The organism is Bacillus sp. HMSC036E02 (assembly GCF_001836235.1).
GTDB classification, from domain to species: Bacteria; Bacillota; Bacilli; order Bacillales; family Bacillaceae_G; genus Bacillus_A; species Bacillus_A cereus.
Map to the genome: position 1 here is coordinate 1 of NZ_KV827806.1, position 115,343 is coordinate 115,343.

The following is a 115,343-nucleotide window of genomic DNA, read 5'->3' on the forward strand; positions in this document are numbered from 1 at the left end:
GTTGCTCCGGTTAGCCCGGTTACTCCGGTTGCTCCCGTTATTCCGCTTGGCCCCGTTTCTCCGGTCGGCCCCGTTATTCCAGTCGGGCCTGTTGCTCCGGTTGCTCCTGTTATTCCGGGCGGTCCCGTTATTCCGGTTGCTCCTGTTATTCCGGGCAGTCCCGTTATTCCAGTTGGGCCTGTTGCTCCGGTTGCTCCCGTTATTCCAGTTGGGCCTGTTGCTCCGGTTGGAATATAAATTGGTGGAAGAATCGGAAATGTAGGTCCAATATTTTCTGGTCCTATCATCCCCTTATTCAATGATAATTTGTCATTGCGTTTCAAGTTAATACCTCATTCCACATGTTTTTTAACTCATACATATCATTTAGACCTTATCATTAAAGAATAACTTTATAACTATTCTCTTTTCTTCTCATAATAATTATTACATGTATTAAACATTTTACCGTTGCTATAGCCACTATTATTAATATAATAAATTGATCATTCTATTTAAAAAGTAGTAAATCTATAACAATCTTATTTAAAAAGATGAGGTGATTTATATTCAAGATAATAATGAAATTAGAAAAAAGGAACTAATGTCAATGGCTCTTGACATTATTTTCCCTTACAGGCTTACTGGGCCTACCGGGAATACTGGACCTACCGGAAGTACTGGATCTACCGGGAGTACTGGGCCTACCGGAAGTACTGGATCTACCGGGAGTACTGGGCCTACCGGGAGTACTGGTTCAATCGTTACAACAAACTCTATGTTCGCTAATAATACATCAGGTGGTTCTGTTTCAGTCGTATTAGGAGGAACAAACATTCCACTTGCAAATAACCAAAGTCTCGGTAATTTTACAGTTAACGCTTCAAATGACGTATTTACAATTCCTGTAACTGGAAGATATCATTTAACCTATCAAGTTAATACGACAACCGCTCTACTTGCTGGAACTAGACTACTATTAAACGCTTCTACGCCAATTCCTGGCTCTATTTTTTCTCCCACTTTATCCACTTCAAATTATAGTAATAACTTAATTACTAATTTAAATGCTGGTAATACAATCTCACTACAATTATTTGGTATATTATCCGTCGTGAATTTAGTTGGAGGCGGATCAACAGGTGCCTCTCTTACAATTATACGAATTGATTAAAAAAATGATTCATTCTTTTTATAATAAACAATCTAAATACTCAATTGATAAATATTACGATAGTGATTAAGTAATAAAAATAAATTTTACTATATCCATAGTAGAAAACATCTATACTAAATTTTCCGTATATATATTATCAATTTACACTTCACCCATGTCGATGTTACATTAAAGATGAAGATTGTTTCTTCTTTACAGACCATCTCAATATGTATTTGAGGAACATCTCCAATCCTATACGCGAGAGCAATACTATATTGACACTCAATTGAGTGTCTTTTTTTATATTCAAAAAATAAAAATCAGACTACTTTATATACTAATCCATCCATATACCCTATGTGGTTTAAAACTTTTAAGAGGAAACCTTCTAACAATAGGTTTCCTTCCATATCATATTAAATAAGAAGCAGGTTAAATACGGAGGTGATTTTGATTAAGACTACTTTAATTTCTCATTTTTACAATGAAGAATATTTACTTCCATGGTGGTTAATGCACCATACAAAGCTATTTGATCATGGCATTCTTATTAATCGTGGATCCACTGATCGTTCAGTTGAAATCTGTAAAACATTCGCTCCTAATTGGGAAATACGAAACTCAAAATCACTCGAATTTGATGCTTATTTAGTTGATCAAGAAGTTATGGAAATTGAAAGAGAAATTACAGGATGGAAAATGGTATTGAATACGACAGAATTCCTGTGCTGTTATAATAAAGAACAATTTTTTAAATCACTTAGCACTATGGGCGGCAATATGTTTTCAATAAGAATGATTATGATGATTGATGAACCGACTTATGGCTACACTAATCCAAGATATAGTTCTCCGCTTGTTAAACAACGTTATCACGGCATAATAATTCAACCTAATCCAAATCAACTATATCTTAACGGTAGATTAATTCACAATAATTCGCACGGGAACTATAGAGTCGGGAGACATGGTTCGCATTATCCTTATAGCATTTACATGGAACCTGCTTTTATTTTTAAATTTTTTTACAGTCCATGGAACGATCCAATGAAAAAACGAAAATTACAAATTGGGCCGACTCTTTCTCAACATAGTGTACGACGTGGATTAGGTTCTCATCACTTAACAACAATTGAAAAATTAGAAAAAAAATACAAATACTATGCAACCTTAACTACGGATCTCCGGTTATTCCCAGAATACCAAATTATATTTCCTGATCTTTGTCCTTAATGTCATGAATATTTAGTTTCGACATCTATCCGTTTTTTATTAACATACCAACTCCAACTAAATACTTTTCTCTAGTAGAAATCTGAGCTAGAACTCTTGCTGTACGCAAATTCCTCTTATTTAATCTCGTATCACTAGCCTATAATCTTTCATACCATTTCATTAAGCACTTGATGTTGGATCAGAAATAAAAAATGGTAATTCATTTGGAAAATTTTCAAATTCAGATTATATACCTTCTAAAACAAAGAATTCAAACAATAGAACCTAAACTAATGTTTTAAGTTATGGCTTTATTTTTTTTTATTATTCACTTTAAAATCTTTTTATAATAATATTGAAAAATACGGTATAATATAAATTACTGTTCTTTAGGAGGATTACAATGGCTGATAAGTATAAATTTTTCATTCTCATTGTTACCACATTTTTTTCATTCTTTTCTTTAATAAAAGATTTTCGCAACACTTCAAAAAGTTTCTTTTGGGGTAGTTTTATCATTCTTACAAGCTTCATGATACTATTAATACATGCTCTAGATTTAACTCAAATACTTTTTTATCCAAAGCAAATTGCGCTTGAATTTATTACAATACCACGGAAATTATTTTTACCATCTGTCACTGAGGCCGCCAGTCTCCCTCCAACACTAAGATAATAATTTGATTAAGAGCTCTTTCTAAAAGAGCTCTCTTTTTTTTACATAAACATACCATATACAAAATCCAACCTTAACCACTTAATTACTAATTACTTATAAGAACCTAACTTATAAAACGCATAATAATTATACTTATTTACTAGTATACAAGCCGTATCTCTTAGTAGAAGCACAGCATATTATACGATACAGGACAAAACTTTCAAAACACTTGTCCGAGTTAATTTTCAAAAAGGGGTGAACATAAATGCCTATCGTTAAACCTTTTATAGCTGGAAGACGATTTGTAAGTACAGCAGCAACAGGAACTGCTGCTGGAGCAGATTTAACTTTTGCTAACACAGACTTCACTGATGACACTGGTGCTGTAACAACATTCCCTGCTTCTTATGCCTTTTTAACACTTTATATTAATGGTGTTATTCAAACAGGTGATACTATTACTGGTGTGACTACTACAGCTGCTACTATTGTAGGAGGAGCAGTCCTAGATGGAGGCACTCCTATCGCAATTGAATTTACTATAACGTAACTTTAGTTGTCTTTTTAGAGGTTTCATTAAAAGAAACCTCTAATTTTAAAAATTCACATCAATTTTAGTAGCAACTACATAATACAGTGCAAATACTAGATAGAATGATAGAAATTTATACTCACTCTCAAAAAGAGCACTTATCTATAGTGATCTTTTATATAGCGCAATAATTTTTCGTCTATTTGCTCTTGGAGAATCGACTAAGCAGTTAGCTAAATTAGCTAACTGCTTTTTCCATATTGTATTTATTATTATTCATAGCTTTATCCGTAATAGTAACGCTTGTGCACTATCTACTATAAATTTTCATATATTGTATTATGCTTGTCCAAAATGTGAAGTTAATACTCACGAAATCTAAATACAAGAAAGGAGTGAAAATATGCGCTCATCCATTCGTAAATTCGCTAATTTAAATTGTGAAGCACAAGCACCTAGTACACTACCTGCCCTAGGTTTTGCCTTCAATGCTACTTCACCTCAATTTGCAACATTATTTACACCACTACTATTACCTAGTACAGGCCCAAATCCTAACATTACTGTCCCTGTAATCAATGATACAATTAGTACTGGAACTGGTATTAAAATTCAAGTAGCTGGTATTTATCAAATTAGCTATACATTAACGATTAGTCTTGATAACGTTCCAGTAGCCCCAGAAGCAGCACGCTTTTTCTTGACATTAAATTCATCGACTAATGTTATTGCAGGATCCGGAACCGCAGTCCGTTCTAATATTATTGGAACTGGTGAAGTCGATGTATCAAGTGGCGTCATTCTAATTAACTTAAACCCAGGTGATCTAATTCAAATTGTCCCCGTTGAAGTAATAGGTACAGTAGATATTCGTTCTGCAGCGTTAACAGTTGCACAAATTCGTTAATAAGGTGAAACTTTAATCATTGGGGTTTAGTTCATCCCCCCATGATTATTAGCCCTCACCAATTGGGTTGCCCGTTAATGCGGGATAAAAACAAAAGACTTAGCTAACTAACATTTAATGTTCCTTATACACACTAAAATATATTTTTATAGATTTGACACACATTTATATCAAACAAGCATATTTTATTGTATGTTGACTATATAGTCATACAAATCTAAAGCGTTCATAAAAGCACACTTATATGTGTGCTTTATTTTTAATTAAAACCTACAACATTCTCAAACAATATCCATATATTATCTTGATTCCTCTCTAAATATATAGTTTGTCTCAGAGCGCTTTTAACAGCGCTCTTTTTATTTAAATTCCGATTTTTAAGGTTCGATTTTATGATTTACGTTATACACATGCTACGCTACTTTTGAAACAAGGTATACATCTAAAGACTGTAAGTGAACAATTCAGTTATAAAGATATGTTCATAACATTAAATCGCTATTCACATGTTTTGCCTGGAATGCAGGAGGATGCTGTTAAAATATGTAGTGAAAAACCATTTGAATAGTAATATTTACAAATATAAAAAATGCGGTTTCTCCTCTCAAGAGAAACCGCAACATATCAATGTTTTTACTATATTTTAAACTGACTCGTATACAGATCAAAATAAAACCCTCTATCTTCCATAAGAGACTCATGATTCCCTCTTTCTAAAATTCTTCCATCCTTTATAACAAGGATTTGATCTGCTTTTTCAATTGTTTTAAGTCGGTGAGCGATCACAAAACTTGTGCGACCTCTCATTAAATTATTTAGCCCTGCTTGTATTTGTAATTCTGTTCTTGTGTCAATATTAGATGTCGCTTCATCGAGAATTAATATATCTGCATCTGCTAAAATTGCTCGTGCAATCGCAAGAAGTTGTTTTTGTCCTTGACTTAAATTCGATCCTTCTGAAGCAATTTCTGTTTCATATTGATTTGGCAAATGCTTAATAAAAGAATGTGCAGATGCTGCCTTAGCTGCAGTGATAACTTCTTCATCAGTAGCATCTAAGCGTCCATAACGGATATTATCCATAATCGAACCCGCAAATAAATACGTATCCTGTAAAACTACTCCTATTTTACTTCGTAAAGAATTAATATCATAATCTTTTATATCTTTTCCATCAATATGAATTTGTCCTTGCTGTATATCGTAAAAGCGAGTTAACAAATTAATGATTGTTGTTTTCCCTGATCCAGTCGGACCAACTAAAGCAATTGTCTCTCCTGGCTGCGCTTTAAGACTCACTTCTTTTAAAATCGTTTTATTCTCTGCATAGCCAAATGAAACATTCTCAAGTGCAACATGCCCTTGTAAATTTTGTACAACAAATGCGTCTTTTTTATTTTGAATTTCTGGTACCTCATCCATAATCTCAAAAACACGTTCTCCACCAGCAACTGCCGCTTGAATTGTATTCATTAAAGTCGCAAATTGACTTAACGGTCTTGAGAATTGACGAGAATAATTAATAAAAGCCGCAATAACACCTACTGTTGTCATTCCGTTTAAGACCATAACCGATCCAGTCCCAATGACAAGCCCCATACCTAAGTTATTAATAAAGTTCATACTTGGAAAAATAAAAGCTGAAAATGTATCAGCCTTCGTAGCTGAAACTCTTAGCTGTTCATTAATTTTATTGAAATTTTGTACAGTTTCTTTTTCTTTTCCATACAACGTCGTAACATCCGCACCTGTAATTGCTTCCTCAATAAATCCATTTAATTCACCTAAATCTTTTTGACGCTTCGCAAAGTTTTTACCACTATATGCAACTAGTTTTTTTGTAACGTAAAACATAATAGGTACTGTAATTAAAGTTACAATTGCTAAAATCCAATTTAAGGCGAACATCGCAATCGTTACACCTATAAAAGTTAGCGCTGATGAAATAATTTGTACAACACTTTGTGTCAAAGCTTGGTTCAAATTATCTATATCATTTGTCACACGGCTCATTAAATCACCTTGAGAACGCACATCAAAGAACCGTAAAGAAAGCGTTTGGATTTTCTCAAAAATATCTTGTCGTATTTTTTGAATTGTTTTTAATGCAACGTTAATCATGACAAATGTTTGTAACCATGTTAAAAGTACAGTTACACCGTAAATCGCGATAAGTAACATACACATTCTTGCTGTACCACTTAAATCTTTCGGTACAATATATTGATCTATAATGACTCCCATAAAATAGGGACCTAATAATCCAAGTAAAGTAGTAACAACGACTAGAAATATAACAAACATTAGAGCAGCTTTTTGATAGCCCATATAGTTCCATATCCGCATTACAGTTCCTTGGGCATTTTTAGCTTTTCCCATCTTCGGTGTGTTTCGTCCACCTTTATTAGCAAATTGCCCTTGAAAATTACGCATGTTCTTCCCCACCTTCTTTATGCAAATTACCACCTTGGGAAAGATAAATTTCCTGATAAATCTCACTTCGTTCTAACAATTGTTCATGTGTACCATTGCCAACTAATTCACCATTATCTAATACAAGTATTTTATCCGCATCCATTATGGAAGAAATTTTGGACGCGATTAATAATGTCGTTGTGCCTTTATATTTTGTTTTTAAAGCTGTTTGAATAGTAGCCTCTGATTTTGCATCAACTGCTGATGTAGAATCATCTAATATGAGAATCGGTGGTTTTCTCACAAGTGCCCTTGCAATTGATACACGTTGTTTTTGTCCACCTGATAGATTTGTCGCACCTTGTGTTAAATTATATCGATAAGATTCTTCCAGCTTATTGATAAACTCAGTCGCACAAGCTGATGCAGCTGCTACTTCCAGCTCATCATGTGTTGCATTTTCTTTACCATAACGTAAATTCTCTTCTATACTACCTGAGAACAACAAAGCCTTCTGAGGTACAAACCCTATTGAAGCACGGAGTTTTTGCAAATCATATGTTTTAACATCTATTCCATCTATACATATTTCACCTTGATCCACATCATATAGACGTGGTAACAGTTTCGCTAAGGTAGATTTACCACTTCCAGTTGATCCAATAACCCCTACTTTTTCACCTTTTTGTATGCTAAACGAAATATCCTTTAAAACGTATTCATTATTTTTCGTATAGCTATAACTAACATTTTTAAATTCGATATTCCCCTCGATTTTCTCAGGTTCGATTGCATTAGCTGCGCTTATAATATCAACCTCGGTATTTAACACTTGCTGTACACGATCCGCAGATGGAAAAGCTCGCGCAATTTGAATAAATACCATGCTAATCGACATAAGTGACATTAAAATGATATTCAAGTAATTAATAAATGCCAAAATCGCTCCTACTTGAAGCGTTCCATTGAATACTTTTTCTCCACCAATCCATAATGTTGCGACAATCCCGCCACTTACAACTAGCATAATGATTGGCATCATTAAAGAAATAAGTTGCACAGCTCGAATATTTATCTTCGTTAAATTTGTATTTACACTTCCGAATTGAGCGATTTCATATTTTTGTCTTACATACGCTTTTATAACACGTACACCAGATAAATTTTCTTGTAACTTTGTATTCACTTTGTCCAATGCCTCTTGCACCTTTTTAAATGTACCACTTGCTTTGCTTGCAATTAAAATAATCGCAAGTAATAAAATCGGAACAACTACAAGTAATATTGGAAATAACTCTCTTGCTGTTACAAAAACAATAATTATACTTCCCATAAATAACAGCGGACCACGAACGAGAACACGTAATGTCATTGTCATTGCTGATTGAATGGAAGTGATATCATTCGTCACGATCGTTAATAATTTACCTGTTCCAAATGAATCACGATTATTACTAGAAAATGTTTCTATTTTCGCAAACACATCTTTTCGTATGTCAGTAGCGAAATTAACAGCTGCTTTTGTAGAATACATCATACACCCAAGCCCTCCAACTAAACCGAGTGCTGCTGCTCCTATCATAAGAAGCCCCATTTTTATTACATAATTTAAATCCCGATTTGCAATCCCAACATCAATGATATGTTGCATAATAGTCGGTTGAATTAAGTCCATCGCAACCTCAAGTACCATAAATAGCGGTCCAATAATAGCGAAGAACATGTATGGTTTTAAATACTGTAATAACTTACGAAATGATTTCATACATAATCTCCTTTTCCCATGAAATTACCACTGAATAATTCATATCCCTCCTTATTTAATTGATATTTTTTGTAATTTCTTCATTACTTTTATTATATTATGCAAATTAATATTTAACATTATTAAATGATAAGTATTAATGACTTTCTGGTCAATAAATGTGCTTTATATTATATAAATACAAAAACCGCATTCTTAATGAAAAGAATACGGTTTTTTCATCTATATTTCTTCAATTGTAAAATTTAAAAACTCAGTCTCAAATCCCTTATTTTTAGAAGGACTACACGTGTAAAAACCTATTTTAATAGGCTCATTCCCTATATCCTCCATTAAATGAGCGATTCTTATTTGTTCCCATTGATGGCTCTTTTTCACATATATTGTATAATCACCGCGTTTTCGAATAATTCGAAAACGAAGTTGTTGCTTAGCTGCTTCAGTTGGATAATCTTGCGTTGACCAGTCAGAATATCCATTATTCGTTACGACAGCTCCTAAATGAGAAGGGCCATCTGGAATATACTCTAATGAAGTTTTCAACCAACACTTTTCCGAAATCATAACAAAAAGACCTGCTTGATCGTATTTTGAATTTGGATTCATACACAATTGTACTTCAGCTTGAAAGTCTGTCATCATTTCATTATAAAATACATGACCATTCATGACTTCAAAACCATAATGTGTTTTAAGCCAAAAATCTGTTTCTGCTTTCGAACGGACAATAAACGCCTGCTTGTCATTAATTTTATAATATTCAGGAACATTCATTATAGTGAGCTGCTCAACATGTTTAGGTATATATGATATATTCATAGTTCCTCCATAATAAAACCTTTATACAAATATTTAAAACTCCGCTAATACTGGGAATTTATAACCTTTAAAATCTAACTCTTTATCACTTCGAACCATTAAATACTTGCTAGACTGTAATTCTGTAAACTGTACATCCTCAACCCCTAATTGATCCGGAGAAAAATAAAATTCGATTTCGGTAAACCTTTCATTGATTTCTCCACATAATTCATCTAAAACCGGAAGTACTGGCGCAAATACTCCAAATAATTTCAACTTTTCATTGTCTACTTCATAAACGATTAAAGCATCTAGTTTCTCTGAATAATACAATTTCTCATTCCATTCCGAATCATACATATTCAAATAAAATGAAGGATGGAAGTTTAAAGTTGAAAAACTATTTGAAAGTCTTTGGCTACTATCAATCGTTTCATGTATTAACTGTCTATTCTCTATATTATAGAAATCTAACTTTTTAAGTAGTGAATGGTTATTATTAATATTTTTATCATATGGTATAGTCATCAAATATTCCTGCACAACTTTAAATCCAAATGCTGTATATAGTTCAGGTTTTTCCGTAAACAATAATGCACATTCACATTTCTTATCGATTTTTTCTATCATTTTACTCATTAATTGTGTCATTAGCCCTTGTCTACGGAAATTAGGGTGTGTCATTACTGATTGAATACCCGCCGCATTTATTTTTTCACCATTAATTAATAATGGGAGTGAAAATGCCGCAACATTTGCAATCACTTTATCTTCTTGTAAAAATGATAAAGCTTTATATGTATCATCCCAATATCCTTTATCCGAAAAATCATTCAATGTTTGAGTTGTAATTCCAAACACTTCTTCAAATAAAGGAAATAACTGCTCTCTTTTCGGTTCTTCTATTAGAAGACTTGCCAATTTTTCAACATTCCCCATGTTGTACCTCCAAATGTTAAATTCCATTAAATTAGATATACTTATATGACCTACTCTTAAAAATAGAGGTCTTACCAATCAATATACTATCATAAAACATAAAAAAAAAGTCTAATTAATTTTATGTTTCGACTATTTGAAAATAAGTCGAATAAAAAAATATTAAGATTTTCGGATATTAATTAGTTTATTTTATAAAAATAGCGCTTTCTAATTAGCTTTTACTAATAGAAATACACTATTTATAATAAAATATTTTTATTCTTTTATCCCTTCAAGTCTTTCCTTCGTATTAATTTCTTCTCCACTTATACGCTTTTCAAAAGACTTTCTCCAACTATTTGAAAGTGCATTTACTTCTAATATCCTTTTTACCCCTTCAATATTTTGTTTTTCCTTATGCATAATACGGTTAGCGAATGCTACTGAAACACCTTTTGGATCAGACTGTAGTCTTTTTAAGGTGTCGACTGATGATACCCATCCTTCTTTTAATACACGAAAATAAAATCCTGTATATCCTGTTTCTTGAAAATATAGTGGTAACTTTGGAATATTATATTTTTTTGCTAATTTAAAACAAGGTTGCCTTGGTTGTGTTACCTGTACGATTGCCTGTCCTAGCTCAAACGTATCACCAATACAAACATCCTCTTCGCGCATACCACTAACTGTTATATTTTCTCCGAAAGCCCCATATACAAAATCTTGATTCAATTCTTTTTCCCAATATGGATAGTGATCACCAGTATAAACACAAACTGCTTTATCTACTCCTCCATGATGAACTAAGTCAGCTTGTCCATCCCCATTAAATTTTACAAAGGATAAATATACCGGTTCCTTTACTTGTTTCTTATTTATGCCTGTATGAATTACTTTTCCGCCGTATGTAACCTCTTTTGGTAATCCTATATTTAAAGATAATAATTGATATTCATTAGCCATTCTATTTCCTCCTTTAAAGGTGTTACATGTATTTTCTCTCGATTAATTTTTACAACCCTCTCTGTTATATAAAAATGATTATAAAACCTCTAAAATCATTGTTCAATTCAATTATTTATATAATAATGATAGGTATAACCTATTATTATACTTGAGGTGATTCCAATCGAATTACGACAACTTGAATACTTTTTAGCTGTTTCAAAAGAATTACATTTCACAAAAGCAGCTGAGAAATTAAATATTTCACAGCCTTCTCTAAGTCAACAAATACGTGCATTAGAGCATGAAGTAGGAATGCCACTTTTCGATCGAATTGGTAAAAAAATATCTTTAACTGAAGCAGGGAAGATTTTATTATCACATAGTAAAATCATTTTTCATGAAGTCGAACAAGCTCGTTCAGCTATTCAAGATCTAAACGGATTACAGCAAGGTTCCTTAACAATAGGGGCTTTGTTAACCGTCCTAAATTATTTACTACCACTAACTATTTTAAATTTCAATAATTTATATCCCAATATAGAGCTTTCTGTATTAGGGCTTCGCACAGGAGATATTCGTGAAAAACTATTACGAAACGAACTAGATATTGGAATTACATTTCTCCCGGTGCAAGATAAAGAGATTATCTCTATCCCTCTATACAAAAGCGATCTTACATTAGTCGTGCCAACTGGTCATCGATTAGCTGAACGTAATCATGTATCTATTGCTGAATTACAGAACTACCCTTTAATTCTTTTACCTAAAAATTTCTTTTTAACCGAACTAATTACATCTCATTGCCAAAAATTCAACTTTAAACCAAGACCAATTTTAGAAATTAGCACGATGGAATCTTTAATCCAAATGGTTTCCAAAGGAATGGGAATTACAGTGTTACCCAAACCATATATAGACTTTTTACAAAATAAAAACATTCAAGCTATTAAAATAGAAAACCCTACTCCAACAATTGAAATAGGGCTAATTTATAGAAAAGATAAATATATGTGTGCTGCAACTCGAGAATTTATTGAGCAACTAAAAAGTACAGTACGTTCTTTCCAAAACTAAACAAAAGAGATTATCCTATGAAACCGTTTCACAACGATCTAGTAGAATAATCTCTTTTCAAAACAAAGTAAACATTATATTAAACTCTTATAGATTTTAATGTACCTTTTTAGATATTGGAATATATTTAGTAAAATATGCACCAACTAGCAATAATACAATTGAAAATAACCAAGTAAAAGCACCGCCAAAGTGAAACCAATATGCAAACATATTTAAGATTGCGAGTAAAAAGAAGCAAATAGAAGTTAACGCACTTTTCAATCCTTTTATCCCAGATTTTTTTCTCTTTTGATAAGCAATATACATCGCAATAACAAGAAAAAAGATAAGAACAAATGGTAACATAACTTTTAGCATTGGTAATCCCTCCTGTATAAACGCACTCTTTACACTACCATATTATACCACATAGTACTAAAGAACTTTTATTCATTCCTGTTGTTTTTCACTATCTTTCCTTCACATCAGACCTCATCAAAACTCTCAACTAATGATTATTTGCTAACTGATAATTGCCTTGTTAAGATTATGGTAATAATAGAGTTCCAAAATAAAGTGATTTGACATCCGATAAACAAAAACAATACATTGTCCCCACTTATAAGCAATCATCTAATTCATGAAACTAAGAAACTTATTTATCAAAGCAAAAGGAGAATTTATGTATGAGCAATTGCAAACCAATTGATGAATTAACTATTGAAGACCTAAAACAAAACCCCATTTGGGAATGGGCAATAGATGAAGAGGAAAACGAAGAACATGACGAAACATGGGTAAAACCAGCAGCAACTACTAATTTTACAGAGGAGCTAAACGGTTCAATCGTACTAGGCAAACTATTCTTACATAATGGTGAAAAATTCCCTATGATGTTTGAAATTGACATTGAAAATAACGAGGCAGTAATTCGTTCTGTTGTTTATTATAACGAAGCAGAAAATGAGTATATTGCTATAGAAGATATTGTGAAAATGGTCGAAATGCCGTTATCGATTATTATTAACCTAACAATTCATGCAGAATCCAAAACCTTACGCTTCACTGCACATAAAGTAGATATTTGTAAAAGTTCAATAACGACTAATTTAAATTAAAGTTGGGCGAAATAAAGAAAACAATTATTAAATAAAGTGAAGCTTTAATCAGTGGGGGTCTTACTGCCCAGCAAATAGCGGGATAAAAACCGGAAAATGATTATCGATTCCCCGGTTTTTCAAACTAGATTAAAGTATTCCCTTTTCTACTAAAGTCTCTGCGATTTGAACTGAATTCCAAGCCGCACCTTTTAATAGGTTATCAGAAACAATCCAGAGGTGGAATCCGTTTGGCATATCAGGATCTTTACGTATTCTTCCGACAAATGTATCTATTTTCCCTTCTGCATATAATGGCATTGGATACAGCTGTTTACTAGGGTTATCCTGCAAAATAACACCTGGTGCATCCATTAATACTTCCTTAATTTCCGTAACGGTTGCTTCTTTTTCCAGTTCTATATAAACCGATTCTGAATGCCCTGATACAACTGGAACACGTACACAAGTAGCTGCCATTTTCAGGTTTTCATCTTCTAATATTTTCTTCGTTTCTTGAATCATTTTTACTTCTTCAAAAGTAAAATCATTGTCTGTAAATATATCTACTTGAGGCAGTACATTAAACGCTATTGGGTAATGTTTTTTATCTTTTTTCGCCGGTAATATATTACTTTTCACTTCTTCACCAGCAAGCATAGACTTAGCCTGCTCTTGTAATTCATGAATCGCATGAATGCCAGAACCCGATACGGCTTGATATGTTGAAACGATAATTCTTTCTAAACCGAATGATTTTCGAATCGGCTGAAGTGCTGTTACCATCTGTAATGCTGAACAATTTGGAACTGCAATGATACCTTTATGCTGCTTTAAAGTATGCGCATTCACTTCCGGAACAACGAGCGGTACACCTTGTGCCATTCGGTACTCACTTGTGTTATCAATTACAATCGCACCACTAGAAACTGCATGAGTTACAAATTGTCTAGATACTTCTCCCCCAGCGCTAAAAAAGGCAATATCTACACCTTCAAAGCTAGTTGTTTTTGCCTCTTTTATAATTATCTCTCGTCCTTTGAATCTTACTTTCTTACCAGCGGATCGTTTTGACGAAAGCAATGTAACTTCAACTATATTAAACTTCATTTCATTCTCTAACAGTTCAATAATTTTTTGCCCTACCGCACCTGTAGCCCCAACAACAGCTACATGATAGCCCTTTTTTTTCATCTTTTCTCCTCCAATATCACCTAAATGAATATTTCTACAATTTCATTTTATACAGAATTTAATCATTTGGAAAATTAAAATACATGATATAATCATTCACAAATCATGATAATAAAAGAGGGATCGTTTATGGAAATGAGACATGTTAAAACATTTTGCGCCATTGTGAAGTATGGTAATTTTTCTAAGGCTGCGCATGCGCTAGGTTATGCGCAATCTACTGTTACAGCACATATGAAAGCTTTAGAGAACGATTTACATATTCCTCTTTTCGATCGGTTAGGGAAAAAAGTGCTACTTACAAAAGCAGGTCATCAATTTCATCCTTATGCATTAGAATTACTTTCAATATATGAAAAAGCGCGAGAAATCCCCCAAAATAAAGATTATTTAGAAGGTACATTAAGTATTACATCTAATGAATCATTAGCGGTATACCGATTACCACAATTATTACGTACTTACAAACAGAAAAATCCAAAAGTAAATATCGTACTTGAAACAAACACAAATGAACAAGCATTACAAAAATTACGTGAAGGAGAAACAGACGTTGTCTTCATAATTGGAGAAAGTATAGAACATAATGATTTTATTACGCGTACTTTTAGTAATGAAACATTTGGATGGATTTTACCAGCTTATTCCTCTGCGCATACAAATCCATTCCAGTTATTACAGGACACCCAGTTCATTTTTACAGAACAAAGCTGCGGCTATAGGCCAATGGTAGATCGTTTTTTATGTCAAAGTGGAAATATTCCAGCTAAAACATTTGAAACTTCCAATGTTGAAGTCATTAAACAATCCGTTATGTGTGAGTTAGGCATTTCAATTCTTCCTTATATCGTTGTACAAGAAAGTTGCCAAAAAGGACAACTATGTTTTCAACCTATCGAAACTCCAACAGTTATTCAAAGTTATGTAATCTATCATAAATCTAGATGGATTTCCCCGGTATTACAATCGTTCCTTTCCTTACTTGAACGAGACTAAAATATTAAGATGTACATAGAAAAAGAGTAATTGCCTAATAAGCAATTACTCTCTTTCATTAATTAGTATACTATTTATTAGTCTGTCCCCCACCTGCAATTAATTTACTACCTGAATATGTACCTTTGTTCATAAACACTTGATTAATTAATTCTTTTTGCTCAGCTTCCGACATTACTCCTTTTCCTTCTCCTAAATTCCCACTTTGTAATTTCCAAATCTTATTATGATCCCCATCAACCTTTTCATATTTTCCTTGTTTCCATCGTTCTAAAATTTCTACATATGTACTTCCCTGTACAAGATCATTACTCTTTACAATATCAATTAAGCTTTCAATCCGCTCTTGTGTAATAAAAATATAGCCCCACTTTTGATCAGCTTTCGCTTTTTGATGTGCCATTTCATGTAATGCTGTCTGTATGTTCTCATCTGTCCATTTAAAATTTTTATTAAAACCACTGTTCGGCAATGAATAATTTCCATTTTCCAAAAGCTTTGCATCTTCTGCTTTTACGTTACTATCAGCTAATACTTCTACTGCTGGAGCAGCTGGTGATGCCTTTTTCGCAGCTGGTTTACTATTATTTAAATAATGCAGCATACCATATGTTAAACCTACTCCAATTACCGCCATACCAGCTATAACACCTATTATTTTCAAAAATGTTTTCATCTCGCTTGTTTCCTCCCAAATATCTCCGTTCTGACTACCTAATTATTTCTTATATAAAAACTGTTACTTCATTCAAAATATCGCATCCCATCCCCTATCATATTATTTATATATACTTCCTCATATTGTATTTCTTTTTCTTTAAAATTGAAAGATTATTCTGTTAAATAATGAAAATATTCTACAAATTTTTCCTTTATATTTATAAAGAAACAAAAAAACAACGAGCGCGTTCTACAACACTCGTTGTTTTTACTTTATGCACGATTTTCTTTTAACCACTTCGTAATAGCATCTAACTTCGAAACATCAAAACGTCTTTCTTCACACACGTTCAAATTTTGTGAGTTTCTCACTATTTCTAATTCATTATTTCTTACACTTTTTGCCTCAATTAATTTACAATACCCATCTGTAACAGTATTTAAATTTTCATAATAATGCTGAAACGATTTTGATATATGTAAATGTTTTTCAAAGTTTCTCCTTCTTTTCGTTTCATCAGATACTTTCCGTTTTCTAAGTTCTTCATCGTTCGTATATAAATAAAAATATTGATCTGGAAAACCAATTTCCCTATTTATCATCTTTTCTTTATAAAAATTTTCTATTAAAGATAATGGCTGATTAAATATATCAAAATGAAAACACCAATTATAACTAAGTGGCTGATATATATCGCCATCGAGTATTACTAATTCATATTGCTTTGACTTCTGAACAGCTATATTCCAGCGCTCAACTTGTTTTTCAAAATACCATGTTCTATGTTCATTTTTTGGTCTTTCAAATAAAGAATTCACTTCAGGTATTATATAAGCACCATAATTCTTTTCTAATTCACGGCACGTGGTACTTTTACCAACAGCGCTTGCTCCCTCAAATGCTATTATCCCCATAGTTTCTCCCTCTTTCATTAACTAAAATTTCGTTGTTTCGCTTTTCTTCCCCATAACTTTCTCCATAAAATAATTGAAGCGACAGTGAGCATGATTGTTGTAATGATACTACCTTCAATTCCGAACGTGCCTCCATGCAATGTTTCTGGTCCATTTGTTATAGACTTAAAAATTGGAGTAGAATATACAGTTGTGCCACTAACTGCAAAACCATATACATTATATTGAGCCCAGTTCCAAATTGAGTGCCATGCACATATTCCCCACAGACCGTCTTCTTTCAATACATATAAAGCTGCGAAAACACCCACTAATATTATATTCGATATAGATAATATTGTAATTCCTGGATTAAGTAGATGAAGAAATCCAAATAAAAATGAAGTTACAATTATTCCAACCCATATACGACTTCTAACAGAAAGAACCGGGAATAACCAACCTCGTACAATAATTTCTTCCGTTGCCCCTTGTATTAAGAATGCAACTAGAGATCCTACTATTCCTACTATCACTGTTGAGGTAATATGTTGTACTTGCAATTTCACACTCCCCATTAATAATAGTAGAATAACTGGCGTTGAAATAAATAAAAACCCTATTAACGCACCTTTTAAATACTTTCTCATCCATTTCTCTTTCCAAAAGCCAATGGATGAAAAAGGTCTTTTTTCTACAAAACGAACCCATATAAATAAAATAAATATAGCTCCGCCAAACGTTAACACCATTCTAACATTGTCATAAATACCTTTCATGAATATCGTTTCAGCTTTCGGTAAAAATAACATAAATAACATAAAAAGTTCGCCTAAAGTCAAAAATATAATGGCTAATATTACAGCAAAGACTGGATGGACCTTTTTTCTCCCTGCTTTTGCTGCTTCAATTATTATAAATGAATTATTTTTCACTTTCTTTTCTCCTTTTATAATATTTAACTACCAACAGTAACCAACCATATTTTACCACGAAAAATATATTATTAATATTTACTCTAAGTTTTTCTTACATGATTTTGCATAAATCCCAATTAGGAATAATATATAAATAAAAGAGGTTCCTTTGTGCCTTTACTATTATCACCCAGATTACTCAGTGGTATTACCAGCACTTGCTATTTCCCACCATTTGTTGTAAGATAGTAATTAAGGTCAATTTAACACTATATTTTCTTTGCATATTATCAAGTATCAATCAGGGACAGTTTGTACTCCTTATGGGTTTTTGATAATATGTGAAATTTTATTTTCATTCAAATAAGGCCGATCATATTGTAATTTTTCTACTTTTAGGAGGCATTACCATGACATTAACAGGTAAAGTAAAATGGTTTAACAGCGAAAAAGGTTTCGGTTTCATCGAAGTTGCAGACGGTAACGATGTATTCGTTCACTTCTCAGCTATCACTGGCGACGGCTTCAAGTCTCTTGACGAAGGTCAAGAAGTTAGCTTTGAAGTTGAAGAAGGTAACCGCGGACCTCAAGCTAAAAACGTTGTAAAGCTATAATTCAAACAATAAAAAGGTTGTTACCAGCAAGGTTAACAACCTTTTTAATATATAACTAAAATTTTTTACATAAAAGGAGTGGTTACATGTATCGCAATCGAAAGAACGATGTAGCAGAAGTACCACCAGAACAAACCCCTGTTTGGGAATGTGAATCAGAGGATTGTTTAGGATGGATGAGAAAGAACTTTTCATTTGAAGAAGAGCCTAAATGCCCTTTATGTAAAAGTAGCATGAAAAGCGGAGAACGTTTATTACCTAAATTAGGTTAATTTATAATAAAAAAAACCTCTTTTAATTAAGAGGTTTTTTTTATTATAAATTTATGTCCTCAACATCAGTTCGCACTATAGAATACAATAATGCATCATGTTGCTTATTTCCTTGATGAATATATCCGCGCAATAGCCCTTCCTTTTGGAAGCCAATTTTAGATAACATTCTACAAGAAGTAACATTTTCAGGATATGTAATAGCTCCAATTCTAAACAAACCTAAATCTTTAAATCCATAATTAATAATTTCTCCAGCTGCTTCTGAAGCATAACCATTTCCCCAATAGCGAGGATGCAGATCATATCCAATCTCAGATCGTTTACTCCATAATTGTAAATTGTTTAGTCCAATTGTTCCTATTAAAACGTTCGTTTCTTTTAACACAATTCCCCATCGTATTGCCTTTTTCTCAAAGTAATTTTTTGAAAAAGATTCGATCATACGTGAAGCTTGTCCAAACTCCGTAAAAGAATTCATACCGTAATAACACGTCACTTCATCCAATGAAAAGATTTCATATATTTTTTGACAATAAGATTGTTCTATTTCAACTAAACGTAAGCGTTCTGTTTCTAATATAGGAAATGCCATAGGATCACTCCTTTCTCTCTACTCATTCATTATATCAGAAAAAATATGTATAATTAGTAAAGTCCTTATTGTTCCATAAGTCAAACATTTCTAATGGCGCATTCCCTCTTTATTCTATATACACGAATTGGATACCTTCTGATTGCGACTCAAACATGACACTATAATTTTCATAAATCAAATTTTAAATTATCAAGAACTGTAAAGAATTTGTTCCTTCATTTTTTCCTTCTAAACAACCACCCTAACCCATACATTTATGGTAAAATATAGTTAATCCATTTTGCGCTATGGAGGTGTAAAAATCTATGTATATATTCATCGGCTTATCCCTCTTACTCATATTACTTATTTTTTTATTCGCAAAAAAATTCACACCAAACTCATTCATGATGACTAGCTTTAAAGGTAATAGCTTTAGGACATTTTCAATCGGTATTTTAATCGCTGCCATACTCTCACTTTCATATGGAACTTATCATGCGGTAACATATCAACCTAGTTATTTAGATATTAAATTAAAAAATCAAAACTATACTGTTTTCGGTAATGTAGGCGAATTCGGTTATTTCTCCGAAGAATTATTAAAAAAAGATACAGAAGTACAACTATATTTCGTCTCTTGGAAAACAATACAGTTAAAAAATCCGGTAATACTTATAGAATATCCTTCAGGAAAACAAGAAACATGGAAGCCAAATATCGTATCAATACCGGTAAATAAATTACAAGAAAAACATGATATAAAAGATATTTATCAACTATCACCGTATTCATTTAAAGAGTCTGGAGAAATAACATTAACATTAAAAGAAAACAATGTAAAAAACAATACAATTTCCATTCAAATAAAATAAATAAAAACTGTTCCTCCATTTTGCTGAAGGAACAGCTTTTATTTATTCTACAGTATTATTTATTTAATGTAGCCATTATTTCATTGGCTATATTCTTTCCATTTCCAATACACGCACCAATTCCGACACCATAATATGAGGCACCAGCTAAATATACATTTGGATAAAGATTCGTCATTTTTTCTTGCAATGCTTGAACCGCTTGATTATGTTCTAAATGATATTTCGGCATTAAATCTTTCCAATTTGTAACTTCGACTACTTCTGGTTCACCTTTAATTCCGAGACTCTTTTCAATATCATATAAAGCTACTCGTACTAATTCTTCTTCACTATAATTTTTGATTGTTTCATATACCGGATTGGTGCTCTTATAAAACATTCTTACTAATAATTTTTGTTTACCCGATGTATGTTTCCACTTTCGACTTGTCCATGTACAAGCATCACAATGTAAATCACTGTTTTCCGTTACAATAAACCCTGTGCCGTCAGCTGGTAGTTGTTCATCTAGTATGTCAAATCCTAAGTAAATACTTATAAGAGATGAGTTTTTAAATGTATTAAACTGCTCATTTAACTCATTAGACTGTAATAAAGTTTGTGCTATATCATGCGGAGCTGCTAAAACAACATAATCAGCTTGTATTGTTTCATGATTTACAAAAGAAATCTCATATCGATCTTCTTGTTTACTTACAGCCGTCGTTATAGCACCTTTTTTTACGACAGTTTCAGTGAGCACTTCTTCTAAGCAATTAATTATCGTAGATAGTCCACCTTTAAATGATACGAATTTTTTATTTCCTGCTGATTGAAATTGTTTTTTATTCTCTTCAAAACCTTTAATAATACTTCCATACTTATTTTTATAATCCAGTAAATACGGTAATGTAGATGCCATTGTAAGCTCATTCAATTTACCAGAATATACGCCTGAAAGTACAGGAGCAATTTGTCTTTCCACTAACTCTTTCCCTAAGAAACTTTCTAAAAATAGAGCAAGTGATGTATCTTTCGTAAACTCTTTATTTTTCGTTATGAAATCTTTTAAAGCTACGATTTTCCCTTTCGTTGAGACTAGCGTACTGCTAAACAAAGACTGGGCGCTCATCGGTATCCCAAATATAGTATCAGAAGGAATCGGATGTAACATGTTTTCAGAATATATGTAAGAAATACCCGTTTCATTATATACCATTTCATCTTCTAAATTTAAATCTTTTACAAGTGGCATAACATATTCATTACGAGCAACGATTGAATCCGCTCCTGACTCCATAATGAAATCCTTTTCTTCCACACTATGGATTTTACCACCTAAATACTCTTCTTTCTCAATAAGAATTAAATTTAAATCGATATTATAATCCTTTTTTAATTTTTCTAAATAAAACATAGTAGAAAGTCCCGTTATACCTCCACCGATAACAACAACTGTTTTCATATGTGCTGCGCTCCTAACCGATACAATTAATAATTCCTTTTTATTATAACCAAAAGTCCTTATATTCGACTAGCAAGTTGCGCATTCTGTAAGAAATTAGACAATATATTTTAATATATTTTCAAATTACCTAATAAAAAAGAACTATAACATTTACAAACCCCGTCATAGTTCTCTTTATTTTAAAAACATAAAGTAATTGATTAATTTGTCTAGTTCTTGACTCAATGCCAATACTTTTTCATGTTGAATTCCATAATCCGATACTAAATATAAAAGTTCTTCTTTTTTTATTTCAATTACTTTTTCCAATTTCGCTAGTTCCATGTCGTTTTACATCTCTCCAAAAATAAAATGTATGTATTTCAGTATAGCCTACTTACATAATTAGTAAAAGTAAAATACACATGTAAAATCTTACATATTTGAAAAAATAATATACTACTAACAAAAAAAGAAACTAGATTAAACATCCTTTTACAGATCATTAACGTTCATTAAGAATGAATAACATAACGGAATTTTTCTAATGTGATATCTTTATAATTTGGAGCTCTCTGTATATGATTAAAATAACTATATGAGAATTTAAATACATGACCAAAATCCCAATCGAATTCACTATAGTCTTTTATCCAAAATATATTTTCAGTTGGTAAAATATTTGCACGTTTAGATTGAATTAAAGGTAATCGATCTATAGGTGAGTGTAAAGTTATTTCCGTATTCAGCTTGAGCTTTTGGCTAGCTCTTAGTACGTATACTAGTTTTAACAGCGGACGTATCCCTCGTTGAAATATATCTATATGTCCTAAATCGTACATTATATTAATTGCGTGGGAGTATGTAAGCAAATGCCCAATTAAATCATGATGTGATTCCGCTCGATAAATACTATTAAATTTCGATAACTCATTTAAAATGAACTGAGATACTTGTGTTGGATTACTCAATTCACTTTGTATCTCCTCTTCAAAACTTAATTGTTTTACTTCTTTCGTCGTATAACCAATCCACGATCTACCTGGAATTGTTTTTCGAAATGATAAAATAAGAGTAGTAATCCCTTCAATTGCTTGATTATCACCCCATTTTTGTAGCTCTTTCATAGCTAATAAACTTAATGACGCATAAATGACGTTATGCCCCACCCAATGAAGCTCATCAATCGTTTGTTCTAAAGATTTTATAATCATATTTTCCGCAATTTTAAAATCTATTTCTTTTTTATCATCAATCATCTCACCAATTTTTTTCTTGTTCAGCATCATCCTTGTTTGCGAATACATATTACGAGCTGTTTCTTCATCAATATTATTATCTTTCATAAAAAAATAACTAGCAATTGCAGCTGCTCCAAAATGCGCATGCCAAATATCATTTGTTTCTTTTTTACATTGAGAAATAATTGAAAGGCCGCCTTTTAAAATACTTTTGTTTTCCATTTTCTTTCTCCTCTAGTTAAAATCACTATATTTTCATCCTAAAGATGGTGTCAGTACAAATAAAATGTGATTCGATTCATCACTTTTATTCAAAAATCGATGCTTCACATTTGGTGGAATACGTACAACATCGCCTTCTTCTAAAAAATATTCTTTTCCCTCCAATTCTACGTACACTTCCCCTTTCATAATAACAGCAATCTCTTCCTTATCTTCATGGGAATAATGACTTTCTGTTGTGTTTGCTTGTTTATTTAAATCCATCATTAACATTTCAATACGTGCTTTCATAAAATCAGGTGTTAATACATCATATACAATATGATCATTGTTTTCCCGATATACTTTTTTTCGATCTTTTTTCTTAGAAATGAGCGAATCTGTATCGATATCATTAATAAAAAGTGTAAATAGCGGTACATTTAATGCTTTTGCAATTAACTCCAAAACATTTAAAGAAGGATTAGCATGTCCTCTTTCAATTTGGCTAATTAGTGATGTACTAATCCCTGCATAATCAGCGAATTCACGAATTGTCATATTATTTTTCTTACGATAACTTAATACTGTTTGTCCAAGCCTATCATGTATCATAGTAAAACTTCCTTTCGTCCATCATAATGCATATTTCATTGTCTTTGTGCTGACATACTAAACAAAGGCAAATAATCCTTTCCTATTATCTCCGGGACTTATATACTTACTTTTGTACATTATATCGCATTAAGTTTATTATAATAAACATTCTATCGGAGGGACAAACTTTGAAATCACCTATTCTTTCATATTTCATCTTATTTTTTGGTGTATTCGCCTTATCAACTTCAGCAATTTTTGTAAAATTGGCAGATGCTCCTGCGACAATCATTGCTTTTTACCGATTATTCTTTGCCACACTGATCCTGTTACCGTTATTACTATTTAATAAAAATAGTCGAAATGAGCTAAAAACTTTAACGAAAAAACAATGGACATTCGGATTCACATCTGGGCTATTTTTAGCTGCACATTATGTACTATGGTTTGAATCATTACAATATACTTCTGTAGCAAGCTCTACAGTTATCGTAACGTTACAACCTTTGTTCTCAATGATTGGTGGTTATTTTTTATTTAAGGAGAGATTTACGAAAGGAGCGGTTATTGGTTGCCTCATCGCTATTTCAGGTAGTATCATCATTGGCTGGCAAGATTTCAAAATTAGTGGAGAAGCTTTATATGGAGATATTTTAGCATTTATCGCTGCCGGTATCATTACTGCTTATTTTTTCATTAGCCAACACGTTCGTAAAGATTTGTCACTTATACCATATTCGGTAATTAGTTATGGAAGTAGTGCTGGCTTTCTTAGCATATTTGCTTTCATGCAACAAGAATCTTTCATCCATTACTCTACACAAACTTGGTTGTGCTTTATTGGATTAGCTTTCATTGCTACAATTTTAGGACAAACCATTTTTAATTGGTTATTAAAATGGATGAGTGCTACTGTAATTTCAATGAGTATTTTAGGTGAAACAATTGGCACTTGTATGCTAGCGTACTTTATATTACATGAGACTATTTCTTTACAACAAGGACTAGGAATTACTGTTATTTTTATTGGTTTAGTATTATTTTTATTACAGCCAAATTCTAATGAAAAAGCATGACAGTATACTGTCATGCTTTTAACTATTAATTATGTACAATTAAACCATTCGGTCTAAAACGACTCATCATAATTTCATTAATAAACTTTCCGTGAGCTTTCAAATTCCCTATCTTTACTCCCTCTTCTACAAATCCAAATTTTTCATATAAAGCTTTTGCTTTTGGATTCGTTTCTAACACACCTAGTTCTACTCTCTCTAACATTAACCAATTATCAGCCAGATCAAGCATCTTCATAAGAAGTGCTTTCCCAATTCCTTTATTATGATATTCACTGTCTACCCCAATGAATAAATCGCCTGAATGAGATCTTCGGCCCGGACTTTGTGTTAAACCTACAAATCCAACAACTTCTCCATCATATTCTGCAACAAATTCAAATTGATTTGGTGCTAAATTTCGAATTCTATTTTCCATAGCTTCTACACGCATGCTAGGTAAGAAAACCATATACGGTAAAACGTCATCCTGTATACATATACGATGAATTGCTCTAGCATCTTGTATTTCTACTGCTCTAACGTTGATCCCCATCTTTCTCTCCTCCGTATAAATAACAATATATTTGTTTGTGTGTATTCTAGAAACGTGTATGAATGACCTTCTCACTCGTATTTCTTTATGTCATTTTTACATAATTATTTTGATATAATACTTAATTTCCAAAAAGATTAACAACTATATACTTTTCGCCTCGTTATATAAATCAAGAAAATTTTCAATTGGAATACCATTTAGTTTCATGCCGACTATATTACAATTTTCTATTTCAATATTTTTCAGATTACTATTACTTATAGTGCTGCCTTCCAAATCACATTTATCGAATACAATAGGTTCCTTCTCATCTCCGAGACTTGTATTTTTAAATTGCACTCCACCTAAAGTCACCAAATTAAATTTACTGCCAGAAAGATTTAAATCTGCATATGATGACCATCTAAAATTTATATTTCTAAACTTTGATTGACTTACATTACAATTACTCATATTCATATTCATTATATTGCTACCAACAAATGAACTGTTTTTTAAATTCACTTGATAATACTCTGTATTTGCTAAATTACAGTTTTCGTATTGACTATTTTTCATATCTTTATTTGTAACTACACTCTCTTTGTTTGAGCTTGTTTTTATTCTTTTCACGTAACAATACTCATCTTCCGATTCAAAAATCATTTGGTAGCCCATCTTTTTATAAAAGTGATGATTATTAATTTGTCTACTAGATGTTTCGAGATCCCAAATCTTTATGTTTGGATATTCCTTTTCTATTAATTTCATAACATGTGATCCAATTCCTTTTCCTTGATAAACAGGATCTACAAAAATACGATCAATTCGACCGTACGACTTACCAGAAATCGTAACTATTATCCCTCCAATTATTTCTTTATCCATTACAACTTTGAAAGAATCCAATTCTTCAATGGAATATTCCATCATTTCAACTGAAGAATACCCTGGCGGTTGAATGTTATAATCAATGACATCATCTTGGCCGTATAGCCATTGTTTTGCTTCTGCATCAAATGTTCTTTTCATTATTTCTGTTAATTTCTCAGCATCTAAAATTGTAGCTTTTTCTATAGATATTCTCGTCATTTTCGTTTTCCCCTTCATTATTACAAACCAACCATTTTTGTGAATGCCATAATTATCAATTCACTTTTGTTTTTAATGCTTTTCCCATTATTACATATGGAACATCATTTGTACTTGGATGAAATGGCTCCAATATATTTATCCAATCTAATCTTTCATATAACGAACGTGCTTTTTCATTGTTTATTTGTGTTGTTAAAACACTTGTTCTATTTGGAATCCCTTCTAGTAATTCATTATGTAATTTCGTTCCAAGACCTTCATTTTGATATTGTGGGTGGACTGCTAACTCTACAAATTCAAAACAATCTTGTAACCATTCGTCTACTTGCTCTAGATGTAACGCTTCTCTCATTAATTGATTATAGTACTGTCCCTCCATTGAGCGATAACCATAAGTAAAACCAACTACTTCATTTTCATCATTTATTGCTACTATACCTTTAAAACCTGTATATTCTATATGCCTATTCATTCGCTCGATTATTTCATTGAAATTTATTTTCTCAAATACTTTACAATACAATTTTGCCATATCCCCAATTAAGATTTCATCTTTTTCAATGCTTACGAATTTCACTTTATCCCCCCCTGTTAAACATTTACATACTTAAAATTTTAAAAACAAAGAAAATTAATACTAATCACTCTCTTTACTATTAAACTACAAATCACCCTATATTTTCCACAATTACTTAGTATTAATGAATAAAAGAAGAGACCATGTAATATCAACATGGTCTCTTCTTTTATTCATTTTCAATTTTATTCCGCTATTTGCCGGGCAGTAAGACCCCCATCTCAAAATTCAGCGAAAGCAAAGAAGTTAGGTGGGGGTCGGGCTAATAATCAGCGGGGGCTGACACCCCACTGATTAAAGTTTCACTTTATATAATTAAAAATTAGATATTACTTAAGCCAATCGTTGCAAGTGTTACTTAACTGCTGTAAATCTTCTATAAATTGACTCGCATCATATCCATCACAAACCGAATGATGTATTTGTAATGAAACTGGTAGCATAACCTTGTTTCCTTCGTTAAAATATTTCCCACAAGTTATAATTGGCAATAGAAAATTTTCATCATTATTAATATTAAGATTAAATCCAGTAAAACTAATCCAAGGTATGCTAGAAATCGGAAATACATTAGGCGGAATATTTTCTTTCGTGAAAAGACCATGAACATTAGCATAGCATCTCATATCGTCTTCATAATTATTATAGAAAGTGCAGAAATCACTTGAATAATCCGTCCATATACTTGAAAAGGACTTATCATCTTTATGAAAGATTGTATAACTCGGTATCATTTCCTCCCAATAGCCTAAAACTCCTTCATCGTTAAAACATGTTCGAAATTTTTTATGATTATTTACTACTCTAGAAATTAAATATATAAAAACGGGATAAAATTTTATTCCCTTTTGATATACTTCCCCTAATAACATCGTGATATCAACATTTACAGTCATACTAAATGTACATTTCAACTTTAAATAATGCTCAAAATACTGCTCTCTATTCCAATCTTCTCTATCAATTACATGAAACTTCATTCTAATAGCCTCCTAAAATTTTCTTTTTATTTTAGAAGGCTAATTCACTTGCTTTCACCATAATTGTTCACTCCTAACAGTTTACATTTGACCCTAATTATTTATTTAATTATATAACATATGTAAGAATCAATTCACATATTTCTGGAAATCCATCACATACTATAGATAAATCAAATGAAATTTGGAGGATACATACATGAATGACAAAAGTATAAATAAAAAAGAAAATGTTACTGAAAACACTACATCTATTCAAAATAATAATACTGCAAACCTTACTATCGAAGAACAAGCAATGAACGGCTTATACGGAATGCCCGAAACAACAATTGAAGATGCTGATCACGCTGCAGCTGATGATTTAACTTCAAAAAATTAATTAACTACATTGAAAAAAGCCAAGGAAAATATCCTTGGCTTTTTTAACTATGCATCCACCTTTTGTATTTCTTCACTCTTTCTTGAAAGTTTACCTGGCCAAAAAGCAAATCGGCCTAACACAACTGTAATTGCGGGTACAAGTAACGGTCTTACGATAAACGTATCTAGTAATACGCCAATTGCAGTTACAATACCAAATTGAACTAATACTTGAATTGGAAGTGTACCTAACACTGCAAAAGTTCCTGCTAAAATTAAACCTGCCGATGTAATAACACTACCTGTTTGTATTACACCATTTTTTACTGCATCCAAGTGATTTTGTGTCTTTCTGTTTTTCCATATTTCTGAAACCATAAAGATATTATAATCTTCACCTAAAGCAACTAAAAATACGAATGCGTACAACGGTATCGCACCTTGAATGGCCGGCGCTCCCATACCGTAATGAAGCAATATCCATCCTGCTCCTAACGCTGAGAAGAATGATAAAACGACAGTTACAATTAAATAAATCATCGCAACAACCGATCGTAAGTAGACAAGTAATAGTAAAGCGATAATGCTAATCATTACTGGAATAATTACTGATTCATCACGTTCAGTAATTTGCTTTGTATCATATAATGAAGCTGTTTCTCCACCAATCCACAATTGCTCTTCAGCATTACTAACCCCAGCATCTTTTAATACTTTTTCTACATTACTTTTCAATTTAGGAATTTGATCTAACGCTTCAATTGAGTATGGATTTTCCGCTAAAGAAACTTCATACATTTGTATTTGCTTATTTTCTTTTCCCTCTTTTGGCTCTTTCACTGTATTTATGAAAGAAAATTTCTCTAGTTCTTGTTTAATAGGAAGCTCTTTTCCTTTCGTATCAACAACCACTTTTACTGGTGCTAGTTCACCAGCCGAGAAATGATCACTAATTAACGTAAACCCTTCGCGAGAAGGCATATCCTTTGGAAACGATTCTAATAAGTCATATGTGTATTGAATACGTGGTACGAACGAAGCCAATCCACCTAATACAAACACAGTTAGCATAATTATTGTCCACGGTCTTCGTACTACTACATCTCCAAGTTTTTTACTAAAGGAGCCTTTTGATTTTTCAACTTTTACAGCCCTCTTTTTCTTTCTTGCAAACTCCTCATTCATTGAAGTTGTTCTCGGTATAAACGGGAAAAATGCAATCCTACCGAAAATTAATAATAGTGCTGGTAAAATCGTTAAAGCCGCGATTCCCATTATAAATACAGCAACACTAAATGGTACTGCAAATCGATGAAAGGCACCATAATGAGCAAGTAATAATGTCCCTAATCCAAGTACAACAGTCAACGCACTCATTATTATTGCACCGCCGGAAGCTTTAATCGCAAGTTGTAATGCTTTATATTTACTTTCTTCTTCTAACAAGTACTCTCTATATCTCGAAATTAAAAATAGACAATAGTCCGTTCCAGCACCAAACAATAATACTGTCATAATTGATATTGCTTGGGCATCTACTTTAATCCATCCATGATCAGCTAAAAAACCGAGTGTAGGACTAATGATACCATATGCAAAGCCAACAACAAGTATAGGTAAAATTGCTAAAATTGGCGAACGGTAAAGCAAAATTAATAGGACCAAGACTAATAATACAGTAGCCACTAACAATTTCACATCTGCTTGACTAAATAAACTAACTGCATCCGTTTGAATACCTACAGGCCCAGATAATCGAACATGTAAACCAGATTCACTTATTTTTTGTTTAAATGGATCTTCATCCACCTTACTATTCACTATTTTTCTAAAATATTCCAGATTTCCTTTTAATATATCCGTACCAGCAGATTTATTAAAGAATACCGGTGTAACAAATGATGTACCATCTTTTGATGCACTTTTTGATAATACTTGCTCTGGAATTGTATCAAATGGCGGTAACGTTGATTGTTCTTTTAAAGGACTAGCTTTTAACTCTTTATAAACGTCTTGTATGAGTTTATAATCCTGTGACTGTAATCCACCATCTCTATACCATACTACTAACAACGGATTCCCTGCATTATTCGGAAACTCTGTTTTCATAAGCGCTTCCGCTTGCTGTGACATAGCTGTTTCAGGTAAATTTTTTGGATTCGGTTCTTTCGTACTATTTACTTGTGGTAACGTAAATGAAAGTAATAATGTAATAAGAACCCACACCGATAAAGTGATCCATTGCGTATTTTTTCCTGCTACAAGCCTCCCTAACATATGTAACGGGTGCTTTTTCATAAAAACCCACCTTCCTTTTTTCCTTCATTATTAATTATATATACTGGTAGGTTAATTAATCAAGAATGATTGAAAATTATGTTATAATTATCTCAAGAATAAATGTCAGGAGCGAATGGATTTGGAACAAAAACAACGTCCTCTCGGAAGGCCACGTCAAAATAAAAATACAAAATCTACAAAAGAAACCATTTTAGAAGTGGCAACTCGCTTATTTCTTACACAAAATTATCAAGTCGTTTCTATGGATGAAGTCGCAAAAGTTTGTGGTGTTACGAAAGCAACCGTCTACTATTACTATTCAACAAAAGCCGATTTATTTACCGCTACTATGACCCAAATGATGATACGTATACGAGAGAATATGTCTCAAATACTCTCTACAAACAAAACTTTAGAAGAAAGATTATTAGACTTCGCCAAAGTTTACTTACACGCAACGATGGATATTGATATGAAAAATTTTATGAAAGATGCTAAACTGTCGTTATCTGAAGAACAATTGAAGAAATTAAAAAATGCTGAAAATAATATGTATGAAGTGCTAGAAAAAGCACTCGATACTGCGATGCACATGGGAGAAATTCCGAAAGGAAACGCTAAATTTGTGGCTCATGCTTTCGTATCTTTATTATCAATTGGGAATTTTAAAGATGAAAATCACAATCCTATTCTGGCAAATATAGATGAATTAGCACAAGAAATCGTTTCTTTTTATTGGAATGGGTTAGGTCATTCATATTAAACTGATTTACTTTAATAAAAGAGCATGTTTAATTTTTTCAAACATGCTCTTTTATAATTTATTTATATACTAATAATCAGATTATACTTCAACGTCACTTAACAAAAAACTCCATTTTAACTTTACAAATTTTGAAGTTGAACATTTATATTCTCCTTACTTAATCCCCCATGGTAACAAACTACAGATTCAATATGTAAATTTAAATACTTCTTCAAAGACTGCTTTGCTTCCTTAATATTTATAGTTGTTGGGGCGTGAATTCCTCCTAACATCCCATTCACACTATACATAGAGTCTCCTGCAATAAGAATTTTGCTTTGTTTCAAATATAAACTAATATGACCCGGAGTATGCCCTGGAGTATGAAGAATTAGTATTCCACCGCAATACGGAAGTTCTTGCCCGTCAATCACAGTATCACTCACTTTTCCTTTTGGGCGGTTCTCTACATTTCCGTCCTTCAATAAAGGTAAATCCCCCTCGATATATGGCTTATCTAGTTCGTGCGCATAAACTTTAATATTACTTCGACAGCGCTGCAACAACTCCGGAAGACTACCTATATGATCAATATCCTGATGCGTCAAAATCACGACTTTTAACTTATCAAATGATACCCCAACCTTTTCCATCTCTACTTGTATATCTTCAATTTGTCCTGGGAAACCCGTATCTATTAATACTGCCATTTCATCATCCCATAAAAGAATTGGATGAATAACAAATTCTTGAAATTCAAGTTGTAACATTTCTATCCCTTTAGCGATCTCCATACAGCCATTCTCCTTTATATTAAAGTTTAAAAATATGTACGAGTAAACTGAAAATATAAAGTGAAACTTTAATCAGTGGGGGTTTTACTGCCCGGCAAATAGCGTGATAAAGCTCCTCTATCTTATAATATGTTTTGTCATACCAATAGAGAATGCCTCAAACCCTATAGATTCATAGTAAGATTGCAATTTTTCTACACACATAAGTTGTGGAATAACCTTGTTTTGTTCACAGTGCTGGATTAATCGTTCCACTATTTCTTTTCCGATGCCACTAGACTGATATTTTGGCAATACACCAACTCCACAAATAATGCCTGTTATGACTCCATCTGATATGACACGCCCCATCCCTACTAACCTCTTATCATCAAAAACATAAATTGCATACCAACTTTGCTTACACATTCGTTCTAACTCGTTAACAGTTAATTTAAGAGAATTCCATTCTAAAGATTCGTATAAGGATAATAATCCATTAAAATCTGTAGGATGTTCACTTGTGTAGCGTATACTATTTTCCATGTAAATACTCCCTATTCTCTGGCTTGTTTATATTTCATAAAATTCCCATTACACAAATGTGATCGATGTAAAAATAACTAGAACAAACTTCAATAAGAAAGATAGAATTCCTTCTCAATATAAAATAAAAAGAAGTTATCTCACTTAAGATAACTTCTTTTATATAAGACTCTCATTATATTATCAACCAAAAAATATACAACTGCATACGATTAGCACAAACAAAACTAATAACCCATTTGAGAAATAACCCATTGAATACTACCCCTTTATTAAATTATGTAAAAGATTTTATCATAAAATGATTTACAACTTAATAACTGAAAAAGACATTGTATTCATTAGTTACGTATATTTAGTAATATTTTAATTTCCAGTCATATTCTCCTTATCTAAAAACACTTCTCATAATCCTATACTTAAATTCTTATAATCTCAAAACAATAAATAAAGAAGACCTCGACATATCGATGTTTTCCTTTCAACTATGCTAATTGCTAACTCACGTTTTTTTATTAAATAGATACAAATCTTTCACAAACAGGGCATATAAGAAAAGCATTCCCTACTGCATAAATATATAATCTGAACATTAACACATTTCCTTTATATTCTTTAAATCTCATCTTCAGTTATTTTAATAGCTTTCTTATTCAAAAATAGATTTTTAAAAATTCCTACTCCCACAATTAATAAACCTATACCAACTAATTTATTTACTTGTAATGGAATACTCTCCATTCCAAATAATCCAAATGTATCAATGCATAACGCAACGACCAATTGAGTAATAAGACTAATTAGCACCGTATATGCTGGACCTAGACTCTTTATTGCACCCATTATACAAATAATTAACCCGATACCAAACAGTCCACTTACATAAAACAAATAATTTGCAGTATACACTTTAATGTTAATACTGTTTTCTGTAATGATATAAAATAGAATAGAACTAATGAGACCTATTCCAAGGACACATGTAGTCGTTAACCACTGTCCTACATTTTCATTTACTTTTGCATTAAAAACAGATTGTACGCTAATTAATATTCCTGCTAATATAGCTAAACTAAATCCAATCAAAATCTTCCTCTCCCTTTCATTGCTCATATATATTATCTTTAGCGACTTCCTTCATTCTAGAAAAATCTTTAATTACAATAACTCCATTACTCTTTTCAATTAGCTTTTCATTATAAAATCTTTGTAATACCCGAATTACGTGCCTATAACTTACCCCTATAAAATCTGCAATACTCGTTACTGAAGTTGCATCCAAATCCCCTTTATACATATTCCCGTTACTATCTGTTGAAATTGAAAGCAAATAACTAGCTACACGTACTTCTACAGGATAAAGTAAATTAAGAGCAGTAAAACGAGTCGATATTTTTAACGTGTTCGCAATGTTTTCAAGCAAGAACTTTATAAATATAGGATCATGTAATAACTTGTTTCTAATAACCGTATTAGAAATAGAGATTGCTACAACATCTGAACAAGCCTCAACGACATTATGTGCTTTGCTATTTTGAATTAGTTCAATATCACCAACAATGGCCAATGGATTGATAAAGCGAAGAATTAGTTTCTTCCCTTCAGGTCTAATCGTATAAACTTTTACTTTACCTTTAACAACAAAATATAAACGATCCATTTCGTCATCTATATTGCAAATGAGCTCGCCTTTTTCAAAGTGATTTAATTGAAAATAAGCTGTATCTATTTCTGAAAAAACCTCGAGCGTTTTATTGGCTTTCAAATAATGCGTAATTAAACCTGATCTATCCTCCATATTCATTTCTCCTTTCATTTACATATTAAATACAACAATACCTATAATCATTATTATTGTTCCCACAATATGATATCTCTCCATCTGTATCTTTTTCATTTGAAATAATCCTTTCATCTCAATAAAAGTTGCTGTTAATAATTGAGCAACCATAAGTGTTCCCGCTGTTACTGTAACTCCCATTGCATGTATCGCTACTGTTTCTGCACAAATGATTAACCCACCAAGTGCACCAGCTACTAAATATATTTTTTTCACACTCTTTAAATCCGTTATTTTCTCTTCTTTCTTTAACAAAAATACAGTTGTTGCAATAATGAATCCAATTAAATGGGTTATAATACTCGTCGACCATATACCGATATGTGAACTAAGTTTCGCATTAAAGGTTCCTTGAAGTGTTATAAATATCCCCGCAAAAATAGCAAATATAATACCTTTCAAAAAATCATCTCCTCCTCCTTTATTTCTGACTTAATTAAAAACCATCATCCTATAATGGCAAAAGGACAAATGTCACATCACTATGAAAATAACTTGGAATGAACAAAAAAACACACCTCAAAAATGCGAGATGTGTTTTTTATTATTTATATATAATGTTTTATAAATGAAAATTACGCTACATTAAAAGATTTCTTTTTCATAACAAACTTTGCAAATAAGAAACGTACAAGCGGTCCCATAATAATTAATTGTAATGGATATGCCATTATGAAATTTTTAATAAAAATCGTAAAATAAATGGAAACAAATGAATCTCCTTGTAGTCCATCATGTAAATACATCATAGCCATACCGAAAAATGACATAAAGAACACCATTCCAATTACCATAGTTGTCGCCATTGCAACGATAATATTTATTTTTTTAGATTTATCAAATGGCAATATGAATACAATTTTTTTCGCACAAGGTCCAACGATACATATTTCAATTAATAGTGCAATAATAAAGCCAATTAATAGTTCTAATGCAATCTCTTTAATATAAATTGGTCCTCCTGTTTCATTCATTAGTAAATTGTAAAACGTCATTACGATAACCATCCCAAGGCACATCATCATGCCAAATTGGAGGTTTTCCTTTCTTGTTGTTGGCAAATTTCATCATCCTTTCTCTTTGAGTCTTTGTCATTATATCGACATTGGAAACCCCTTCGTAAGTGAACATTTTGTGAACAAATTTAAAACGTTTTCATTTTTTCCTTTCTACTCAAATTCTCACTTTTACTTATAGAGGATATATATATCGCAATGTTGAATTACTAAATTTAACATTGCATTACACTATTACTAGGAGGATAACCATGAATGAAGCAGAATTTTACGCATATCACATCGTAACAAGGAAAAAAATGCATATCGGACAAATCATTCCTTTTAACAAAAATCAACACAATACTCTATATCACTTCTTTTTTGAAAGAGAACAATTAAATGCTAGTGGTGAAGATGGCATACAAATTTTAAATAAACACTATAAAAATAACGAATTACATATAAACAATGAAAATACTAAAGTAGTTATGAGTTATATGGATCAAACAATTAGAGCAGTTAGAGAAACAATTGTAGAAATGGTTAGACTACAAGAATTCCCTGAATACCCTTCCAGGTTATCTTGCTTATATGCTGCTAAAAGCTATGAGGATGCTTTGAAATGGAGAGCGCTATTTGATTCTTACAATCGAGAAGTTTTACAGATTGTTAAACTACGAGTGATCGGAAGTTCTTTTGAAGGTGACGGGAATCTTCTACCGAAAGAAGATGGAATTCCTTTTTCTCAAAAAATCGAACAAGCTAGAGAGTATTGGAAAGGAAATATTAGAAATGATCTTCCTGAGTTACTGATTAATGGAGAAATTGAAGTGGTGGAAATTATTGATGACTTTTCCTCAATTCATATTTAATTTCTAACTAAATCATATAGGATGGAGATTACAATGAAGAAAAAAGTGTACTTCAATCATGATGGCGGTGTAGATGATTTAATTTCATTATTTTTATTACTTCAAATGGAAAACGTTGAGCTTACCGGTGTATCTGTTATCCCAGCAGACTGCTATTTAGAACCCGCAATGTCTGCCAGTCGTAAAATTATCGATCGCTTCGGCAAAGGTAATATTGCCGTAGCCGCTTCAAACTCTCGCGGGCAAAACCCGTTTCCGAAAGACTGGCGGATGCATGCATTTTATGTAGATGCTCTACCAATTTTAAATGAGTCTGGAAAAGTTGTAACACCCGTGGTGGCAAAACCCGCGCATCATCATTTAATAGAAACGCTTCTACAAACGGAAGGAAAAACAACTTTATTATTTACTGGGCCCCTAACTGACCTTGCTCGTGCATTATATGAAGCTCCCATAATCGAAGATAAAATTGAACGCCTCGTTTGGATGGGTGGTACATTTCTTAAAGCTGGCAATGTACATGAACCAGAGCATGATGGAACAGCTGAGTGGAATTCGTTTTGGGACCCTGAAGCAGTGGCTCGTGTATGGGATGCAAAAATTAAAATCGACTTAGTGACACTAGAAAGTACAAACCAAGTTCCGTTAACTATAAACATACGTGAACAGTGGGCAAAAGAGCGAAAGTATATTGGTATGGATTTCCTTGGTCAATGCTATGCAATGGTCCCTCCTCTCGTTCACTTCTCAACGAACTCTACTTACTATTTATGGGATGTACTAACTACCGCTTTTGTCGGAAACACTAGCCTTGCAAAAACTGAAACGATTAATAGTATCGTTCATACATACGGACCAAGCCAAGGACGTACAGAAGAAACTACTGATGGACGACCTGTAAATGTCGTTTATGATGTAAAACATGATGTTTTCTTTGAATATATTACTGAATTAGCAAAGAAAGCTTCTACTAAAAACCTTAATAACACGAAAAAATTTATTAAGAATGATATACTTTAATTAATATAACATGAGGTGATAAGATGGATTATGAGTTACTAAAAGAACGAATAGAAATTATAACTTCTAGAATTAAATACATAGGTGGTGAAGTTCAAGAAGTTTGTATAGATGAACCATCTTCCCTTGAACAAATAATCCAAGTAGAAGAAAAACTGGGTATTAAACTACCAAATAGCTTCAAAAAAGTACTTTTAGAGTTCTCAGGAAATTTTAGCTTACGCTGGTTTTTACCTGACGATGTAGAGCTACCAAATGAATTTACTGATATTTTTTGCGGAACACCTCACTGGAGTTTAGAAAGTCTTTCTGAATTCGAAAAAGAACGTAAAGGCTTGGTTGACGAGGTTTTTTCAAATATAGATGATGAATATGATGTAGTTTGGCACAACAAATTAGCATTTTGTGAAGTGGGAAATGGAGATTATTTAGCATTTGATATGAAAGATGATATAGATGCTCCGATAATTTACCTAAGCCACGACGATGGAGAAGGACATGGGTATAAGATTGCGAATAATTTCATTGAATTCATTGAGAATTGGTCAAGGGTAGCTTTTGTAGGATGCGAAGATTGGCAGTGGTTACCTTTCACTACCAGTTTTGAAAGTGGTATAAATCCAGATGATGAACCAGCCAAAAAATTTAGAAATTGCTTGGAACTTAATATTTAAAAGAGTATTGAATTAAATTTCAATACTCTTTTTGTGCAATTTAATTATATTTGATTAATGTAGTGTCTTACAGATTATTCATTTCATAACCATTGACAAAATACATTATTGTTTCTAACTCATCTGCATTTAATTCTCTATCTAGCTCTTGTTTGTACGCTGCCTTTATCTTCTCTTCATCGCCCTTATGAGCTTCTGTATAAGTTCCTACTGCTTTTAACATACGAATCTCTTGTAAAAACTCCTCTCGATTTATCGCTTCCCCATGAGAAAGAATATATGTCTCAGCATCAAATTTCTCTAATTCATCTATCAATTTAAACGTTCTTTTCGTCGTATAGTTCCACTTTGAAGAAAAAATATCTGCATATATACAATCTCCTACAAACAATATCTTTTCTTCTTTTATGTACATAACAACTGAATCATGCGCATGATCTCCGCCCACATGTTTTAACACGCATGTCACTTCACCAAGGTCTAATTCCATTTGATCCTGGAACGTTAAGGTTGGAGGAATAATGTTAATATTTCTCGCTTTTTCTTCAAACTCTTTCTTGATACAATCCGCACAAAATGCAATTTCAGTACCCTCTTTTACGCGTGCGTCCAACGCTTCATCTGTCCATTCATAAGATACTATTGCCTGCATTTCTTTTTTCGTTTCAGCGTGCGAAATAGTTAATGTATTCTGTAATACAGATAATCCAAAAATATGATCCCAATGCCAATGCGTTAATGCTACAAAATCAGGATTCGATATATTTTGTTCTTTTAACATTTCTAAAAATAATTGTGCATGTTCTTCTGAATTTCCTGCATCAATCATTAACGTTTTTTCTTGTCCAACGACCATTCCTAATATAGGCCTATCTGTTTCAGAAACAGGTGTCATATACCAAAATGAGTTTCCTATTTTTTTAATTTGTTGCATAACCAATTCCCCTTTTCATTTTCTCACTTAAAATTAATATATAAATTATAACGAATCACTACTTTTTTCTCTATAATCAAACACAATTACTTGGACTAATCTAACTTTCCTTTTCGTAAGCTAAAAATAAGGGAATAGAATCGGAGTGTGATACTATGGAACGTTTATGGATTCCAATGATTGTAACATTTTTTTCGTTCGGTGGATTACTATTAGGAGGTGCTGTTGGAGTAGCAACACGCCAACTCATTGAAGAAAAGATGCATCGTTTATACGCATTATGTGGTGGTATTTTACTTGGGCTTTTATCCCTTGAAATTATTCCTGAAACATTTTCAAGCTACGAAATGGTTGGGCCTATACTTGGTATAGCTATCGGTATTTTAGTTATGAGCTTATTAGATAACTATTGTCACCATCCAATGATACATAAAAAAGATCAACAAGCATGGCAAACCTTCCTTTTTCTCTCTTTCGCTATATTTATTCATAATATACCGAGTGGATTTGCGTTAGGTACAGCTTTTATAAATCATAATGACTCTGCCATTCCCTTTTTAATAGCAATTGTCGTTCACCATATTCCAGAAGGATTAGCTTTAATTATTCCATTTCTTTTTACAAAACATAAATATATTTCCTTTTTATTAACGACTTTATTACTTTCTCTTATTCTCGGTACTGGCACAGTTTTTGGCATTTTGATGGAAGGAAAAGCTCTTCACCTGCAAGGCCTCATTATGGGAAGTGCTATCGGTTCACTTGGATATGTCACAATTCATGAAATGCTTTGGAAAGCTAAGAAACAGCTCTCTTTCCTTACATTTCTAATGTGGGCAACTAGTGGTTTTTTACTAATAACAGTGTTCACTTTATTCGCTGGTCATCATTAAAGTTGCTAAAGTGAAACTTTTGTTCCTCCCACACTGATTCTTGGATTACAAATAACTAGATAAATTTCTTACTTGTATATTTTTCCTTTTTATTCAAAACATAATGTTATCTACCTATTATAAGGAGGAACAATTATGTTTGGGAAAACAGCAGGTGAAGCATTAGTTGATTTATTAATTGATTGGGGAGTAGAGCACATATACGGTATGCCTGGAGATTCCATTAATTCTATCATTGAAGCTTTAAGAAAAAAACAAGATAAAATTAAATTCATTCAAGTTCGCCATGAAGAAGCTGGTGCATTAGCAGCGGCTGCCTATGCGAAATTAACAGGAAAACTTGGCGTTTGTATGGCAATTGCAGGACCTGGTGCTATTCATTTATTAAATGGTTTATATGATGCGAAACTCGATAAAGCCCCTGTTCTAGCAATTTCAGGTCAAGTAGAAACCGATTTACTTGGAACGGACTTTTTCCAAGAAGTAAATTTAGAAAGAATGTTTGATGATGTTGCGGTTTATAACCAGCGTATTATGTCAGCAGAGCAACTACCTGCCGTAGTGAATCAAGCAATTCGAATGGCTTATACGAAAAAAGGTGTATCCGTTCTTACTATTCCAGATGATGTCCCGAAATTTGAAGTGAAAAATGGTGCCCGTGTTACAAATACTTCTTTTACTTTGCCTGAGTTGTTTCCACAAAAAGAAGATTTAGATGCAGCGAAACTCGCAATAAATGAAGCGAAAAAGCCTGTGATTTTAGCTGGAAAAGGAACAAAACATGCGAGAGAATCTTTACTTGCATTAGCAGAACAAATTGGTGCTCCAATCGTACTTACATTACCTGCTAAAGGAATTATTCCTGATGAGCATCCTCTTTGTATCGGTGGATTAGGATTAATTGGAACGAAACCTTCTTATGAAGCAATGAAGCATGCAGATACTTTAATTATGGTCGGTACTTCTTATCCGTTCACCGGCTTCTTACCTGAAAAAGCAAAAACAATTCATATCGATACAGATCCTGCCCAAATTGGGAAACGTTATGCGACAGATATTGGTTTAGCTGGTGATGCTGATAAAACATTACGATGGTTAATTGAAAATGTTGAAGAACACACAGATCATTCCTTCTTAGAACAGCACCAAGAAATGATGAAAAAGTGGGAAGATAAATTACACGATCAAGAAGAAGACTCTTCCATTCCAATTAAACCACAACGCGTTATGCATGCTCTGCAGCAAGTAGCACATGATGACGCAATTCTATCAGTCGATGTCGGAAATGTAACAGTATGGACCGCAAGACACTTCCGTATGACAAACCAGCAATTTGTCATTTCTAGCTGGCTCGCAACACTTGGCTGCGGTTTACCTGGTGCACTTGCTGGAAAAATTGCTTTCCCTGATAAACAAGTATTTGCAGTTTGTGGTGATGGTGGATTTGGAATGACGATGAATGACTTCGTAACAGCTGTAAAATATAAATTACCAATCGTTGTCGTCGTATTAAACAATAATAAAATTGCGATGATTAAATTTGAACAAGAAGTTATGGGTAATATCGAATTCGAAACAGACTTAACGAACCCAGATTTCGCAAAATATGCAGAGGCGTGTGGAGGTATTGGATACCGTGTTGAGAATTTAGATGAGCTACTTCCCGCTTTCGAAAATGCAGTAAAACAAAATAAACCGTGTATTATTGATGTAGTTGTAGATGCTAACGAAGCACCAATGCCAGCAAAAATCACATTTGGTCAAGCCGCTGGTTATACGAAGCATATGATAAAAGAATTATTTGAAGAAGGTAAGATTGATTTACCTCCACTTTAAACGAAAAAAGATAGCTGAAAACAATTTGTCTTCAGCTATCTTTTTTTATTTTTGTATCTCTTTATAAAAAGAAAAGTCATTCATAGTTGGTTGTACTTGTTTCTCTACTTGTAATTCTTTACTTTCCCTCTCTAGCTTTCTCACATTTCCTAACTTAATCGCATCTTGCATGCTATTACTAATTAGATTTCCAGCTAAAATTGTCATACTATAAAAAGCAATCGGTATAAGTACAATCCATGTATGAGTAGTTAAATGACGGAAGTTTTGACCAATTAGGCCGGTCCATTCTTTTGTTACACTATCTGCCTCTGTACCAAAGATAATTGTTCCACCAAAAAATAACTCTAACAAGCCAAGATGCAAGAGAAGTAATAAAGTACTCACAAATTGTTGAGCAACAAGTAAAAAAAATGATGGTAATACGTGTGGCCATACGTGATTTTTCACTCTATGCCATTTACTGCCCCCAAGCACAGTTGCTGCCATCATAAATTCTTCTCTTTTTATCCGACGGACTTCCTGCGCTGTATATAACATAATTGTTGGTACCGCTAAACATGTAAGGATAACCATTTGAAATATTAGCCTTAAATGAAACGGCTCTGGTACTGTCCCATTTTCAAACACTAAAACTTCCTTTAACACAAAAAAAGAAATCATAACCATAGGTACAATGCTGAACGGATCAAAAAAAGATGCTATAACTGGAAAAGAACGTTTGCTATACATACCAAGAAGCAAACCAATACCTCCTCCAACTATAACTCGTAGAATCGCTATAATTACGCTCGCACCAACTGTCCATTTCGCTCCTTCTATTATTAGCTGGAAAAGATCGCGTCCTTTCTCATCACTACCGAACCAAAATTTATTCGACGGTGAAAATGGAGCAGCCTCTAGTTCTCCTTTTTCGTTATACATCATCGTAAGTTCACGGATATTCCCATCGAAAAATAAAGTATTTCCAATACTAACAATCATAAGTACGCTTAAAAAAGTAACACCAAACCAAAATCTCACATCTCTTTTTACAACTTGCCACATGCTAAACACGCTCCTTTATTACATTTTGTAAAAACGTATGTAATAAACGAAATAGTATAAAAAGCGGTACGTATAATATAATTAAACTTACTGTAAATATTTCTAATTTCGAATTTTCTTTTACAAAAACAAACATACCGTACGTATTAAATATCCATTCAATAATATATAAATTTGATAACATAAATAAAATATTTGTTTTTGCATAATAGATTGTTGTTAACAAAACATTTCTTGAAATATGATTTGTTAAAATATGTCGTAAACTAAGCCCTTTACTTTTAGCAAATATACTATAATCTTTCTCTAATTCTTCTCTGAAACGTAATAGTAGTAGCTTAATAAATAATAGTGTTGTAGGCAAAGTTAGACATATTATTGGCAATAGGCGAGCCCTTTCCTCCCCAATCCCCGCTAGTTTTACTGGCATAAAGCCTGTCTTTTGAAAGATTATTACGACTAGAAGTTGCGATAATAAAATTATTAAAATATCTGGGATGCTTTCAAGTACAACAAAAATCCCATTCCACATTCGTTGCTTTGATTGAGACCGTTGTAATACCCACACAACGAGAACATACGCAATAAGTAATGACAGTAAAAATGCCGAAATAAATACAAACATTGTCTCTAAATAATGAATCCATATTTGCGGAAATAATTTCCTCGAATCTCGAAATCCATATGTAATTTCCCAAGGTTGGAGTAACTTTCCTCCAATAAACACAATCGTGTTCCAAAAACCAATTAAATCAATTTGTAATCCCTTAAATAATCGAGGGAGCGCACCTAAACAGATTATACATAGAATTGCAGCGAATAATTGTAAACAAGTAATCCCACACCACTTAGCAGTTCGCATCAACATAACTATTACCCCTTTAAAAAAGAATATTCAGAAAAAATCAAACCTCTTCAACCATACCTTGAATTCGCTTTTTCCCACTTAGTAAAATAGCTTGGAATAAACACGTAACAAAAAATAATCAACCAAACACGATAAATCCCAAAAGTCCAGTACACCATCGTTGCAATTCCTACACCAAACAAAGCATACAAACTATTTACCATTTGATTAATACCTGCTGCTGCACCGTATTGGTCTGATTCAACTACTCCCTGTATCATCGATTGTTCTAATGGAGAGAAAAATTGTATACATGCATTTTCCAAAAATAAAAATATAAAGACAAGTATAATCATCCCGTAATAAAGCGAAATTAGGATTCCAATATTACAGAGCGAACAACATATGTTACTTACTGTACATATACGTTGTCTATCAAAACGATACACTACTGTCCCTACTAATAGAAAAAAGATTCATGCAGGTAATGCAATCATAATTTGTGTCATCGTTGCGTAAACTGGTTGTTTTCCGTATTAATCTAGCAAATAAAATATTAAAAAAATTCCAGCAATCATAGAACCGAGTCGCTCTAAAATATTTGCTAGAAAAAACGTGCATACACTTTGTTGCGAAATAACTGTAGCATTTCTTTCATACTTCGTATCCTTTCTCTCGACAAAATAGTATTATTTTAGTAATTTCTTGGAAGTTACATTATATTTTTCGACCATTATCCAATCTTTTCCTTCTTTATAAAAAACATAAAAAAGAGCCCTTATTCTCAACACAAGGACTCTTTTCATAAACTATTTAGCTACTTCTTCTTTCGGCATTACCATACCTTTATAAAGTTGAACAGTTATCCAGTAATACATGAAATAAATGACTAAGAAGATTCCTATTGGCACCCACACTTTCACAAACGGGTCAACTAATATAAAGCTGAATAAGTTAAGCCCAACTAAAACGTGAGAAATGCCAATGATCGCTGGGAAGATAAATAAATATGAAATTTCTTTATATATACTTTTCGTTAACATACTACGTCTCACACCAATTTTTCGTAACATTTCATAACGGCGTACGTCGCGAGAAGCACCTGTTAATATTTTGAACATAAGGGAACTTGCCATCATTGCTAAAAAGGCAATTCCGAGGAAAAATCCCATAAACATCGTTCCGCTCATGAAGCTGTTCATAAACTGATAAATTGTCATTTTCGTAAATAAGTCTACCTTTTCACCTGTTGCTTTTTCAATTTGTGCTTTTTGTCTCTTATCTATTTCGATCAATAACGGTTTATATTTTTTCATATCATCTACTTTTGCTAATGTTACAGTATGTTCTGTTCCTTGAATCCCTTTATAATGCTCTTCGTCTGCAATTCTTACTGGTTTTCCGCTAAATTGATTATGCGTAATTTGTATCTCTCTTACAACTGCGTCTTCCCAATCCTTTGGCATATGAGGGAATTTTGCTAATTCAGGAGCCTCTAAAGCTGAATATACAGGTTCAGTTAAAGGTTCAGTCACACGTTTGCGAACAGGCTCTTTTAAAGTTTTTGTATCAAAATGGTCTGAAACAAGTGGCGGTTTCGCAGTTAAGTCGTTACGTAAATAATAAACCGCTTCTCCATCTACTTTATATTTGTACTTGCTTTCTTCAACAATTTCCATTTCTTTTAAGGCAGCTTTGTCTTGATCATTCGGATCATGAATTACAACATCATATACACGAGAAAAGTCTGTCATAATACCTACATTTTTTTGGAACGCCATACCTGCCGTCATCGCACCTGCGCCTAATGCAATTAACATTGCTACAGTACCTAATACTCTCGATAAACTATTTACTCGAAAGCGTAGCTGTGCATATGTAAAACTATTTAGACCAGTTTCATTTCGTTTTTTATTCCCCTTAATTTTCATCACAAAAAATGGAAGTAATGAACTAAAGATAAAATATGTTCCAAGTGTTGTAACGATGGTTGCTATAATAAAACCTAATTCAGCATATATTTTTACATTGATCATAAAATAGTACCCTGTACTTACTAGTAATACACCAAGTACTGTCATTATTATAATGCGAGTTTTACTTTTCTTCACTTCATCTAGTGTTTCATCTTCACGAATTAACTCTAATTCAGTTTTACGTAACAATCGGACACTGTTCATTAAGCCAGTAATGAAAAATAGTATTAAGAAGAAAATAGCTGTGACTAAAATTGCTGGTGTGTATACAGATGCATAACTACCTTTTGCTGAAATTTCCATTCCATTCATTAAAAAGTTTCCTGCTACACTTGCAAGTAACATCCCTACTAAAATACCGATAATAATACTGACAATCCCCATACCGAATGTTTCAATAAATAATAACTGTGCTACTTTTTTCTTTTTCGCACCAAGCATCATGTACATACCGAGTTCTTTTCTTCTTAACGTGAGTAAGAAAGAGTTGGCATATATAATATAAAATACAGTAATGAAAGATAATAGTATTGCACCTACCCAAAAGACGAGTCTAATACTACTAATTAGGCTATTATCTTTCGTAAATTCACTATTCATCGCCATCGTTTGGAACATGTAGAAAATACTAATACTAATAACGAGGCCAATAAGTAAAACCATATAATCTTTTAACATCTTTTTCATACTATGACGTGATAATTTAAATAACATAGTTTCGCCCCCTACTTAGACTCAGCAGCTGAGCCCATATGAGCGAGCACACCTAAAATGTCTTGATAGAAATTCTCTCGAGTACCTTGACGGTTTAATTCTTTATAAAGAAGACCATCTTGAATAAATAAAATACGCTCACAATAACTTGCACTAAATGCATCGTGTGTAACCATCAAAATACTTACATTATGATTTTCATGTAAATCTTGCATTGCTTCTAATAAACTTTTTGCGTTTTTACTATCAAGCGCACCTGTCGGTTCATCTGCTAATACAATTGCTGGATTATGTACTAAAGCTCTTGCCGCCGCTGTTCTTTGCTTTTGTCCTCCAGAAACAGCCGTCGGATATTTTGTTAAAATTTCGGTGATGCCTAATTTCTTCGCAACGTCATTTACCTTTCCAGTAATCTCACTTGACGGTACGCCTTGCAAAGAAAGTGGTAAAGCGATATTTTCATAAATTGATAAGTTTTCTAGAAGATTAAAATCTTGAAAAATGAAACCTAATTTTTGAGAGCGAAAATCAGATAACGCATTGCCCTTCATAGAAGTAATATTTGTACCAGCTATTGTCACACTACCACCTGTCGCTTGGTCAAGTGTACTTATCACATTAAGTAAAGTCGTTTTTCCAGAACCAGAAGGTCCCATGATCCCGACAAATTCTCCTTCTTTAATACTTAACGATACACCCCTTAATGCTTTTGACTGATTCTCATTTCTTTTCCCATACGTTTTTTCTACACTTTCTACAGTAACTACATTTGTTGACATCTCTTTCACTCCATCCCTTTTGTATAAAATTAATTTCTCACATATTTCTTATTATTTTGTCATGTGAATTCTTAAGAATTTTTTAATTATTCATTCAAGAAGAGTTACACCTGTAACATGAACCTTTTTCCTACTTCATATTCTCATTTTTCTACAACTCGTTCCCTCGATTTCGCTTACATTTACCTTACATTTTTGTAAGATAAAAAAGAAAACACACTAATTGCTAATAGTGTGTTTTCTTTACAATCAATATTTTCTATTCTTTATTTCCTCTTCAATACTAGCCGCAAATACATTTAAAGTAACCACTTCCGACTTCTCTTCCCCATATTTACGTACATTTACAGCTCCGTTCTCCAGTTCCTTATCCCCAATAACAAGAATATAAGGAACTTTTTGCATTTGTGCTTCTCTTATTTTATATCCTAATTTTTCATCTCGCACATCTCGTTCGACACGAACACCAGCTTGTGCTAATTTATCCGCAACCTCATCTGCGTATTGTACATGAACTGCATTCGAAACTGGAATGACTTTCACCTGAACTGGTGCCACCCATGCCGGGAATGCACCTCCAAAGTGCTCAATTAATATTGCTAAGAAGCGATCTAATGACCCTAAAACTGCCCTGTGAATAACAACTGGTCTTTTCTTTTCATTATTTTCATCTATATAATTTAAATCAAATTTCTCTGGCATTTGGAAATCAAGCTGGATTGTTCCGCACTGGTGGCTTCTATTTAAAGCATCTTTAATATGAAAATCAATTTTCGGCCCGTAAAATGCACCGTCACCTTCATTTAGTCTATATTTATAATTTAGCGATTGTAATACATTTTCTAATGCCGCTTCTGCTTGCTCCCATAATTTATCATCACCCATTGAATCTTCTGGACGAGTAGAAAGCTCTACTTCATATTCGAATCCAAAAGTTTTATATACGTAATCAATTTGCGCCATTACTGATTTAATTTCATCTTCAATTTGTTTTGGAGTTACAAATAAATGTGCATCATCTTGGCAGAAAGTACGTACTCTTAATAATCCGTTTAACGCACCACTAAATTCATGACGATGTACTTGACCAAATTCACACATACGAATCGGTAATTCACGATAAGAATGCAATTTATTTTTAAACATAAGCATGTGCCCTGGGCAGTTCATCGGTTTTAATGCAAAACTTTTATTATCTACTTCAGAGAAATACATATTATCTTTATAATGTCCCCAGTGCCCTGATCTCTCCCATACTTCTTGGTTCATCATGAACGGAGTGCGTACTTCTTGATACTTATACTCTTTTTGAATTTCTCTTAAAAATGCTTCCAATTCGTTACGAATCATTTGTCCTTTCGGTAAATAAAACGGCATTCCCGGAGCCTCTTCAGAAAACATAAATAACTCAAGCTCACTGCCTAACTTACGATGATTTCTTTTTGCTGCTTCTTCAACGAAATGTAAATACTCTTCTAATTCTTTTTGAGAAGAGAATGCAACACCATATATGCGCTGAAGCACTTGGTTATTACTATCACCTCGCCAATATGCACCGGAAACGTGAGTTAATTGAAATGCTTTCAAATAACCTGTAGATGGTAAATGTGGTCCTCTACATAAATCTACAAATTCACCTTGTTTATATAGTGTTACACTTTCCCCACTAGGAATTGCTTCTAAAAGTTCTAATTTCAAGCGGTCGTTCATTTCTTGAAACAGTTTAGCTGCTTCTTCTCGAGAAACCTCAACTCGTTCTATCTTTATATTTTCATTTATGATCTTTTTCATTTCTTTTTCGATTTTTCGTAAATCTTCTATGTTTACACTACTTGGAAGATCCATATCATAATAAAATCCATTTTCAATAACAGGCCCTACTCCAAGATTTATATCACCATACAATCTTTTTACAGCTTGCGCTAAAATATGTGCCGCGGAGTGTCTTGCAATTTCTACCCCTTTATTTGAATCTATAGTAATGATTTCCACTTCCGCATTTTCTTCAATATTTCGGCGTAAATCATATAATCCATCATTTACTTTCCCCGCAACTGCTTTCTTTTTCAAACTACTGCTAATGGATCCAGCAATTTCTTCTAAAGTAACTCCATTTACAAATTCTTTAACGCTACCATCTGGAAATTTAATTTCAATCATTTGTTCTTTCATTTTTCATCTCTCCATTTCATAATAAAAAGCACACTCATCCCTAAAATAGGGACGAGCGTGCTTTTACCCGTGGTTCCACCCAGATTCCCATTGTAAACAAACAATGGCTTCTTTTACGGTAACGTCGTTTATACGGCACTAGATACTTAATTTCCCTAGTGCAGCTCTAAGGTGGTAAGTTATTTTTCTGCGTTAGGAAGTTCTCAGCTTTCCTTCCTTCTCTGTATAACCGGGTAAAATAACTCGTGTCCTTTTCTTCGCTTATTATGAAATTGAATGCAAAAAAGCATATTCATCCCTAAATATAGGGACGAATATGCTTATATCCGTGGTTCCACCCAGATTCCCATCACAAAAAAACATAATGGCTTCTTTTGCGATAACGTCGCATACACGGCACTAGATACTTAATTTCCCTAGTGCAGCTCTAAGGTGGTAAGTTATTTTTCTGCGTTAGGAAGTTCTCAGCTTTCCTTCCTTCTCTGTATAACCGGGTAAAATAACTCGTGTCCTTTTCTTTGCTTTTTGTAAAACATCCATTTATTGTTATTTAATATATCTTATTCATTTTATTTTTGCAAGTGTTTAAAAAAATTATTTATTTAATTTAAAAAAGCGAAACCAAATTTTTTTGGTTTCACTTCACAATTTTACCAATCTTGTGGTTCGTAATTTAAGTCTGCAAATAGACGTCTTTTCTCCTTCTTCGTTAAATCTCTCCACTGCCCAACTGGTAAATTATTCAATTCAATATTCATAATTCTCGTACGTTTTAACGTGTATACTTGATAACCTAAAGCTTCACACATACGGCGAATTTGGCGATTTAGCCCTTGTGTTAAAATAATTTGGAACTCATATTTTGATAACTGTGTAATCTCACAAGGAAGCGTTTTTGTTCCTAAAATTTTAACACCCGCTGCCATTTTCTCTAAGAAATCAGGTGTAATTGGCTTATCTACTGAAACGATATATTCTTTCTCATGTTTGTTTTCAGCACGTAAAATCTCATTAACAATATCGCCATCATTCGTTAACAAAATTAAACCGTCAGAGTCTTTATCAAGACGTCCAATGTGGCTAATTCGTAAAGGATGATTCACTAAATCAATAATATTACCTTTTACTGATTTTTCACTCGTACATGTAATACCTACTGGTTTATTTAAAGCGATATATACGTGATCTCGAGCAATTCGAAGCTGCTCTCCATTTACTCGTACATCATCACCTGGGTTCACTTGGTCACCAATTTTTGCAACCTTACCGTTAATAATTACTCTTCTCTCATTAATTAGTTTATCCGCTCCACGTCGAGACGCTTTTCCAGCTTCACTAATAAATTTATTGATACGCAAATTAGGCACATCCTTTTCTAAAAAAATTTCAAGCTCACACTGCTTCTACCGTACAATACAAAAGGGTAAGCCTCCTATTATAACTTAAATATATTAACATGAAAGGGTATATAACGTCTTCTATTAATTACTTGTTTATAAGAAAATCTCTTTATTATACATTCATTTATGCACTTTTTCAGCGTTTAATATACAAGCCATTCTTCCTTACATACAGCTTGTTTTCCTTTTATCTCTTCTATCTCTTCATGAATATTAGCTAATTTATATAAATCTGTGAAAATCTCTTCCACATAATGTTGGTGCGTCTTTTCATCTTTCCAATACGTTAACACTATGTAACGATTTTTATTTTTTAAAGACTTCCCAACTACTCCACCTAACATTCCTTTTGCTTTTTCCATTCCTTTATCCCAAATTGTTTCTTGCTTATGTAAAAAATGATTTTCCTTTTCCATCTTTACATCACATATAGCAACTCTTACGAATGATCCTTCTGTAACAACGTCTTTCAAATGCGTATCAGTTATATCATACAACGTTTGAAATAATTCAATTTCACATGAAAGAAACGTATCCTCTTGATTACTATTTAAATAAATTGTATCGTGAGCACCATTCATAAATGATTGATATGTACTTCTATCTTCCCATAAAGTAAATACACATGCCTCATCTTCATACCATCCACCAAATTGTCCATGAAAACCATCTAGGTGCCGTATATCACGCCATTTTCCTTGCGAATTTGAAAACAATTCCTTTTTCTCTTCTTCCACCTTACAGTAGATTGTTTTTAGTAACATTTTTAATTCCCCCTTATCTTACATTCCATTTCCCATCTGCAATACTTTCTACTTTTCTCCTAAACGAACATTATTTTTACTCTCTATTTCTTCAGCTCTTATATGTACTAAAGAGGGCCTTTTCATCTCGTATCCTTGTTCAACACGCATATTTATTTTTTCTGTTCCCACAAAAACGATACTTTAAAAGATAGGCTGTTAAATATCCATTTGAACTTCCTTTTGTCACATCTTCCGGGATCCCATAATAGTCTGCAAAATCACGAACATTTAGATCGTTCATTTATTTACATAACATAATTATATTCTTCTAGTTATCTATAGTATTCAAAAAAGCAGCCGCTCTTTCTATCAGCCATTCACCAAACGTACTTAAAAATAATAAAATTTCATTTATATCATTTATCGGTTCAATTACATATTGTAATGCCTTTCTCATATTTTTTTCTTGTTCGGGAAAATGCTTACTAAATAATTCATAGGCAGGATATAAGTCTCTGGAATAAAGTCCTTCTCTCTCAATTGTCAATGCTAGACCTGACCTGATTATTATCTTCATAATCCAACGACAACAATCAGCTATATCTTCCACGCCTTTATTATGTATTAACTCTTTGCGTGCTTGTCCAATTTGTTTTCCCAATTGAATAAGATGTTCATAGGCTAACTCCTGACTTACTTTATATTTAGGCAAAGACAATGTTACATCTTCACCAAATATACATACTCCATGTGTCTGTATCATGAAGCTTATAAAAGAAAAACTCTTGGAATTTATCACTTCTTTTTCACTGTAAAAACTCAATTCCACTCCTGTTATACAATTGAATTTTTGCAAAATTTTAATTTCTAGTTTCTTTCGCCAACTTAAGTCTATTAATTTAGGATCCTTTCGCACTAATATAATTACATCTATATCAGCAATACCTTTAATTCCAATCCCTCTTGGAATTGAGCCTCTTATATAAACACTGTGTAAATCATCCTGTAACAATTCACAACAAGTATTTTTTATTTCTTGTATTACCTCCATAAATATAGGTTGAACTTTTTCAATATGTGCATCATTTATAATATATCCTTCATCATCAGTAGAACAAAAACGACCTATCTTTTTTATACTTGGCAATTTGTCATCTCCATACTAAATATTATTTTATTCTATACACATAGTAATTATAATTTAAATAATTCAGAATTAAAAATCAAAAGATATAGAAAGTAAACAATCCTACAATATCATTCACTTCCTATCTCTCTTATCATCAATTATTTTTCAAATAAATAATACGTAATTTCTCCCGGATAATGTACTACTGCTACCTTCCGCTCCCCTTTTTTAAAACTAACAGTATGCCCGTTTTCCCCTAAGTTCTCCCATCCATTTGCCTTTGTAATAGGCATTACACTTATATATTGATAGTCCTCTTTCTTATCATCGTTAATATGAATTGCTGACATTGGTACTGGAAAACCTTTAATTTTAGATTCTTTATTCATAAATATGAATGCAATTAAACCAACTAATAACATAACCATTGAAATACTTGAAACCAGTTTTCTTCTATTCATTTTCACTAAAAACCCTCTTTTCTCGCATACAACTTTCATCATTTTACTAACTTTAATTATTTATGTATAAAAAAGAAATAATTAAAATTATTTCTAACCTATTTTCTCTACTTTAAACAACATTATTGTTATATATTATAATTATAAGTTTTTAAATTTTGGAGGCGTTACATATTGCGGAAATTACTTTTTACTAAATGGACAGTTGTTATTTCTATTTTCATCATTTTCGGTACGATTTTCTATGTTACTAATGTTAAAAATAACAACGAAAAAGCAACTGTAGAAACAGCGGATACAAAAACTTTCAAAACTAAATTACAACCTAAAATTAATGAATTGACTACTCATTATAATGACATCATCGAAAAAGATTGGTTACCTGCCTGGGAAGAGATTAACACAAATGGAGATTCAGTAGATCGAAATAAACTATTAGTTACAATGAGTGCTGTTTCCAAGCAGTACGAAACAATTATGAACGAAATAGACACGCTTAAAATTGAAGAAAACATAACAGATATAGATATACAAAAACAACTACTTCAATTCACAAATCAGTTTAAATCCGCATCAAATTTCATGAAAAATGCAGCAAATTTGATTATAGACGGAGCAAATAACTCTACTCCAACCGATGAAACTATTGAAAAAACAAAACAAGCTTTAGGACTTGCGGATCAACATATTGTCATCGCTTTATCTACTTTAAATGAAGTTGAAGATAAATTAGGACTTACAAAAAAATAAAACTATTTACTATTTTAAAATAAAAAATGATTGCAATTCACAATTTGTATGTCTATAATGTTTTTATTGATTTACAATCAATGTGTTTATAAATTTTATAATTCGGATGAACCATTCAGGAGAAGGTCTATTGATCTACCGACGGGGCAAAAAGTTGTTATACCAACTTTGAAACTCTCAGGTCTTGGTTACAAGTAGAACTGCATGGGGACGAATCTCTGGAGAGACTCCCTCTCGCTTTCATAGAGCGCGGAGGAAAACGAGCACCGAAGGAGCAAATCCGCTACTTTAGCGGATAATCTCTCAGGTAAAAGGACAGAGACAAGCGAAAGAAAAAGCCGATTGTATCGGTTTATTTTTCTATCCCTTGTTTCTCCAGAGACCATTTCATTTACTTGAAGTGGTTTTTATTTTTTCTAAAAAAGGAGAATAAAGATGGAGACAGTAAGTAAAGTATTAGAACAAATGAATCAATACGTGTGGGGATTACCAACTTTGTTGCTACTCGTTGGAACAGGTATCATTCTCACAGTGCGTTTGAAAGGTTTACAGTTTAGTAAACTATTATACGCTCACAAACTAGCGTTTAAAAAATCAGAAGATACTTCTTCTTCTGGAGATATTAGTCACTTCCAAGCACTCATGACAGCTATGGCCGCAACGATTGGTATGGGAAATATAGCCGGTGTTGCAACAGCGGTTACAATTGGTGGTCCTGGTGCAATATTTTGGATGTGGATTACCGCTTTATTCGGTATGGCAACAAAGTATGCCGAGGCAATACTTGCAGTAAAATACCGTGTTAGTAATGAAAATGGTGAATATTCAGGTGGACCAATGTATTATTTAGAGCGTGGTTTAGGTAAGAAATGGCTGGCAGTATTATTCGCTATATTCGGCACAACTGCTTCTTTCGGTATTGGTAATATGGTGCAATCTAACTCAGTTGCAGAGGCAATGCGAATTAATTTCTCTTTCCCTCCTGCTTTAACTGGTATAGTAATGTCATTTTTAATCGCAATTGTTATTTTAGGCGGTGTAAAAAAAATTGGGAAAGTGACGGGATATGTCGTTCCTATTAAAGCTTTCTTTTATATAATTGCTGGTCTTATAATTATTTTCTATCACTACGACCAAATTCCAGAAGCATTTTCACTTATTTTTTCTGGTGCATTTAATGGTACAGCAGCTGCTGGTGGTTTTATTGGGGCAACAGTTGCATCAGCTATTCAAATCGGAATGGCGCGTGGTGTATTTGCGAACGAAGCTGGTTTAGGGAGTGCCCCTATTGCCGCGGCGGCGGCAAAAACTGATTCGCCTGCAAAGCAAGCTTTAGTTTCAATGACTGGTACTTTTCTAGATACGTTTATTGTATGTACAATTACAGGACTAGTATTAATTACTACAGGTGCTTGGAGATCTGGTAAAACTGGCGTTGAAGCTACAACACTTGCATTCCAATCTGTATTTGGTACTGCTGGTAGTATGATTCTCGGTATCGCAATTATTTTATTTGCCTACTCTACTATTTTAGGCTGGTCGTATTATGGGGAAAAATGTGTAGCTTATTTATTCGGAGAAAGTGCAGTTAAATATTATAAAGCAATCTTTATTGTTATGATTGCAATTGGTGCTAATTTAAAGCTAGGAATCGTATGGACATTTGCTGATATTGCAAATGGACTTATGGCAATTCCAAACTTGATTGGTCTAATTGGATTAAGTAGTATTGTTGTTGCTGAAACGAATCGCTTTTTACAAGCAGAGAAATTGAAAGAAAATAATAAAAACCAGGCAAGTTAATCTATGAAAAAGGAATGACTCATACATGATGAGCGTTCCTTTTTTCATCCCCTCTTTTACTTAATTACTATTATTAAAAATATATTTATATCAATATTTACTCCTTTTTATTCCTCCAAAAGTTTTTCACATAAATGTCATAAATCGTATGGTCTAACTATATAGTTGAAAAGGAATGTGACATTAAAGTGTCACTGAAAAACTCATCCAAGAAAAGGGAGGAAAAATCTTTTGAAAAACAAAATCATCGTTTTCCTATCTGTTTTGTCATTTATTATTGGTGGTTTCTTCTTTAACACGAATACTTCAAGCGCTGAAACATCATCTACTGATTACGTTCCTAACCAATTAATCGTTAAGTTCAAACAAAATGCATCTTTAAGTAATGTGCAATCTTTTCATAAATCTGTCGGAGCTAATGTCTTATCTAAAGATGATAAGTTAGGTTTTGAAGTCGTACAATTTTCAAAAGGTACTGTAAAAGAAAAAATAAAGAGCTATAAAAATAATCCAGATGTGGAATATGCAGAACCGAATTATTACGTTCACGCCTTTTGGACTCCAAACGACCCATATTTTAATAATCAATACGGGTTACAAAAGATTCAAGCTCCACAAGCTTGGGATAGCCAACGAAGTGATCCTGGTGTAAAAGTAGCTATTATTGATACAGGAGTTCAAGGCTCACACCCTGATCTGGCTTCGAAAGTAATTTACGGGCATGATTATGTTGATAACGACAATACATCTGATGATGGTAATGGTCATGGTACACATTGCGCTGGAATTACTGGAGCACTTACGAATAACAGCGTCGGAATTGCTGGTGTTGCCCCACAGACTTCAATTTATGCTGTCCGCGTATTAGATAATCAAGGAAGTGGTACTCTTGATGCTGTAGCGCAAGGTATTCGAGAAGCTGCTGATTCGGGTGCAAAAGTAATTAGTTTAAGTTTAGGAGCTCCAAATGGTGGTACTGCATTACAACAAGCCGTTCAATATGCATGGAATAAAGGCTCTGTTATAGTTGCAGCTGCTGGAAATGCTGGAAATACAAAAGCTAATTACCCTGCTTATTACAGCGAAGTAATTGCAGTTGCTTCTACAGATCAATCAGATAGAAAATCTTCATTCTCTACTTATGGTAGCTGGGTAGATGTTGCAGCACCAGGTTCAAATATATATTCAACATATAAAGGAAGCACGTATCAATCATTAAGTGGTACATCTATGGCAACACCTCATGTTGCAGGAGTCGCAGCTCTTTTAGCAAATCAAGGATATAGCAATACACAAATCCGCCAAATTATTGAGTCTACTACTGATAAAATTAGTGGTACAGGTACGTACTGGAAAAACGGTAGAGTCAATGCATATAAGGCTGTACAATACGCTAAGCAATTACAAGAAAATAAAGCTTCTTAAGAAAACTTTAATCAGTCGATCTACCATGAATCCAGAATAAAATAGAAGGAGAGACTTCTATAATTAAAGCCTCTCCTTCTTACAAACTATATTACTCTCCCTGCTTTTTAACCATATGTAAATACAGTACAAAATCCATCATTGTCGATGAATGACCAAGTTGACGGATCATCGCTGTTATATTTCCTCTATGGTATGTACCATGATTTACGACATGTTGCACTAATTCTAAAATCGAAGTTTCTAATTTCCCTACGTATGGATTCTCAATAACAAATACAGCATTCACATCTTGTATTGTAATTAAAAACTCTTTATATTGATTTGCCATGTTTTCAAACATTTTTTCTAATTCATGTAACGATTTAGTTTCAATTTGTTTTCGTAAATCTTCTCGGTCTTGTATTGCTTCATTCATACTTTTACCATGCAATATATGTAACCACACTTGATCTGTAATATAAATATGCACAAAAGTATCCTTAATGGATGGGAATACACTCTGTATCTGCTCATTAAAAATTGTCTCATAGTTTGGTAACTCTTTTAATCGATTGAATAATCTAGTATTAGCCCAAGCATGATAATCACACTGTTTTAATATATAATCTTTCAATTTATATTACCTCCTTATTGTATGAAACGAATGGTTTGTTTCTTCATTTCTGATTCTCTATCAGCCTTTGCAATCCCTTTTTCTTTCATTTCATGCTTATTTATCGTTTTATATTTTACATACGTATAAAATTCCGTTTGAAATGGAAATGGTGTAATCCGAATTGTTTCCTCGTCCACCCATTCAGCTTGAATAAGTTTCTCCTCTTTACTATTAAACATTTCTGTTCCTTCAAAACCATCTTTAAATAAATCAATTTCATCTTTCTTTTTGACACCAGGCTTATTCATACATACGTATAAAGAAAGTTCATCACAAAACTTTAATAATCTATAATGCTTATCGAACATCGCAAACTGTTCCTTTGTTAACGTTTTCAAAATTCTTTTTTGTCGTTCTAACTCATGTTTATAAAATGACATCATCTCTCCATCTTCCTCGTTTAGTGGAAATGATAAAAAATGTTTACTACAAAGCAATGCCCCGTATGGATTAGAATTTTCAATTTCATTCAAACCAATCGTATAAAAAACAAAACGTAATGGGCTTGGACAATCCATAAATGTATATGGAATATTTTTAGCATCATTCAAAATTGGTACTTTATCAAGCTCTATCCATCCTCTGTCATGCTCATATATTGCATCAACTGTTTCTTTTAAATATGTTTTATCTTCAAAAAAGTCTTCTTTTATATGCTTTGCAATCTCTCCAGCTAAAAAACCATGATCATGTTGACGAATTAATATACTTTCCTTCTCATTTTTTTCACGAAAAATCATTCGTATACTCCCCCTCATCCTCATATTAAAGCTTTTTATATGCATCAATTCTTAATTAATCCCTAAATAATAGAAGGGATTCAGTCTCTTGCAACGAAATTAACATAATTATATAGTATTCTTTCTAATCATGGTGATAGCTTTATCTTTACTATCTATTATACTAAAACATTCATTCCAAAAATTTTTTTATGAGGTGAAAACATGAACAAAACAGAATTGATTAAAAACGTAGCTCAATCAGCTGATATTTCTCAAAAGGACGCTTCTGCAGCTGTACAATCCGTATTTGACACAATTGCTAATGCATTACAATCTGGAGATAAAGTTCAACTAATCGGGTTTGGAACTTTTGAAGTACGCGAAAGATCTGCTCGTACAGGACGTAATCCGCAAACTGGCGAAGAAATTCAAATCGCCGCTGGTAAAGTTCCTGCATTTAAAGCGGGTAAAGAATTAAAAGAAGCTGTTAAATAAAAACAAGAAACCAGCCATTTTATAGGCTGGTTTCTTGTTTTTATTTAAGCAATTGCTTTATATTCTCTGCATGATACACTTCACAAATATAAAATACACATTTGCAGTTACTTACAATTTGATACTTTCTAGTTGGATACACATTCGCTGTAACAGAACATCCATCAAACAATTCAATAATATTTCCAGATGGCTGATATCCTTCATATAATACGTTTCTTCTTACTTCCATCTTTTCTATAAGCTTTTCAACAGGAATATTTCCACTCTCTAATTCACTCTTTATTGCGTCCGGTAAAAACGAAGTGTCTGCAAAAATTAGATTTTCAGATAACACCTTTCCTTTATAACTAACATTAGATACACGGTAAAGAAATGTTCCATCTTTATCAAAGAAATTCTTTGCTTCTTTCGGAATGTACTGTCTACCAAGTGCCTCTTGTTCAAGAACATCAAACTGAACTGTATCATTTAAAAGCTTTTCTAAAGCATGAATGGATGATGTATCTCCAGAAAATAAAATATTTTTAATTGCTTGTACATTATAAGTGAATTCATTCTTTCTATTTTCCGCTACTAACATGAGGAACACCTCTTCTGTAATTTTTTTATTTAAGATTTAAAAGTGCTGCCGCGTCTAATTGCGTAATTTCAGTCACTTCCTTACTGAATATTGCAACAGAAGCCCTATAATCTAAACTAGGCCTTACATCTTCCATCATTGTATTACTTGCTAACTCTTGTCTATCCTTAAAAACCAACAAGTTTGGAGGATCATTTGGAGCTGATACTGTAATATGTACTGGTGGAATCATTAGTCCTTCACCTGTCGCTTTCAGCACCGCTTCTTTTCGAGTCCAATATGTTAAAAAACCTTCTATTTTCTGTTCATTTGGCAGTTTCATAACTTGCGCTATTTCAATGTCTGTTAATACACCTTCTGCCATTTTCATAACATCTATACTTGGATTCATTTGTTCTACATCTATGCCAACAGGTGCAGATTTTGTAAATGCAACGACAACCCACTCACCTGAATGCGAAACGGATAATTGCGGCATACCTTCTGGTAATTGTGGTCTTCCATGCTGCAATTTACATACTGAGCACATTCGATCAATTGGTACTTGGACTGGTGACATAGAAAGTATCTTGCCGAGAACTAATCTACTTATTACGCAACCTATTATAAAACGAGCTCGATCTGCCGAATGATGATACGAATTTGCTTTCTCTCGCTCTATATCATTTAGTAAATTGTAATGCCATGATTGTAAATCCGAAATTCTTGCCCACCATATTTGACAATCATTCTCATTCAAAGTTGGAATAGAATCTACAACTTTACTTTCTATCATGTAAACTCTCCTTTATTCAACGAATATCAATTTTCATAAAAAAGCATACGTATATTGTTATTCATTGACAAGTACTTTCTCTTTTTCTGATACAGATAATGTTTTTTCTTTCTTCTTTGACATTACCTCTTTATCGGAAATACGTAAAGAAAATAGTAGTGCTATGAGCAAAAATATTGCTGACCCAATTAATGCTGCTTGATATGGTAAAAAATCGGATTGAACGTTATTACCTCCAAAACCAGCTAGTATACTAGCTAAAACCGCTACTCCTATTGCTGAACCTAGTCGATTTTGCACATTGAATATAGTAGTCGCTCTCCCCATAGAAGGCGGCGTGATATTGTTAAAGGCAGAAAATTGAACCGCACCGACAGATTGACCTAAGAAAATACCGATACCAAACAATAATGCCCGGATTTGCCACGGATTCGTATCGTGATTTACAAAACTCAATAAAACAAATATAACCGCCGTACATATTAATCCAATAGAAATTACCTTTCGAGCTCCTAATTTCTTATATGACCATGGTACAATTTGTGAAGAAATCATTAATCCAATCGCCTCTGGAAATGTCGTAAGTCCTGATTCCAGTGCAGAAACTCCTATCACATTTTGATACATAAGAGGAAAAACAAATAACATTCCTAATAAACCAGCTGATGAAAATAATGATATAATGCTCATCTTTCTAAAGACTGGTTCTTTTAATAAGCGTAAATCTAACATCGGTTGCTTTACTTTCAGTTCTACAATTATAAACAATGTAATGAATACAACCCCAGCTATCCCAGTACTCATAATTTCTGGAGAAATCCACCCTTTTGATGGTCCCTGGCTGAGTGCATATATGAGCATCGCAAATCCTGGTGCTGATAAAATAAAGCCGAGCGAATCAAAGCGACCAGCTGATTTTTCAACATGTTCTGCTAAAAATAGAAGTCCAAATAGCAATGCAACGATTCCAAACGGTAGATTAATATAAAATGCCCAACGCCAAGACATTTGATCTACAAAGAAACCACCGATGATAGGACCAATTGCTGGTGCTACAGCAATTGGAAGTATAATGAACCGGGAAATCTTCGGTCTTTCCTCTGGTGAAAATGTTCGAAATAACATCGCCATTCCGACCGGTGTTAAAAGCCCTCCGCCAGCACCTTGAATAATACGGAAAATATTCAATGAAGTAATATCGTTAGCCATTCCGCATAAAGCAGATGCAATTGTAAATACGAAAAGAGCAATTAAAAATACTCTTTTCGTACCAAAACGATCTCCTAACCAACCAGAAATCGGAAGGAAAACAGCTAAACTAACTAAATATCCAACATTCACCGTCCCCATTGCAGATGGAGGTACTTGTAGTTCTCTACTTATCGTTTGCAGTGCTACATTTACAATCGTTGCGTCCATCGCAGCCATAAACATCGCAGTTATATAAACGATACTTACAACTACTTTTGGATTTAGTTTTTCTTTCATTATCGTTTTCCTACTAATGTTTTTTCGCGAACTTGATTACCTTGTGGATTCAAATCTTTCCAGTTATATTCAACATATTCTAAGCAGCTCTGCCTACTAGCTTCTTCATATACGACATTCCAGCCAATAGGTACATCGAGAAAAGCAGGCCAGAGAGAATACTGGCCCTCCTCATTTATTAATACTTTATATGTGTAATTATCATTTTCAAATGGATTCGTCATACTCTACTTACCCCTTTCTTATTCTGCAAATATTTCGCTAATACTTGTCCAATTTCCGTAAGTGGACCTGGCTGACATAGATCTTTATGTCTACAATCAATATCGTGCTGCACAATTTGCCCATCTAAATAATTTAGCCACGTATTTGGAGAAATAGGATCAAACCAGTCTGGTATAACAGTAGATCTAAAGAATAAGATATCTCCGTTATAAACTTTCGGTACATATTTCCCTAACAACCCTACTGAATTTACATATGTTTCTTTCAAGTTCAATATAGTCTCTTCTTCAAGACTTGCTAATGCACTTCCATCTTTACGAAGGATTTCAACTGCACTTTCCATTGTAAGTGGTTTACCCTCCATGTTATCTGGGTCATATCCGCCTAAAGCAAGTAATGCGATTAACGCTTCCTCTTCAGTAGGCGCTTCCGTATTCGGTAAGAAGTGTCCAGGATAAGAGTCAAGCATAACGAGTAATTCTACTTCTTCCCCTTCATTTTGTAATTGCGCCGCCATTGCATGTACAACATTTCCTCCAAGCGACCAACCTAGTAAACGATATGGTCCATGAGGCTGTACTTCACGAACATGTTTCAAGTAATCCGCCGCCATCTCCTCTAAACTTTTTGGAAGTTCTTCATTTTTAGCGATACCACGTGCTTGTACACCATAGATTGGATAATCTGTTCCTAAAGATTTCATAAGTCCTGCATAGCACCAACTTAATCCACCAGCTGGATGTACACAAAATAGTGGTAATTGATCCCCGCTTGCTCGTAATGGAAGCAACACATCAAGTGCACTTTGACCATTCCCCATCTCAAGTCTTTCAGCTAACCCTGCAACAGTCGGTGCTGCAAATAAAGTGCCAATATTTAGTTCCACTCCAAGCGCCTCTTTCATGCGGCTCATAAGTTGCACTGCAAGGAGTGAATGGCCACCAAGATCAAAGAATCCGTCATCAATTCCAATTTGAGGTACACTTAGCACTTCTGTAAACAAGTCACATAACATTTCTTCTTGCGGTGTTCTTGGACCACGACTAGAAGATGATGCAATAAATTCTGGAGCTGGCAATGCCTTTCTATCTAATTTACCGTTTGGAGTTAAAGGTAACTCATTTACTACTACAAAAGCGTATGGAACCATATAATCTGGTAAACTACCACTAGCAAACTGACGCATTTCATTCGTATCAATCGCTTCATTATTTGATGCAACGATATAAGAAACTAACCGTTTATCCCCTGGTTGATCTTCACGTACAATAACGGCTACTTGCTCAACTTTAGGGTGCTTCATTATGACTGCTTCTATTTCTCCTAATTCAATTCGGAACCCACGAATTTTGATTTGATGATCTGCACGTCCTATATAATCTAGCGTCCCATCTTTACGCCAGCGAGCTAAGTCTCCTGTACGATACATTCTTGTACCTGGCTTGCCAAATGGATCTGCGATAAAGCGTTCAGCCGTTAATCCTGCTCTTCCTAAATATCCACGCGCAAGCCCTGCACCTGCAACATACATTTCTCCAACTACTCCAGGTGGCACTGGTTGTAAATAGTTGTCTAACACATACACTTTAAGGTCAGGTATACTGCACCCAATTAAACTATTTGCTCGTAAAGAGACGATAGTTTCATCTATTTCAATATAACTAACATGTACTGTCGTCTCCGTAATACCGTACATATTAATAAGCTTTGGTGCGTTATGAGGATGTCGACTATACCAATCTTCTAAGCGACTTAGCTCAAGTGCTTCTCCTCCAAAAACAACATATCGTAAAGATAATTTTTGACCAATCTCTTCATTTTCACGATCTGCTTGCATCAATTGATAGAACGCTGATGGAGTTTGGTTTAAAACCGTAACCTTTTCTTTAACAAGAAGCTGTAAAAATTCTTTCGGCGAGCGACTTACAGTATGTGGCACTACAACTAAACGCCCTCCATATAATAAAGGTCCCCAAATTTCCCAAACCGAGAAATCAAAAGCATATGAATGAAACATCGTCCAAACATCGTTTTCGTCAAACTGGAACCAATGATCAGTTGCTCCTAAAAGTCTTACTACATTTTGATGAGGTATCATAACGCCTTTCGGTCTACCCGTTGACCCTGACGTATAAATAACGTAAGCAATATGTGATGGAGATAATGGCTTAATGCGTTCCACTTCATCAATATTGTCTTCACTATATTTCTCAACTTCTGCTATTACTTTTACATTATCAATTAAAACTTTTAGTGCCTCATTACATTCAATTTCCACTTCTGAATTCGTTAAAACACATGATGGTTTCGCATCGTGTAGCATAAATGAAATACGGTCTGCTGGGTAATCTGGATCTAACGGAAGGTATCCAGCACCAGCTTTAAGAACAGCTAATAAGCTTACAACCATGTTTAATGATCTTGGCATCGCTAAAGCAACGAGTTGATCAGGACCAATCCCTTTTGCTATTAGGAATCGAGCTATTTTATTTGCTTTTCTATTTAACTCTTCATAAGTTAATTTCTTATCTTCAAAGACAACAGCAATAGAATTTGGATTTATATGAGCCTGCTTTTCAAATAATTGTGGCAATGTCATTTCTGGTGCAATTTGAAAACCACCATTCCACTTTTCTAACACTGTATTTTTCTCTGCTACAGTTAATATTTCTAATGTGCCAATTGATCGATCCGGATGTTTCGCTGCATCATCTAATAACAAAATAAATCTTTCTATTAGTTTTTGAACCGTTTCACGTTTATATAAATCGGTACTAAACTCTAGTAATCCATGTAAACCCTTCGGAGTACCGTCACCCCCGTTACTCTCACTAATTTCAAATGTTAAGTCAAATTTTGCAGAACCGACGCTTTGAATTTCAAGGCTCGCTTCTATATCCGGGGCATCAAAGATTGCTTCTGGCGTATTTTGGAAAGCTAACATAACTTGAAACAACGGGTGGCTGTTTCGAGTACGCACTGGGTTTAACACTTCAACGAGTCGTTCAAATGGAACATCTTGATTTTCATAAGCTGTAAGATTTGTCTGCTTTACTCTATTCAATAATTCTTTAAAACTTGGATCTCCTGATGTATTTGTACGTAACACTAATGTATTTACAAATAAGCCGACTATGTCAGAGAGTACATCATCATTTCTTCCAGCAATCGGACTTCCAATTGGTATATCAGTGCCTGCACCTAATCTTGTAAATAGTGCACTAAGCCCTGCTTGCAATACCATAAACAAACTAACTCCATTTTTACGTGCAAGCTCTACTAACCTACTATGCATACCTTCATCTATATGAAAATGAATTGTTTCCCCGCGGTAACTCGTCTCAATTGGACGCTGGAAATCTGTAGGTAACTCCATTTGGTCTGGTAAACCTTTAAGTTCTTCTTTCCAAAAATCTAATTGTGTTGAAATAAGACTCTCTGGTGTCGTTTCATCACCTAGCAATTGCTGTTGCCAAAGTGCATAATCCGCGTATTGAACTGGTAGTGTCTCCAGCTGAACTCTGTCACCTTGACATCGTGCTTTATACGCCACTGTAAAATCTCTCGTTAACGGCTGTAATGACCAGCCATCACCTACAATATGATGTAATAAAATTAATAATACATGTTCGTTTTCACTCACTGTAAAAAGTTGTAAACGAACTGCCGGCTCAAAATCGAGGTTAAAGCTATATCTTACCGCCTCTGAAAGTACACTTTCTAATTCATCTTTACATGTATTAGTTATAACCATTTCTAGATTTAAGTTTTCCATATCTAAAATTCTCTGATAGGAACTACCTAATACGTTAGGGAAAATTGTTCTAAGTGTTTCATGTTTCTCAACTACATCATAAAAAGCACCTTGTAATGCTTCCCGATTCAATATTCCATTCATACGAATGACTAGCGGAATATTATAAGTAGGACTTGGACCTTCTAAACAATTTAAGAACCATAACCTGCGCTGTGCAAATGAAAGTGGAACTTCATTTGGCCTACTTGCTTTCTGAATAGCTGGTCTTGCACTTTTTGCATCGTTTAATTGTTTCGCCAGTTCGGCAACAGTTGGTGATTCAAATAGTTTCCCGATTCCTAATTCCACACTTAACGTTTCACGAATCCTTGCCATTAAACGAGATGCGAGAAGTGAATGTCCACCCATTTCAAAGAAATTATCATCAATGCTAATTCGAGAAACACCAAGTACTTCTGCAAATAAATCACATAATATTTCTTCTTTCGGATTTCTAGCAACTCTCTCATTGTGCATTCCATTAAAATCAGGAGCAGGTAATTTCTTTCTGTCAACCTTACCATTTGGCGTTAATGGTAATTCTTCTAGCACAACAAATGCCGATGGTATCATATAATTCGCTAAACTTTCTGAAACATAAGAACGAATTTCTGAAAGTTTAATCGGTTCCTTTTCTTCTGCAACGATATACGCAATGATGCGTTTATCATTTGGACGATCTTCTCGTACCATTACTACCGCTTGTTGAATATTTTCATGTCGTTGTAATACCGTTTCAATTTCAGCTAATTCAATTCGGAATCCACGAATTTTAATTTGATGATCTGCGCGACTAATGTACTCTAACGCACCATCACTACGCCATTTCACAAGATCTCCTGTACGGTACATGCGCTTCCCTGATTCTCCATAAGGATTTGCAATAAACCGTTCAGCTGTTAACTCAGGTTTTCCTAAATATCCGCTTGCAAGTCCCTCCCCTGCAATATATAATTCCCCAATAATTCCAGGTGGAACTGGTTGTAACCCTGCATCCAATACATACACTTCTGTATTGCAAATTGGCTTTCCAATAGGAGGTATACCCTTTTCACCTTCATCAATGTTCATGAAAGTAGACCAAATCGTCGTTTCAGTTGGTCCATATAAATTAGTTATTGAGCAACCTAATTCTTTTAATTTATTTGCTAAATGCTCTGGCAGAGCTTCACCACCAACTAGTATATTTAGCCCTTGTAGCTTCTCTGGATAATCAGTTACTAACGCCTGCCAAAGCGTCGGTGTAGCCTGCATAATGGTCACTCTTTCTTCTTGTAAAAGTGTCGTTAATGCTGATGGCTCTTGTATGTCTTCTTTTTGCGCAATTGTTAAACTTGCACCACTAATAAGAGGTAAATAAATTTCTAGAGCAGAAATATCAAACGCAAACGTTGTAACTGCTAATAAATGATCATTTTCATTTAATGAAAACTTTTGTTGCATAGCCATTAAAAAGTTACTTAAACCTCTCATAGGAACAATTACACCTTTTGGGTTTCCTGTTGAGCCTGAAGTATATATTGTATAGGCTGGATTTAAAAGTGATACATCATTCTTACATGCTATATTCATACGAGAATATGTATGTAACGCTAGTTTCGTTTCTTCTTCATCTAATACAATTTTTTTCATATCATTTTCTATAACTAACTTAGATGAAACAGATGAATGTGTTATGATACAAACTGGTTTTGCATCATTTACTATATAATTAATTCTTTCTGCTGGGTATTCTGGATCTATTGGTAAATACGCTGCACCAGCCTTTAAGACTGCTAGCATACTAACTACCATTTCTATTGATCTAGGGAATACTAAAGCTACAAACTGGTTTGGTCGTATTCCTTCTTCTACTAAATAATGTGCTAGTTCATTCGCTCGTTCATTTAGCTCTTTATACGTAAGGTTTACACCGTCACAAGTAATGGCTAGTTTATTGGGATTTTTTTGCACTTGTTTTTCAAATGATATAGGCAGACTGATTAACTCATCGTCTTCCTTCGTTTCATTCCATTCCAATAAAACTTTATGATTTTCTTCAGGCAGAGTAATGTTTATTTTTCCAATCGACTCGTTTTTCTCATAATTATTTACTACTAATTCAAATAGACTCATAAATCTTTCTTTATGCAATGCTAGCTCCGCGCCATTATATACTTCAGGATTTGCATCAAAATGAATCATTAGCTCATTTTGATCAAAACGTTTATATACATTTATTGATAAATCATCGACAGGTCCTGCTGATAAATTATGCGTAATACCACGATTTCCAGCAAAGTTAAGCCCGTAATCAAAAGGCATAACATTCACTAACGGTCCAAACAACCTTTGATTTTCACCTAGTAACTTTAAGTCTCTTCTTAATTCCTCATGACGGTATTTATAATGGCGACGTACATCTCGGATTTCTTTAGAAACTTGTTGCAATAATTCCGCAAGAGTTATATTTGGAGTTACTGTAATACGAAGTGGAACTAAATTCATTACCATACTTGGTGTATGAATAGATACAGAACCTAGACGTCCCATCATCGGTAAACCTAAAACAATATCATTTTCACCTGTTAATTTATGCATATAAATACTTGTTATAGCGACAATGAATTCCGGCCAACTTGTTAACGAAATATTGATATCTTCTAGTAAAGTTTTCGTGCTAGAACTAGATAAATAAGCTGTTTCTCGTGAAAATCCATTTGATGTTCTCGGTGCTCGTTCTGCCAAACTTACAACTTCTGGTTCATCTGCATACTTTTCTAACCAAAAAATACGATCTTCCTGAAATTGTTTAGACTCACGATACTCAATATCTTCTTGCACGACTTTTGCAAGAGAACCAAATGGTTTTTCATTCTTGTTTGTTTCTTCTATAAGTGATGTATACTCATTCGCTACTTTTTGGCTAAGAAGTGAAAATCCATAGCCATCCATCACAATGTGATGGATGCGCTGATACCAAAAGAAACGATTATTTTCAACTTGAATAAGTGCTTCAGTAAATAAAGTATCTTTTTTCAAATCGACTGGCATAGATAAATCATTTTTCATCCATACTTTAGCAGCTTCTTCAGGATTTTCTTCTTTACGAACGTCAATAAAATGCATATGAAACTGTGATTCTTCAATAACTTGCCATGGGCCAATTTCATCCTCCTCGAAGCGAACATGAAGTGCTTCTGTTTCCATTACAACTTTACGTACAGCTAATTCAAAAATGTCTTGATGAATATTTCCGTTTATTTCTACATATTCCCCAGTATTATAAATTGGATTAAGCGGATCTAATTGTTGCGCAAACCACATACCAGACTGCGCAGATGATAACGAATGACGAATCTTTTGACTGTTAGGCATTCTTTACTACCCCTTTATTATGTAGTCTATTTGTTACAGCACCTGTGCTGTTTGTGAAGATAGTAAACTGTACCAACCTGCAACAGTTGGATGTTCTGCTAAATGTGCAAAAGTGATTTCTTTCCCTTCACGACGCCACTTCTCTACTAAACTCATAATTCTGACCGAATCAAGCCCTCTATTTAATAAGTCCTCATCAATATCAATACTCTCTACTGGCTCACGAAGTAGTTGTGCAACTAGTTCATGCACTTCCTGTATAGTGATTCCTTCACTCTCATCATCTTTTACACTTTGTAAATCGTTTAACAGTAGGTTTGTTGATGTCGTTACTGCACATCTATTAGATGCATACTCCAATGCTTGTTTATGATGCTCTAGTGAAAAATCAGCAACTGCATCTGCTACAAAGAACGGCTCTATACCATCCATAAATGCTTCACAAGCTGTTAAAAGACAGCCAATATGCGCATAAATACCGCAAATAATGAGTTGATCTTTTCCTTGTTCATTTAAAATTTCTAATAGATTTGTCTTTTTAAATGCACTATATCTCCATTTTGTGAGGAATATATCATCCTCATCAGGAGTAAGTTCATCAACAATTTTCTTTTTATCTGGTCCAGCAGGAATACCGTCACCCCAAAAGTCTTGTAATAAACCTCTTTGTTCTAACGTTTGTCCACCAGGTTGCGCTGTATAAACAACTGGTATACCAAGTTGTTTACATTTTTCTCTTATCATTTTAATATTTGAAATAAGTTCTACTTTTGGTGATTCTTTATCGCTATATGCATCAAGAAAATATTCTTGCATGTCATGAATTAAAAGTACTGCACGTTTCGGATCTGGTGTCCAATTCACTTTATTTTTTGGTAGTTCTGATTCAATTGGCATTTTATATACTGAAATAGATGGGATAGCCATCTAATCACTTCCTTCCGGTTTTTATTATTGTTTTACTGTAATAAGTTTTTCAGCAATGACTTTACGTAGTTCTTTTTTGCTGACTTTTCCGACTCCTGTTTGCGGGAATGATTCAATAAATTCAATTCGATCTGGAATTTTATAAGCCGCTATACCACGTTCTCTTAAAAACATTTTTAATTCACTTACTGCCGGAACTTGTCCGCGAGCTATAACAAAAGCACAGGTGCGTTCACCTAAATAATCGTCAGGCATAGATACGATTGCTACGTCATGGATCGCATCATGTGCTAATAGATGATTTTCAACTTCTTCCGCAGCAACTTTCTCACCACCACGGTTAATTTGATCTTTATCTCTTCCTTCTACAATGATGTATCCTTGTTCATTTACTTTTACAAGATCACCTGTGCGATAAAACCCATCCTTTGTAAATGATCGTGCATTATGCTCTTCGGCTTTATAGTAACCACGAATTGTATATGGACCTCGTGTTAATAAACTACCTACTTCGCCCGGTTGTACATCGTTGTCATTTTCATCAACAACTCGTACTTCATCGAGTGCAGACATCGGTCTACCTTGTGTATGAATAATAATTTCTTCCGGATCGTCTAATCTTGTATAGTTCACTAATCCTTCCGCCATACCGAATACTTGCTGTAACGTACATCCAAATGTAGGACGTATACGTTTTGCAACCTCAGCGCTAAACTTAGCACCACCTACTTGCATAACCTCTAGGCTTGATAAATCGGCATTACGAGAAGATGCAGCATCAAGCCAAATCATTGCTAATGGCGGAACAAGCGCTGTAATTGTAACTTTTTCTTTTTCGATAAGAGCAAAGGCCTCATCTGGACTACCACCAGTTGCCAATACCACTTTTCCACCCGCATAGAAAGTTCCAAATGTCCCTGGAGAACTCATTGGGTAATTGTGTGCTACTGGAAGAACTGCCATATAGACGCTTTCTGCATTCAAATTACAAATTTCAGCGCTAACACGTAAACTATAAATATAGTCATCATGTGTTCTAGGAATTAATTTAGAAAGACCTGTTGTGCCTCCTGATAATTGGAGAAATGCAACATCACTTGGCTGAACTTCTGGTAATGAGACGGGATCCATATACAGATCATTTATGTTCACAAACTCTTCTTCTTCTCCCACTACAATTACATGTTGTAAAGTTGGCACTTTCTCTTTCACTTCTCTTGCTAGTTTTCGATAATCAAAACCGAGAGCCTTATCTGAAATAACGTAAGCGCTCGCCTCGCCAAACTCACAAAAATAACTAATTTCACTGCTTCGATGTGAAGGTAGTGCAAAGACAGGAAGCGCTCCAATTCGAAATAGTGCAAAACATATTTCGAAAAACTCGATAATGTTAGGTAACTGGATTACAACTCTGTCCTCTTTCTTTATTCCTAAATTCAGTAAACCTGCTGCTAAACGATCTACCTTTTTATTAAGTTCACTATATGCTATATGCTTCTTACCACTTACAACCGCGATTCGATCTCCATATTTCTCAGCCCGCTCTCTTAACACTCCTCCAAATGTTTCACCAAGCCAACATCCTGCTTCTCGGTAACGATCGGCAAATTCTTTTGGCCATTCTGTATAACCTACTAGCATTCTTTCTTCCCCCTATTTTTCATTAAGTGAACTATCTCTTAACCCTAAAGCTTTTAGCATTGTTTGGAACTTAGCTGATGTTTCTGCTAATTCATCTTCTGGTTTTGACTCAGCAACAACTCCAGCTCCTGCATATAAACGAAGTGTATTTTCTTGTACTTCAGCACAACGAATTGTAACAATCCATTCTCCATCTCCATTTAAATCGCTCCATCCTAGCATTCCTGTAAAGAACTCGCGGTCAAATGGCTCAATATGCTGTATAGCTTCTCTTGCTTTTTCCATCGGAGTTCCGCAAACTGCTGGCGTAGGATGAAGGGCAATTGCTAATTGTAAAGAAGAAGTATTTGGATCCTTAAGTTCACCTTTCACTTCTGTAGACAAATGCCACATCGCTTCACTATGAATAACTGATGGCTTTTCTGGAACATGTAATGTATGACAATACGGACGAAGTGCAGCGGCAACCGCTTCAACTACTACCGCATGTTCATGTAAATCTTTTGGCGAAGAAAGTAATTCCTCTGCTCTTCTTTTATCTTCTACTGGGTCCTCACTACGTGGCCTTGAACCAGCTAACGGGTTAGAAATAACTTGCATACCATTACGTGAAACAAGTAATTCAGGGCTTGCTCCAATTAGCGTCTTACTGTTCTCTTTTTCATCTTTCGGTAAATTTACAGCAAATGTATAACCATGCTTATTATGCTCTGCTAATTCTCGCAGAAGTTTTTGCTTATCAATCTTTTCGGAAGATTTAACATCTAACGATCTGGATAGAACGATTTTCTTTAAATCACCGTCCTGTATTTTTTCAATTCCTTGCTTCACACCATTCATATAAACTTCAGGGTCTGGCACTGGTGTCATTTCAAATGTTACATTCTCATTTGTTTCAAGCTGATTTGTTGTATCCAATTGTAAACGCTCAGAGATTCTGCTATATTCTGGTACGATGAGTTGGACTTCTTTTCTACGATCAAATGGCAAAGCACCCACAACGATAGGATTTGGATTTCCAGCTTGTTTCGCATTACTTAATGTCGCTTGCACAAGCTCTGGGAAACTTTCAATTTCACGATGCTTTACTGTAGTAAACTCTCCTTCTGCTAATATCGTTCGAGTTGGTGAAGCGAAAAAGAATGAAGATTCAGTCTTATAATCTTCTAAAAGTTTTTCTGACAATTCCTTTACAGCTATATGTTCATTCATAATATAATAACCTCCTGAATTTTTATTAAACTCCTAACGTAGCACCGCCATCAACACATAAATTGTGCATTGTAATATGACTTGCTCTATCTGAGGCTAAAAATAACACTGCTTCAGCAACTTCTGAAGGTTGTGCAATTTTTTGTAATGGAATTCCGAGTCTATATGTATTTTGAGAACCAGCAATTATATTTTTAGCTCCATTCTCATCAGCCCATAGTAATCTTTGCATCTCAGTTTCAGTAGAACCTGGAGAAACTAAATTGCAGCGTATATTGTATGCCGCAAGCTCTAGTCCTAAACATTTCATAAACATCGTCGTTGCGGCCTTTGACGCAGCATACGCAGCCATCTCCATTCTTGGCGTATTTGCCGCATTTGAACCGACTGTAACAATTGCCCCCGATTTTCTTAACATCATATTTTTACTTACCGCTCGGGACATATTGAAAACCCCTGTAGTATTTACAGAGAATGTTTTAGTCCAATCTTCATCACTTAACGAATGAATTGGTCCCATACGTAAAACCCCTGCAACATTTATTAAAATATCTATTGGCGCTATTTCATTTGCAATATGATTTACCATGTCTTCAACAGCGGCGCTATCACTCACATCTAAACGAAACGTTTTCATACGTGTATTGTTTAATTCATTTTGATTTAAGAGTACATTTAACCCCTCTTCATTTTGATCAACCGCAATAACTGTGGCTCCTCTTTCTAAAAACATTTTGGCAACGACACTGCCTATGCCTTGTGCTGCACCTGTTACTAAAACTGTTTTCCCATCAAATTCCCCTAAGTTCATTTTCTCTATCCTTTCACATAAACATTAATTTCATTAAGTAACACCGATGATATTGATTTTCATTATCAGTTGTGTTGTAAAAAATAATACACTTACTAAACTAATTGGTCAAGTGCGCATTACTTTAAAATCCATTTTATTGATAATGTTTTTCATTTACCATCTTACACCGAAATGATAATGTTTCTCAATAAACTTGTCAATCTTTTTTTATTTTTCAGATAAACCATTTTAATGCTTCTTAATAAAATCATATGTAAACGCATTAAAAGTACTTATATTATAAATAAAATTCAAAGTCCTCTTTTTAAAATTGAAAAAACTAAACTAGAGATACGTTCATTTACAATGCTTTATAAAAAACTCAAGTATATATTTTCTCAATATTTTCCTGAAAATATATCTTACAAATACTAATGAATGTCTTCTTTATCATTTAAGATTTAATATATATTTCGAATACGATTTATCAATTTATTATATTCCAAATGGGTATTCCACTCACTTTTACATCTATAAAAATCCCAAAAGTAATTTAACCTTGTTAAAATAACTCATAAAAAAGCATCCTAATTAATAGAATAGGATGCTTTTTCGTAATCATAGTGTTATAGAAGATTTGTATACTTATGCTACGCTGCGATACTCTTCTTCTTTTTCTTTTTTCTGCTTAGGTGCTTGAATTAAAATTGCGATAATGAATGACACGACACATAATACACCTATTACCATGAACGTTGGTTTGAATCCACCTAGAAGTGCACCGATAAAGGAACCTGCAAGCGCCCCAAATCCAAATCCTTGATACACAATTCCGTAGTTCTTACTATGGTTTTTCATACCGAAGAAATCACCAACAATAGCTGGGAAAATAGTGATATTTCCACCAAAGCAAAACGCTACACTTGCTACACATACGAAGTAAATACCATAATTTAAATCTACAAAACTTAGAACTAAGACTGAACTCGCCATAACAACAAAAGTACCAGTAACGATTTTTAAACGCCCAATTTTATCCGATAACGGTCCTAAAATGATACGACCTAATGTATTGAAGATTGCAACCATAGCCACCGCATTAGCAGCTGTTGCTGCGCTAAGTCCTACAAGTTGAACACCAATGTCTTTTACCATACCAATTAAGTATAAGCCACTCATACATGATGTAAATAACATGATAAATAATAAGTATACTTGTTTTGTGCCTAACATTTCTTTCGTTGTGTATTCCTCAGTTTTTGTTTCATGAACTGCTCCTTGATCTGCAGCTTGATGGATTAAACAAGCACCAATTACAATCATAGCTGTAACAATTAAACCCCAGTATATAAATGCTTGGGATACACCAACTGATTCAATCAACTGTGCGTTAACGTATTTAAAGATTAAGCTACCTGAACCATATGCAGAGACAGAAATACCAGCAATTAAACCTTTACGCTCTGGAAACCACTTTATTAAATTTGATAGTGAAGTGATATATGCTGTACCATCTGCATAACCTACAACAACTCCCGCTAGTACATAAAGTATTATTAGTGAGGATGCTTGTGAACTAAATATTAATCCTAGTCCTAATGCTAATCCAGCTATCATAATAAGTTTACGAAGTCCCCATTTTTCTTGCAATTTACTCGCAAATAAAGTTGAAAATGCTAAAGAAAGACTAGTAATTGAGAAAGTTATCGCAACAGCGTTAAGACTCCAACCATATTTACTAACTAAAGGCTGATTGAATAAACTCCATGTATATATCGTCCCAAGCCCCATTTGTACTATAACTGTGCCAAGGACAACAAGCCATGGATTAACAGTTGATTTTTTCATACCTTTCCGCCTCCTCTTTCTATTTCAATGCTATTCGCTAAATTTACTTTTTTTATGTTCATTTTGGTCACCTCTTTTGATTTGACACCTTCATTGTATAAGATGTTTTTGTTTATGTAAGCACTTACAAGATAGAGCGTCAAAAACATGGAATCAGTTACAAAAAACGAAGGATGAAATACAAAAAACTACTGATTAAATACAATAGAAAAATTTTTTATACTTCAATCCACCTTATTTTTTATAAAATCACAAATTTTTTTCCAATAAATAAAACTAAATATTCACTAATATATCTATCCGTGGTTTAATATATATAATAAAAAAATATTTCTGTCTTTAATGAGGAGGTACTATGAAAGCAAACGTAGGGGATACTATACTTTTTCAACGAAATAATTTAAAGATTATAGGATCTGTATTAAAACTTTATACTGAATCGGTTTTAGTTGAAATTACAAATGTAAGCGGTGGTACTTTTGAATTTGATCGAACAATTGTAAATCATAAAAACTATAAAGTTTTAAATACAAATACATAAAACACCACAAAATAGCCCCTGCTCAACAGCAGGGGCTATTTTATATAAAAATATTTCACTAGTTTATATACCCTAAAACATTAACAATCTTACTCGCTTTTAAATTGTTAATATGATAATAAATTTCTAAACCTCTTCTCTCTGCTCGTAACACTTTACCCTTCATTTTTGATAAATGTTGTGAAACAGTAGATTGCGGAATATTCAGTAACTCTGTTAATTGTGTTACATTACAAGTTTTTCTCGTACTTAATTCATTTACAATTTGCAGTCGGATTGGATGCGCCATAATTTTTAAAATATCTACATCTTCTTCTGAAACTAAAGTTTTTCTCATTTCACTCGTATATGTTGTCATAAGACATTCCCCTTTTATATGAATTCCATATTCATAAGATCTATTTCCAAATTTTTTAAAACCCTTGATTAAAACTTTCATATAGAAATAAAAGGATTTTAAATTTTTGAAAACAGAACTTACATTCACTTTATTTATTTATTTATTTGGTACATATACATAATACAATGTTAATATGTGCTCTATGTGAAGTTCACATAAATTTATGATGAAGATTTACTTAGCCACTCGCATCCTACTCATCTAATTACCCACTGCATAAAATCATCAGTTATTTTAACACATTTTAGGCGTTTGTATATATTATTTATAAAACAACTTTTATAAAGGGGGATTCATATGCCTACAGCGTTACAAGAAGAAGTCGAAGAAGCACGGGAAACATATGTCAGTCGTATCATCTTAGTTGGAGGATCCGCTTTATTTTTAGTAGGCGGGGTTATCTCAGCAATTTCAGCCTTTAAAACTTATAATCGTTTGGAGAATACGCCGCCTTCTACAGATAATTCATAGATATTTTATAAAATAAAACGTCGCCTCCAATATGAAGAGACGACGTTTTATTATTCATACATATGACACTAAAAGTATCGGTAGATTCCCTACTCCATTTTCTAAGCTTACTTCACCACAAACCTAGTCTGACTACACCCATCCTTCTGCTTCGTTACTTCTAATACAGCTGGCATTGCGTTTTTCAGCTCTTGAACGTGTGAGATGACACCGATAAATCGGCCTGATTTTTGTAAGTCAATTAAGGCATCTACCGCTTTCGTTAACGATTCTTCATCTAATGAACCGAACCCTTCATCGATGAACATCGTTTCGATGGAAATACCGCCTTCATATGCTTGAATGACATCTGCCATTCCTAGCGCTAAGCAAAGTGATGCGTTAAATTTCTCTCCGCCGGATAATGTTTTTACATCGCGCGTTTGGCCAGTGTATGCATCGTACACATCTAAGCCTAATCCACTTTGACGGTTTCTTTTTTCAACTCGTTCACTTCGTTTTAAATAAAATTGTCCATTTGATAATTTACGTAGTCGTTCGTTTGCGATTTGAACAATTTGTTCTAGATACTCAATTAAGATGTAACGTTCAAATGATATACGACTTTCGTTATCACCTTTCATTACTTCATATAAATCAACAAGTTCTTGGAATGCTTTTTCTTCCTCGTGAATTTGTTCGTCAATACGTCTAATGTTTTCATGTAAATCAGAAATATATGTTACCGCATTTTGCGCACGTTGACGTTTTTCTTTAATTATATCAAGATTAATTTCTAGATTTTTTATGTGTTCACCTAAAGATGTAATATCCATATACTCTTTATCTTTTAATTCTGAGTTTAACTCTTCAATTTGTTTTGCAAGCACTTCAAGCGATGAATAATAACCTTGAATTTCTTTTTGTAACATCTCCATCTCGGGATCGCTTAATTTGGCTTTTTTATACGTGAATTCATCTGTAAACCCGCTTTGTTCTAGCTCTTTCATAAAGCGTGCGAAAGTCTCTTCTTTCTTTAATTTTGCACTTTCAAATTGATTAGAAGCACCTTTTTGTTCTGCTTGAATACGTATATTTTCATTTTGCCAATGCTGATACGCTTCCTGCACTTTCTTCCATTCGTCCTCCATTAACCTAAGTTCCTGCATAGCTTGGTCAAACTGTGCTTTCCAAGCTTGTACTGTTTGTAAGTTTTCTGGAATATTTCGTTTATCATGTTCATATGACGTACGAAGTTGCATACACTCCATTTCTGTACGGTGCTGCATTGTTTCCAATTCTCGTTTTTGTTTCTGAAGTTCTTCTATTTTTTCTTCTACGCTTTTCATGTTCGCAGCAATCTGCTTACGTGTTTCTTCACTTGCTTTTAACGTATTAACATCTGCAGCTAATTGTTTTCCTTTTTGAACAAGTGCACTATATGTTTCAGCTAATTTTTCCGAATTGTAGCCGCGCTTCACAACTTCTTCTATCACTTGTTCATATTGTAGTCGATAGAAATTCCATTTCTCCTCTACTTGCACATGGAATTTTTCAGCAATGTTCTTCTTATCTCTTAAATCGTTTAACTCTTTTTCATCGATCGCATTACTTTGCTCTGTAGCTTTTTGTGGATGACTCGTACTACCACATACCGGACAAGATTCACCGTCATGTAAATGAAGAGCTAATATACCAGCTTGTTCACTTAACCAGCGGCGCTCCATGTTTTCATATGCACGAACTGCCACTTGCATTTTATTATTTGCCGCTTCTTTTTCTTGCTCGAATTTTTGTTTTTCTTGCCAAACATCATATGCTTGTTTTAAAACTTTTGCATCTTCTCGCATATTCGTTAGTTCTTCCACCTTAGCTACATATTGCTCAAGTGCTTGTTCTAATTGCTGCAATTCATCAGACATTCTCTGTTTTTGGTTTGTATGCTCTTCTAGTTGTTGATCTAACTTTTGCATACTTTCTTTTAATTTCCCTATTTGAATTTCGGCATTTTGTAAATTCAGCTTTCTCTCAGCTAATGATTCAATAATCGCTTGTAACTCTTCTAATCTTTGAACAAGTTTTTTAGCCTCTTCTCGTTCAGCTTCTTTATTCTTTACTACTTCATACTTCTCCTGAGCAAGTTCAAAGCTATTCATTATCTGTTCTTGTTTGACGATTATCTGTTTTAACAAACTTTCAGCTTTCTGCTCATTTTCCATCGCTTCTTCATACCATTGTTCAAATGGTAATAAGTGCTTTGCTTGTTCCGCACGTTTAAAGAATTTTTCTTTCCTTTCAATTACTGCACGGTTCTCTTGTAAAGTGTTATATTTCTCATTCTTTTGTTGTAAATCTATAAATTTCTCATTTACAGATTTTGCTGCATGAAAACGTGTTTCTGCATCCTTTAATTGCTTCGTTTGAACATCTTGTTCTACTTGTAATTGCTCAACCTCTGCCTTATACACGGTTGTTTCTTGTTCTAACGCTTCTACTACTTGATGCGTATTTACATGTTCTTGTGCCACTAATGTCTCTAATAATGCTCCATCACGGATTGGTAATTTAAAAACATTACGGAAATAGAGCTCTCTCTCTTTTTGTTTTTCTTGTAAGACGTCTTTCCATTGTTTTCTCTTTTGATCAAGTAACTCACGCATTAATTTATAACGATCCGTTTTAAAAATACGACGTAAAATCTCTTCTTTGTTTTCCGTCTCAGATGTTAATAGTTTTCGGAATTCCCCTTGGGGTAACATAACAATTTGGCTAAATTGATGTTTACTTAACCCAATTAAATCTTCCACTTTTTTGTTTACGTCTGTTACATGAAAACGATCGACGGCTGGAACGTTTTCTCCATCAATAACTTCATATAATTCTACTGCATGTCCTGTAATAGTCTTATTCCCTTGTTTTTTATGTCCAAGTTGTCGTTTTATTTCATAGCGTTTCCCTTTTAACTGAAAGGTTAATTCAACACTTGTATAAACATTATCATCAGCAAATTGACTTCGAAGCATGCTCGTATCACTACGTTCTTCTCCACTAGCCTCACCATATAACACATAACAAATCGCATCAAAAATCGTTGTTTTTCCAGCTCCTGTATTCCCAGAAATAGCGAAAATACGATGTTCTCCAAGATCTTCAAAATCGATTATTTCTTTCTGTTTATATGGCCCGAATGCTGTCATAATAAGCTGAATCGGTCTCATCCTCGTTCACCTTCCCGTTCTTGCACTGTTTGTAATACATCTATAAATAGGCGTTCTTTCTCTTCTGATAAATCTAACCCCTTCATTTCTTTATAGAAAGCCTTTAAAAGAGATAAATCATCCGTTTTATGTCTTGAAACAGTTACTTCATTTGTATCTGTGAGTTCTCGTCTTTGCATCGCTCTTTCAACGTGCATTGCATTTGGATATACAGATCGTATTTTCTCCATTGGCTGTAAGACAGGGTTTTCGTCTAATAATTTTACAAATACGTAATCTTCACTTACTGGGTGCTGTAATAATTCATCTATTTTCGCTTCTACTGTTCGCATTTTACGACGTGGTGAAAGTAACCTTTTTTCAATTGCTACTTCACCAGTTTCATTCAGTTGTACAATGTAATAGCCTTTTTTATGTTTCTCTTCAGAAATTGAATAGGCAAGTGGTGAACCTGAATATCGAATCGTCTCATTACGTACGAAATGCGCTTGATGTAAATGTCCAAGCGCTGTGTAATGAAACTTATCAAAATAATGACTATTTACATATTCAGCACCACCAATTGAAAGTGGTCGTTCTGCATCACTTGTATTCTCCTCCGCTTCTCCTGAAGAAGTTACAAATGCATGTCCAACAAATACATGTCTAGCTTCTTTATCCATCGTTTCAGAGAGCTCATTCATAAAAATGCGCATCGCATCATCATGAGAACGTATGTCTTCATTTTTCAACACGTGCCTCACTATGCTTGGGTCTGCATACGGTATTAGATGGAAGTGAACCTCTCCATATTCATCATTTAGTACAACAGGTTCATACGGGAATTGAAATTGACCTGCAATATGTAATCCTTGTTTTTTCATTAAACTACTTCCAAAATGGATACGATCCGGACTATCATGATTACCAGCTACCGCAATAACTGGTGTTTGCAAATCAATAACTATTTTTTGCAGCACATCATTTAATAAGTCTACTGCTTCTGTAGGTGGAATTGCTCGGTCATATAAATCCCCTGCAATAATTACAGCATCTGGTTTTTCTTCTTCAACAGCCTGTACAAACTGATCTAATACAATCTTTTGGTCTTCAGTCATATACACGCCATGAACAAGCTTACCTAAATGCCAATCCGCTGTATGAAATAACTTCATATTTTTCTACTCCTTTTAATTTACTGATTTTAGTGAAACGAGTTGATAGTTTATTGTAGTTTTTCCGTTCTCCCACTCTAGCTTCAATATCGTTGCACTTCCAATTCTTTCTTCATTTGATTTATATAAAGGCAATATTTCTTGAACTGTAAATAAGTGATAACCATCCAATATTAATTGAAATATATTTTCTTCAATATGTAATCTTACTTCTTTTTCATTTGAAATAATTTTTGTGTGCATCTCAAATTTCATGATAGATACAACCCCTTTTTATAATCTCTACATTTTAATAGTATAGTGGCTATGCAAGATTGACAAGTACATACACAGCAAAGTACACACTTTTCTATTGTTATATGTTTTATGTATTTTATATAAAATACGGTATGTGAAATTTTATATTTTCCCCAAAATAAAAATGTCTATTATGACATCTTTATTTTTGTATAAAGTCTTTCATTACATAATATAAAACGGTAATTAAGACGATTGCGACGAAAAATGAGAACACTGCGACAATGTAGCCATCTTTATTTAATAAAATACAGAATGAAATAGATATTATAAAAATCGGAAATACGAGACGTACTTTATCCTTCACTTCTTCTGTCGTATCTGTATGATGAAAATACTGCGTTATTCCTATCATTAAAAAAGACAAAATAATAACCGACAATAGTAAAGGTCCTGGCATTCCGATTTCTCCTTTCTCTATTTCTAATTCAGTGTAAAATTTTTTATTACAATTGTACGATTTATTTTTTCTTCAAACACACTTTTAGAATTGATAATGAACATTTCACACCTATATAATAGCGCTTTTATCATTATAACTTCAAATAATTACACTTACAGTAATGTTGTAATATTCCCCCTCAGTCTCTGAAATCCTGCAAAGATAACTCGTCAAAATATGCAGTGACCAAATTAATATTTACCGTCAACTTTTGACAAAATTTATAAAGGACATTTCAGTACATATCAAGAATTAAGAATAAGAAGATATGTAAGGGAGGATGCATTATGACTGAACAAGTTTTATTTTCTGTTAGTGAAAACGGCGTTGCGACAATTACTTTAAACCGTCCAAAAGCACTTAATTCTTTATCTTATGACATGTTACAACCTATCGGACAAAAACTTAAAGAGTGGGAACACGATGAGCGTATTGCACTTATCGTGTTAAAAGGAGCTGGCACAAAAGGTTTTTGTGCAGGCGGCGACATTAAAACTCTTTATGAAGCGCGTTCCAATGAAGTGGCATTGCAACATGCAGAACGTTTTTTTGAAGAAGAGTATGAAATTGATACATATATTTATCAATATACAAAACCGATTATTGCTTGTTTAGATGGAATTGTAATGGGCGGTGGTGTCGGTCTTACAAATGGTGCGAAGTATCGCATTGTAACTGAGCGTACGAAATGGGCAATGCCAGAGATGAATATTGGCTTCTTCCCAGACGTCGGAGCTGCATATTTCTTAAATAAAGCGCCTGGATATACAGGACGATTCGTTGCTTTAACAGCATCTATTTTAAAAGCTTCTGACGTATTATTTATTAATGCTGCTGATTACTTTATGACATCTGATTCATTACCAGAGTTTCTTACTGAACTTGAAAGTGTAAATTGGCATAAAGAAGATGATGTACATACTAATTTAAAAGAAGTTATTCGTACATTTGCAACTGCTCCAAACTTAGAAAGCGAGCTCGCTCCTTCATTAGAAGTAATCAATTCACATTTTGCTTTCGATACAATTGAAGAAATCATCCATTCATTGGAGAAAGATGAAAGTTCCTTTGCTCTAAAAACGAAAGAAACACTGTTATCAAAATCCCCTATTTCACTAAAAGTAACATTAAAACAGTTTATTGATGGAAAAGATAAATCCGTTGAAGAATGTTTCGCTACGGACCTTATACTTGCTAAAAATTTCATGAGACATGAAGATTTCTTCGAAGGAGTACGCTCCGTTGTCGTTGATAAAGATCAAAATCCGAATTATAAATATAAACAGTTAAGTGACGTTTCAGAAGAAGATGTGAATCGTTTCTTTAACTTACTTAATGCATAAAATGAAATTGTCATGAGGGGGTGTTTCGTTCATCCCCTACCTAACTTCTTTGCTTCAGCTAAATCTTGTGCGGTGAAAATCTTACTACCCGCAAATAGCGGTATAAAATCGAAGCTATATAGTAGTGTAATTACAGCTACTATATAGCCTTTTTTATTTAATTATTTTTAACAAAATTTAATTTTATTAAATCCATTTTTGTGCTACACTGATTTTAATCAAATATTCTAAAAATAAAAAGGAGGGGCGGCTATGATAGAAAATTATCTTCTTTTCATCATTATGTCTATTTGCCTTATCATTTTACCTGGTCCAGATACAGCAATGGCTACGAAAAATACATTGGTTGCTGGTAAAGTCGGTGGAGTGAAAACAGTGTTTGGTACATGTATTGCACTATTAATTCATACTTTAGCTGCTGTAATTGGTCTTTCTGCACTTATTGTAAAGTCAGCTCTTTTATTTTCTATTTTCAAGTACGTTGGGGCTCTATATTTAATTTATATTGGTATTAAAGCCCTTTTAGCAGTAAGAAATAAAGAAGGCATTGATACGAACGATATATCTTTGAATAATGAAGATGAACACACCTCTTGCTTTCGACAAGGGTTTCTTACGAATTTATTAAACCCTAAAGTTGCAGTATTCTTTTTAACGTTTTTACCGCAATTTTTAAATCCAAATCATAATACGTTTATCCAACTACTCGTAATGGGCCTTACTTACCTCGTTTTAACAGCCATTTGGTTCGCTTTTTATATATTTTTAATTGATAAAATTAGTGCTTTTATGAAAAAACCGAAGACGCAGCGTTATATTCAAGGGTTAACGGGAGTCGTCTTAATTGGTTTTGGTATTAAACTCGCTTTTGAAAAAAGTAATTAACAAGATGAAAACCACCACTATTAATAGTGGTGGTTTTCATTTAATAACTAATTTGGCTGTTTATTTTATATTAAAACCAGCGCTCAGTTACAACTTTTTTACGTGTATAGAATTGAACGCCATCTGTACCATTTGTACCTAAATCACCAAAGAATGACGCTTTATTTCCTGCAAATGCGAAGAATGCCATTGGTGCTGGAACATTTACGTTTACACCGATCATACCAGCATCGATATTATCACGGAACGTTTGTGCATGTTTACCGTTTGACGTATAAATAACTGCACCATTTGCAAATTTAGATTGATTTGTTAGTTTAATACCTTCTTCTAAATCTTTAACTCGTACAATGCTTAATACTGGAGCAAAAATCTCATCTTGCCAAATTTTCATTTCTTGATTCACGCCATCAAAGATTGTCGCACCTACAAAGTAACCTTCTCCAACTTCTTCATTAATTTTACGGCCATCTACTAATAAAGTTGCCCCATCTGCTACACCGCTATTAATATAGCCTAAAACGCGCTCTTTATGAGATTCACGGATTAATGGTCCAACATAGTTATCTTCGTTAAAGCCATCGCCTACTTTTAATTTTTTCGTTTCTGCTACTAATACATCAATGAATTCATCAGCAATTTCATCCACTACTGCTACTACTGAGCATGCCATGCAGCGCTCTCCACTACTTGCAAATGCAGATCCAATTACACCTTGTACTGTTTTCTCAAGATTGCAATCTGGCATTACAATCGCATGGTTTTTCGCACCTGCTAACGCTTGTACACGTTTTCCGTGTTTCGTACCTGTTTCATATACGTAACGAGCTACCGGCTCAGAGCCAACGAACGAAACAGCCTGAATATCTTTATTTTCTAAAATGCTATTTACAACATCTTTTCCGCCTTGTACTAAATTTAATACGCCTTTTGGGAAACCTGCTTCATAGAATAATTCTACAAGTCGCTCCGCTAAAAGTGGCGTTCTTTCAGATGTTTTTAATACGAATGTATTACCGCAAGCAATTGCAAGTGGGAACATCCATAACGGAATCATCATCGGGAAGTTAAACGGCGTAATACCAGCAACAACTCCGATTGGGTAGCGCCAAATCGATCCATCAATTCCGCTAGCGATATTCGGAAGTGCTTGACCCATCATTAAATTTGGCGTAGATGTTGCAAGTTCTACCGCTTCAATACCACGCTGTACTTCACCTGTTGCATCCGTTAGCGTCTTACCATTTTCTAGCGTAATGATTTTTGCAAGCTCATCTTTATTTTCTTGTAATAGCTGTAAATATTTATATAAATTTCTTGAACGATTTGGAACTGGTACTTTAGACCATGTTTCGAATGCTGATTTTGCCGCTTCAACAGCTTTTTCAACATCTTCTTTTGGAGATAGTGGAACGTAAGCGATAATTTTTCCAGTCGCTGGATTTGGAACTGCTTCTACTTCCGTACCTGTCGATTCAACCCACTCACCGTTAATGTGATTTTTTACTCGTTTAATTTCAGTTGTAATCATTGTATTCTCTCCTTTGTATAATTTATTTTTGATTAGAAATTAATTGCTCGCTAACTTTCTTATATAAAGCAGCCATATCGTTTTCACCATATCCAGCTTGACTCGCTTCGTCATATACGTTTAATAACATTTCGCTTACCGGTAAATGGAGTTCGCTTTCCTTAGCTAAGTCAACTGCAAATCCTAAATCTTTTTTCAATAAGTTCACAGTAAATCCTGGCTCGTAGTTTTCAGGTGCTATAAAACTTTTATAATTACGTTCATAAATTCTACTTTGACCGTAACTTACATTTAAAATATCAAACATTTTATCTAAATCCATATTGTTCTTTTTCGCTAATGTTAAAGCTTCACTCACACCAGCTGTATAAAAACCAATTAATAAGTTATTAATTAACTTAACAGTTGTACCACTATCAATCTGCTCACTAACGTGGAAAATGTTCGCGCCTAGTACGCCCATGATAGATTCCGTTTTCTCATATAGCTCTTTTGATCCACCAACCATAAACGTTAATGTTCGGTTTTCGGCTCCGATTACACCACCGCTCACAGGTGCTGCTAAAAAGTCTACTTTCTTTTCCTTTGCAGCTTCCTCTAATTGTTTGTTTAACTGCGGCGATACCGTACTTGTATCAATGAAAACTACATTCGAGTGACCATTTTCAAATAATCCTTCTGCTCCAAAATATACCGCTTCAACAGCGCGAGGTGAAGGTAAACTTGTAAAAACTACATCACATGTTTCTGCTAGTTTTGAGATTGATAGACCGATAATTCCGCCTTCTTTTTCAAAGGACGCTTCCGCCTCTTTATTTAAGTCCACGCCATATACTGTGTAACCTGATTTAACTAGATTTTTTGACATTGGAAGACCCATGTTACCTAAACCGATAAAACCAATCTTTTTCATATCGCTTTCCTCCTATTTACACAATATATTTCCCGCGATTTATAATAGCTTTCGCAATTTCTCTCTTCTTCGTAAATACGTTCGTGTATAAAGGCACTAATAATTGACGGATTTCAGCTAAAATCACATTTCTATCTTGTTCTTTTGTGACAGCTGCTGAAAGTACAGAAATCGCCGCTTCTTCTACTTTACGGTATCCTTCTTCACAAATAACATCCGTTATGAGTTGCTTCGTACGTTCTTTTTCCTCTCCATTTTTACGTACCGCTTTTCTCGTACGTAAAAACGCTGATTCCATGATGTACACGTCCGTCAACATATTTGATATTACACGTGAATATTCTTGTTCTTGGTCAATTTTTAGACCTGGAGTTTTAGAGAGCGTTTTCAAAGATTGTTTCAACAATTTTTTCGCTAATAAAATGTAACGATGGTTTCTTTCTACATTTGCTACATTACTTTCTACTTCAGTATCTTCTAATTGTTCGATTTGTTTCATTAACATTTTAGCAACTGTTAATCTATTAATTTCGTTCGTTCCTTCAAAAATACGACTAATTCTTGCATCACGATATAATCGTTCTACCTCATACTCTTGCATATAACCGTAACCACCATGAATTTGTACAGCTTCATCTACGATATAAGCAAGTGTTTCAGAAGCATTTACTTTATTCAGTGCACATTCAATTGCAAATTGAGACATTTTCTTCATAAGATCTTCATCGCTCTCATGAATTGCTTCATCGATTACACCTGCTGTACGATAAGCTGCACTTTCTGCTCCATATGTAGCAATGATCATATTTGCAATTTTCTCTTGAATCATCGTAAAGTCTACTAATTCCGTTTGGAACTGTTTTCGCTCTTTTCCATATTGAACCGACAAACCAATTGCTTGTTTTGCTGTTCCAATATTTCCAAAAGCAAGTTTAAGTCTAGCAAAGTTAAGAATATTAAGGGCTACGTGATGCCCTTTCCCAACTTCCCCTAAAACATTTTCAGCAGGGATGACAACATCTTCTAAAATAAGAGTCGCTGTTGAAGAACCTTTAATCCCCATTTTCTTTTCTTCTAATCCAATAGATACACCTTCACATGTTCTTTCGACAATAAACGCTGTCATTCCTTTATTTGTCTTCGCAAAAACAACGTATACATCTGCCATATGAGCATTTGTAATCCATTGCTTCTCACCATTTAACTTCCAAGCTGTTCCCTCTTCATTCAATACGGCGCTTGTTTTTGCACTTAATGCATCCGAACCAGCATTTGGCTCCGTTAAAGCATAAGCCCCAATCCATTCTCCCGATGCGATTTTCGGTAAATATTTTTCTTTTTGCTCTTTCGTTCCATAATATATGTAAGGCAATGTACCGACACCAGCGTGTATATTAAAAGAAACGCTAAACGCACCAGCGTAACCCATTTTCTCTGCTACAAGACCTGAGACAGCCTTTCCTAACTCGAACCCGCCATAATCTTCTGGTACCTCAATGCCTAATAATCCAAGTTCCCCAGCTTTCTCAAATAATTGACGAGAAACTTTATAGTTATGTTGTTCAATATTCTCCATTTGTGGAACAATTTCTTGTTTAACGAATTGTTCTGTCGTTTTTGCGATTAAATCTTCATCACCTGAAAAATCTTCTGGTGTAAAGTAAGTATGATTTATATCTTTATTAAGTGAAAAAAATTCATCCCATGGTAACTTCGTTTTCTCCATATGTATCCCCCTATCATTCGGCTTTCATAGCTTTTTGCTTATGCTCGTCTACGATGAGTGGAATATCTTTTTTGAAAATAGAAGGCGATGATTTTTCACATCAAGCATTTTATTTTGCCAAAGATGTATTTTCATCGCCTTCGCTGCTTTATCTATTGATCTTCTGATAATACTGTTTTTGCAATACCAGTATCTAACTCTTCAAAGTCATGATATGAAATTGTTTCGTATAATTCACTTCTCGTTTGCATATTAGAAAGTGCATCTTTTTGAGAACCTGTTTCTTTAATTAAAGCAAACACATTTTCATATGCTTTCGCTGCAACGCGAAGTGAAGTTACAGGATAAATAACCATTTGGAAGCCCATATTCGCAAATTCCTCTGCACTATAATATGGAGTTTTTCCGAATTCAGTCATATTCGCAAGCAAAGGTGCATTTACCTTACTATTAAATAGACGGAATTCTTCCTCTGATTGAAGCGCTTCAGGGAAAATTGCGTCTGCACCTGCTTTTACATATGCATTTGCTCTTTCAATTGCTTCATCTAATCCTTCAACGCCGCGAGCATCAGTACGTGCTACAATGTATAAGCTCGGTGCAACTTCTTTAATCGCTTTAATTTTTTGAACCAATTCTTCTGTAGTAACAAGTTTCTTACCATTTAAATGTCCACATTTTTTTGGTAATTGCTGATCTTCAATTTGGACAGCTGCTACTTTCGCTTCCACCATTTCTACAGCTGTTCTCGCCACATTTAGTACACCACCAAATCCTGTATCAATGTCAACAAGAACAGGTAAGTCTGTAGCTCTTACTAAATCTCTTGCTCTCTCAGCCACTTCAGTAGACGTCACGATACCTAAATCTGGTAAGCCTTTACTTGCAGTATAAGCAGCTCCTGATAAATAAAGAGCTGAAAAACCTGTATTTTTTGCAACAAGAGCTGCCATTGCATCATGAGCACCTGGAATTTGCAAAATTTCATTTGCTTCTACTAAAGCTCGGAATCGATTCGCAAGCTCCTCTTGTGTTGACTGCTTTTTCACAACCCAAGCCATTCTAAATTCCCCCTATTATTAAATTAAGAATAGATCTACAAATTCGTTTACATTCATATTTTCTAGTTTTTCTTCATTTAAACAAACTTCATGAATTTGTTCTTGTTGCTTACTAGAATAATGACCTGCCATATTTGCAGTGAATTTTTGAACAACTTTTGGAATTGCTTCGTCTCTACGGAAGCGGTGACCAAGTGGATATTCACATTCCACATTTTCTGTTACTGTGCCATCTTTAAAGTGAACTTGAACAGCGTTGGCGATTGAGCGCTTGTTCGGGTCAAGGTAATCTAAACTGTACTGTTTGTTTTCAACAACAACCATCTTATTACGTAATTCATCTACACGTGGATCGTTTGCTACTGCATCTTCATAATCGTCTGCAACGATATCTCCTTTTAATAAACCAATTGCCGTAATGTATTGTAAGCAATGATCACGATCAGCTGGGTTATTTAATGGACCTTCTTTATCAATAATACGAATTGCTGATTCATGAGTTGTAATTGTAATACGGTCAATTTCATCTAATCTCTCTTTAATTTCCGGATGCAACTTCACTGCACATTCTGCAGCCGTTTGTGCATGGAATTCTGCTGGATATGACACTTTAAATAATACATTTTCCATTACATATGACTCTAGTGGTCTTGCTAATTTTAATTCTTGTTTATTGAATAATACATCTTGGAATCCCCATCCTGGCGCAGATAATGCTGTTGGATAACCCATTTCACCTTTTAGAGCAGTCATTGCAAGATGAACACCGCGGCTCGTTGCGTCACCTGCAGCCCATGATTTACGTGAGCCCGTATTTGGAGCATGACGATATGTACGAAGACTAGAATTATCAATCCACGCATGTGATAATGCATTAAAGATTTCTTCACGTGTTCCACCAAGCATTTTCGCAACTACTGCAGTTGTTGCTACTTTTACATATAATACATGGTCAAGACCAACTCTGTTTAAGCTGTTTTCTAAAGCAAGCACGCCTTGAATTTCATGTGCTTTAATCATCATTTCTAATACTTCACGTACTTTTAAAGCTTCTTTTCCTTCTGAAATACGAACACGGCTAATATAATCTGCAACTGCTAAAATTCCGCCTAGATTATCAGATGGATGTCCCCACTCTGCTGCAAGCCAAGTATCGTTATAGTCTAACCAACGGATCATACATCCGATATTAAATGCACCTTTTACTGGATCTAGTACATAAGACGTACCTGGTACACGTGTACCATTTGGCACGATTGTTCCTGGCACAACTGGTCCTAGTAATTTCGTACATTCTGGATATTGCAGTGCTAAAATTCCACATCCAAGTGTATCAAGTAATACGTAACGAGCTGTACTGAATGCTTCTGCACTAGTAACCTCTTTATTTAATACATAATCGGTAATCTCTTCTAATAATGCATCTTTTTGCTTAATTTCATTTGTTTTAATCATGCTATTCTTCCCTTTCTGTCGAAAATTCGTTATTATTAATGATGGGTGTCGGTCAAACACCCATCTGGCGGGCGGCGCTAACAACTCCCCAGTTGTTCTTATTTACTAAGTACATGTCGCTCGCCAATATAATTTACACGTGGACGGAACAAACGATTATTTGCATGTTGCTCAATAACGTGCGCACATAACCCCACTGTTCTAGAGCTAAAGAAGATTGGTGTGTAAAGTTGAATTGGAATACCTAGCATCCAATATACTGGAGCTGCATAATAATCAAGATTTGGATAAATTCCTTTTTCTTTTTCCATAATCTTTTCTCCAGCTTCACACATTTCATATAGTGTATAATCACCTTTTACATCACATAACTGTTTTAAAGCTTCCTTCATCATAAGTGCTCTTGGATCCATCTTCTTCATATAAACACGGTGTCCAAAGCCCATAATTTTTTCTTTGTTATATAGTTTCTTCTGTAATAACTCTTCAAATTTCTCAACATTACCAGCTTCTAAAAGCATGTACATAACCGCTTCATTTGCACCGCCATGTAAACTTCCTTTTAAAGATGCAACTGCACCTGTTAAAGCACCGTATAAATCTGATTGTGTTGATGCAATAACGCGAGCTGTAAATGTAGAGTTTGGCATTTCATGCTCACTATATAAAACAAGGGAACGATCAAAGATCTTTTCCTCAAGTTCAGTTGGTTTTTTACCAGTTAACATATAGAAGAAATTCGCACTATAAGATAATTCTTTAAGAGGTTCAATTGGCTCCTCATTATTTAAAATATGATAGCTATTCGCTACAATGTTTGGCACTTTACTTAACAGCTTGTACCCTCGGCTTTTATTCACTTCTAACGAGCGGTTTTCGATATCATTATCGTAACCAGCTAACGCTGACACACCTGTACGTAATCCATCCATGGGATGCGTCTCTTTAGGCAATGCCTTTAGTACGTTGAATACACCTTCTGGTACTACATATTCTTCTTTTAATTTCTTTTCAAGTGTTGCTTTTTCATCTTCATTCGGTAGATGTTCCTCCAATAAAAGGTGCACAATGTCTAAATACTCTTTTGTTTTTGAGAGTTCGATTAAGTCATACCCTTGAATTACAATTTCACCTTTTACTGTGTCAAGAAACGAGATTTTCGTCTCCGCTGCCACTATACCATCTAATCCCGGGGAAAATTTTTCTTCAGCTTTCATCATTATTTCCTCCAATCCTAATAGATCTTCGTGCACATAACTGTAAGCCTTTACAATATTGTGAAACTACATTTCTATTTCAATGTATCAGAGTTTTTAGAAGATTTCAATTTATTTTATAATGATAAGTTTCCTACACTTTTCTTACTGTAACAATACAATTTTCTGAAAATAATTCTTATATTTTATAAAGAAAGGATAGACTTCTTTGCGTATTTTCAAAAACAAGATATAAAGATTTTTCATATAACACCGCCAAATATACAATTATTCTAATTTTATTTGAGAAATAGAAAAAACGAGCTGTACATAAATACAGCTCGTTACTATATGATATTTATTTCACTATCTCTTAAATATAATTTTTATATAAAACTTATTCATTTTTAATAAAGTTATTATTTTACATAATTAAATTGAATTTCTTCCATTTCCTCATGATAACTTACAAATAAATCATAGTTTTGAAAATACCAAAGATCATCAGAATCTACAAAAAATATAATACCTTCCTTCTCAACTGACACTATTTCGCCATCGGGTTTCTCAGCAACAACCCCTAAAGAATATCCGGGCTGAATTGAACTATCCCCTCCGTACCTTACAGTAAAACGTACAGATGCACCGTGCTTTATACGTAATTCTTCCTGGAACCATTGCAGAGCTTTACGATCAATTGAAATTCTCATCTTTATTCCTCCAGTTTACGCAAACTCTTTTTTTCCTAATCGTTGTTTTACAAAGAAGACGAAAATAATTAAGGCTATCAATGCTGAAATTGCACTCCCTGAAAATAAAATACGATAACCAAACATTTGTGAAACAACTCCAAGTAAAATAGCACCTAATCCGATTCCTAAATCAAACGCTGTAAAAAATGAAGCATTTGCAACTCCTCTTTTACTCGGATCGACAATTGTAAGCATTGCCGCTTGCAAAGCTGGCTGCGCTGAACCAAATCCAATACCGTATAATGTTGCTGCGATAATTACACCTATCAAACCATTTGAGATAGTTAAAACAACTATAGCTAAAATAGTAATACATAATGCTGGAAGTATAATGAATACTTCTCCATACTTATCTAATAGTTTCCCTGAAATTGGTCTTACAATTGTATATGCAATTGCATATACAAGAAAGAAAGTTCCCGGATTCACATGAATTGATGATGCAAATAACGGTAAAAAGGTTGTTATTCCTCCATATGCAAACGATAAAAAGAATACTACAATCGTGATTGTTAATACGGATTTCTCAAATAGCTGAATTTTCCCTTTTTCTTTTTGTGGCGTAAATGGAATCTTCGTTATTAATGATAATACAACTGCCATAAAAGATAACAACGTCGCTAATAAAAATAGACCATCAAATGAATAATTTTGCACAACCCATAATCCAATCATAGGTCCAATCGCCATTGCAATTGTCATCGCCATCCCATACCACCCCATACCTTCACCGCGGCGTGAATCTGGAATAATATCCGTTATTGCTGTTCCAACAGCTGTTGTAGAAACAGCCCATGTTACTCCGTGAATAACACGTAAAACAGCTAAAAGGACAATAGTCGATGCTATATTATAGGAGTACATCGTTAAGCCAAAAAAGATGAGTCCGAAAATAATAAAGGATCTTCTACCATATTGATCTAACATTCCTCCAATAATCGGTCGTATTACAACAGCAGCTATTGTAAACATCCCCATCATAAGTCCAACTTGCGATTCATTGCCACCTATCTCTTTAATAAAGAGCGGGAGCGTTGGAACAAGTAAATAAAATCCTGTAAATAAAAATAACATTGCGAAAGTCATTTGAATAAATGATTTCGTCCATAATCGTTCCATAAAAATACCTCCATACACTCGTAAAATATTACGATTAACACCTTCATTGTATATTTTTTTTATCTATTTTCCCTCCGCAAATAGACGTATCTTTTCATATTAAATAGTCCACCATCAGCTTACATTAGTCTTAAGACTTTGTACGCATGTTTTAAACGAAAGTCCTATATATGTACCTTTATATGTGTGAAAAGAATATACTAATTTATTAACTCAACTTAGGAGTGAATATTTTATGTGGGTATTATTAAGAGTAACTGCCGTAGTTCCTTCGACTCCTGGGATACATGTTCCTGCAGTTCATACAGCCAGCTCCGATGTAGGAATTGAACTTCCCGCAACTTGGCAGCAATATCAAATTCCCGGTCAAGTTACCCCATCATTTTGGCATCATGGTACACACCCCAGTAGTACTCCCATTCATAGCCATAGTTATCCTCCACTACCTCAGACTCAAGTCTTTTATCATTTCCCTTCAATTTTTTTTCAAAATTTTCATGGTACGTTTAACATTTAATAGCTATCACTGTATTACCCCTACATTTTAATAAGGCGAACCGTTAATCCAGTTTCAACATAACAAAGTCGAATTCCTTAAATAAGAAATTCGACTTTTTAATTGTTTTCCAAACTAAAGTAACCGTTAAAGAAAGACATTTATTAAAGATTTGAATATAATTTTTACTTATTTAATACTTTATATGATTCATCATAGTTAGTCCCTTTGCGGGATAACCAACACATACCATCATTTGCAAGTAGACTTTTCTCTCTTTACGTTAATTCACTCTTTTTCTTCTATCCAGCCCTTAACATTACATTTTCTGTAGCAAAATGAAAAAAGCACTTAAGATTGTAATTCCCACAAATCTTAAGTGCTTTTTAATATTTTTATAAATTTTTCTTATTGTCCATTATTGGCAGGAACCTCTCCTGCATTTCCACCATTATTTGGTTGTACTGTTGCAGGTGGGGTTGGAGTTCCTTGACCTTCATTATTATTCGCTGGAGGTGTCGTTCCTTGACCTCCTCCATTATTTGCTGGAGGTGTCGTATTTCCTTGGCCTCCTCCATTATTTACTGGAGGTGTCGTATTTCCTTGGCCTCCTCCATTATTTACTGGAGGTGTCGTTCCTTGGCCATTTCCATTATTTTGTTCTTCTTGTTTCTTTTGTTCTTCTTGCTTCTTAAGTTCCTCTTGTTTCTTTTGTTCTTTTTGTTCTTCTTGTTTTTTCAGTTCTTCTTGTTTCTTTAATTCTTCTTGCTTTTTCTCTTCTTCAGTTTTTTGCTGTTGATCTTGTTTTGGTTGCTCTGTTGTATCCGGTACGCTAGTATTTGGCGATGAATCACGTTTTTCACCTTTTATACGTAGCTCACTACCTTCTTGAATAACACTACTTGGCATTTTAAAGCGTGATTTATCTGTAGCCATTTCGCTCATCATTTCTTTAAAGATCAACTGTGCAATTTTCGTATTTTTACTACTAATATACTCGTCTTTACCATCTTTCATATACCCAGTCCATACTGCCATCGTATATTGCGGTGTATATCCAGCGAACCAACTATCACGAGTTGCACTTTCTGGAATTTTATATTGAGCTAATTGCTTTGATGAATAGTTTGTCGTACCCGTTTTACCAGCTACATCTAAAGAGCCTACATTTGCCGATGTACCAGTACCTGATGTAACTACAGAACGAAGCATATCAGTAATCATGTATGCGGTAGAATCTGTCATAACTTGTTTTGGTTTTTGTCCAAAACTTTGTGACTTACCGTCTGGATAAACGACTTTCTTAACAAAATGCGGTTTCGTATATTTACCTTCATTACCAAATGCCGCATAAGCACCCGCTATTTCAGTTGGCGATACTTCATTTGTACCAATCGCTGTCGATTCTGTCGGTGCTGTATTAAATGTAATACCTAGTTTCTCAGAGAATTCTTTCGATTTACTAATCCCTACTTCTTTTGCAGTTTTAATTGCAGGAATATTACGCGACATTTTTAATGCTTCACGCATTGTAATTGGACCCATATGACTTCTATCTGCATTTCGAACTTCTTGACCCGTTGAATACTTAAATGGAGAGTCATCGATTTGATGATACGTAGCCCATTTTAAATATTCAATTGCAGGAGCATAGTCGAAAATTGGCTTCATCGTTGAACCAGCTGCACGATCTAATTCAATTGCCATATTATGCCCTTTAAATACAGCTTTATTTTCTCCACGGCCACTACCTATAGCACGAACTTCTCCTGTTTTCGTATCCATAAATGTGAATGCACCTTGGAATTTATCGTTTGGATAATCAATGATATTATTATTTAAAATATTATCAGCAAGTTTCTGTGCTTTCGGATCTAACGTTGTATAAATTTCTAAACCGTCAGAACCAATATTAGCATCTGGCAATTCTTTTTCTACTTCTTTCACAACTGCATCCATAAATGCAGGGTATGGCATTGTTTGTAGTTGAGCTGCAGGCTTGAGTCCCTTTTCTACGTCAACTTTTATTGCTTCTTCCATTTCCTGTTTTGTTATATATCCATGTCGATTCATTAAGTTTAGAACAACATTTCTTCTTTCTGTTGCTTTTTGAACATTTTCTTTTTTCGTTGGATCATAGTTATTCGGTGCTTTCGGTAAACCTGCAAGCATCGCAACTTCTGGTAATGTTAAGTCCTTCAATTCTTTACCATAGTAGTTTTGTGCTGCTGTTGCGATACCATATGAACGATTACCTAAGTTAATTTTATTTAAGTACATCTCTAATATTTCATGTTTTGAATACTGTTGTTCTAGCTTATAAGCTAAATATATTTCTTGCGCCTTACGCTTTGGTGTTTTGTCCATTGATAAGAAGTAGTTTTTAATAACTTGCTGTGTTATCGTACTTCCACCTTGAGAGCCATAATCTCCTTTAAGACTCACTAAAACAGCACGGGCAGTACCTTTAAAGTCTACTCCGCTATGCTCATAAAAACGTGAATCTTCTGTCGCTAAAAATGCATTTTCTACTAATTTAGGTATTTGATCATACGTAACATTCGTCCTTTTTTCTTTTCCATATTCATATACCAAATCCCCGTTTTTATCATAAATTTTTGAGGATAACGGATTAACAAGTTTTGCTTTTTCCAGTTTTGGTGCGTCCTTAATCATTACGAAAAAGGTAGCAACCCCCGCCACTAAACCTACAATACCAAGTAATAAACAAGTAATTAAAAACTTGCGGAAAAATGATGTTTTACCTTTTGGTTTTTGTGTTTTAGAAGCTGGTTGTTTTTTCTTTTTAACTTGTCGTCGCTCCTCGCGAGAACGATAATTTTCTGACATGTTACTTTCTCCTGCCTTTCAATTCTCCCGTTGATTTAATTTAAAATATTGAGGTCACTTTCGTAAATACGTTTAGGCAAGAAAGTGTACTGACCTGGAGCATTCAATATTTTCCCAATTCACAGATTACAAATTTTAGAATGGCTCTTATACATACTATTTTCACTTCTAATTTTCTAATAATGCTGCCCCTTTTAGCATAATAATGAAAGAAGTGAATTTTTATTACCTCGTATAAATAATATACCTTTTTTTCAAATGGTCAATATTTTCTTATTAATAAATCAAAGGTGAAATAAAAATAGCATATCGATATGAACTTCGTGTGAACTTACTTATAATTACGTATAACCAATATTAAATATATTGAATATAGGTATAATACCTCTTTAATTATAAAGATTTCAACACCACAATACCGTTACCTACAAAGAATTATTAAAAATGAAAAATAAGGAGTTGCATAATAATGAAGCTATCTCCGGTTACCTCAAAAAATATAGTTGCTGTTGGTTATAATCCTTTTTCTATGATTTTGCGAATCCAATTAAAGCATGGTATGTATGATTTCTTTAATGTACCAGAAAGCATTTATACTGGCCTATTACATGCACAATCTAAAAGTTATTATCATAATACTTACATTAAAAATTCTTTCCGCCACACAAAAATTTAAACTTAACACCCACTAAAAAAGAAAGGAGGTTAATCCTCCTTTCTTTTAAAAACATTTGGCAGATGAATTATCTTCGATTTCTCTTATTAATTTCATCATATGCTTGAATTTGTTTTTTCAAACGCCGATCAGCTTTTTTATCATGCACTACAAGAATTGCGTGTATAACTCCTGGAACCCAAAATATTAATGTTAATATGAAATTTATGATTGCCTGAATTGGTTTTCCACAAAATAATACAGCAACAGGTGGAAGAAAAATTGCTAATAAATACATCATCCCTTGAAAACTCCTTATTTTGTATTTTATATATCACTTTTCAAAATATACGCAAAAAAACCTACTACCATTTTAATCTTAACCTGCCTCTAAAATCAATGTATCTCCTTCTATTTATATAAGTATTTCAGACTTTTCATTGTTTTCTAGCCTATTTTCTTCCTCTATTGCAGTTATTCCAATTGCGGAAATTAACGTTCCTATCGCTTGTATCCAAATACCAATGAGTGCAATGATTCTCTCATCCTTCTTATCAAAAAGACTATCTTTATTTTCTTTCTCATCTTTCAATACATTTAAAACACCTTGATACGCTTGTAATCCAGCTCCTAAACTTTGCATGGAGTTACCCAGTATAATAATTTTCTGTAATACATTTATATCCACCAAAGCTGCTTCTACTCCTAAAAAAGCACCAACCGATTGTAAACTGTTCCCTGTAATGATAAGATAATCATTTTCTTTCAATTGTTCATTTATATTAAAATATATTCCTATTACATTCGATATATTTCCTAATGCTAATAACTCAATTCCTATTTGATCAAGTAATTTACTTTGATTCTCTCTTTTTTCTTCCCCATCATCATAATTGCTCGCAATGATTTGTAATATATACCCGAGGGCTTGTAATGAGCTTCCTACAATAACAAGTTCCGATTCAACTTTCTCTTCTCCAATAAATCCTCTTGTCGTTCCAATAGCAGCTGTAAGATTCCCCCCTACTTGAAACCATGCCCCTGTCACTTTTAAACTGCTTGGATTCATTTTTATCACCTATTCAAATATTTTCTAAAGCTTTCAAAACAAACAAATCTCACCCTTAATCTTTTATTTTATTTTTCAGATGTAATTTTGTGAATGATATAATGTGCTACTAATATAAAAAGCACCTTAAAGGTGCTTTTTATACGCATGCTGGGCATGTCAATGAATCTCCATTTTTATCTATTGTTATATTCAATATATATTCAATCGCTTTATGTGACCAAGTTTCAGGTGTAGGCGATTCATTTATATATTGTGGCGCACATGACTTCAGCATTGGAGTACTAATACTCCCTCCAGGATCTAAAGCAACTACAGCCATGCCATGGGGTAATTCCAGGGCCATAGATTTAGTGATACCTTCAATTGCAAATTTCGAGGCACAATATGGCGCAAGCTCAGCTTCACCTTCTCTCCCCCAACTAGAACTCATATTAATGATAATTCCTTCTTTCCTAGCTACCATTGCGGGAACAAACGCTCTTATTACATTTACTACACCATTCACGTTTACATTCATTACATTTTCGAATTCTTGAGCCGTAATTTTCCAAAGTTGTGCATTTTGATTTACAATCGATGCATTATTTATTATCAGATCGGGAGCCATATGTCTATTAAGTATATAATTTGCCCAATCGTTAACTTGCTGAGAATCTGAAACATCAATTACTTGGAAATCATGTATTTTACTGTACTGTTTTTTTAGTTCTTCAATTTTATTTTTTGAACGTCCACAACCATATATGTTCCACCCTAATTCATGAAATCGATCAACCATCGCACGTCCTAACCCTTGTGTCACGCCTGTAATAATTACAGATTTACTAATTTCTTTTCGCTTCATTTCTCTCATCCTCCTTCCCTATATCTTACTCTCTTCATTTTTATTCAGCGATTTACTATAGTATCAACTCAACTCATACTTTAGTAATGGTTTTGATATTGCATACATAAGCAAAAAAAGTAACCATCATGGTTACTTTTTGCTATATATCTAAAAATTCATTATTTATTTCATTATTGTTTTTACATTTCAACTTCTCTTTTCCACATTTCTTACACTGGTAAATATAAACTACACCTAATATACCTTTTTTTAAAATCCTCATTATCCTGCATCTTAATAAAAATATATTTATGTTTAAAATGCGATTCACCCAAATAATTTTTAAACCACTTTTTCAACACAACACATTCCACCTTTATGATAGAACCTTTATTTAGCTGCTTTATTACATACTTTTATTTAAATGTTCAATCTCATCTTGCAATTTTTTAAATTGCTCAAAATGCATGGTAATAGATTGGCTACTACCATAATCAACATTTTGTTTCACTAATATAACACCCGTGTCATGAAAAAGCGCTTCAAGTTCTTTCCTAATAGACACTTTCGCAATATGAGCTGTTTTAATTGCAGATAAAATTGCAATTTCATTAAACTTTAATTTTATTTCATTTGGACAAAATGCGTCTTCAACTAATATAACTTCATTACTATAAATTAATGCAACAAGATTACTTGATTTGGCATCTGTTAAATCAACTTTTTTCATAATATCTTTCATTACATTTTGCCTCCTTTATTTTCATATATATCAATTATACAAATTTTTTAAAAAAATTACTCAACTTTATTATATTAATTTTAACACACTTTTATTGAAATCCACGCTCCAAACGTTTTACTATTCCACAATTTTTATTGTATGAACCATCTGAACTATAACTCCATATAGTAATGTTAACAACTTATTATAAAGCAGGTGAAAATTATGCCATCAGTTGTAGGAAATTTAGTTGTACAAAATAGCAATGGATCATTTAACTTAGGTGATTTCTACAACGTATCTCCGAAAGAAAATACGAAAGCTTATAATGGTTCCGGCGCATCAAACGTTGGTTTTGTTGTTAATACTTTTAGCGGTGTTAGCGCGACCAATACATTTGATTCTGACCTTGCAGATCAAAACCAAGTGGGTACAGCCTAATCTTATGTTCAACTTTCTGTATAGAAAATTTTAATTTGTCTATACTATAATCAGGCTGTTTGACAGCTCTTGTCGATTTTGGAGTACCCTATCTTTTTCTCCCTTTCCCTGGGGCTCAGCAGCTAGCACGAAGCTAGCTGCTTTTTCTTGTATTATTTGTCTCATAAATCAGAAATAAAAGAAGCTGCCATTTAATACTCAGCTTCTTTTACGTTATTTCAATAATATCCATAGCGTTAAATACGTAAGTTTTATAAAAAGCGTCTGTACAAATTACAATTTGTTTTACCGGATTGATATGTACAACAGTCATGTAGCTTGTTAGTATGTAACCATCTTCAAAATATGTTACCAATATTTCTTTCTCAGACAGTAATGACGTTAATAATTTATCAGAAATTCTCTCTTTTGCTTCATTTGTTAAAAGCGGTTTTTGTACTTTTAATTTCTCTCCAATAATCTTTCTCATATTTAAAAGTTGTTCGGACATTACTGTAAACGGAACCCACTCTCTTTCTTCTTTTTGTATCTTTACATCGTTCATTTTTTATCTCCTTGATCATTTATACATTTATTTAGCCATACTATCCCTTAGTTATTTTTAATACTTACTAAACTCGAATTTACTTCTAAACTATAATTAGGTTACTTCTTAAAAGAACATTCGTTCCTATTATACACGAACTTACGTTCTTTTGAGAAGAGCCATACTTATTATTTCTTAACAAAAAACATAATTTTATTTATCTCCATACTTTTTTCCTTTATCAAATAAACTTTTCATTTCTTATATAACATGCATATAACAACTAAAAGGCGACTTCACCCAAAGTGAAATCACCTTTTTCTAAAAAATATTTCAAAGCTTATTTTTCTATCCTAACTAATGTTCTTTCTGGAATACATAATTCATCTATATTAAAATGATTTATTTTTAAGTTCAATTCCCCTACTCGTTCCTTATCTTCATCACCAACCCAACAACTAAATAATTCGAAATAGTCTCTATCTTCAGAATAACCTTCCATAAAGTTAAAAGTTTTTCTTTCGCTTCTTTTTTTCCTTTACATTTTGCCACTCGACAAGTTCAATTCCCCAACTAGTTGAAACCTCATATGTGTAATTTGTTTGGAATTGATAATCTTGTACAATTCCAAGCATACTTTCATCTGAAAAACACGGTCCAAAAACAATTAGATTATTAGAATCCGGATCCGTTAACGGAATTTCTACATTACAGCCTATGTAACTTGCTAAACTCATTTTATACTCCTCCAGTATTCGTATAAAAAATACTTCATAGTATATTTATTTACTTAAATATAAAATCCCTGCCTAAACGAAAAAGTTTTAAATTTTTATCGTTTATTAACCATCTATAACTGAAAACATATACTATGATGAACGAACTCACAAAGCATAAGAAAAGAGAGCATTTACAACACTCTCTTTTCTTACATACTCTATGGAACTTTACAAAACTGAATCAATGATTTTTATTATTATATTTTATTACATATACTTAGGTTGTACTATTATATGTAACTCTCTCTCTGTATCCGCTTTTTTCGGATGACGAAAATAATTAAGTTCGTACTTTAACACTTTATACTCAACCATCCCGATTTTAATCCCTTTCGTTTCTTTTAATATAGCTAATAAATCACTTACATTTTCATCATATGACTCAAAAATTTTCGCGCCGCCCTCTCCTTGAAAGATTACTTTCATATATTCTCCACCACCTTAATTTATTGATGTGGTAAATGACGCGTTTAAAACGATTCATTCTTTATCCTAAAATTTTCATATGAAAAAGAACATCCTTTCCAATCGAATGCTCAGCTTTTTACTAATTATCCATGTTAAATATTTATTCAAAAACATTATATGTATTATTTTTTAAATTATGTTCGATATCCATTATTAAAGAGTAAATATATGTAATAAACTTGCATAATGAAAACCGTAGAATATCCACTTTCGTTGAAATAATTATAATCCATAATTTTCCATTGTAATTCTTAATATTTAAATGTAATATTGTATTGTCTTACTATCTATTTATAACTCACACACTAATTAGAAAAAGGGAACTCTATATGAGTTCCCTTTTTCTAATTATGATTACAGTCATTATTTCTTTTCTAGAAATTTAAATGTATCTTTAAATTCTTTATTATTCACTTTAATATCAGCATCTTTCAATAAATCATTGACTACTTGTTGTTTCCATTTACCTGTCGTATCTTGTAGTCTTTGTTGTTCTATATCTTTACGAATTTTATCCTTTACTTCATCAAATGGCTTCAATTCTTTTTTATCCGTCACTTTAATAATATGGTAACCGTAAGTTGTTTTAACCGGCTCACTTACTTGGCCTGCATCTAATTTATACGCAGCTTCCTCAAATTCTTTCACTGTTTGTCCAGGGGCAAAACCAGATATTTCCCCGCCCTGTTCCTTTGAACCAGTATCTTCTGAATACTGTTTTGCTAAGGCAGCAAAATCTTCACCATTATTTACTTTCTCCTTTATTTCTTTAGCCGTTTTTTCATCTTTCACTAAAATGTGACTTACTTTCATTTCTGGTTTATAGTTATCTTTCACATCTTTATCTGTAACTGTTGCTTTAATTGCTTTCTCAAATGCAATTTCTGGCTTCATTTTTTCTTTTAATTCATCTTCATTTTTCAACCCAAGTTGTTCTAAAGTCGATTTAAAGTTTTCACCCATTTTGTCTTTTGCTTCTTCTACTTTCTTTTTTGCTTCCTCATCTGAAACTTTATATTTATCTAGCAATGCCTTACTTAACATCATTTGATATAAAGTACTTTCTCCATATTGTTGTCGTAATTCTTTACTTAATTCTTTCTCTGTAACATTTCCTACTTTTGATGTTACTACGTTGTCTGAGGAACCACATGCAGATAATGCTAGCATCATGCATGAAATAATTGTTCCAATAAATATTTTCTTCTTTTTCAATTCAAATACCTCACTTTTATCATTATGCAAATTAACTATACACAGTCATTGTGAAAACAGTGTGTTTTCTACATGTAATTCATTTCATATGAGTTGACTATGTATCATGTATTTTCATTTTTAAATATAAAGAGCCTTCTTACTATGCATAGTAAGAAGGCTCTTTATATAATTCTCAAAAAAATATAGCTTCTATAGTTGCTTAATAATTACATGTTTTTCAGGTATCCAACTATTCTGTCCGATATCTACCGCATTTCCCACTCTACCCCACACTCGAAAAGATGTCGATCCATCTATGTTTCCTTTATAATTCATACATTCAGGCTCTTCATAATAATTTACTCCGTAACCGACAGGATATTTTGAAGTTGCATAAAACCATTTCACATTAAAATGTTTTAAATATACCCACTGCTTATCGTTCCCTAAACAAATCATATCTTGCTCACCGCCTCCCCAATAACCTGCTAAGATTAAATATGGAATTTTTTGAGTGAGTGTACCTGTAAATTGAGGATTCATGGGGTTTTCATATAAATTTATTCCATATCCATCAGGATATTTCGAAACTGCAATACCAATGCCATTCGGTTGCTGTGTATACACTATGTTAGATTGATTTGCTTTGTTCGAATTTATAAACCAAGAAAGTGACTTATTTCCTACTAATCGATTCAGATCACATTTCCCAATCCCAGGAACATTCCCTGAATCCGTATATTGCCACATATCGCATGGATATGCTGGCTTATTCCCTCCATAACGAGGGATCCATACGAAATCAGCTTCAATATTACGTGCTCCAAATGATAGATACGTGTGATGCCCTACATATAATCCTACTTTTTCCGCACCTAAACGGCGTAATTCATCAATAAATGCCTGTGTCCCGCCTTGCATATCTACCATCGTTTGAACTTCTACGTCCGCTACCCAAAACTTAGCAGATTGATCACCACGATTCCAAAAATCTTGTGCCTCTTTCTTTGCATCAGCAATAGATATAAAACGGCAAAAAGCATAATTACCAAATGGGATACTATGCTTTTTCATTTCACTAACATAATTTTGATACATAAAATCCACCGTATTAGAGCCATCTTGAACTCTAGCAATCACTAAATCTAGCTGAGATGCTGCAATATCCCAATTGATAGTTCCATTCCATTTTGAAATATCTACAATATACCCCATACATTCCAGCTCCTTTTGAATGTCTTATTCATAGCTTGTTTTATTGTAAGCCTCCTCTCTCTAAAACTAGCTATCTATAATATAAATAAAAAGAATCTTTACCGTTTTTCAAAATATATTCTCTTTCAGAAATATTTTTATTAGCTTTAACATGTATGTCACAAAAAATATTCTCATATTCGAAATATACCTTACTATTTGTTATGTAGTCTCATCCTATCAATTTAGGTATTGAACATTTTTATAGATATTAGAAAAAATCCTCTTATATTATTAACTTAAAACTTCCAGTATCAATTCCCTTTCAGTTAATAAAAATCACTACTCATTTTCTATATATTATTAAGTCAAATGTTGAATTTTTTAATTCATTAAAATATGTGATCCAAGGTGGCGAAAGCTGAACTTGTACATTTTCTTCCAATATTTTACACTACCTCCTTATACAATTCTTACTAGCATAATATGTAAAAAACTAAAAAATGCATCAGTTATATTAATTAAACATCTTATTTCACATTCTCAATTTTCCCTTTACATCTTTAAGCACTTTTACTACTATGAAATTCTTTATTATAAGCAAATCCACTGAAATTTCATATTATACTAATACGACTCTATATCCTTTAAATTATAATACTCAATATTAGGAGCTGATTTCATGGAAAAAAAACCTATCGTGTTTAAAATTCCACCAAATTCAAAACTAAAAGTTACATTTTTCGGTCCTTGTAACGAAGTAATTACAAATGTGTCTATAATTAATCAACTATGCACCCCTAAATGTCAAACTATCACGCAATATCCAGACTTTCAGAAATATGTAACTGAAGTACGATCGTTATCCCGTTGTTAGTCCGCATAATGCACGATTTTCACAACTTTGTTACCTAAAATAACTGAGAAAGAAAATAACTGCATTCCTAGACTAAAATTACTCATTTTATGATATTCCATTGATAATTCATTGATTTTTTACACGTTTTTATTAAAAGAACATATATTATCGTATGGAGATTATCCACTCATAAAACCTATCTTTCTTTGGAGCGTACTTATTATGTATGCTCTTTTTTTTTATAACCGTCCCCCTTCTAAATTGACCAACAATATATTAAAATTCTTTATATACTCAAGGAGGTCAAATATGTTCAAGTTGCATCCAATACTACTCATCTTAGGATTGATTTTGTTTTTATATAGTGTAATCGCCTTTATGTTATTCTTTTCAGTGTATTAGCATTACCTATACAAAGCTGTGTTCAATATGTAATTTCTATATAGTAAAGAAAAAACGTAATGATACGATCTTTTATGTATTCCGTCTTTCTGTTCAATAAGAAAACTAGTAAACTTACTAACAATGAGTTTTCACAAGCATGTTACTTATTTGCATATTATTTTGTTCATTATCTGAAGAAGGTTGAAGCCCCTACAAATTAAACTACACTTTACCTATTTACTTATATATATCCTAGAAAAACAATAATAATCCCCCACCATTTGGTAAGGGGATTAACTAAACCTACTAAAAAACATTTAATGATCAGTTTTATTTAGTTGGAGAAGGAAATCTTGCCGCTTCAAAATGTGCCCCATCTTCTAAAGGACTTAAAACCCCATCTATACTACTTTGTGCATAAATCTCAACTTCATCCCCTGCATTCAATTGAACAATCGTCGAAACACTTACGACATTTCCAAAACTTATTGGACCAAAAAAGTCATTATCTATAGCTATCGCTGCGTTTCCATTCACACGAATTTCTACACGCGCTCTATAATTTAAAGTTGGATCGTTTGGAAAGAAACCAATTGTTCCAATAACAGAATATACACCTTTAGTCTTCGGCATAAAAATAGATGTTGCTGGATTATACTCATTCGCTAAATCAAATTGTTCATTTTGAAATAACACTTTCACAAAAGTATTAGCAGGAACATTTTGATTCACAGTATTTCTAGCTCTAAATGCCGATGCTCTAACAAGATTGTCCTTGTTATCATGACACTTACTAGTGTTCTTACAACAATCATGATGCTTATCTTTATACTCCTGACAATACTTACAGTAGTAATAACAAGACATACTAATTCCCCTTTCAAACTTATTACTACATATTATGTAAGATTGATTTATACGGTTTGGACTAGCTATTTTTATTATTCATAAGGGCGCTATTAATCTGCACCCTTATTTATATACACCACTTCATTCCTTACTAGTTATAAGTTGTATATAGTTCCATATGGAATAGTAAGAAAAGAACTTCCGTACGGTGTAACATGATGTACTGGGTAAAAATACTCTACGGATGAGTAATATGGTTGTACTCCTTGCTGCTGCATTTGCATTTGTTGTTGCATTTGCAATGCTTGTTGAATAGCTTGGACTGTACTTTGTGCTCCACTATATGTTATAGACGTACCATACGCTGGTCGCATGCCAGCTTCAGAATTAAAATATGAATAAAACATGATCTTCAACTCACTTCCGTATAATTTATTACAAATTATATTATGATTCTTTATTTCAGTAGGTACTATAAGCTAGTCCGCTCGCTTATATTCAAATGACAAAATAAAACAGTAGCTGCTAGACTACTTTGAATTCTTCTTATTACCAAATGAAATGATATACATATTCTCCTGTTACACGCTCATCGATTCCAGCAACCCTAACGAACCTAAGTAAATCCGCCCCTTGAAGAAAATATATCGACATCGTAACCGGTACTTGTGACCACATGAATTGAAAAAGCTCATTCACCCTCTGATTCGTCGTAATGATTAAATCATTTACAGGTCCATGATTCCATGCAGAGGTTTGAACTGAAGTGAAAGAAAGGTCTTTCCCATTAACCACTATTCTTGCCACGCTTTGAGTTATGTCCACAATAATCCCCTCCAACATTACAAAAATTGGACCTTTTTTAGTTCATATTATTATAAATATTCTTGACTGTAATAAATGTTTAAGGCAAATCCCTAATAAAGTGAAACTTTAATCAGTGGGGGTCTTACTGCCCGTTAATGCGGGATACAATTTTTTTATTCATATCCCTCAATTCCCATTACAACCATATAATTTCTAACCTGATTCAATTTTTGTAAAAGTTGAACCAGCAAATGTAAATTCCATAAAAGTATTAGAAAAATTAAACTTTACTTTTGAAGGTACTCTGAGAAAAAGCGAAAAATCAGCTGGAAAGCTTATCGATTTAAATATTTATTCGAAATTAATAAGCGATTAATTTTAGTCACTCTGCCCATACTTAATCAAAGTGTCGGCTTCTTTAATTTCTGTATAAAATTCAAAAGTTTGACACAATCCTGGAAAAAGCTTATAAAGAAAAGTGAGGTTCCGTTATTTTCACACTTAGTAGCGCAGCCATGTTACATACAATTTTATAAGTGTGAACGAACTACAAAACTAAAAAACAAATAATAAGTTTGCAACATGTTTGCAAATGCGAATTTTGCATATAAATTCGTGTGATATTGAAAGGAGTTTTACTTATGAAAGAAATTAAAACAGAACAAGAATTCAAAGACATCATCGCAAGCGAGGAGCCAGTAGTTGTTAAGTTCTTTACTACATGGTGCCCAGATTGCGTACGTATGGACAACTTTATCGGAGATGTAATGGAAGAGTTCAATAAATTTGAATGGTATTCTATTAATAAAGATGAGTTTCCAAGTATCGCTGAAGAGTATCAAGTAATGGGTATTCCAAGTTTACTTGTATACCAAAACGGTGAGAAGCTAGGCCACTTACATAGTGCTAACGCAAAAACTGAAGAGCAAGTTACTGAGTTTTTAGAAGCATACTAAGATGAAAGCCCTCTGGAAAACATTTTCCAGAGGGCTTTCATCTGTTTTCATAATTATCTTTTGACGTTTTTCCTCGTTTAATGAATTACACCTTGTCATGATAAGAATAATATGTAGTAAGAAAAGTATTCGTTTCTTGATCCATCTCCCCTCCTATCTCTTTAGTAAATAGACTCTAATTAGGTTTACACCCTGACTTTGTACTTTTCAACATATTTTTCCTTCACGAAACTTTGTTATCCCCTTCTTAAAAAGCTATAAAACGTCAACAATGTTTGTATAGACCCACACGACTTTCGTTTGATACTCTATTTATAGAAAGAAATTCCTTTAAAGAAAGGTGAGTGATTAAAATGGATACTCTTTCTCATAAAGAAGCTGATAAAGGCGCTATTGTCAGCATTATGGCCTACATATTTTTATCCTCTATGAAAATCATCATCAGTTATATTACCCTCTCTAGCGCATTACGCGCTGACGGTTTAAATAACTTAACGGATATCGGTGCTTCTTTAGCAATATTAATTGGTCTAAAAATATCTCGTAAACCTCGTGACCCAGATCATCCGTATGGGCATTCGCGTGCCGAACAAATCGCATCACTTGTTGCGTCCTTCATTATGGCAACAGTCGGATTAGAAGTTGTTATTAGTGCCATTCAATCTTTCTTAAATCCGAAACAAGCAGCGCCCAATGTACTCGCTGCATGGGTTGCTTTATTTTCTGCTGTCGTTATGTACTGCGTGTATTTGTATACGAAAAAAATTGCAGCACGAACAAAAAGTAAATCATTAGAAGCCGCTGCAAAGGATAATTTATCAGATGCGCTCGTAAGTATTGGTACTGTAGTAGGTATTGTCGGTTCTCAGTTCCAAATGCCTATTTTAGACCCTATTGCCGCTTTAATTGTCGGTCTTATTATTTGTAAAACTGCATGGGAGATTTTCGTAGAATCTTCTCATATGCTTACAGATGGAATTGATCCTGATAAAATGGAAGAATACGCTGATGCTATTGAGCATATTGGCGGTGTGGAAAACATTGTAGATATTCGAGCACGTATGTACGGGAATCAAACGTACGTTGATATTACAATTGAAGTAGATGCTCGCATGGATGTTGGAGAAAGTCACTGTATTACCGACAACATCGAAGCTATGCTTCGCAAAAAGTTTGGAATTTACCATGCACACATTCATGTTGAGCCAATGAAAAAAGAACCTATTATGACATAGGTTCTTTTTTTATGAACGTTTTATGGAATATAACACATAAAACGAGCCAGCTACCACCAGCTGCCCATCCTGCTAATATGTCAGATGGATAGTGCACGCCAAGATATATTCGGCTAACTGAAATAGATAATACAACAAAGCTTGCTATAAGAATAATTAACAATTTTTTATGCAACGAAATACGCTCTTCAGTAATTGTGACGTATGCAATAAATCCTAAAAAAGCAGTAGCATTCATCGTATGACCGCTCGGAAAACTATATCCAGTTGCAGTAACAAGCTGCGTGACATCAGGTCTTGCTCGTTCGTACCATAGTTTAAGCATACTGTTTAAATAACGAGATCCGTAGTAATTAATTGTTAGAAGTAACGCACTAAGCAACTTTTTTCTAACGAGAAAATACATTACAAGAATAATGAGTAATGGAAAATATATTCTTTTGGAACCGATAAAAGACACCCAAGTAAAATAGGTCGTCAAATAATCGTTTCGAAAGCTTTGAATAAAATGTGCGACTATATTGTCAAAGTTCTCAATACAAGCGGTATGATACGAAAGTGATAATACGACAAAACAAATGAGTAACGTAAAACTTAGCAAGTATAAATGTCGATATCGTTTCACATACATAACCTCACTATGCAAAAAAATGGAGCGGTTGTTTTAGTTTTCCTCTCCATTTCTTTTTTATGCATAGTTTATTAAAAAATATAATTATTAATTTTTTGCTTCATCTCAGGGATATCTTCTCTTGTTACAGTGAAGCGAATAACCTTCTCATCAAGATCAAGTGCCTCAGCGAATAAACCAGCTAATCCACGTGATTTTCTATCTACTTCCATAATTATTTCTAATCGGTCGTATGCACGTGGCAAAATTAATAATTCTAATTCATCTAATCTGCCGTAGTACTCTCCAGAAACCGGAATAAACTCAAATTCTTGTGCGAATGGAACTTGTTTACGTAATCGGTGCGGTAATTCTTCACATTCTATATGACGTGCTTTAAACCCTAATTCATTTACACTATCTAAAACACTACTTAATAATGCATTAGGTAACACTTGAACGTAGTCGCGGTCACTTGGGTCTATACTACGTTTAATATCAAGACCTGTATGAATCCAAACCGTTTTCATACCAAGTGTAAGTGGTGCTTCAATTGGCATTGGAAAAGAAAATGGAATTTCAACTTTTTCATTCGGTTCTACAGAAAAAGGTTCTGTTAAGCGTACTCGCTCTAAATCATATGTTGCTGTTACTTTTTTATCATCCACTTCTCGTACATACGACGTCGATAATGTTAAGTAAATGCTTTCAATTTGTTGGCTAACTGAACCTCCAGTTATATGAACCTTTCCAACTATTTCTTCCCCAACAATATACTCATCTTTTTCAAGAACAGTATCTACCTTTGCACTTCCAATACCAACGCTTGCTAAAAACTTTTGAAACATGGAGTCTCCATCCTCTCTAAAGCAGAAGCTACATCTTGTTTTAAATCTTGTACATTCTCATAGTACGGCGTTTTTATTTGTAACATTCGCATAAGCATTTCGCGATTATAATTTTCCAAAGTTAATTCTTCGTACCATGGTTTTTCCTTTTTTTCATTAGATTCATATCCTGCATATAATAAAAATAATGAGAAATGACCGAGCGCATAAAAGTCACTACGAAAGTGAACTTCTCGCATCAAAGCTTGTTCACCTTCGTAAGTTGTAGCTCGCTCATCATCCTCACCTTTCCATTTAGCCAATCCAAAATCAATAATACTAATTTGATTTTCTTTCATTAGTATGTTTGGAATGCGTAAATCTCGATGAATAATGCCTTCACTATGAAACACCGATACAATTTCTAATATTTCATATAAAATCTCAAAAACTTCACGTTCTGTATATACATACCCATCTATGAAAATATAATCTTCAAAATTTTTACCAGGCATGTACTCCATCACAAAGAAGCTCTTTTTCTCCCATATGAAATGATCATATAGACTAGGAATTGCATGATGATTCAATGTTTGTAAAATCATTTTCTCTTGTTCAAATGATTTTCTACCAGACTCATATCTTTGTTTACTTTGTCTTAATTGTTTTAAGACTTTATATCTATTTATTTGTAAATCATTAACGACATATGTAACCCCATAACTGCCCATTCCAATTACTGATTCAATTTTATAACGTTCTGCAACAATTGTATTTTTTCGCAGTGGTCTATCAAATAAAGCTAGTACACGACGCCATTTCATCAGCTACTTGAAAAGAAGCTACGGCTTTTACGTTTTCTTTTATAATGTTGATGTCCATAACCAGATGAACGTCGTTTATAATCGCTACTTGAATAAGAGCGCCCTCTACGACGATAATCACTACTTGAATACGAACGATATTTTTTCTTTCCTAATAAAGAATCAATAATTTTTTTGAACATTCCTTCACCTCTTGAGTAAAATTTCCTTTTCATTATACCAATAATTATTGACTGTATTTGTGACAGGTTTGTAAAGAGTAAAAAACGACGAGTTATGCCCGTCGTTACTTTCATTCATCCTCTTCATCAAAAACTTCATCAATCATGCATTTCTCTAATAAATACTCAAATGTAATATCTGCGAGATCTTCAATTTCTTCTCGTTTTGGGACGTACCCTCTTTCAATTAGTTGCTCATAAAAAAACTCCGCAATCTCTTCCGTATCAATCACGACTTCAATTTCCTTCATGAGCATCACTCCTTTATTTCTGTTTTATGAAAAAATCTCAAAATTATGTATATGAGATTAGAAAAATAGATTTTATTTTTTTATAGGTCATAAGCTTTGGACGAGATGCATACGATTGTAGTACAAGCTATTCAAAGGGGGAAATAATAATGGAAAATCAATATGAAGTAGGACAAACAAAAGAAGAGTTCATGCATGAAGATCAATGGGCAGACTCTCTTATAAAGTGGCTTTTTATTTTTTTAATAGTTGTAGGCATACCTTATACTGCATATGTTGTTGTTCAATTTATTCTCTCTTTCTAGTTAACTACTTTTTCTCTGTCAATTTAACTAAATAATTATGAACAACATCCATTACAATTTTATATTCTTCATCTTTAAATGTATCGAACAATAATTGATAATCGTTATAAATGTCAAGTAATCCATCAATGATTTCTTGACGATTCGTCTTAACACTCACTTTTTTCGAGTTGTTAATTGACTTTAACTTACCTAAATCTAATTTATTCATACCTGCTTTATCTTGTTTCATTTTCTTCAAAATTGCATTTGCCGTTTGAGCATTCGCAAGTAACGTTAAATCTGATTCATCCGCTTCTAACCATTCACCATCCGTAATCCGTGACAATTCATAAATTGTATCTTCCCATGCGTCATTCTTATATCTCCATACTTCTGTACGAAAACCAACAATACGGAAAACATCTTTATCATATCCAGTTACTTGCACAAGATCACCAAACGTGAAATTATAATTTAATTCAATCCACTCCGTATCGCCCTTTTTCATATCCTGCTCTGTAACGTGCTGCAATGTTTGCTCTACGTAAAATCCATCGTGATTATTGACTTCGTATACATAAACTCCATCTAAAACCTTCATATTTGTGATTTTCCCAACGGTTCCATATAGCGTAATCACGACTATGTCCCCTACGTTGTATTTAGGTTGTTTTTTTCTTGCCATCTCTATCTCTCCTTTTTTTGACGTCGTGATTTTGATATCAGTATATGCAACCTACATAAAAACGCTTATCACAGAAGCTTATATTCATAAATTTTTTCAATAAAAAATATAATCTTATAAAATTTACATTACACTCAAACAAAAGCTAGTAACTAGACTAGCTTCAAATCAACAAATTTCATAATAAAAAAACATACAGAATACTTCACTTTAAATAAAGTAATGTATTCTGTATGTTTTCAAATAGTTTTTATCTATCTTGTATGTATAAATCCCAGGCTTCATCAAATATAGACATACTTTCTAGCATTCCGCTCAACTCTAAGTATGAACTAATTTCATCATAGTCTTCAGATTGCTTCGGAAAACTTAAATCATCATACATCGCCTCTGCTAAATCTGAAATTTCATTTCTAAATAAAGCTGCACGATGCTTCATCATATAATGGTAAAATGTCTTTTTCAAAAATATTCCCTACCTTTCTAACTTGGGTACATTATACAAGGCAAAAAAGAAAAAAACCAGCATAAAAGCTGGTTAAAAGTCGAAATAATTTCTTTTTAATAGACGCGGTCTTCCCATTAATTCTTCATATGTTAGTTGTTTTGGTAAATCTTTCGTGTAAATTAAGAATAATTGATCTTCAATTTCTTTTACTGTATGGTCTGATTGATAGTCCATCCCACACGAGGAACAAGAAATACATGGTGTCTCTTGGATTTCAATGGCTTTCGTACCATCTGGTAATTCCCAATATACAGTATTCAAGCTTTCTTTCGCTTCTGTACTGTCACACCACATACAATTCATACTGCATCACCCTCAGTTTTTTTGTCGTTTTCTTCTAACTTAGCCATTTGTGCTTGATATTTTTTATCTTTTAATTGATCGCGCTTATCACGTTTATCTTTTAAAGATGCATGAGTATCATTATCTTCGTAGTCTTTACGACGGTTCATACGCTGTAAGTCGTCTGGAACGAGGTTAAATTTCTTATCGCTCATAAGACCTGCGATACCAACATCTGAACGTTTTTCTTCGTAGTTCGGATAAATCTCTTTAAAGTATCCTTCCGCTCTTCCTGGAATATAGCTCTCTGGCTCTGGATACGTCGTAATAACA

Annotated in this window: 119 protein-coding genes, 3 pseudogenes, 1 riboswitch and 2 other annotated features (1 of these 125 running past the window's edge); of the genes and pseudogenes, 35 read left to right on the plus strand and 87 right to left on the minus strand. The window is 33.5% G+C overall.

All coding sequences use genetic code 11. From position 1 onward, the window contains the following. Nucleotides 1–323, minus strand: a 323-nt coding sequence (locus HMPREF2590_RS02280; RefSeq protein WP_141763523.1) for an exosporium leader peptide-containing protein, incomplete at its 3' end; no start/stop codon positions are given. Between the two features lie 215 nt (nucleotides 324–538). On the opposite strand from HMPREF2590_RS02280, the gene HMPREF2590_RS02285 reads away from it, so the two are divergent. The 5 genes from HMPREF2590_RS02285 to exsF all read left to right on the plus strand — a co-directional run bounded on the left by HMPREF2590_RS02285 (nucleotide 539) and on the right by exsF (nucleotide 4,453). Next, a complete protein-coding gene (locus tag HMPREF2590_RS02285) occupies nucleotides 539–1,153 on the plus strand; it encodes a BclA C-terminal domain-containing protein (RefSeq protein WP_044584455.1) in 615 nt (204 codons plus the stop codon). A 435-nt stretch (nucleotides 1,154–1,588) separates the two neighbouring features. Beyond that, nucleotides 1,589–2,371 (plus strand): glycosyltransferase family 2 protein, encoded by a 783-nt coding sequence (locus HMPREF2590_RS02290; protein WP_000598287.1) that lies wholly within the window; start codon nucleotides 1,589–1,591, stop codon nucleotides 2,369–2,371. Between the two features lie 385 nt (nucleotides 2,372–2,756). Next, entirely contained in the window at nucleotides 2,757–3,029 is a 273-nt protein-coding gene (locus HMPREF2590_RS02295) for a hypothetical protein (RefSeq protein ID WP_000774119.1), read from the plus strand. Nucleotides 3,030–3,279: 250 nt separating this feature from the next. Then, on the plus strand, nucleotides 3,280–3,564 hold the full coding sequence (locus HMPREF2590_RS02300) for a DUF4183 domain-containing protein (protein WP_001123247.1): 285 nt from the start codon (nucleotides 3,280–3,282) through the stop codon (nucleotides 3,562–3,564). 385 nt (nucleotides 3,565–3,949) lie between these two features. After that, on the plus strand, nucleotides 3,950–4,453 hold the full coding sequence (exsF, locus tag HMPREF2590_RS02305) for an exosporium protein ExsF (protein WP_001257880.1): 504 nt from the start codon (nucleotides 3,950–3,952) through the stop codon (nucleotides 4,451–4,453). Between the two features lie 636 nt (nucleotides 4,454–5,089). Here exsF and HMPREF2590_RS02315 read toward each other — a convergent pair. From HMPREF2590_RS02315 to HMPREF2590_RS02335, 5 genes are all read right to left on the minus strand, one after another. Then, nucleotides 5,090–6,886, minus strand: coding sequence for an ABC transporter ATP-binding protein (locus tag HMPREF2590_RS02315; RefSeq protein ID WP_001243556.1), 1,797 nt, complete (start codon nucleotides 6,884–6,886; stop codon nucleotides 5,090–5,092). Further along, nucleotides 6,879–8,633: an ABC transporter ATP-binding protein gene (locus HMPREF2590_RS02320; protein ID WP_000834790.1), complete on the minus strand. Its 1,755-nt coding sequence runs from the start codon at nucleotides 8,631–8,633 to the stop codon at nucleotides 6,879–6,881. Before HMPREF2590_RS02320 ends, HMPREF2590_RS02315 begins: the two co-directional genes overlap by 8 nt. A 222-nt stretch (nucleotides 8,634–8,855) precedes the next feature. Continuing rightward, nucleotides 8,856–9,452, minus strand: coding sequence for a DUF1349 domain-containing protein (locus HMPREF2590_RS02325; RefSeq protein ID WP_001027686.1), 597 nt, complete (start codon nucleotides 9,450–9,452; stop codon nucleotides 8,856–8,858). Between the two features lie 33 nt (nucleotides 9,453–9,485). Next, nucleotides 9,486–10,373, minus strand: coding sequence for a GNAT family N-acetyltransferase (locus tag HMPREF2590_RS02330; protein WP_000528677.1), 888 nt, complete (start codon nucleotides 10,371–10,373; stop codon nucleotides 9,486–9,488). 258 nt (nucleotides 10,374–10,631) lie between these two features. Next, nucleotides 10,632–11,321, minus strand: coding sequence for an MOSC domain-containing protein (locus tag HMPREF2590_RS02335; RefSeq protein WP_001262992.1), 690 nt, complete (start codon nucleotides 11,319–11,321; stop codon nucleotides 10,632–10,634). Nucleotides 11,322–11,477: 156 nt separating this feature from the next. Between HMPREF2590_RS02335 and HMPREF2590_RS02340 the strand changes: the two genes are divergently transcribed. After that, complete coding sequence (locus HMPREF2590_RS02340) at nucleotides 11,478–12,380, plus strand: LysR family transcriptional regulator (protein WP_000612232.1); 903 nt, start codon at nucleotides 11,478–11,480, stop codon at nucleotides 12,378–12,380. Nucleotides 12,381–12,476: 96 nt separating this feature from the next. Here HMPREF2590_RS02340 and HMPREF2590_RS02345 read toward each other — a convergent pair whose 3' ends face one another. Then, nucleotides 12,477–12,740 (minus strand): hypothetical protein, encoded by a 264-nt coding sequence (locus HMPREF2590_RS02345; protein WP_000921856.1) that lies wholly within the window; start codon nucleotides 12,738–12,740, stop codon nucleotides 12,477–12,479. 308 nt (nucleotides 12,741–13,048) lie between these two features. Here HMPREF2590_RS02345 and HMPREF2590_RS02350 point away from each other — a divergent pair, with 308 nt between their 5' ends. Continuing rightward, the gene (locus HMPREF2590_RS02350; protein WP_000063767.1) at nucleotides 13,049–13,480 is read left to right on the plus strand and encodes a hypothetical protein; all 432 of its coding nucleotides are present in this window, start codon (nucleotides 13,049–13,051) and stop codon (nucleotides 13,478–13,480) included. A gap of 129 nt (nucleotides 13,481–13,609) precedes the next feature. Here HMPREF2590_RS02350 and HMPREF2590_RS02355 read toward each other — a convergent pair whose 3' ends face one another. Next, nucleotides 13,610–14,653: an aspartate-semialdehyde dehydrogenase gene (locus HMPREF2590_RS02355; protein ID WP_000726549.1), complete on the minus strand. Its 1,044-nt coding sequence runs from the start codon at nucleotides 14,651–14,653 to the stop codon at nucleotides 13,610–13,612. Between the two features lie 129 nt (nucleotides 14,654–14,782). Between HMPREF2590_RS02355 and HMPREF2590_RS02360 the strand changes: the two genes are divergently transcribed. Next, nucleotides 14,783–15,649 carry a LysR family transcriptional regulator gene (locus tag HMPREF2590_RS02360; RefSeq protein WP_000425903.1) on the plus strand — a complete coding sequence of 289 codons (867 nt, stop codon included), beginning with the start codon at nucleotides 14,783–14,785 and terminating at the stop codon, nucleotides 15,647–15,649. Between the two features lie 70 nt (nucleotides 15,650–15,719). Here HMPREF2590_RS02360 and HMPREF2590_RS02365 read toward each other — a convergent pair whose 3' ends face one another. The 3 genes from HMPREF2590_RS02365 to HMPREF2590_RS02375 all read right to left on the minus strand — a co-directional run bounded on the left by HMPREF2590_RS02365 (nucleotide 15,720) and on the right by HMPREF2590_RS02375 (nucleotide 18,138). After that, nucleotides 15,720–16,325 (minus strand): PRK06770 family protein, encoded by a 606-nt coding sequence (locus tag HMPREF2590_RS02365; RefSeq protein ID WP_000846982.1) that lies wholly within the window; start codon nucleotides 16,323–16,325, stop codon nucleotides 15,720–15,722. 257 nt (nucleotides 16,326–16,582) lie between these two features. Continuing rightward, nucleotides 16,583–17,242: a nucleoside/nucleotide kinase family protein gene (locus HMPREF2590_RS02370; RefSeq protein ID WP_003311927.1), complete on the minus strand. Its 660-nt coding sequence runs from the start codon at nucleotides 17,240–17,242 to the stop codon at nucleotides 16,583–16,585. Further along, nucleotides 17,242–18,138: a CPBP family intramembrane glutamic endopeptidase gene (locus HMPREF2590_RS02375; RefSeq protein ID WP_000794816.1), complete on the minus strand. Its 897-nt coding sequence runs from the start codon at nucleotides 18,136–18,138 to the stop codon at nucleotides 17,242–17,244. Before HMPREF2590_RS02375 ends, HMPREF2590_RS02370 begins: the two co-directional genes overlap by 1 nt. 392 nt (nucleotides 18,139–18,530) lie before the next feature. Between HMPREF2590_RS02375 and cspD the strand changes: the two genes are divergently transcribed. Further along, on the plus strand, nucleotides 18,531–18,734 hold the full coding sequence (gene cspD, locus HMPREF2590_RS02380) for a cold-shock protein CspD (protein ID WP_000176366.1): 204 nt from the start codon (nucleotides 18,531–18,533) through the stop codon (nucleotides 18,732–18,734). Between the two features lie 86 nt (nucleotides 18,735–18,820). After that, on the plus strand, nucleotides 18,821–19,006 hold the full coding sequence (locus HMPREF2590_RS02385) for a cold-shock protein (RefSeq protein ID WP_000286203.1): 186 nt from the start codon (nucleotides 18,821–18,823) through the stop codon (nucleotides 19,004–19,006). A gap of 43 nt (nucleotides 19,007–19,049) precedes the next feature. Here HMPREF2590_RS02385 and HMPREF2590_RS02390 read toward each other — a convergent pair whose 3' ends face one another. Continuing rightward, nucleotides 19,050–19,601, minus strand: a complete 552-nt coding sequence (locus HMPREF2590_RS02390) for a GNAT family N-acetyltransferase (protein ID WP_000885392.1) — start codon at nucleotides 19,599–19,601, stop codon at nucleotides 19,050–19,052. Nucleotides 19,602–19,909: 308 nt separating this feature from the next. Between HMPREF2590_RS02390 and HMPREF2590_RS02395 the strand changes: the two genes are divergently transcribed. Next, the gene (locus HMPREF2590_RS02395; RefSeq protein ID WP_000275251.1) at nucleotides 19,910–20,458 is read left to right on the plus strand and encodes a hypothetical protein; all 549 of its coding nucleotides are present in this window, start codon (nucleotides 19,910–19,912) and stop codon (nucleotides 20,456–20,458) included. Between the two features lie 55 nt (nucleotides 20,459–20,513). Here HMPREF2590_RS02395 and HMPREF2590_RS02400 read toward each other — a convergent pair whose 3' ends face one another. The 4 genes from HMPREF2590_RS02400 to HMPREF2590_RS02415 all read right to left on the minus strand — a co-directional run bounded on the left by HMPREF2590_RS02400 (nucleotide 20,514) and on the right by HMPREF2590_RS02415 (nucleotide 23,944). Then, a complete protein-coding gene (locus HMPREF2590_RS02400) occupies nucleotides 20,514–21,905 on the minus strand; it encodes a protoporphyrinogen oxidase (RefSeq protein ID WP_000860357.1) in 1,392 nt (463 codons plus the stop codon). A 177-nt stretch (nucleotides 21,906–22,082) separates the two neighbouring features. Beyond that, nucleotides 22,083–22,232, minus strand: coding sequence for an aspartyl-phosphate phosphatase Spo0E family protein (locus tag HMPREF2590_RS02405; RefSeq protein WP_000417698.1), 150 nt, complete (start codon nucleotides 22,230–22,232; stop codon nucleotides 22,083–22,085). 170 nt (nucleotides 22,233–22,402) lie between these two features. Then, a complete protein-coding gene (locus HMPREF2590_RS02410) occupies nucleotides 22,403–23,350 on the minus strand; it encodes a hypothetical protein (protein WP_000428899.1) in 948 nt (315 codons plus the stop codon). Between the two features lie 33 nt (nucleotides 23,351–23,383). Further along, nucleotides 23,384–23,944, minus strand: a complete 561-nt coding sequence (locus tag HMPREF2590_RS02415) for a helix-turn-helix domain-containing protein (protein WP_000581029.1) — start codon at nucleotides 23,942–23,944, stop codon at nucleotides 23,384–23,386. Nucleotides 23,945–24,114: 170 nt separating this feature from the next. Between HMPREF2590_RS02415 and HMPREF2590_RS02420 the strand changes: the two genes are divergently transcribed. After that, nucleotides 24,115–25,002: a DMT family transporter gene (locus tag HMPREF2590_RS02420; RefSeq protein ID WP_000841812.1), complete on the plus strand. Its 888-nt coding sequence runs from the start codon at nucleotides 24,115–24,117 to the stop codon at nucleotides 25,000–25,002. 25 nt (nucleotides 25,003–25,027) lie between these two features. Here HMPREF2590_RS02420 and HMPREF2590_RS02425 read toward each other — a convergent pair whose 3' ends face one another. The 4 genes from HMPREF2590_RS02425 to catA all read right to left on the minus strand — a co-directional run bounded on the left by HMPREF2590_RS02425 (nucleotide 25,028) and on the right by catA (nucleotide 28,171). Continuing rightward, nucleotides 25,028–25,537 carry a GNAT family N-acetyltransferase gene (locus HMPREF2590_RS02425; RefSeq protein WP_000512616.1) on the minus strand — a complete coding sequence of 170 codons (510 nt, stop codon included), beginning with the start codon at nucleotides 25,535–25,537 and terminating at the stop codon, nucleotides 25,028–25,030. A 144-nt stretch (nucleotides 25,538–25,681) separates the two neighbouring features. After that, a complete protein-coding gene (locus HMPREF2590_RS02430; protein ID WP_139884070.1) occupies nucleotides 25,682–26,629 on the minus strand; it encodes a GNAT family N-acetyltransferase in 948 nt (315 codons plus the stop codon). Nucleotides 26,630–26,666: 37 nt separating this feature from the next. Continuing rightward, nucleotides 26,667–27,191, minus strand: a complete 525-nt coding sequence (locus HMPREF2590_RS02435) for a GNAT family N-acetyltransferase (RefSeq protein WP_000673964.1) — start codon at nucleotides 27,189–27,191, stop codon at nucleotides 26,667–26,669. Nucleotides 27,192–27,520: 329 nt separating this feature from the next. After that, nucleotides 27,521–28,171, minus strand: coding sequence for a type A chloramphenicol O-acetyltransferase (catA, locus tag HMPREF2590_RS02440; protein WP_000668536.1), 651 nt, complete (start codon nucleotides 28,169–28,171; stop codon nucleotides 27,521–27,523). A 199-nt stretch (nucleotides 28,172–28,370) separates the two neighbouring features. Here catA and HMPREF2590_RS02445 point away from each other — a divergent pair, with 199 nt between their 5' ends. Further along, entirely contained in the window at nucleotides 28,371–28,553 is a 183-nt protein-coding gene (locus HMPREF2590_RS02445; RefSeq protein ID WP_000998505.1) for a DUF4021 domain-containing protein, read from the plus strand. Nucleotides 28,554–28,600: 47 nt separating this feature from the next. Here the strand turns inward: HMPREF2590_RS02445 and HMPREF2590_RS02450 are convergent, their stop codons facing one another. Next, nucleotides 28,601–30,832 carry an MMPL family transporter gene (locus HMPREF2590_RS02450; protein WP_050821821.1) on the minus strand — a complete coding sequence of 744 codons (2,232 nt, stop codon included), beginning with the start codon at nucleotides 30,830–30,832 and terminating at the stop codon, nucleotides 28,601–28,603. Nucleotides 30,833–30,953: 121 nt separating this feature from the next. Between HMPREF2590_RS02450 and HMPREF2590_RS02455 the strand changes: the two genes are divergently transcribed. After that, nucleotides 30,954–31,577 (plus strand): TetR/AcrR family transcriptional regulator, encoded by a 624-nt coding sequence (locus HMPREF2590_RS02455; protein WP_003311937.1) that lies wholly within the window; start codon nucleotides 30,954–30,956, stop codon nucleotides 31,575–31,577. 122 nt (nucleotides 31,578–31,699) lie between these two features. Here HMPREF2590_RS02455 and HMPREF2590_RS02460 read toward each other — a convergent pair whose 3' ends face one another. The 6 genes from HMPREF2590_RS02460 to HMPREF2590_RS02485 all read right to left on the minus strand — a co-directional run bounded on the left by HMPREF2590_RS02460 (nucleotide 31,700) and on the right by HMPREF2590_RS02485 (nucleotide 35,779). Then, nucleotides 31,700–32,353, minus strand: coding sequence for an MBL fold metallo-hydrolase (locus HMPREF2590_RS02460; RefSeq protein ID WP_003311938.1), 654 nt, complete (start codon nucleotides 32,351–32,353; stop codon nucleotides 31,700–31,702). Between the two features lie 117 nt (nucleotides 32,354–32,470). Next, nucleotides 32,471–32,878 (minus strand): GNAT family N-acetyltransferase, encoded by a 408-nt coding sequence (locus HMPREF2590_RS02465; protein WP_000431733.1) that lies wholly within the window; start codon nucleotides 32,876–32,878, stop codon nucleotides 32,471–32,473. Between the two features lie 615 nt (nucleotides 32,879–33,493). Then, complete coding sequence (locus HMPREF2590_RS02470; RefSeq protein WP_000579022.1) at nucleotides 33,494–33,964, minus strand: DMT family transporter; 471 nt, start codon at nucleotides 33,962–33,964, stop codon at nucleotides 33,494–33,496. A gap of 16 nt (nucleotides 33,965–33,980) precedes the next feature. Beyond that, nucleotides 33,981–34,676 carry a Crp/Fnr family transcriptional regulator gene (locus HMPREF2590_RS02475; RefSeq protein WP_050821820.1) on the minus strand — a complete coding sequence of 232 codons (696 nt, stop codon included), beginning with the start codon at nucleotides 34,674–34,676 and terminating at the stop codon, nucleotides 33,981–33,983. An 18-nt stretch (nucleotides 34,677–34,694) separates the two neighbouring features. Further along, nucleotides 34,695–35,120: a DMT family transporter gene (locus tag HMPREF2590_RS02480; protein ID WP_000676010.1), complete on the minus strand. Its 426-nt coding sequence runs from the start codon at nucleotides 35,118–35,120 to the stop codon at nucleotides 34,695–34,697. Nucleotides 35,121–35,293: 173 nt separating this feature from the next. Continuing rightward, entirely contained in the window at nucleotides 35,294–35,779 is a 486-nt protein-coding gene (locus HMPREF2590_RS02485) for a DUF2798 domain-containing protein (protein WP_001987380.1), read from the minus strand. A gap of 206 nt (nucleotides 35,780–35,985) precedes the next feature. On the opposite strand from HMPREF2590_RS02485, the gene HMPREF2590_RS02490 reads away from it, so the two are divergent. From HMPREF2590_RS02490 to HMPREF2590_RS02500, 3 genes are read left to right on the plus strand one after another with little or no spacing between them, the layout of a single operon-like run. Continuing rightward, nucleotides 35,986–36,588 (plus strand): DUF2441 domain-containing protein, encoded by a 603-nt coding sequence (locus HMPREF2590_RS02490; RefSeq protein ID WP_001001047.1) that lies wholly within the window; start codon nucleotides 35,986–35,988, stop codon nucleotides 36,586–36,588. A gap of 21 nt (nucleotides 36,589–36,609) precedes the next feature. Continuing rightward, nucleotides 36,610–37,608 carry a nucleoside hydrolase gene (locus HMPREF2590_RS02495; protein ID WP_100635413.1) on the plus strand — a complete coding sequence of 333 codons (999 nt, stop codon included), beginning with the start codon at nucleotides 36,610–36,612 and terminating at the stop codon, nucleotides 37,606–37,608. A 23-nt stretch (nucleotides 37,609–37,631) separates the two neighbouring features. Then, entirely contained in the window at nucleotides 37,632–38,282 is a 651-nt protein-coding gene (locus tag HMPREF2590_RS02500; RefSeq protein WP_000384351.1) for an SMI1/KNR4 family protein, read from the plus strand. 67 nt (nucleotides 38,283–38,349) lie between these two features. Here HMPREF2590_RS02500 and HMPREF2590_RS02505 read toward each other — a convergent pair whose 3' ends face one another. Beyond that, nucleotides 38,350–39,216: an MBL fold metallo-hydrolase gene (locus HMPREF2590_RS02505; protein ID WP_050821819.1), complete on the minus strand. Its 867-nt coding sequence runs from the start codon at nucleotides 39,214–39,216 to the stop codon at nucleotides 38,350–38,352. A gap of 155 nt (nucleotides 39,217–39,371) precedes the next feature. Here HMPREF2590_RS02505 and HMPREF2590_RS02510 point away from each other — a divergent pair, with 155 nt between their 5' ends. Together HMPREF2590_RS02510 and HMPREF2590_RS02515 are read left to right on the plus strand one after the other, a co-directional pair. After that, nucleotides 39,372–40,109, plus strand: coding sequence for a ZIP family metal transporter (locus HMPREF2590_RS02510; RefSeq protein WP_000440632.1), 738 nt, complete (start codon nucleotides 39,372–39,374; stop codon nucleotides 40,107–40,109). Nucleotides 40,110–40,244: 135 nt separating this feature from the next. After that, a complete protein-coding gene (locus HMPREF2590_RS02515; protein WP_000467239.1) occupies nucleotides 40,245–41,945 on the plus strand; it encodes a pyruvate oxidase in 1,701 nt (566 codons plus the stop codon). Between the two features lie 45 nt (nucleotides 41,946–41,990). Here the strand turns inward: HMPREF2590_RS02515 and HMPREF2590_RS02520 are convergent, their stop codons facing one another. From HMPREF2590_RS02520 to HMPREF2590_RS02565, 10 genes and pseudogenes are all read right to left on the minus strand, one after another. Next, entirely contained in the window at nucleotides 41,991–42,992 is a 1,002-nt protein-coding gene (locus HMPREF2590_RS02520) for an ABC transporter permease subunit (RefSeq protein WP_000267875.1), read from the minus strand. A 1-nt stretch (nucleotide 42,993) separates the two neighbouring features. Continuing rightward, nucleotides 42,994–43,860 carry an ABC transporter permease subunit gene (locus HMPREF2590_RS02525; RefSeq protein WP_000929104.1) on the minus strand — a complete coding sequence of 289 codons (867 nt, stop codon included), beginning with the start codon at nucleotides 43,858–43,860 and terminating at the stop codon, nucleotides 42,994–42,996. A 131-nt stretch (nucleotides 43,861–43,991) separates the two neighbouring features. Then, nucleotides 43,992–44,497, minus strand: a pseudogene (locus tag HMPREF2590_RS29820) (MFS transporter); the annotation flags it as partial. A gap of 151 nt (nucleotides 44,498–44,648) precedes the next feature. After that, nucleotides 44,649–46,529, minus strand: coding sequence for an FtsX-like permease family protein (locus tag HMPREF2590_RS02535; protein WP_000897859.1), 1,881 nt, complete (start codon nucleotides 46,527–46,529; stop codon nucleotides 44,649–44,651). A gap of 11 nt (nucleotides 46,530–46,540) precedes the next feature. After that, nucleotides 46,541–47,308: an ABC transporter ATP-binding protein gene (locus HMPREF2590_RS02540; protein WP_000106426.1), complete on the minus strand. Its 768-nt coding sequence runs from the start codon at nucleotides 47,306–47,308 to the stop codon at nucleotides 46,541–46,543. Nucleotides 47,309–47,557: 249 nt separating this feature from the next. After that, nucleotides 47,558–49,480: a threonine--tRNA ligase gene (thrS, locus tag HMPREF2590_RS02545; RefSeq protein WP_003311951.1), complete on the minus strand. Its 1,923-nt coding sequence runs from the start codon at nucleotides 49,478–49,480 to the stop codon at nucleotides 47,558–47,560. 44 nt (nucleotides 49,481–49,524) lie between these two features. Then, nucleotides 49,525–49,747 (minus strand) — a binding site (T-box leader). Between the two features lie 36 nt (nucleotides 49,748–49,783). Next, nucleotides 49,784–50,008: a binding site (T-box leader), on the minus strand. Nucleotides 50,009–50,130: 122 nt separating this feature from the next. Next, nucleotides 50,131–50,838: a 23S rRNA pseudouridine(2604) synthase RluF gene (rluF, locus tag HMPREF2590_RS02550; RefSeq protein ID WP_001222170.1), complete on the minus strand. Its 708-nt coding sequence runs from the start codon at nucleotides 50,836–50,838 to the stop codon at nucleotides 50,131–50,133. Between the two features lie 185 nt (nucleotides 50,839–51,023). Next, nucleotides 51,024–51,644: a YdbC family protein gene (locus tag HMPREF2590_RS02555; protein ID WP_000925172.1), complete on the minus strand. Its 621-nt coding sequence runs from the start codon at nucleotides 51,642–51,644 to the stop codon at nucleotides 51,024–51,026. A 310-nt stretch (nucleotides 51,645–51,954) separates the two neighbouring features. Next, nucleotides 51,955–52,773 carry a nucleotidyltransferase family protein gene (locus HMPREF2590_RS02560; RefSeq protein ID WP_001139241.1) on the minus strand — a complete coding sequence of 273 codons (819 nt, stop codon included), beginning with the start codon at nucleotides 52,771–52,773 and terminating at the stop codon, nucleotides 51,955–51,957. 140 nt (nucleotides 52,774–52,913) lie between these two features. Further along, on the minus strand, nucleotides 52,914–53,258 hold the full coding sequence (locus HMPREF2590_RS02565; protein ID WP_046392680.1) for a hypothetical protein: 345 nt from the start codon (nucleotides 53,256–53,258) through the stop codon (nucleotides 52,914–52,916). A 132-nt stretch (nucleotides 53,259–53,390) separates the two neighbouring features. Between HMPREF2590_RS02565 and HMPREF2590_RS02570 the strand changes: the two genes are divergently transcribed. From HMPREF2590_RS02570 to HMPREF2590_RS02580, 3 genes are all read left to right on the plus strand, one after another. Further along, a complete protein-coding gene (locus HMPREF2590_RS02570; protein WP_001228757.1) occupies nucleotides 53,391–53,966 on the plus strand; it encodes a hypothetical protein in 576 nt (191 codons plus the stop codon). Between the two features lie 208 nt (nucleotides 53,967–54,174). Further along, a riboswitch (glycine riboswitch) is annotated at nucleotides 54,175–54,295 on the plus strand. A gap of 106 nt (nucleotides 54,296–54,401) precedes the next feature. Continuing rightward, a complete protein-coding gene (locus HMPREF2590_RS02575; RefSeq protein ID WP_000451050.1) occupies nucleotides 54,402–55,769 on the plus strand; it encodes an alanine/glycine:cation symporter family protein in 1,368 nt (455 codons plus the stop codon). Nucleotides 55,770–56,000: 231 nt separating this feature from the next. Continuing rightward, nucleotides 56,001–57,194 carry a S8 family peptidase gene (locus HMPREF2590_RS02580; RefSeq protein ID WP_000790937.1) on the plus strand — a complete coding sequence of 398 codons (1,194 nt, stop codon included), beginning with the start codon at nucleotides 56,001–56,003 and terminating at the stop codon, nucleotides 57,192–57,194. Between the two features lie 91 nt (nucleotides 57,195–57,285). Here HMPREF2590_RS02580 and HMPREF2590_RS02585 read toward each other — a convergent pair whose 3' ends face one another. Together HMPREF2590_RS02585 and HMPREF2590_RS02590 are read right to left on the minus strand one after the other, a co-directional pair. Further along, on the minus strand, nucleotides 57,286–57,810 hold the full coding sequence (locus HMPREF2590_RS02585) for a DinB family protein (protein ID WP_000656270.1): 525 nt from the start codon (nucleotides 57,808–57,810) through the stop codon (nucleotides 57,286–57,288). Nucleotides 57,811–57,824: 14 nt separating this feature from the next. Further along, entirely contained in the window at nucleotides 57,825–58,592 is a 768-nt protein-coding gene (locus HMPREF2590_RS02590; protein WP_000577285.1) for a DUF3891 family protein, read from the minus strand. Between the two features lie 204 nt (nucleotides 58,593–58,796). Between HMPREF2590_RS02590 and HMPREF2590_RS02595 the strand changes: the two genes are divergently transcribed. Then, nucleotides 58,797–59,069, plus strand: coding sequence for an HU family DNA-binding protein (locus tag HMPREF2590_RS02595; protein WP_001043905.1), 273 nt, complete (start codon nucleotides 58,797–58,799; stop codon nucleotides 59,067–59,069). Between the two features lie 40 nt (nucleotides 59,070–59,109). Here HMPREF2590_RS02595 and HMPREF2590_RS02600 read toward each other — a convergent pair whose 3' ends face one another. The 10 genes from HMPREF2590_RS02600 to HMPREF2590_RS02645 form a co-directional block, all read right to left on the minus strand. Next, entirely contained in the window at nucleotides 59,110–59,652 is a 543-nt protein-coding gene (locus HMPREF2590_RS02600) for a hypothetical protein (RefSeq protein WP_000959126.1), read from the minus strand. Between the two features lie 25 nt (nucleotides 59,653–59,677). Next, nucleotides 59,678–60,427, minus strand: coding sequence for a 4'-phosphopantetheinyl transferase Sfp (sfp, locus tag HMPREF2590_RS02605; RefSeq protein WP_000572999.1), 750 nt, complete (start codon nucleotides 60,425–60,427; stop codon nucleotides 59,678–59,680). A gap of 57 nt (nucleotides 60,428–60,484) precedes the next feature. Then, nucleotides 60,485–61,915: an MDR family MFS transporter gene (locus tag HMPREF2590_RS02610; RefSeq protein ID WP_000660200.1), complete on the minus strand. Its 1,431-nt coding sequence runs from the start codon at nucleotides 61,913–61,915 to the stop codon at nucleotides 60,485–60,487. Then, nucleotides 61,915–62,139 (minus strand): MbtH family protein, encoded by a 225-nt coding sequence (locus HMPREF2590_RS02615; RefSeq protein WP_000184059.1) that lies wholly within the window; start codon nucleotides 62,137–62,139, stop codon nucleotides 61,915–61,917. Before HMPREF2590_RS02615 ends, HMPREF2590_RS02610 begins: the two co-directional genes overlap by 1 nt. Beyond that, nucleotides 62,136–69,293: an amino acid adenylation domain-containing protein gene (locus HMPREF2590_RS02620; protein ID WP_001133906.1), complete on the minus strand. Its 7,158-nt coding sequence runs from the start codon at nucleotides 69,291–69,293 to the stop codon at nucleotides 62,136–62,138. Before HMPREF2590_RS02620 ends, HMPREF2590_RS02615 begins: the two co-directional genes overlap by 4 nt. A 33-nt stretch (nucleotides 69,294–69,326) precedes the next feature. Continuing rightward, on the minus strand, nucleotides 69,327–70,220 hold the full coding sequence (locus HMPREF2590_RS02625) for an isochorismatase family protein (RefSeq protein WP_001007267.1): 894 nt from the start codon (nucleotides 70,218–70,220) through the stop codon (nucleotides 69,327–69,329). Nucleotides 70,221–70,244: 24 nt separating this feature from the next. Further along, nucleotides 70,245–71,861, minus strand: coding sequence for a (2,3-dihydroxybenzoyl)adenylate synthase (locus HMPREF2590_RS02630; protein ID WP_000960116.1), 1,617 nt, complete (start codon nucleotides 71,859–71,861; stop codon nucleotides 70,245–70,247). Nucleotides 71,862–71,873: 12 nt separating this feature from the next. Further along, nucleotides 71,874–73,073 (minus strand): isochorismate synthase DhbC, encoded by a 1,200-nt coding sequence (gene dhbC, locus HMPREF2590_RS02635; RefSeq protein ID WP_001002075.1) that lies wholly within the window; start codon nucleotides 73,071–73,073, stop codon nucleotides 71,874–71,876. A gap of 25 nt (nucleotides 73,074–73,098) precedes the next feature. Next, nucleotides 73,099–73,884 (minus strand): 2,3-dihydro-2,3-dihydroxybenzoate dehydrogenase, encoded by a 786-nt coding sequence (gene dhbA, locus HMPREF2590_RS02640; protein ID WP_001048432.1) that lies wholly within the window; start codon nucleotides 73,882–73,884, stop codon nucleotides 73,099–73,101. 627 nt (nucleotides 73,885–74,511) lie between these two features. After that, the gene (locus HMPREF2590_RS02645) at nucleotides 74,512–75,714 is read right to left on the minus strand and encodes an L-lactate MFS transporter (protein ID WP_070861313.1); all 1,203 of its coding nucleotides are present in this window, start codon (nucleotides 75,712–75,714) and stop codon (nucleotides 74,512–74,514) included. 355 nt (nucleotides 75,715–76,069) lie between these two features. Between HMPREF2590_RS02645 and HMPREF2590_RS02655 the strand changes: the two genes are divergently transcribed. Next, nucleotides 76,070–76,255 carry a YkvS family protein gene (locus tag HMPREF2590_RS02655; protein WP_000646785.1) on the plus strand — a complete coding sequence of 62 codons (186 nt, stop codon included), beginning with the start codon at nucleotides 76,070–76,072 and terminating at the stop codon, nucleotides 76,253–76,255. 58 nt (nucleotides 76,256–76,313) lie between these two features. On the opposite strand, the gene HMPREF2590_RS02660 is transcribed toward HMPREF2590_RS02655, so the two are convergent. Next, nucleotides 76,314–76,613, minus strand: coding sequence for an ArsR/SmtB family transcription factor (locus HMPREF2590_RS02660; protein WP_000214801.1), 300 nt, complete (start codon nucleotides 76,611–76,613; stop codon nucleotides 76,314–76,316). Nucleotides 76,614–76,952: 339 nt separating this feature from the next. On the opposite strand from HMPREF2590_RS02660, the gene HMPREF2590_RS30260 reads away from it, so the two are divergent. After that, a complete protein-coding gene (locus tag HMPREF2590_RS30260) occupies nucleotides 76,953–77,126 on the plus strand; it encodes a hypothetical protein (protein ID WP_001141667.1) in 174 nt (57 codons plus the stop codon). Nucleotides 77,127–77,233: 107 nt separating this feature from the next. Here the strand turns inward: HMPREF2590_RS30260 and HMPREF2590_RS02670 are convergent, their stop codons facing one another. The 4 genes from HMPREF2590_RS02670 to HMPREF2590_RS02685 all read right to left on the minus strand — a co-directional run bounded on the left by HMPREF2590_RS02670 (nucleotide 77,234) and on the right by HMPREF2590_RS02685 (nucleotide 82,174). Further along, on the minus strand, nucleotides 77,234–80,323 hold the full coding sequence (locus HMPREF2590_RS02670; protein WP_001247419.1) for an AAA family ATPase: 3,090 nt from the start codon (nucleotides 80,321–80,323) through the stop codon (nucleotides 77,234–77,236). Next, nucleotides 80,320–81,477, minus strand: a complete 1,158-nt coding sequence (locus HMPREF2590_RS02675) for an exonuclease SbcCD subunit D (protein ID WP_000765146.1) — start codon at nucleotides 81,475–81,477, stop codon at nucleotides 80,320–80,322. Before HMPREF2590_RS02675 ends, HMPREF2590_RS02670 begins: the two co-directional genes overlap by 4 nt. A gap of 15 nt (nucleotides 81,478–81,492) precedes the next feature. Beyond that, entirely contained in the window at nucleotides 81,493–81,732 is a 240-nt protein-coding gene (locus HMPREF2590_RS02680) for a DUF2584 family protein (protein ID WP_000667346.1), read from the minus strand. Nucleotides 81,733–81,916: 184 nt separating this feature from the next. Next, nucleotides 81,917–82,174 carry a hypothetical protein gene (locus tag HMPREF2590_RS02685; protein WP_001119404.1) on the minus strand — a complete coding sequence of 86 codons (258 nt, stop codon included), beginning with the start codon at nucleotides 82,172–82,174 and terminating at the stop codon, nucleotides 81,917–81,919. 329 nt (nucleotides 82,175–82,503) lie between these two features. On the opposite strand from HMPREF2590_RS02685, the gene HMPREF2590_RS02690 reads away from it, so the two are divergent. After that, entirely contained in the window at nucleotides 82,504–83,559 is a 1,056-nt protein-coding gene (locus tag HMPREF2590_RS02690) for an enoyl-CoA hydratase/isomerase family protein (protein WP_000139776.1), read from the plus strand. 252 nt (nucleotides 83,560–83,811) lie between these two features. Beyond that, a complete protein-coding gene (locus HMPREF2590_RS02695) occupies nucleotides 83,812–84,444 on the plus strand; it encodes a LysE family translocator (protein WP_000572358.1) in 633 nt (210 codons plus the stop codon). A gap of 70 nt (nucleotides 84,445–84,514) precedes the next feature. Here HMPREF2590_RS02695 and HMPREF2590_RS02700 read toward each other — a convergent pair whose 3' ends face one another. The 8 genes from HMPREF2590_RS02700 to HMPREF2590_RS02735 form a co-directional block, all read right to left on the minus strand. Further along, nucleotides 84,515–85,975: a CoA-acylating methylmalonate-semialdehyde dehydrogenase gene (locus tag HMPREF2590_RS02700; protein ID WP_000633363.1), complete on the minus strand. Its 1,461-nt coding sequence runs from the start codon at nucleotides 85,973–85,975 to the stop codon at nucleotides 84,515–84,517. Nucleotides 85,976–85,997: 22 nt separating this feature from the next. Then, a complete protein-coding gene (locus HMPREF2590_RS02705) occupies nucleotides 85,998–86,888 on the minus strand; it encodes an NAD(P)-dependent oxidoreductase (RefSeq protein ID WP_000719410.1) in 891 nt (296 codons plus the stop codon). Between the two features lie 16 nt (nucleotides 86,889–86,904). After that, nucleotides 86,905–88,614: an acyl-CoA dehydrogenase family protein gene (locus tag HMPREF2590_RS02710; RefSeq protein ID WP_000415998.1), complete on the minus strand. Its 1,710-nt coding sequence runs from the start codon at nucleotides 88,612–88,614 to the stop codon at nucleotides 86,905–86,907. Between the two features lie 152 nt (nucleotides 88,615–88,766). Continuing rightward, complete coding sequence (gene prpB / locus HMPREF2590_RS02715) at nucleotides 88,767–89,675, minus strand: methylisocitrate lyase (RefSeq protein ID WP_000312639.1); 909 nt, start codon at nucleotides 89,673–89,675, stop codon at nucleotides 88,767–88,769. Nucleotides 89,676–89,693: 18 nt separating this feature from the next. Further along, nucleotides 89,694–91,130, minus strand: coding sequence for a 2-methylcitrate dehydratase (prpD, locus tag HMPREF2590_RS02720; protein WP_000598123.1), 1,437 nt, complete (start codon nucleotides 91,128–91,130; stop codon nucleotides 89,694–89,696). Nucleotides 91,131–91,228: 98 nt separating this feature from the next. Continuing rightward, a complete protein-coding gene (mmgD, locus tag HMPREF2590_RS02725; protein ID WP_070861314.1) occupies nucleotides 91,229–92,350 on the minus strand; it encodes a citrate synthase in 1,122 nt (373 codons plus the stop codon). Between the two features lie 395 nt (nucleotides 92,351–92,745). Continuing rightward, nucleotides 92,746–93,036 carry a HesB/YadR/YfhF family protein gene (locus HMPREF2590_RS02730; RefSeq protein WP_001222841.1) on the minus strand — a complete coding sequence of 97 codons (291 nt, stop codon included), beginning with the start codon at nucleotides 93,034–93,036 and terminating at the stop codon, nucleotides 92,746–92,748. Nucleotides 93,037–93,051: 15 nt separating this feature from the next. Further along, nucleotides 93,052–94,197, minus strand: a complete 1,146-nt coding sequence (locus HMPREF2590_RS02735; RefSeq protein WP_000440664.1) for an MFS transporter — start codon at nucleotides 94,195–94,197, stop codon at nucleotides 93,052–93,054. A gap of 235 nt (nucleotides 94,198–94,432) precedes the next feature. On the opposite strand from HMPREF2590_RS02735, the gene HMPREF2590_RS02740 reads away from it, so the two are divergent. Continuing rightward, nucleotides 94,433–94,714: a hypothetical protein gene (locus HMPREF2590_RS02740; RefSeq protein WP_000270093.1), complete on the plus strand. Its 282-nt coding sequence runs from the start codon at nucleotides 94,433–94,435 to the stop codon at nucleotides 94,712–94,714. A gap of 387 nt (nucleotides 94,715–95,101) precedes the next feature. Here the strand turns inward: HMPREF2590_RS02740 and HMPREF2590_RS02745 are convergent, their stop codons facing one another. Next, nucleotides 95,102–97,543 (minus strand): transglycosylase domain-containing protein, encoded by a 2,442-nt coding sequence (locus tag HMPREF2590_RS02745; protein ID WP_070861316.1) that lies wholly within the window; start codon nucleotides 97,541–97,543, stop codon nucleotides 95,102–95,104. A 469-nt stretch (nucleotides 97,544–98,012) separates the two neighbouring features. Between HMPREF2590_RS02745 and HMPREF2590_RS02750 the strand changes: the two genes are divergently transcribed. Beyond that, nucleotides 98,013–98,219, plus strand: a complete 207-nt coding sequence (locus tag HMPREF2590_RS02750) for a KTSC domain-containing protein (RefSeq protein WP_000777843.1) — start codon at nucleotides 98,013–98,015, stop codon at nucleotides 98,217–98,219. 67 nt (nucleotides 98,220–98,286) lie between these two features. On the opposite strand, the gene HMPREF2590_RS02755 is transcribed toward HMPREF2590_RS02750, so the two are convergent. The 5 genes and pseudogenes from HMPREF2590_RS02755 to HMPREF2590_RS02775 form a co-directional block, all read right to left on the minus strand. Continuing rightward, nucleotides 98,287–98,499 carry a YqaE/Pmp3 family membrane protein gene (locus tag HMPREF2590_RS02755; protein WP_000990219.1) on the minus strand — a complete coding sequence of 71 codons (213 nt, stop codon included), beginning with the start codon at nucleotides 98,497–98,499 and terminating at the stop codon, nucleotides 98,287–98,289. Between the two features lie 114 nt (nucleotides 98,500–98,613). Next, nucleotides 98,614–99,267 (minus strand): DUF6944 family repetitive protein, encoded by a 654-nt coding sequence (locus tag HMPREF2590_RS02760; RefSeq protein ID WP_001070044.1) that lies wholly within the window; start codon nucleotides 99,265–99,267, stop codon nucleotides 98,614–98,616. A 139-nt stretch (nucleotides 99,268–99,406) separates the two neighbouring features. Beyond that, nucleotides 99,407–100,114 carry an SDR family oxidoreductase gene (locus tag HMPREF2590_RS02765; RefSeq protein ID WP_000823068.1) on the minus strand — a complete coding sequence of 236 codons (708 nt, stop codon included), beginning with the start codon at nucleotides 100,112–100,114 and terminating at the stop codon, nucleotides 99,407–99,409. A gap of 142 nt (nucleotides 100,115–100,256) precedes the next feature. After that, nucleotides 100,257–100,458: pseudogene (locus HMPREF2590_RS31055) on the minus strand (hypothetical protein). Between the two features lie 44 nt (nucleotides 100,459–100,502). After that, complete coding sequence (locus HMPREF2590_RS02775) at nucleotides 100,503–100,838, minus strand: hypothetical protein (RefSeq protein WP_000651907.1); 336 nt, start codon at nucleotides 100,836–100,838, stop codon at nucleotides 100,503–100,505. Between the two features lie 207 nt (nucleotides 100,839–101,045). Here HMPREF2590_RS02775 and gerPF point away from each other — a divergent pair, with 207 nt between their 5' ends. Further along, on the plus strand, nucleotides 101,046–101,261 hold the full coding sequence (gene gerPF, locus HMPREF2590_RS02780; RefSeq protein WP_001141569.1) for a spore germination protein GerPF: 216 nt from the start codon (nucleotides 101,046–101,048) through the stop codon (nucleotides 101,259–101,261). 208 nt (nucleotides 101,262–101,469) lie between these two features. Here gerPF and HMPREF2590_RS02785 read toward each other — a convergent pair whose 3' ends face one another. From HMPREF2590_RS02785 to HMPREF2590_RS02805, 6 genes are all read right to left on the minus strand, one after another. After that, nucleotides 101,470–101,805, minus strand: coding sequence for a YolD-like family protein (locus HMPREF2590_RS02785; protein ID WP_001999741.1), 336 nt, complete (start codon nucleotides 101,803–101,805; stop codon nucleotides 101,470–101,472). 322 nt (nucleotides 101,806–102,127) lie between these two features. Beyond that, a complete protein-coding gene (locus tag HMPREF2590_RS30265) occupies nucleotides 102,128–102,289 on the minus strand; it encodes a hypothetical protein (RefSeq protein WP_165851656.1) in 162 nt (53 codons plus the stop codon). A 4-nt stretch (nucleotides 102,290–102,293) separates the two neighbouring features. Continuing rightward, a complete protein-coding gene (locus tag HMPREF2590_RS02790) occupies nucleotides 102,294–102,524 on the minus strand; it encodes a KH domain-containing protein (protein WP_000050518.1) in 231 nt (76 codons plus the stop codon). A gap of 249 nt (nucleotides 102,525–102,773) precedes the next feature. After that, nucleotides 102,774–102,992, minus strand: a complete 219-nt coding sequence (locus tag HMPREF2590_RS02795; protein ID WP_000864279.1) for a hypothetical protein — start codon at nucleotides 102,990–102,992, stop codon at nucleotides 102,774–102,776. 405 nt (nucleotides 102,993–103,397) lie between these two features. Then, complete coding sequence (locus HMPREF2590_RS02800) at nucleotides 103,398–104,249, minus strand: peptidylprolyl isomerase PrsA (protein WP_000727342.1); 852 nt, start codon at nucleotides 104,247–104,249, stop codon at nucleotides 103,398–103,400. Nucleotides 104,250–104,441: 192 nt separating this feature from the next. Then, complete coding sequence (locus HMPREF2590_RS02805) at nucleotides 104,442–105,446, minus strand: glycoside hydrolase family 25 protein (RefSeq protein WP_000540659.1); 1,005 nt, start codon at nucleotides 105,444–105,446, stop codon at nucleotides 104,442–104,444. Between the two features lie 661 nt (nucleotides 105,447–106,107). Between HMPREF2590_RS02805 and HMPREF2590_RS02810 the strand changes: the two genes are divergently transcribed. Next, on the plus strand, nucleotides 106,108–106,302 hold the full coding sequence (locus tag HMPREF2590_RS02810) for a hypothetical protein (RefSeq protein ID WP_000412559.1): 195 nt from the start codon (nucleotides 106,108–106,110) through the stop codon (nucleotides 106,300–106,302). Nucleotides 106,303–106,998: 696 nt separating this feature from the next. Here HMPREF2590_RS02810 and HMPREF2590_RS02815 read toward each other — a convergent pair. The 3 genes from HMPREF2590_RS02815 to HMPREF2590_RS02825 all read right to left on the minus strand — a co-directional run bounded on the left by HMPREF2590_RS02815 (nucleotide 106,999) and on the right by HMPREF2590_RS02825 (nucleotide 108,342). After that, on the minus strand, nucleotides 106,999–107,535 hold the full coding sequence (locus HMPREF2590_RS02815; RefSeq protein WP_002098484.1) for a C1q-like domain-containing protein: 537 nt from the start codon (nucleotides 107,533–107,535) through the stop codon (nucleotides 106,999–107,001). Nucleotides 107,536–107,672: 137 nt separating this feature from the next. Next, nucleotides 107,673–107,924, minus strand: a complete 252-nt coding sequence (locus HMPREF2590_RS02820) for a DUF3947 family protein (RefSeq protein ID WP_000500092.1) — start codon at nucleotides 107,922–107,924, stop codon at nucleotides 107,673–107,675. 142 nt (nucleotides 107,925–108,066) lie between these two features. Continuing rightward, the gene (locus HMPREF2590_RS02825) at nucleotides 108,067–108,342 is read right to left on the minus strand and encodes a hypothetical protein (RefSeq protein ID WP_000355689.1); all 276 of its coding nucleotides are present in this window, start codon (nucleotides 108,340–108,342) and stop codon (nucleotides 108,067–108,069) included. Nucleotides 108,343–108,550: 208 nt separating this feature from the next. On the opposite strand from HMPREF2590_RS02825, the pseudogene HMPREF2590_RS28480 reads away from it, so the two are divergent. From HMPREF2590_RS28480 to HMPREF2590_RS02835, 3 genes and pseudogenes are all read left to right on the plus strand, one after another. After that, nucleotides 108,551–108,700, plus strand: a pseudogene (locus HMPREF2590_RS28480) (GNAT family N-acetyltransferase); the annotation flags it as partial. A gap of 265 nt (nucleotides 108,701–108,965) precedes the next feature. After that, nucleotides 108,966–109,280 (plus strand): thioredoxin family protein, encoded by a 315-nt coding sequence (locus tag HMPREF2590_RS02830; protein WP_000658787.1) that lies wholly within the window; start codon nucleotides 108,966–108,968, stop codon nucleotides 109,278–109,280. 353 nt (nucleotides 109,281–109,633) lie between these two features. After that, nucleotides 109,634–110,515, plus strand: a complete 882-nt coding sequence (locus HMPREF2590_RS02835; protein WP_000380385.1) for a cation diffusion facilitator family transporter — start codon at nucleotides 109,634–109,636, stop codon at nucleotides 110,513–110,515. On the opposite strand, the gene HMPREF2590_RS02840 is transcribed toward HMPREF2590_RS02835, so the two are convergent. From HMPREF2590_RS02840 to HMPREF2590_RS02860, 5 genes are all read right to left on the minus strand, one after another. Further along, on the minus strand, nucleotides 110,505–111,140 hold the full coding sequence (locus HMPREF2590_RS02840) for a phosphatase PAP2 family protein (RefSeq protein ID WP_000833370.1): 636 nt from the start codon (nucleotides 111,138–111,140) through the stop codon (nucleotides 110,505–110,507). The genes HMPREF2590_RS02835 and HMPREF2590_RS02840 overlap by 11 nt on opposite strands. A gap of 77 nt (nucleotides 111,141–111,217) precedes the next feature. Next, complete coding sequence (locus tag HMPREF2590_RS02845) at nucleotides 111,218–111,973, minus strand: sporulation protein (protein WP_000486627.1); 756 nt, start codon at nucleotides 111,971–111,973, stop codon at nucleotides 111,218–111,220. Then, complete coding sequence (locus HMPREF2590_RS02850) at nucleotides 111,955–112,776, minus strand: serine/threonine protein kinase (protein WP_000872057.1); 822 nt, start codon at nucleotides 112,774–112,776, stop codon at nucleotides 111,955–111,957. The genes HMPREF2590_RS02845 and HMPREF2590_RS02850 overlap by 19 nt, the downstream gene beginning before the upstream one ends. Continuing rightward, the gene (locus HMPREF2590_RS29825) at nucleotides 112,776–112,958 is read right to left on the minus strand and encodes a hypothetical protein (RefSeq protein WP_000473371.1); all 183 of its coding nucleotides are present in this window, start codon (nucleotides 112,956–112,958) and stop codon (nucleotides 112,776–112,778) included. The genes HMPREF2590_RS02850 and HMPREF2590_RS29825 overlap by 1 nt, the downstream gene beginning before the upstream one ends. A 110-nt stretch (nucleotides 112,959–113,068) precedes the next feature. Further along, complete coding sequence (locus tag HMPREF2590_RS02860) at nucleotides 113,069–113,248, minus strand: YozD family protein (protein ID WP_000658451.1); 180 nt, start codon at nucleotides 113,246–113,248, stop codon at nucleotides 113,069–113,071. Nucleotides 113,249–113,397: 149 nt separating this feature from the next. Here HMPREF2590_RS02860 and HMPREF2590_RS02865 point away from each other — a divergent pair, with 149 nt between their 5' ends. Continuing rightward, on the plus strand, nucleotides 113,398–113,553 hold the full coding sequence (locus HMPREF2590_RS02865) for a DUF3930 family protein (RefSeq protein WP_000431486.1): 156 nt from the start codon (nucleotides 113,398–113,400) through the stop codon (nucleotides 113,551–113,553). Nucleotides 113,554–113,557: 4 nt separating this feature from the next. Here the strand turns inward: HMPREF2590_RS02865 and HMPREF2590_RS02870 are convergent, their stop codons facing one another. From HMPREF2590_RS02870 to kamA, 4 genes are all read right to left on the minus strand, one after another. Continuing rightward, complete coding sequence (locus HMPREF2590_RS02870; RefSeq protein WP_000101499.1) at nucleotides 113,558–114,220, minus strand: hypothetical protein; 663 nt, start codon at nucleotides 114,218–114,220, stop codon at nucleotides 113,558–113,560. Nucleotides 114,221–114,470: 250 nt separating this feature from the next. Further along, nucleotides 114,471–114,686, minus strand: coding sequence for a YozE family protein (locus HMPREF2590_RS02875; protein ID WP_000750717.1), 216 nt, complete (start codon nucleotides 114,684–114,686; stop codon nucleotides 114,471–114,473). A gap of 72 nt (nucleotides 114,687–114,758) precedes the next feature. Beyond that, complete coding sequence (locus HMPREF2590_RS02880; RefSeq protein ID WP_000995763.1) at nucleotides 114,759–115,031, minus strand: YokU family protein; 273 nt, start codon at nucleotides 115,029–115,031, stop codon at nucleotides 114,759–114,761. Then, nucleotides 115,028–115,343: the final stretch of a lysine 2,3-aminomutase gene (gene kamA / locus HMPREF2590_RS02885; protein WP_000902142.1), read on the minus strand. Its footprint extends 1,106 nt past the window's final position; only the last 316 of its 1,422 coding nucleotides appear in the window; the start codon falls outside the window, past its right edge; it ends in the stop codon at nucleotides 115,028–115,030. Before kamA ends, HMPREF2590_RS02880 begins: the two co-directional genes overlap by 4 nt.

Bases quoted from the DNA above. Each gene is read 5' to 3' on its own strand.
- HMPREF2590_RS02295 (WP_000774119.1), top strand. From the start codon at position 2,757: ATGGCTGATAAGTATAAATTTTTCATTCTCATTGTTACCACATTTTTT.
- HMPREF2590_RS02300 (WP_001123247.1), top strand. From the start codon at position 3,280: ATGCCTATCGTTAAACCTTTTATAGCTGGAAGACGATTTGTAAGTACA.
- exsF (WP_001257880.1), top strand. From the start codon at position 3,950: ATGCGCTCATCCATTCGTAAATTCGCTAATTTAAATTGTGAAGCACAA.
- HMPREF2590_RS02315 (WP_001243556.1), bottom strand. From the start codon at position 6,886: ATGCGTAATTTTCAAGGGCAATTTGCTAATAAAGGTGGACGAAACACA.
- HMPREF2590_RS02320 (WP_000834790.1), bottom strand. From the start codon at position 8,633: ATGAAATCATTTCGTAAGTTATTACAGTATTTAAAACCATACATGTTC.
- HMPREF2590_RS02325 (WP_001027686.1), bottom strand. From the start codon at position 9,452: ATGAATATATCATATATACCTAAACATGTTGAGCAGCTCACTATAATG.
- HMPREF2590_RS02330 (WP_000528677.1), bottom strand. From the start codon at position 10,373: ATGGGGAATGTTGAAAAATTGGCAAGTCTTCTAATAGAAGAACCGAAA.
- HMPREF2590_RS02335 (WP_001262992.1), bottom strand. From the start codon at position 11,321: ATGGCTAATGAATATCAATTATTATCTTTAAATATAGGATTACCAAAA.
- HMPREF2590_RS02345 (WP_000921856.1), bottom strand. From the start codon at position 12,740: ATGCTAAAAGTTATGTTACCATTTGTTCTTATCTTTTTTCTTGTTATT.
- HMPREF2590_RS02350 (WP_000063767.1), top strand. From the start codon at position 13,049: ATGAGCAATTGCAAACCAATTGATGAATTAACTATTGAAGACCTAAAA.
- HMPREF2590_RS02355 (WP_000726549.1), bottom strand. From the start codon at position 14,653: ATGAAAAAAAAGGGCTATCATGTAGCTGTTGTTGGGGCTACAGGTGCG.
- HMPREF2590_RS02360 (WP_000425903.1), top strand. From the start codon at position 14,783: ATGGAAATGAGACATGTTAAAACATTTTGCGCCATTGTGAAGTATGGT.
- HMPREF2590_RS02365 (WP_000846982.1), bottom strand. From the start codon at position 16,325: ATGAAAACATTTTTGAAAATAATAGGTGTTATAGCTGGTATGGCGGTA.
- HMPREF2590_RS02370 (WP_003311927.1), bottom strand. From the start codon at position 17,242: ATGAAAGAGGGAGAAACTATGGGGATAATAGCATTTGAGGGAGCAAGC.
- cspD (WP_000176366.1), top strand. From the start codon at position 18,531: ATGACATTAACAGGTAAAGTAAAATGGTTTAACAGCGAAAAAGGTTTC.
- HMPREF2590_RS02385 (WP_000286203.1), top strand. From the start codon at position 18,821: ATGTATCGCAATCGAAAGAACGATGTAGCAGAAGTACCACCAGAACAA.
- HMPREF2590_RS02390 (WP_000885392.1), bottom strand. From the start codon at position 19,601: ATGGCATTTCCTATATTAGAAACAGAACGCTTACGTTTAGTTGAAATA.
- HMPREF2590_RS02395 (WP_000275251.1), top strand. From the start codon at position 19,910: ATGTATATATTCATCGGCTTATCCCTCTTACTCATATTACTTATTTTT.
- HMPREF2590_RS02400 (WP_000860357.1), bottom strand. From the start codon at position 21,905: ATGAAAACAGTTGTTGTTATCGGTGGAGGTATAACGGGACTTTCTACT.
- HMPREF2590_RS02405 (WP_000417698.1), bottom strand. From the start codon at position 22,232: ATGGAACTAGCGAAATTGGAAAAAGTAATTGAAATAAAAAAAGAAGAA.
- HMPREF2590_RS02410 (WP_000428899.1), bottom strand. From the start codon at position 23,350: ATGGAAAACAAAAGTATTTTAAAAGGCGGCCTTTCAATTATTTCTCAA.
- HMPREF2590_RS02415 (WP_000581029.1), bottom strand. From the start codon at position 23,944: ATGATACATGATAGGCTTGGACAAACAGTATTAAGTTATCGTAAGAAA.
- HMPREF2590_RS02425 (WP_000512616.1), bottom strand. From the start codon at position 25,537: ATGGGGATCAACGTTAGAGCAGTAGAAATACAAGATGCTAGAGCAATT.
- HMPREF2590_RS02430 (WP_139884070.1), bottom strand. From the start codon at position 26,629: ATGAAGGGGAAAACGAAAATGACGAGAATATCTATAGAAAAAGCTACA.
- catA (WP_000668536.1), bottom strand. From the start codon at position 28,171: ATGAAGTTTCATGTAATTGATAGAGAAGATTGGAATAGAGAGCAGTAT.
- HMPREF2590_RS02445 (WP_000998505.1), top strand. From the start codon at position 28,371: ATGAATGACAAAAGTATAAATAAAAAAGAAAATGTTACTGAAAACACT.
- HMPREF2590_RS02450 (WP_050821821.1), bottom strand. From the start codon at position 30,832: ATGAAAAAGCACCCGTTACATATGTTAGGGAGGCTTGTAGCAGGAAAA.
- HMPREF2590_RS02460 (WP_003311938.1), bottom strand. From the start codon at position 32,353: ATGGAGATCGCTAAAGGGATAGAAATGTTACAACTTGAATTTCAAGAA.
- HMPREF2590_RS02465 (WP_000431733.1), bottom strand. From the start codon at position 32,878: ATGGAAAATAGTATACGCTACACAAGTGAACATCCTACAGATTTTAAT.
- HMPREF2590_RS02475 (WP_050821820.1), bottom strand. From the start codon at position 34,676: ATGGAGGATAGATCAGGTTTAATTACGCATTATTTGAAAGCCAATAAA.
- HMPREF2590_RS02490 (WP_001001047.1), top strand. From the start codon at position 35,986: ATGAATGAAGCAGAATTTTACGCATATCACATCGTAACAAGGAAAAAA.
- HMPREF2590_RS02495 (WP_100635413.1), top strand. From the start codon at position 36,610: ATGGAGATTACAATGAAGAAAAAAGTGTACTTCAATCATGATGGCGGT.
- HMPREF2590_RS02500 (WP_000384351.1), top strand. From the start codon at position 37,632: ATGGATTATGAGTTACTAAAAGAACGAATAGAAATTATAACTTCTAGA.
- HMPREF2590_RS02505 (WP_050821819.1), bottom strand. From the start codon at position 39,216: ATGCAACAAATTAAAAAAATAGGAAACTCATTTTGGTATATGACACCT.
- HMPREF2590_RS02510 (WP_000440632.1), top strand. From the start codon at position 39,372: ATGGAACGTTTATGGATTCCAATGATTGTAACATTTTTTTCGTTCGGT.
- HMPREF2590_RS02515 (WP_000467239.1), top strand. From the start codon at position 40,245: ATGTTTGGGAAAACAGCAGGTGAAGCATTAGTTGATTTATTAATTGAT.
- HMPREF2590_RS02520 (WP_000267875.1), bottom strand. From the start codon at position 42,992: ATGTGGCAAGTTGTAAAAAGAGATGTGAGATTTTGGTTTGGTGTTACT.
- HMPREF2590_RS02525 (WP_000929104.1), bottom strand. From the start codon at position 43,860: ATGTTGATGCGAACTGCTAAGTGGTGTGGGATTACTTGTTTACAATTA.
- HMPREF2590_RS02535 (WP_000897859.1), bottom strand. From the start codon at position 46,529: ATGTTATTTAAATTATCACGTCATAGTATGAAAAAGATGTTAAAAGAT.
- HMPREF2590_RS02540 (WP_000106426.1), bottom strand. From the start codon at position 47,308: ATGTCAACAAATGTAGTTACTGTAGAAAGTGTAGAAAAAACGTATGGG.
- thrS (WP_003311951.1), bottom strand. From the start codon at position 49,480: ATGAAAGAACAAATGATTGAAATTAAATTTCCAGATGGTAGCGTTAAA.
- HMPREF2590_RS02555 (WP_000925172.1), bottom strand. From the start codon at position 51,644: ATGTTACTAAAAACAATCTACTGTAAGGTGGAAGAAGAGAAAAAGGAA.
- HMPREF2590_RS02565 (WP_046392680.1), bottom strand. From the start codon at position 53,258: ATGATGAAAGTTGTATGCGAGAAAAGAGGGTTTTTAGTGAAAATGAAT.
- HMPREF2590_RS02575 (WP_000451050.1), top strand. From the start codon at position 54,402: ATGGAGACAGTAAGTAAAGTATTAGAACAAATGAATCAATACGTGTGG.
- HMPREF2590_RS02590 (WP_000577285.1), bottom strand. From the start codon at position 58,592: ATGATTTTTCGTGAAAAAAATGAGAAGGAAAGTATATTAATTCGTCAA.
- HMPREF2590_RS02595 (WP_001043905.1), top strand. From the start codon at position 58,797: ATGAACAAAACAGAATTGATTAAAAACGTAGCTCAATCAGCTGATATT.
- HMPREF2590_RS02600 (WP_000959126.1), bottom strand. From the start codon at position 59,652: ATGTTAGTAGCGGAAAATAGAAAGAATGAATTCACTTATAATGTACAA.
- sfp (WP_000572999.1), bottom strand. From the start codon at position 60,427: ATGATAGAAAGTAAAGTTGTAGATTCTATTCCAACTTTGAATGAGAAT.
- HMPREF2590_RS02610 (WP_000660200.1), bottom strand. From the start codon at position 61,915: ATGAAAGAAAAACTAAATCCAAAAGTAGTTGTAAGTATCGTTTATATA.
- HMPREF2590_RS02615 (WP_000184059.1), bottom strand. From the start codon at position 62,139: ATGACGAATCCATTTGAAAATGATAATTACACATATAAAGTATTAATA.
- HMPREF2590_RS02620 (WP_001133906.1), bottom strand. From the start codon at position 69,293: ATGCCTAACAGTCAAAAGATTCGTCATTCGTTATCATCTGCGCAGTCT.
- HMPREF2590_RS02625 (WP_001007267.1), bottom strand. From the start codon at position 70,220: ATGGCTATCCCATCTATTTCAGTATATAAAATGCCAATTGAATCAGAA.
- HMPREF2590_RS02630 (WP_000960116.1), bottom strand. From the start codon at position 71,861: ATGCTAGTAGGTTATACAGAATGGCCAAAAGAATTTGCCGATCGTTAC.
- dhbC (WP_001002075.1), bottom strand. From the start codon at position 73,073: ATGAATGAACATATAGCTGTAAAGGAATTGTCAGAAAAACTTTTAGAA.
- dhbA (WP_001048432.1), bottom strand. From the start codon at position 73,884: ATGAACTTAGGGGAATTTGATGGGAAAACAGTTTTAGTAACAGGTGCA.
- HMPREF2590_RS02645 (WP_070861313.1), bottom strand. From the start codon at position 75,714: ATGAAAAAATCAACTGTTAATCCATGGCTTGTTGTCCTTGGCACAGTT.
- HMPREF2590_RS02655 (WP_000646785.1), top strand. From the start codon at position 76,070: ATGAAAGCAAACGTAGGGGATACTATACTTTTTCAACGAAATAATTTA.
- HMPREF2590_RS02660 (WP_000214801.1), bottom strand. From the start codon at position 76,613: ATGACAACATATACGAGTGAAATGAGAAAAACTTTAGTTTCAGAAGAA.
- HMPREF2590_RS30260 (WP_001141667.1), top strand. From the start codon at position 76,953: ATGCCTACAGCGTTACAAGAAGAAGTCGAAGAAGCACGGGAAACATAT.
- HMPREF2590_RS02670 (WP_001247419.1), bottom strand. From the start codon at position 80,323: ATGAGACCGATTCAGCTTATTATGACAGCATTCGGGCCATATAAACAG.
- HMPREF2590_RS02675 (WP_000765146.1), bottom strand. From the start codon at position 81,477: ATGAAGTTATTTCATACAGCGGATTGGCATTTAGGTAAGCTTGTTCAT.
- HMPREF2590_RS02680 (WP_000667346.1), bottom strand. From the start codon at position 81,732: ATGAAATTTGAGATGCACACAAAAATTATTTCAAATGAAAAAGAAGTA.
- HMPREF2590_RS02685 (WP_001119404.1), bottom strand. From the start codon at position 82,174: ATGCCAGGACCTTTACTATTGTCGGTTATTATTTTGTCTTTTTTAATG.
- HMPREF2590_RS02690 (WP_000139776.1), top strand. From the start codon at position 82,504: ATGACTGAACAAGTTTTATTTTCTGTTAGTGAAAACGGCGTTGCGACA.
- HMPREF2590_RS02695 (WP_000572358.1), top strand. From the start codon at position 83,812: ATGATAGAAAATTATCTTCTTTTCATCATTATGTCTATTTGCCTTATC.
- HMPREF2590_RS02700 (WP_000633363.1), bottom strand. From the start codon at position 85,975: ATGATTACAACTGAAATTAAACGAGTAAAAAATCACATTAACGGTGAG.
- HMPREF2590_RS02705 (WP_000719410.1), bottom strand. From the start codon at position 86,888: ATGAAAAAGATTGGTTTTATCGGTTTAGGTAACATGGGTCTTCCAATG.
- HMPREF2590_RS02710 (WP_000415998.1), bottom strand. From the start codon at position 88,614: ATGGAGAAAACGAAGTTACCATGGGATGAATTTTTTTCACTTAATAAA.
- prpB (WP_000312639.1), bottom strand. From the start codon at position 89,675: ATGGCTTGGGTTGTGAAAAAGCAGTCAACACAAGAGGAGCTTGCGAAT.
- prpD (WP_000598123.1), bottom strand. From the start codon at position 91,130: ATGATTAAAACAAATGAAATTAAGCAAAAAGATGCATTATTAGAAGAG.
- mmgD (WP_070861314.1), bottom strand. From the start codon at position 92,350: ATGATGAAAGCTGAAGAAAAATTTTCCCCGGGATTAGATGGTATAGTG.
- HMPREF2590_RS02730 (WP_001222841.1), bottom strand. From the start codon at position 93,036: ATGAGAATTTCAATTGATCGTAAAGCTCTGCAATGGTTCCAGGAAGAA.
- HMPREF2590_RS02735 (WP_000440664.1), bottom strand. From the start codon at position 94,197: ATGGAACGATTATGGACGAAATCATTTATTCAAATGACTTTCGCAATG.
- HMPREF2590_RS02740 (WP_000270093.1), top strand. From the start codon at position 94,433: ATGTGGGTATTATTAAGAGTAACTGCCGTAGTTCCTTCGACTCCTGGG.
- HMPREF2590_RS02745 (WP_070861316.1), bottom strand. From the start codon at position 97,543: ATGTCAGAAAATTATCGTTCTCGCGAGGAGCGACGACAAGTTAAAAAG.
- HMPREF2590_RS02750 (WP_000777843.1), top strand. From the start codon at position 98,013: ATGAAGCTATCTCCGGTTACCTCAAAAAATATAGTTGCTGTTGGTTAT.
- HMPREF2590_RS02755 (WP_000990219.1), bottom strand. From the start codon at position 98,499: ATGATGTATTTATTAGCAATTTTTCTTCCACCTGTTGCTGTATTATTT.
- HMPREF2590_RS02760 (WP_001070044.1), bottom strand. From the start codon at position 99,267: ATGAATCCAAGCAGTTTAAAAGTGACAGGGGCATGGTTTCAAGTAGGG.
- HMPREF2590_RS02765 (WP_000823068.1), bottom strand. From the start codon at position 100,114: ATGAAGCGAAAAGAAATTAGTAAATCTGTAATTATTACAGGCGTGACA.
- HMPREF2590_RS02775 (WP_000651907.1), bottom strand. From the start codon at position 100,838: ATGAAAGATATTATGAAAAAAGTTGATTTAACAGATGCCAAATCAAGT.
- gerPF (WP_001141569.1), top strand. From the start codon at position 101,046: ATGCCATCAGTTGTAGGAAATTTAGTTGTACAAAATAGCAATGGATCA.
- HMPREF2590_RS02785 (WP_001999741.1), bottom strand. From the start codon at position 101,805: ATGAACGATGTAAAGATACAAAAAGAAGAAAGAGAGTGGGTTCCGTTT.
- HMPREF2590_RS30265 (WP_165851656.1), bottom strand. From the start codon at position 102,289: ATGGAAGGTTATTCTGAAGATAGAGACTATTTCGAATTATTTAGTTGT.
- HMPREF2590_RS02790 (WP_000050518.1), bottom strand. From the start codon at position 102,524: ATGAGTTTAGCAAGTTACATAGGCTGTAATGTAGAAATTCCGTTAACG.
- HMPREF2590_RS02795 (WP_000864279.1), bottom strand. From the start codon at position 102,992: ATGAAAGTAATCTTTCAAGGAGAGGGCGGCGCGAAAATTTTTGAGTCA.
- HMPREF2590_RS02805 (WP_000540659.1), bottom strand. From the start codon at position 105,446: ATGGGGTATATTGTAGATATTTCAAAATGGAATGGAACTATCAATTGG.
- HMPREF2590_RS02810 (WP_000412559.1), top strand. From the start codon at position 106,108: ATGGAAAAAAAACCTATCGTGTTTAAAATTCCACCAAATTCAAAACTA.
- HMPREF2590_RS02815 (WP_002098484.1), bottom strand. From the start codon at position 107,535: ATGTCTTGTTATTACTACTGTAAGTATTGTCAGGAGTATAAAGATAAG.
- HMPREF2590_RS02820 (WP_000500092.1), bottom strand. From the start codon at position 107,924: ATGTTTTATTCATATTTTAATTCTGAAGCTGGCATGCGACCAGCGTAT.
- HMPREF2590_RS02830 (WP_000658787.1), top strand. From the start codon at position 108,966: ATGAAAGAAATTAAAACAGAACAAGAATTCAAAGACATCATCGCAAGC.
- HMPREF2590_RS02835 (WP_000380385.1), top strand. From the start codon at position 109,634: ATGGATACTCTTTCTCATAAAGAAGCTGATAAAGGCGCTATTGTCAGC.
- HMPREF2590_RS02845 (WP_000486627.1), bottom strand. From the start codon at position 111,973: ATGTTTCAAAAGTTTTTAGCAAGCGTTGGTATTGGAAGTGCAAAGGTA.
- HMPREF2590_RS02850 (WP_000872057.1), bottom strand. From the start codon at position 112,776: ATGAAATGGCGTCGTGTACTAGCTTTATTTGATAGACCACTGCGAAAA.
- HMPREF2590_RS29825 (WP_000473371.1), bottom strand. From the start codon at position 112,958: ATGTTCAAAAAAATTATTGATTCTTTATTAGGAAAGAAAAAATATCGT.
- HMPREF2590_RS02860 (WP_000658451.1), bottom strand. From the start codon at position 113,248: ATGAAGGAAATTGAAGTCGTGATTGATACGGAAGAGATTGCGGAGTTT.
- HMPREF2590_RS02865 (WP_000431486.1), top strand. From the start codon at position 113,398: ATGGAAAATCAATATGAAGTAGGACAAACAAAAGAAGAGTTCATGCAT.
- HMPREF2590_RS02870 (WP_000101499.1), bottom strand. From the start codon at position 114,220: ATGGCAAGAAAAAAACAACCTAAATACAACGTAGGGGACATAGTCGTG.
- HMPREF2590_RS02880 (WP_000995763.1), bottom strand. From the start codon at position 115,031: ATGAATTGTATGTGGTGTGACAGTACAGAAGCGAAAGAAAGCTTGAAT.